This is a genomic window from Dyadobacter crusticola DSM 16708, from assembly GCF_000701505.1.
GTDB lineage: Bacteria > Bacteroidota > Bacteroidia > Cytophagales > Spirosomataceae > Dyadobacter > Dyadobacter crusticola.
In genome coordinates this window covers 115,343-229,055 of sequence record NZ_JNJB01000004.1, presented here as the reverse complement: position 1 = coordinate 229,055, position 113,713 = coordinate 115,343, and the positions used below count along the sequence as shown (strand labels likewise).

The window sequence follows — 113,713 nt, the reverse complement described above, 5'->3', positions numbered from 1 at the left end:
CAAGGAACAATGTATTTCCATTGAAAGCAGCGCCCTGCAAACGGGGGATACCGTGGTCTTCGACTGAAAGAACCTTTTTGCTCTGCGGTTTTCCATCTACTTCAACAATCTTGATCACATCTCCGAAAAACGTCGTGTAATAGATCTCGCCAGAAACAGGGTGCCGGATAATTCGCACAGCTTCCGGCTCTACTTTCATGTATTCTTCGATGGTAATATCGTCGCGCAGCGCTACCGGCGGTTTGGTGGTTACCTCTTTTTGCTGGGAAAATGACGGAGCGGACACGCTCGACAGGAGCAGGGCGGCGAGTGCGTACTTGCAGAAGTTGCTGTGATATAACATGTATGTAACGGTTCAGGATTTACTCTGTTTTGCCAAGATGGCGTATGTAAGCTACAAGCTGCCACTTCTGCTCATCTTCAAACACATCTTTAAAAGGAGGCATATTGCCTCTCCCATTCGACAGTTTCCAGAATAAGGCACCGTCAGTCTGTTTTTTAACGAGGGTGTCGTGAAAATTAGCGGGTTTCTGTCCCAGCGCACCGCCAGCCGCGCCGTCGCCGTAACCTGCATCTCCATGACAAGAGGCACAATAAAGGGTAAACAGTTCTTCGCCTTGCGCCAGCGTCAGAGGCTCTTCATGAAACGGGCTTTTCAAGGTATCTGCCCAGGCAGGCGCTACCCAGGGTTCCTGGTCTGGTTTGGCGTGATGTGCAGTTTCCTGAAAAGAGAAGCCCGTCAGCGCGGAACCGAAGAGCAGGATAAAACTTGCCGCAAGTATGCTGTTCTGGAACATTGGAATGAAAACTGAAAAGTGGATCTATCAAACGGGCTTTTCTCCCTCCAACCTCCAAAAGGAATACTCAATTGCCGGAGAGTAATATCCACTCAATGAGGTTGGAAGGAGAAAAGCATTACTTCACATTATCGTTGGCAGCGCGTACCCGCGCAACCTCTTCGGCACTTACCGGCCCTGCGCTGTTGCCAAAGTTGGTCCTGATATGCGTCAGCACTTCGGAAATCTCCTCGTCCTTCAAAAAACTGTGCTGAGGCATCACATTGTTGTAAGGCTGCCCTTTTACTTCAATCGGCCCTTCGAGACCTTTTAGTATCACATTGATCAGCTTGTCCTTGTCCCCGGTAACCCACTCGGAGCCACCCAGTGGAGGGAAGCGCTGCGAGTCGCCCATTCCGTTGCGCTGGTGGCAGGCTGAGCAGTATACAGTATACACATTGCCGCCCGCCACAGGTTTGTCTTTATCCAGATTGTCATTGGTGAAATCAGGTGTGCGGATATGCGTAAGCGACTTCCGTTTCTCCATTTTCGCCAATGCGTTTTTTGCAAATTTTTTCTTATTCCCTTTATAAGTTACCTTCCAGATTTTCCCTTTTTCTGTTTCGGCGATATAGATTGAACCGTCGGGTCCCATTGCAATTCCCATCGGCCGGTACACAGCGTCACTTACATTGACGATCGGGTCCACTCCCGCAAAACCATCAGCGAAGATCTCATATTCGCCCGCAGATTGTCCGTTTTTGAATGGAACAAAGCCAATGAAGTAGCTTGACTGCGGATAAGGCGCCCGGTTGGTCGATCCGTGGAAGGCGATGAAAGATCCATTCAGGTAACGTTCGGGAAACTGGCTGCCTCGGTAGAAAAGAATGTCATTAGGAGCCCAGTGGCCGGGAAATCCGATCAGAGGTTTTTCATACTGACCGCAGTCACCCACAAGTTTCCCATCACCGCCGTATTCCGGATTGAGTACCTTTTTGTTCTGCATCTGGTCCCAGTAGCAATAGGGCCAGCCGGCGTGCGTGCCTTCTTTTATTCTCAAAAACTCTTCCGACGGCAGCATTGCACTTTGCCAGCCATTAAAAAGCTGTGGCCACAATCTCAGCAGATCGTCGCGGCCGTGTTGCAATGCATACAGGTTATTGTCCGCAAAATTCCAATCCATTCCCACAACACTCCGCAGGCCGGTCGCGAATTTGACTCCGTCTTTCTGCAATTGTCCGGGCTTATTGGCATCAAACTTCCATATTCCCCCGTGATCTTCAAGGATCGGGCAAGGCGTGATCCCCTTTGAGCCTGGGGTGCGGTTTTCTTCCTGGCATGCATTGGAGTTGGCCCCAAACGGCACATACATAAAACCTTTGTCGTCAAAAGTCAGCGGCTTGGCGATGTGCTCATGCATTCCGTGCGGGTGATCGTCTGTCAGTATCACCTCTTCTTTACTCTGCGGCACCAGGTCGCCCGGTGTGAGCTTGTACCGGTAAACCACCAGTTCGGAACTGAAATACAAGTATCCTTTGTAAATGCGCATGGCAGTACCATAAGCATGTTCCCGGGCTTTGCCCCCGAAGCGCTTGATGATATCCGCCCGCCCGTCGCCATTGGTATCCCGCAATGCAATCACAGACTCACCTGCATTCGCGAACCGCGCTTTTACATAAATGTCGCCATTGTCATTCACCGCAATATGCCGCGCCCGTCCGGGCAGACTGTCGACAACAACAGTAGCCTCAAAGCCTTCCGGCAAGAAAAGTCCGCCATTCTTCGAGTTAAAAGGCTGCTCTTTTCTGGCGGAATGCTGCGTAAAGCCCAATGTGAAAAGGACGAAGGAAGTGAGGAGATAGTTGAGGTGTAGTTTGTTCATTGAATTGTGAATTGGCTGTAAGCTGTTTGCTGGTTTTTGCCCTAAATCCCTAAAGGGACTTTCCTGGCATTCTCCTTGTTCCTTCGTCCCTTTCCTCCTTCCTCCCTTTCTTCCCTTAATTCAAATAAATAGGCTTCGTAATTCCATTCAGGTCGTATACGATTTTGCCGCCCATGATGGTCAGTTCGCATTCCAGTTTTTCTTTGGCTTCCATTTTGTAGCCTGTTTTGTCATAAAAACCGAAATTTCCTTTGCGCATGGAGAAAACAGCTACGTCAGCAATGGCGCCTTCGGAAATATGGCCGAGATTTTCACGGTGGATTACTTTCGCAGGTTCCCACGTACTGGCTTTGATCACGGAAGGCAGGTCCATTCCCATTGCGTAAAATTTTGACATAATGCTCAGCATATCCTTCATGGAACCGTTCATACTGCCTGTATGCAGGTCTGTGCTGATGGTGTTGGGTAAAAAGCCTGATTTCACCGCCGGGATTGCCTGTGAATAGTTGAAGCTCGCGCCGCCATAACCCACGTCGAAAATGATCCCTTTCTTCCGGGCTTCAATGGCGAAAGGTTTCACCTTTTTAGTCGCTTCATCCACGATCGTTTCCCTTACATTTCCTTCCAGGAGCGTATAAGCGTGTGTGAAAATATCTCCGGCGCGCAGGTGCTTCATAAAGAGATCTTCCAGCGGCAAAGGCGGCGTGCTGCCTCCGAAATCCACCATCACCGGCATATTGGCGAGCTTGCCGGCTTTCACCGCATTATCCACCGGCTTCCAGTCGGGTCCCATGAAGTGGGCTACTTTGAAACCTACTACATCGTTCTTGTTTCGCAAAGCGACACCGGCGACCAGGTTTGGATCCATATCGGTGGTATCCTGCTCCCAGTTCCCGCCGCGCATTCCCTGCCCTACGATGTTCATGAAAGACAAAACACGCGTTCTCGAATTAAGGATAATGTTGTTCTTGAATTCCTCGAAAGATTGCCAGCCCGCACCACCTGCATCCACAATGGTAGTAACCCCCACGCGGAATGTGAATCCGTCGGGTGGTACTGCTACAAAACCGTTGCTGAGATAGTGATTGGCTTGGGTGCCGAAGAAAACGTGACCGTGAATATCGATAAGCCCGGGTGTTACATACATTCCTTTGGCGTCCACCACCTGCCGGGCTTCCTTTGGGTCAATGTCTTTGGCGACTTTCTTAATCTTTCCTTCAAAGATCCCCACGTCCATTACCTGGTTGATGTTGTTTTTGGGATCGATAACCGTACCGCCTTTAATCAGTATGCTATAAGTTTGTGCATCGGCAACAAGGCAGCACAAGCCCGATAGCAGGCAAGCTAGTATAAACTTATATTTCATTATGATGGGTTTAGAAATCTGCTTTACTTCTTTAAACAACTGCTTTTTGAAGCTCTTCTTTCAATCTGGTTGCAACGATCTTTTCTTCACCAGGTTTCAGCATCCAGGTTGTGATCGTCAATGTATTGTTTTCTCCCGGCATGATTTCGATAGAAGGATTTCCGTCGCGCAGGTTTTGGTGCAATACCTTCACAGGCAGTGCCACTTTGGCGGCATCCCAGGAAATGCGCAGGGTTGGTGTGTGGTTTCCGAGTTCCGGCGCAAAAGTCTCCACCTGAACACCGGCCACGCTTTTAGCTGCATTGGTAATTGTAGCGGCGCGGTCTTCCCAGATCTTCCATTCCTTTTTGTGGTCCATTTTGACAAATTTGTCCAATGCCACGTACATGCCCAGTATCTCTTCCTTGTTTACTTTCATACCGCGCCCGATGGTCGATCCGCGTGGCGGCATGCTCAGTCTTGCTGCGTCGATCAGGTGTTTTTTACCCATCAGAATACCTGCGCTCTGTGGCCCGCGCATTGCTTTTCCACCTGATACACATACAAGGTCAAAACCCATATCATTGAATTTCCACAGGTTTTCAACCGGCGGTACATCGGCTGCCATATCGATCATGGTAGGAATGCCATTTTTCTTGGCGATTTCAACCCATTGCTGGTGATTGATCTGCCCTTTGTCAGACTGGATATGCAGGAACCACATCATCGCGGTTTTTTCAGTGATCGCTTTTTGGAGTTCCTCAACCGTTTCAATTTCTACGATCTTGCAGCCTGTGTTGGTCAGTGCGTGGGAGTAGCCGATGCTGTGCCCTTTTTGAATGATTACTTCGGACTTCATTCCGGTACCTTCCAGATGAGGTAGTGCTTCCACTTTCTTCTGGTCCATTCCGGTAAGTACTCCCGCAAGTCCGAGTGTCAATGCTGAAAAGCAGCCCGCAGTTACCACAGCTGACTCGGCGTGCGTCAATGCGGCGATTTTCTCACCTACTTTGGTTTGCACTTCATCCAGCATCATAAAATCCTTGGATGCACCCTGGATTGTCTCCATTACTTCTTCGTGCATCAGCGAGCCTGTCATCGCCGTGTAGGTACCCGCGGCATTGATAAAAGTACGTATCCCGAGTTCCTTGGCCAGGTTTCTGGCTGGTACCTTAGCCAGCATTCCGGCTGCTTCTGCATTGTTCTGCCCTAAAAATCCGCCAAGAAGAGGGAAGGCGGACAAATGCTTAATTAAATCTCTGCGATTGATCATAGAATATGAACTGAATTGAGTTGGCTGAACTATTTTTATTCCTTTCAATAAAGGATGCAGAAAATATGTGTGAATACTCGCTTCGTAGCTTTAATTTTTTCGATATGCGCAAATTAAGAAATAAAGTTTGGTCGACGCAGGCTTTGTATCTGTTTTGTTCCGAGTAGGCCGGGTTTAAATGAATAAGGCAGATAGGGTGATCTATCTGCCTCATAATCAAATTTTTGTATTGAATTTTGTACAAGACTTATGGAAGAAACAGCTGCTTCACACAAACCGGAGTGGGTGCGCTGATTTCTTTTCCCGTGTAAGTAAGCTGGCCTGTTGTTTTGTCCCTCTTGAAGAAAACCGCATTGTCATTGTCCCGGTTGGTAACTATGGCAAATTCCCCTTTCTCATCGATCAGGAAATTGCGGGGATGCTTTCCGTGCGTGTCCGCATGACCAACTAATGTGAGCTTCCCGGTGGCTGCATCCACACTGTAAATCACCAGACTTTCATGTCCCCGATTGGAAGCATACAGGAATTTCCCATCAGGAGAAAAATGGATATCGGCTGCGTAGCTTTTACCGGAAAAATCAGCAGGCAGCATAGATACCCTTTCCAGTGGAACCAGCGCGCCGGAGTTTTTGACAATCTTGAAAGAATTCACAACAGAGCCAAGCTCGCAGGCAGAATAGCCGAAATTCCCGTTCGGGTGAATGGCGAAATGCCGCGGCCCGTCGCCTTTTTTCACTTCGGCATAAGGAACAGCGCCGGGCGTCAGCTTGCCTGTTTTTGGATCTACTGCGTACACCATAATCTTATCAATGCCCAGGTCGGAAGCATAGACGAAGTTTCCGTTTGCGGAAGGGATCATCGAATGCATATGCGGTTTTTGACCTTCTCCACCTTTATCCTGAATGGTATCAGCCAATGCGCCCAGGCTGCCGTCCTGGTTGAGCCGGTATACCGCCAGATTTCCGCTGCCGTAATTGGACAGGTACACGAAGCGACCTTTCGGGTCGATGCCCACGTGGCAAGGGCCGTTTCCGTGTGTTGGCTGTGTATTTAATGCAGTCAGCTTGCCGGTTGCGGGGTCGATCGCGTAAGCGCTTACAGTTCCGTTACCTTCATTGGCGGCATACAGGAATTTTTTGTTGGGATGTAATTCCAGGAACGACGGGCTGGTTTTGCTGGTCAGCACCTGCAATTCTTTGAAGGACATATTGCTTCTGTCCAGCTCGTATACATAAATACCCTCTCCTTTTTGGGTGTAAGTGCCAAGGTACAGGATCTCTTTTTTGTTTTGTGCAAATGCAGACATAGCGACGATCAGGCAAGAAATAGTCAGAAAAATCGATTTCATCAGGTTTGATTGGTTTCTATGTTATTCAAAAATTAACGTGCCGAACTTCCTGAACTCGTGAAAGCTGCCACCCGTTTTCTGCCAGGAGTAATAAGCGGTTTCTGAATCGTAATCAATGCGGTAGAAGTTCCCCCTCCACCTGGTGCCCGACTTGGGTATCGACGGGACAATGGGGCTCATCAATGCGTATGGAATGAAAAACTCCGCTTTCCAGCCTTCCACCGCGGCCATACTTTTCTTTTGTCCGCCCTGCGCGCTGGTCTCGTGCTGAGTGCGATTGGATTCATTATAAATCCAAGGTTTCCAGCCCTGCGCTTTTCCATTCAGGTTAGGGATCAGGATCGGCAATTCGTAGTTTAATGGGGAAACTTCGTATTCAAAATAAATGGGTACTGAGGTATCAGGCCACAAAAACACTTCCACCACGTCTTCCTTGAACAGCAATCCGTAGTCTTCCATAATCGTGGCTGTCAGCTTCTGATCCGCGCAATCGAACAGGAAATAAATACCCTTATCGGAATACAGGATTTTCACTTTGGTAGGGAACTGCTTACCGGGACCTTTTTGGCCGGGACCTTTCTGGACAGTGATATCAAACCATTCCGCAGCGGACCAGTTGCGCGCCGTTCCTTCGCCATTTACCTTGAAGTCGGTCGTTTTTTTAATGGTCAGTGTAGAGTCGGGCACCAACGCGAAGGCCAGATTCCGGCTGAATACGCAGGCCAGGAGCATGGCGGCTGTAAGAATTTTTTGAAACATGGATAAAAGTTTAGGAGCTGGAAATGCAGGACAGGAGTGTGGTTATTTTTAGTCAGGTGTGGTCGTGACTGGTCAGCCGGCTTGAACAGAATGAATACCAGCTGATCCGCTGCCAGGTGCGGCAATTTCATTAGGTTTTTACATTTTACCAAACGATTGTTGAAGCGGGCCGCAGGATTGATTCCTTCCCGTTAATCCGCATTTTCGTTTTTTTGGAATGATTATTTAATGTATTCGTCAAAACATTAACGAACCTTAAACTGCAAATATCATGATACGCCAAAGAGGAGAACCAGCAATCCTGGATACCAGCAAACCCATTATTGAACCGCCGGTATTTCCGGATTATCCTACAAATACACAGCAGTCAGCCCCGATTTCCGAAGACCCGAATATCGTCGGCGGAAAAGGAGAAGATGACGAAGACGAGGAATATGTAGATGTCGACGAAGATGAAGATCTGATCGACGAAGAAGGTACTGTCGTTGAGGACTTCGATGACGATATCGAAAACCGCGAAGTAGTCATCGAAGATGGTGACGAGATTATCGCGCTGGATGATGATGATGATGATGACGAAATTTAGGATTAATAAACCTGAATAATTGGAAAGCCCTTTGGACGAACTCCGGAGGGCTTTTGCTTTGGGTAATGAGTAATGCAAAGCGGGTTGTGCCTTATTCAGCTAAATTGTTTTTTCTCCACCTTTCCCAAACCCATGCGTTCCGACAATCCGAATGTTACCCAAAGCATTACGCAGGTAATTGCCGCTTCTTCACTTGGTACATTAATCGAATGGTATGATTTCTACATTTTCGGCAGTCTGGCAGTTATCATCGGGCAGCAACTGTTCCCCAGCGACGCAGGTGCTTCCGCGCTGATCAACACACTTGCCATTTTCGCGGCCGGGTTTATTGTCCGCCCATTCGGCGCATTGGTTTTCGGACGTTTGGGAGACTTAATCGGACGTAAATACACTTTTTTACTTACGCTGGTCTTAATGGGTGGGTCTACCTTCCTGATCGGACTAATCCCTTCCTATTCCAGCATCGGGTATGCGGCACCTATTCTGGTACTGATACTCAGGCTTGTTCAGGGACTTGCATTGGGCGGTGAATACGGCGGGGCGGCTACTTATGTTGCTGAACACGCGCCTGTCGGCAGAAGAGGGTTTTTTACGAGCTGGATTCAAACTACCGCAACACTTGGCCTTTTCCTTTCACTCGGTATCATCGTTGTGACCAAAAATTTGCTCGGGGCGGAAGACTTTGCGGATTGGGGCTGGCGCATTCCGTTTCTTCTTTCAATCCTGCTGGTCGGCGTTTCCATTTACATCCGCATGAAAATGCACGAGTCCCCTGTTTTTACGAAGTTGAAAGCGGAGGGGAAAGTATCGTCAAACCCGTTAAAAGAGAGTTTTCAGAAGAAGGCCAATTTCAAAATGGTACTGCTCGCATTGTTTGGAGCTACAATGGGGCAGGGGGTAATCTGGTATACCGGCCAGTTTTATGCACAGTCTTTCCTTGAAAATACCTGTAAGCTGGATTTCAATGAATCACGCTACATCCTGCTTTGGGCGATTTTGTTTGCCACTCCGTTTTTTGTGGTATTCGGCTCATGGAGTGATAAGGTGGGGCGCAAATGGATTATGCTGACGGGTATGCTGCTCGGCGTATTTTGTTACCGACCTATTTATCAATACTTCATTGACGCTACCAATGTGCGTGAAATGGAGAAAACAAGTCTGGCAAGTACCTCGGAGCCGGTAAAAGAGCGTAGTCTGGCGCCAAATGGAAGCGACTCTCTGATCACAACTACGGTTACAAAGACTTTAGCCAACGGAATGACATTCAAAGAAACGCAGACTGTCACCGCATCGGCAGACCAGGAGGTAGTTACACCGGAGTCAACGATCAAGGATGTTACACTTTCGGGTTCCACTTATGTGATCGTTATTCTGCTCGTTTTCTTCCAGGTATTGCTTGTTACAATGGTTTACGGGCCGATCGCTGCATTTCTTGTGGAGCTTTTCCCGACCCAGATCCGGTACACCTCGATGTCGCTGCCTTACCATATCGGAAATGGCGTTTTCGGTGGGTTGGTGCCGTTTATTGCCACACTCGTCGCTTCGTTCAGTGGCTCGACGCCGCTCTCGGGACTTTGGTATCCGATCGGTATCGCCGCCCTTTCATTCGTGATCGGCGCTGTTTACATTGATAATCGGATTGATAACAATGTAATGGACTAAGGTTTTCTCGTTTCTAAAAATATTACACTCAGAATATGAATGCATTAAAGAAGCTTTTAGGGATTGTTTGGATGCTGCTTGGACCTGTTATCATCATTTTTTTGTTTATGCAGGCAACGGACAAGATCGCAGCTGCGGCGGAAGGGATAGCGAGGACCAACACCACTTTACAATGGTTTATCATCATTTTGATATTCATCCCGATTTGCGCAGGACTGGTGATTTTCGGTTATTACGCCTGGAAAGGGGAGTATGACCGCTTGCCGGAAAGTTCATCAGAATTGTAATCATGAAGGAAGAAGTATATATCCTGTCTGCTGTGCGGACACCCATCGGAAGTTTCGGAGGCGCGTTGTCATCGGTTCACGCTGCCCGACTTGGCGCTGCCGCTATTCGCGGCGCATTGGATCAGGCGGGCGTGAAAGCTGAGCAGGTAAACGAGGTGATCATGGGCAATGTCGTATCCGCTAATCTCGGGCAGGCTCCGGCCCGCCAGGCTGCTATATATGCAGGTTTGCCTGAGAATGTGATCTGTACAACGGTAAACAAAGTGTGTGCTTCGGGTATGAAGGCGGCTGTGTTCGGGGCGCAGGCCATCCAGCTGGGCGATGCGCAATTGGTGGTTGCAGGCGGAATGGAAAATATGTCGCAGATACCCTATTATTTACCCAAAGCGAGAAATGGGTACGGGTATGGGCATGGCGAAATAACGGATGGTTTACTCAAAGACGGCCTCACCGATGTCTATGATCAGATCGGTATGGGCGTGTGCGGCGACCGGACTGCGGCTAAATACGGGATCACCAGAGAAGCGCAGGACGAATTTGCGATACAGTCTTACAAGCGAAGTGCCGAGTCTACTGCAAATGGTTTTTTTGCAAGAGAGCTGATTTCGGTCGAAGTTCCTTCACCAAAAGGAGGCGAGTCGGTGTGGGTTGCTGAGGATGAAGAATTTAAAAAGGTGAAATTTGAAAAAATACCTTCATTGAAACCGGTGTTCTCCAAGGATGGGACAGTGACCGCTGCAAATGCATCTACCATCAACGATGGCGCGGCTGCACTGGTTTTAGCTGACCGAAGCACCGTTGAAAAAGGCTATTTAACACCATTGGCGCGCATTGTTGCCTATGCTGATGCGGAACAGGATCCCGCCTGGTTTACGACAACACCTGTGCTCGCTACGGAGAGAGTGCTTGCCAAGGCAGGCTTGTCTATCAACGATATTGATTATTTCGAGGTAAATGAAGCGTTCGCCGTTGTAGCGCTGGCTTATATGCAGGCTTTCAAGCTTGATGCAGAAAAAGTAAACGTTTTCGGCGGTGCAGTGTCGCTGGGTCACCCGCTCGGCGCATCCGGTGCGCGCATTATCACAACCCTGCTTTCAGTTTTAAAACAAGAAAATGGCAGGTACGGACTCGCTGCGATCTGTAATGGCGGCGGCGGAGCTTCCGCGGTGATTATTGAAAATTTGTAGTTACCGGATCAGGACTTTCAGGCGGTTGTAAAAACCCGTGCTTTTGAAAGTGAAGGTTTTGTGTAAAATGTAGTTGCTGACGAAGCTGCAACCCTGCCCGAATATGTAGCAGATCATTTCAGTAATGTTCACCTCTTTTTTTCCAAAAGGCAGCCTTGCTTCGTAAATGTCGTAGCCCAGGTAGTGGGTAACAATGTAGTAGGAGCCGTCAGCGCCTAATTTTGTTACAAAAAGAGAGAAGGTCGCAACCATAAAAAACTTAACCATTTCCCGGCGCGTCTGATTGCTTCGGCGCGCATCGAATGCGAAAAGTTTTGTCAGGATAAATCCCCATACCAAGCCTACAAGGTAGGAGGGAACAATGGAGTCGCTCCACGAAATGCCGAACCAATCCTGAATTAAACTGCTGGAAACTAATTGGATAACCGCCCCGGTGCCTGCAACAAGAAAATAAGCTATTAAATCTTTTGCATTAAAAATCTTACTCTTTTCGACTTGGGTCACTGTGTGCGGCTGTTAGTTTTGAATATGGCTGGAAACGCAAATAAGGCTCAATATTAGGAAGAAATTGGTGTTCAACCAAAACAGGACATTGAATTTGATTGATCGGAAAGAATGGCGAACAGAGGCCGATATGGCACTATTTTTGTTCTGAAAACGCTATCTAGTTGATTTATTTCATTAAAACAGCCATCCAGTATGAAAAAGCTACTACTTCTATCTTCCCTGTTTCTTTTCGTTACCGATGCTTTTTCGCAAAGCCAGGATTGGGCATTCGGATTTGAAGTCGGTGAACCGATAGCAGTAAGCGTCAGAAAATATGGAGACCGTAATGCGCTGGATATCAGCTTTGGTACGTACATTGGTTTGTTCAAAAGCAAAGACAACTACAAAGTGAGCAACGATGATATGGGTGGTGTGGGTGTGATGTTCAATGTGAGCTACGAGTGGTATGTACCATTGTTCAATGAGCGGATCTCCGCCTATGCAGGTCCGGGCGTTCAGGTCAATTCCAGGAGATACTATCCCGATCGCAATGTAAAATCAGTTTATACAACCAATATTTCAACCGGGCCGTCAGGAACAGTCGGGCTGGAATTTTTCTTTGCGCAAAGACCAGCTTCATTCTTCGTAGAAGGCGGCGGGTATCTTGAATTGATCCCTAAATTCTTTTACTTTAATCCAAACCTCAGCATTGGGCTGAGACATAACTTCTAACCTGAACACTTCATGAAAAAAGGATCTATCATAATCCTTCTTACCGCGGTCGCCGCATTCCAGCTCTCCTGCTCTGCAACTTTGCAGAAAAGGTACGATCAGCGTCACGGTACATCCACATACGATTCCGATCGTTACAGGAATACAAGAAGCACAGGTTCCGATGATTCCTATCGAAGGGATTACAGCAAGATTAACGAAGGGAGCTCCCGGGGCGCAGGTGATGCAGATTATAACCGCAACCTGGTTTTGCAATATCAGGAAATGGATAAGCTCGGCGAGGTAGTATTATATGAAATCAGTAATCTCGAAAAAAGATGGGATACCCTGATCGGTGAGTACAGATCCGCGCGTAATTCCGGAAGACAGGTTATTTCTGATCAGCTCGACCGCATTGATGAGGATCAGAAGATGCTATACAAAGCTTACACGCGGATTTACCGCGACGGAAAAAGCAACTGGCCGGCCGTAAAATCGGAAGTAGAGTCTACTTTGAACTCAGTGCGCCGGGCTGACAGGTAAGTTACCAGCCTGCGCCTTTGGTAAGCGTTTTGATCCGGCAAACGTAGCCGTCGACTGTCATGTATAAAGTACTTCCATCGCCTCCCCAGGCGCAGTTGGAAGTAAGCTCATTCATTTCAATGCGGCCCAGAAGTTTACCGCCCGGTGTCAGGATCAACATTCCGCCCGGGCCGGAAGACCATAGGTTTCCATCTTTATCCACTTTCAAGCCATCGGGTAGTCCGTTCTTGCCGGATTTGAGCAAGGGAGTAGCGTCGTATACCAATTTTCCTTTGCCAACTTTTCCATTCCCATCTACCGGATATGACATGATAATAGCTTTTTCAGGGTCGGACTGGGCTACATACAAGGTTTTACCATCGGGTGAGAAAGCGAGCCCGTTTGGTCTGCTCAGATCGGCGATCTCCTGGGTTACTGTTCCGTCTTTTGCAATTCTGTACACACCAAACTGCGCAATTTCGCGCGTCAGATCTTCGTGTTTTTTATTCAAACCGTAAGGCGGATCGGTGAAGTAGTAGCTTCCATTTGAATGCTCAACTACATCGTTTGGACTGTTAAACCGCTTACCCGAAAAACGATCAGCCAATGTAAGCTTGCCTCCGACTTGCAGCGGCATTGCCGAAATGCGCCGGTCTCCGTGTTCGCAGGATACCAGGCGGCCCTGGCTGTCGATGATCAGTCCATTGCTTCCCGGCTCGTCGCTGTAAACACCTTTACCGGTATAACCCGAAGGTTCGAGAAAAACGGAGAGCCCGCTTTTTTCTTCCCATTTGTAAACTCTATTTTTCGGCACATCAGAAAACAGCAAAAAGCCGCCTTCTTTCACCCAAACAGGGCCTTCCGACCAGTCGAAGCCGGAAGCGAGTACTTCTACTTTCGCATCTTTGGAAATCAATTTCTCTAATGCTGCATCTTCAAAAACCACCTTTCCCATTGTAGGATATTGTTTCTGGGCAAAAGCGGCATTCACGATTGTAAAGAATGCAAAAAGCCGAAAGGCGATTCTCATAGATCTGGAAGTGATTTGGCGGATTTTGATACGCAAATAAAAAGCGGGCTGCATTGCCGCAACTACTGTTCGGGACCAATAGATTCGGCGGGAATGAGCTCACCGGCCAGAATCAGGCTTGCGTAGGGCGCCAGCTGGCCTCCTGTGAAATCGCCCGCGATTTTAGGATCATTTGTAAAAAGTACCTCGCGCATATCCCGTAGCAGCGGCGGTATCCTGATATTTTTAGTTGAGCCACTCAGATTATGAATGACCAGTATCGGGCGTGCAGGATGCGGCCGCAGATATGCAAGTAGCTGTTCGTCAAACAGATTTACAGATGAAAGATTCGGGTTAAGGACCTGCGACAGGGCAGGCTCGGCTTTACGAAGGTGGATCAGCTTACGATAATGGTGATAAATGGAATGCGGATCGGCGACTTGCCGGGACAATGGAACAACAGTTTCCTTGATAGTGAATTTTGCATTGATCCAGCTTGTCGTACCTGGTTCTTCTTCCGGGCTTTCCGACCACAGAAAAGGCTCGCGGATATGCGGGTCGGGCTTGGAGCCCAGCATACCGATCTCCTCTCCATAATATATGTAAGGCTGGCCGGGTAGGGTTAGCAAGATGCTGGCCGCCAGCTTTATCTTTTCGGGATGATTTACTACAACACTTCCTATCCGCTCCTGATCGTGGTTGGTCAGCATAGTAGCATCTATGAAGAACGGGTTGTATTCTGCGAAAAGCGCGTAGCTCGCATTGAGCTTTTCGACCAGGTCTTCGTCTTGTTCCTGCACCAGCATGCGCTGCAATGCAAAACTCAGATCAAAGTGGAAAGTGGCGTCGAGGTGCTTGAAGTATGGCGCGACTTCTTCCGTTTCGGCCCAAACTTCACCAACTGTAAATGCATTCGGATTGCTTTTTTTGATCAGACTGGCAAAAAAGTCCCAGAATTCAAGACTATGTTCTTTCTCCCACTCCGGGAAAATGTGCCGGGCTGCATCCAGACGAAAGCCATCTACCCCGATTTCTACCAACCAGAAATGGATGATTTTTTCCAGTTCTGAGCGAAGTGCAGTCGAGTGGTAATTGAGATCGGGCATACCTTTGTAAAACAAGCCGTAATATTTTTCCTGATCTCCTGCGTTTTCATGCCAGGGATATACCACCTGCGAATCGTCCGAAGTTTCACGGCGGGAAATACCCAGCGCGTCAATTTGCGGTGGTGTCATCCACCAGTAAAACTGACGGAACCGGTTATCGGGACTTTTGCGCGCTTCGGTAAACCATGGATGGAGCGTGCTGGTGTGGTTAACAATCAGGTCGAGGTATATTTCGATCTTTCGTTTGTGTGCTTCGTAAAGCAACCGCCTGAAATCGTAGATGGTACCATATTCAGGCTCAATGGAGAAATAATCGACAACATCGTACTTGTGGTAGCTCGGCGAGGGATGAATGGGAGTGAGCCAGATCGCCTCAATGCCAAGATCGGCAAGGTAATCCAGCTTGGATATAATGCCTTTCAGGTCACCGATCCCGTCTTCATTCGAATCGCAAAAAGAGCGGACGAAAATCTCATAACAAACCCGGGGAATAAATCTTGATCTGTCGGCAATCATTGAGCGTTTTTAATCCCTGAAAAAGGGTTTCAGCTTCTGGTATACAATGTGAACAGGCAGGCCCATAATCGTGTAAAAAGAACCTTCGATTTTTTCGATGGCCGTCATTCCGATCCATTCCTGTACGCCGTAAGCACCTGCTTTATCAAACGGTTTGCATAGCTCAATATAATAGGTTATTTCCGAATCTTCGAGCTTGCGGAAATAAACTGTTGCTACGTCCGACACGGTTTCCAGCACATTGTCCGCAAGGATGCTCACCGCTGTGACCACATCATGTTTTTTCCCCGACAACAATTTCAGCATTTCGTAAGCTTCTGCTTCATCTGCGGGTTTGCCCAGAATGCGGTTATCTGCCACTACCACGGTATCTGCGGTCAAAACAAGGTCTCCCGGCCGTTTTCCCCTGAATACCTCCGCTTTTGCACCAGAAATGTAGCCGGCAACTTCGTGCGTGGGCAAATCGGCCGGGAAGCTTTCATCGATGGACAATACATCTACTTCGAAATGGAAGCCGAGGTCATTTAGCAGCTGTTTTCTGCGGGGCGAATTCGATGCGAGGATTAGTGGTTTTTGGAGGTAAATCATTAATATTTAGATATATAAATGTTCTAAAAACGATTTTGGGATAAATATTTTAAGCTGTGAGGAACTATCCCAGGATAAATAGATGTTACAACATTAAATGTACATACATTATTATTTGCATTAACAGCAAGACACCATGTCAATTGAAACTGATATCAAACAAAAAAAATTTCGGAGCCCGTACCAGCGGCTTGCGCTGAACTTGATTTACACGACCAATTGGCTGGAATACAAGCAACTTGAATTTTTCAAAAGCCACGATATCACACCTCAGCAGTACAATGTACTCCGCATTCTGCGCGGGCAGGGTACCACGCCGATCAAGGTTAGTGATATTACGGAGCGTATGCTCGACCGCAACTCGAACACGTCGAGACTTGTGGATAAGCTGCTCGCCAAAAACCTGGCAAAGCGCAGCTCCTGCGAAAAGGACAGGCGGGCTGTGGATGTGGTGATCACTGAGGAAGGGCTGCGGCTGCTTACAGAACTGGACCCTTACGTGGATCAATGGGAAGACAGGTTCAACATCATTACACCCGAGGAAGCAGATCAGATCAGTGCATTGCTTGATAAGGTCAGGGAAGCCGAACAATAATTTTCACTCAAAACAATAATCACAATAAACAATTCAATTTAATTTACGATGAAAACTACAATGAAATCAGTGAAATTTTTCTGTGCATCACTTGCCGTTGCTGCATTTGTTTCCGCTTCTGTGTCTGCTGAGGACGGCAAAAAAGCCACTAACCTGAAAGTAAACACTGCCAAAAGCGAACTTATTTGGGTAGGAAAGAAAGTAACAGGCGAGCATACAGGAAAAATCGCATTGAAAGAAGGTACGATTATTATGGATGGTGCTAAATTGACGGGTGGCAAATTTGTGGCCGACCTGACCAGCATTACTAATACTGACCTTACTGACAAAGAATACAATGGAAAACTGATCGGTCACTTGAAATCTGACGATTTCTTTTCAGTTGAAAAGCACCCAACCGCTACTTTTGTAGTAACAAAAGCTGCACCGAAGTCTGCTGGTGTTTACGACGTGACGGGAGATTTGACAATCAAAGGAATTACCAAGCCTGTTACTTTCCCGGTAACTGTTAAGACAACTGCAAATGGCGCGGAGGCAACTGGTAAAATGGTAGTTGACCGTTCTAAATACGATATCAAATACAACTCTAAATCATTTTTCGAGAACTTAGGCGACAAAATGATCAATGATGATTTCACAATTGACGTGAAATTGGTTGCAGCGAAATAATTTTTCATGGCTAATAATAATCTGGTAAAGCCTGTCCGTTTGTGACAGGCTTTCCTTTTTTACAGGTTGTTTTCCCTGTAAGCCGGAAAATCGTCCATAAAGCTGATCTGTCCGTCCACAGCTTTGAAACAATAATGGCTCATGCCATTTGTGACAGCCAGGAACTGCGGCTGGATGGTGAAATTGTACCTGCTGATCTGCGCGAAAGTTGCCTCCGTGAGGGGTATAAATGGAGCCTTGCATTCTACCAGCAAGAAGGGAAGAGAATTGGACGACAGGATCATGATATCCGTCCTTTTGGCAAGAGAATTGTATTGCATGCCGGTTTCCACGGCGAACAGTGATTTGGGATAGCCGTAGTGCGTAATCAGCAAATGAATGAAATGCTGGCGCACCCATTCCTCGGGCGTGAGGGTTACGAATTTCCTGCGTATAATGTCGAAAATATGCGGTTTCCCATTAACCTGTTTAACTTTATAGGCAAATGCGGGGAGGTTCAAGGATTCCATAAAACGAAGATACGCATCCCTGCAAACCCAGCCAATTAACTGTCTGAATTCATGACTACCAAAGAGCAAATCGTCGAAAACTGGCTTCCACGGTATACGGGAACGCCGGTAGAGGATTTTGGGAGCTATATCCTGCTGACCAATTTCGGGAACTATGTGACCATGTTTGCGGAAAAGTTTGATGTGCCCGTGAAGGGACACGGACGCGCCATGCAAACTGCCACTGCCAAAGATATCACCATCATCAATTTCGGAATGGGAAGCCCGATGGCGGCTACTGTAATGGATTTGCTTTCCGCGATCAACCCGAAAGCTGTATTGTTTTTAGGTAAATGCGGGGGGCTGAAAAAGACGCAGGTAGGAGACCTGATCCTCCCGATCGCGGCAATTCGCGGAGAAGGTACGAGTGACGATTATATGCCTCCCGAAATTCCTGCATTACCTTCTTTCCGGCTGCAAAGTACGGTTTCGGCCAGTATCAAAAAACACAAAATGGATTACTGGACAGGTACAGTTTACACCACCAACCGCAGGATCTGGGAACACGATGATGAGTTTAAAGAATACCTGCGCGCGATCCGGGCCATGGCGATAGATATGGAAACTGCGACGATTTTTATTGTCGGATTTGCCAACTCCATTCCGCACGGCGCACTGTTGCTTGTTTCTGATAATCCATTGGTGCCTGAGGGCGTGAAAACGGAAGAGAGCGATAAGAAAGTAACAACCAACTTTGTTAAAAAACACCTTGAAATCGGCATTGAAGCTTTGACAGAACTGGCACGTTCAGGAGAGTCTGTGAAGCATATGCGATTTGAAAACTAGAATTTGCGGATCAAAATGGAGAACCAAACATTATACGAACGCATCGGCGGCGATGCAGCTCTTAGAACGCTGACAGATAACTTTTACGACCTTGTTTTCAGCCACGAGCTTATTTCACGGCTATTTAAAACCGATAAGGATCTGATCAAGGAAAAGCAACGGTTGTTTTTGACACAGTTTTTGGGCGGTCCGCAGCTTTATTCGGAAGTATACGGACACCCGATGATGCGCGCCCGCCACATGCCGCATACCATTACGGAGGACGACGCAGTAGCCTGGCTGCAATGCATGTCTGCCGCAGTAGGGAAGCTGCCGATCAGCAACGAGCTGAAAGACGAGCTATTTGACCGGTTCCCGAGGACTGCGTTTTTTATGGTGAATAGTTGAGGAGAGCTGCGCCTCGCGCTACTTTAATGCTTGACCTTCCGGCGTGATTTCCTTCACCCTTATCTTCTATGGATAATGTTCTCGATCTCCCTTAGAACATCACTAAGCGAAATATCGTGACTCGGTTCGGCTTCTCCTGTGCTTAAGTGTTTATGGTGGGGGAAGGTTTGCAAGTTTGGAAAGTGTGGGGCATTGTCCCAGCGCATGATCAAATTCCCTGATTTTTTTTGCCAGCGAAATGCATATTTGCGCCTGCTTACTTCCGTAAATTCTCTGATGTATAAAATAGATTGATCTACAAAATGGGCTTCGATGTTCAAATAAAATGATTCATCGGTCTGTCTGAAATCATTAACAATGTAACTGCTGACAAGGGAGGGATTATCCAGCCATTTGAAAATCTCCATTCCTAATATCAGTTATTTTCGTAGTTACGTCAGTCAACAACTGTTGATATGCTTTCCATTCGATCAGGTCATCCCAAGCTTCGAAACTTTCTGTCTCAGCATTTTCAACTTGTTGCTCGAAAGCAAGCAAATCCGCATTGTATTTCTTCTCCAGCAAGGAGATTTTTTCAGCATAAACCTGCTTTTGAGACAAGTAGTCCAAAAGTACCCAATTGCCGATTTGTTTTTTGCTTAGTGTTAGCATGATATTTAATTTAGGCTTAAAACAAATTTAATTATTACTTATAAGTAAACAAGTTACGCCCGGAAATGTTACATGACCAGACTTTTGCACTTTGTAATGCGAAAGGAGGCTGTCAAAGAACCCTTACAAGTAACTTTTCCGCGCTGGCACGGGCAAAACAAGAAAATATTACCTTTGCCGCATGAATTTCAAAGAGCAATTATCCGGCTATCCGATATTGGAGATTGTGGCGAAAGCTGCGGCTGAGCTGGGTGTGGAAGCGTATGTGATCGGTGGTTTTGTAAGGGACCTGATACTCAAAAGAAACAGCAAGGATATTGATATTGTTTGCATTGGCAGCGGGATCGAGCTCGCTGAACTGGTCGCCAGCCAGCTTGGCCCCGATGTTTTTGTAAGTGTTTACCGCAATTTCGGAACTGCCCAGATCCGCCAGGGCGACCTGGAAATAGAATTTGTGGGCGCGCGCAAAGAATCCTACCGCGCCGATTCCCGCAAACCGGCTGTTGAAGACGGTACTCTGGCCGACGATCAGAACAGGCGTGATTTCACCATTAATGCAATGGGGATCAGCTTGAAAAATGGTACGTTCGGAGATCTCATTGATCCGTTTGAGGGAGTTAAAGATCTTAAAAAGAAGATTATCCGTACACCCCTTGGACCTGAAATCACCTTTTCCGACGATCCATTGCGGATGATGCGCGCAATCCGTTTTGCAAGCCAGCTCAATTTCGACATTGAAGCAGATACCTTCGATGCGATCGTGAAAATGAAGGACCGGATCTCCATTGTTTCCATGGAGCGGATTTCCGATGAACTTAACAAGATCATTCTTTCCAAAACACCTTCCTACGGCTTCAAACTGCTGTTCCACGCAGGATTGCTTCACATTATTTTCCCTGAAATGATCGAGCTCCAAGGCGTGGAAAACATTGAGGGGAAGGGGCACAAGGATAATTTTTACCACACATTGCAGGTTCTCGATAATGTTTCTCAGCACACAGACGACCTTTGGCTGCGCTGGGCGGCGATCCTGCACGATATTGCCAAGCCGGCTACCAAGAAGTTTGATAAAAAGATAGGCTGGTCATTTCACAATCACGAGGAAGTCGGCGCGAGGATGGTTCCCGTCATTTTCCGCCGAATGAAGTTGCCCCTTAATGAAAAGATGCGGTTTGTCAAAAAGCTGGTAAGGCTGCATTTGAGGCCCATTGTGTTGTCTAAAGAAGAAATTACCGACTCCGCAATGCGTCGCCTGCTCGTGGAAGCAGGAGAAGATATAGAAGCATTAATGAAGCTTTGCCGGGCAGATATTACCTCAAAGAATCCCGAAAAAGTAAAGAAGTACCTGCACAATTTTGATCTCGTTGAGCAAAAGCTGAAAGACCTTGAAGAGCGGGACAAGCTGCGCAATTTCCAGCCCGTGATCACCGGTGAAATGATTATGCAGACTTTCGGTCTTAAACCGGCCAAGGAAGTAGGTATCATCAAGGAATTGGTAAGAGAAGCGATCCTGGAAGGCACCATTCCCAATGAATACGAACCAGCTTACGCTTTCATGGTTGAAGAGGGTAAGAAAATGGGTCTTTCCGTGCAATGATCCGGTACGTATTTTGCTAGCATAAGGCACTAATTTATATTTTTACCAAAACATCTTCTCTTTCACCACCCCAATGGAAAATACCCAGTTCAAGCGGTTCTTCGGCGCGCTTTTAACAATTCTCGGCATTTCAGTACTTCTTTTTGCCTGCATCGCATTCCTGTCCGACAAGCCCGTGCTTGGGCTCACAGTATCGAAATGGGAGTCGGTAGTGCCTTTTCTGGTTGGTACCGTATTCCTGCTCACAGGTGTGAACCTCGTAAAAGGCTAAACAGCCCGCACCAATCCGGCGCCTACTGTGCATTCAAGGCACTTTTTGGGCATACAATAGATATTATACCACTCAATCAGCGCCTGGGAATCGGCAGATGTTTTCACCTGCATTCCCAGCGTCGCCCATTCTCTTGTGATCCGGTTGCTTTCCGACGGTAGTTGTGAAAGCCAGTAAATCGCTTTATCCAGCAACTCCGGCTGGTTTCTGTGCTTCGAATAGGCCACCAGCACAGGAATAATCCCATTGATAATCAGCAGCGAGGCTGCATCTTTTCCCATTGCAGGCACAGGCGCCGCCGACTTTTTGTCAAACACATAATGCTGCGTCCAGTAATCCGACTGACGAAGATGAAAAAGTTGTTGCAGGTCAGAAAAGGATTCGAGCGAGATGATTTGTGAAAACAGGGTGCATTCGGCACTCAGGAGCTGCGCCAGCTGAGAGATCCGGATTGTAGGGAATCCCGCTGGGCGAAGACGCGCATATTTCCATTCGTGTGCATTCATCTGCTGCCCGGTCAGCTTGTATTTTGAGCCCAAAAACCTGAATTCCTGCTGCAGCATCCGGACATAAACATCTTCCGACCGCTCCGGGATCAATCCTGCGGTGCCGAAAAGAATGGCTTCAATTTGCAGCGGCCGGTCGCGATGCTTCCGGAGAATTTTCCAGGGAACAATCTGCATCAATCGCAAAAATGCCGGATCGTTCAGTTTGAAGCCGAAGTGCTTTCCCAGCCACTGGTAGGCAGTCTGATCCCAGTCATTCTTGTTCACTTCCAGCAGAGCGGCTACTTCGCCGGCCTTTCTGCTGAGCCTTTCCAGAAGAACCCGGTCGAGCATGGCGAACTTATGTATCTCATGGATTTTGTCAAAAAGCGCATGACACGGAATTCCTTCGTGCGCGTCCTGCAGCAGACTGTACCTTTGCAATACCGAATCTTTGATCAATCCTTTGAGTGATAAAGTTGGCACGAGCGTACCGTCCTGCCGGATAATCGGCTTGTCATTTTCCCAAACCACATGCAGTATCACACTTTCATAAGCAGGATTGATTTCGTGCGCGTGCATGAACCAGTCCGACGATCTCACATGGACTTCAATGCTCCCATACCAGTGAACACCATCCAGCACCACGCCGGCTTCCAGGAAATCGGGACCAGCATTGGTGTTTCTGTAACCGGTGCGGATCACCGAAATGCTTAAATTTTCATCTGTAAGCAAGTTTGCGGAATCAAAATATTGAAAGCGCCAAACAAAACTCAGGATCTCTTCATTCATAGGACAGCTGTACGGGACGGATAAATAATGGTTTTGATTTCTTTGTCTAAACCTGATTAGTTTCTGTTCTTTGTACGCTCAATTTGTCCGTTGGTTTCTGTTTGTTGAAGTGAAAAGTTTTATGCTCCGCCGTTTGCAGTTCATTGCGCTGAGAATTTTGATTTTGTTTTTCGGAGTTTCTATTATTTGGGTAGTGATTCTCAGGTTTGTACCGGTTTGGGTTACGCCCTATATGCTTTCACGAAAAATCGAGGCATTCAAAGCCGACGAGGATACCGAGCTTTTTCACGATTGGGAACCCTACGAGAATATTTCGAAAGAAGTGGCTTTGGCAGTAGTTGCTTCGGAGGATCAGAACTTTCCAAAGCATTGGGGATTCGATTTTGATCAGATTTACAATGCAGTCACCGAAAAACGCAAACGTGCACGCGGAGCGAGTACCATTTCGCAGCAAGTCGCTAAAAATGTTTTTCTGTGGCACGGAAGAAGTTATCTCAGAAAGGGACTCGAAGCTTATTTTACAGTGCTGATCGAGTTGATCTGGGACAAAGAGCGCATTCTTGAAGTATATCTCAATGTGGCCGAAATGGGAGAAATGACATTCGGCGTGGAAGCTGCCTCGCTGCGTTTCTACAACAAATCAGCGAAGAAGCTAACACGCTATGAAGCGGCAAGAATAGCCGCCGTACTTCCCAATCCGATCAAATTTTCAATCAAAAATCCCTCTGCTTACGTCAACAGGCGCACGGGCCAGATCGTCAGACAAATGCGTTACCTCGGCGGACAGAAGTATATCGAAAATCTGTAGATAGCAGTTTTACAGTGTGTTCCTCAATTTAGATCAGGAATTAACAAGTGTCACGGCAGTTCCGACCCGGATTGTGTTGTGGATTTCGGCGATGCGGTTTGTATGTTCAATCAGGTCCTCAATGATGTTTTTCGGGGAATCCGAAATAACCTTCACCGTGTATTGAAAATTACTCCCCGGTTCACCTTCCGCACCGAAATCTGCTGTACAGTTAACCTCTACGCCTGAAACAGATATGTTGCTTTTAGCTGCTTCTCTGTAAATATCATTGCAAAAACACGTCGCGAGTGCCAGTAACAGCATTTCACCTCCGTTAACAGCCGACCCGTAACCGGTAGGCTTCGGCGGTATCTGAACGTTCCTGGCCGCTCCATTAGTCGCTACTTCCAGGTGGTGTTCGTTCAAACTATTTTTAAGCGTGGCTGAAATTTTCATAGCGAATGAGATTTAGTTTTTGCTTTTAAATGGATTCAAAGCATCTCCAAAATGTCCGACCAACCTACTCTGACCATTCCCGCAGGCACAGGATCTGTCGCATTCGTAACCTGCAAGCTGAGACTTTCGCGACCGATGTTATTCTTCGCCAGCTTCTCCCAATCGTGCAGGAATATTTGTTTGAAATAATCAGTAAGCTCTTCATCTTCAAATAACAAGCTCGCGTCCCTATTTACAGATACCCCGTCGTTCGACCAGTTCTGGCTCCCGATCAGCACTTTTTTTCCATCCACCATTATTCCTTTGGTGTGACATTTGTCGTGCATTCGGATCTTCATCGGATCAAATCCGAGCTCAACAAGTGCTTCCAGGTTTTTGCGGGCTTCGGAAGCGATGAAGTTTCTAAAAATAATCCTGACATCAACGCCTTCCTGCTGCTTGTGCAATACAGCATCGGTCAATTGCCGCAGCTTCTCGTGCATTGGCTTAGGCGCATTGAAGGTTTGATTTTGGATAAAAAGCTCCTCGGTTGCCGATTGTACCAATGCGAGCACCTCTTCAAAATAGTTGTCGGGTGATAAAAGCGGGGTTACTGTAAATTCCCTCTCTGCATGGAAAGGCGCGAAAGATTGGTAAGAAACCGCTTCCTCCATGAAAGACGCATCTTCCAAAGCCGGGATCAGGAAGAATAGCTCCTGAACCATTGATTCCTCGGCTGGCTTGATGGTCGTTTGCTTATTATTCTCATAATCGTGCAGCAGAAACTTCTCGTAAGTCGCCGCTATCTGCTCATTTTCGACAAGTACATGCCAGTCCCGGTTATAGGTTTTTAGTAGATACGACTGTGTTGCATTTTCAAGTTTGTCCAGGTCGGGTTGGTTGGAGGATTGCCAGCTGCCGCTCGAAAGGAAAATGGACTTACCGTCACGCACTGCCGTTTTAATGTGATAACTCGAAGGTACCCAGCCGTTTTTAGTACCAATCCTCACCCACGCATTCCTGAACTTCGGCCCCAGCTGCTCACCCAGCTCCTCAACCATTTCTGCATCCTGCAAATCGTCTTTTTTAGTGCCTTCTCCGGCACTGGAACCAACCTGGATCGCCATAGTCATTTTTTCAAAAGACCCCTTCTCTGAAAGACTTGCTATCGCATTCAAAATGTGCAGCGAGCCGAAATCGTACATTCCGACGGTCAGTGATCTTTCGGTACCTTCCAGGAACGGCTGCAAGTTCCGCCAGCCTTGTTCCGGGCTCACATTTGCATTCACCTTCATAAAGCCTTGTACCTTCTTCAACTCGGCGTCGGCAGGAGGGAAGTAGCGGCTTTCAAGTGCGAAAGCAAATGGATTGATCAGGGTTTCCAGCGTCTCCGGCCCTTTTTCAAATCGGATTAAATCCTCAATCGTCGGACCGGACACTTCTATCGGGTAACCCAGCAAAGTGGCAGGCAGGGGAGAAGAGCCGCCGCGCACCAGCTCACCAATTGGTTTCCGTCTGGGTACCGTCACCACAATAGCCCGTTTGCGAGTAATCCAGCCGTTTTCGAATACATAGCCCATTCGCACATGCAATACATCGGCACGTTCGGCAAGCTCCTGCCTGGCTCTTTGCAGGATTGCGGCTTCGCTCAGCGGCTGCGGAGTTAATGCAAGCTGATCCGTGGCAGGTTGGGTAATTACCGGGTTCATAACCGAACTTGCCGCATTACCAAGCCGAAAAGTGACAGATAAGGGAACAGTCACAGTGACACTCCCGTCGGTGCTCGTCACAGCTGGAACTGATGAAAAGCTTTGCGGCCCAGTTATTTCCGGCATTTCATGATTTGATCTCGCTGTAAAAAGCTGTTGATACAAACTAGCCTCTCTGCCGGTCAGCATGCGGCTATCCATGTGTTTGAGAATAGAACTGATCCTAACTCCTTCATTGACAACCCATTTGATCTTATCCTCGCCCATTGAGCTATTCCACAAAGTACCATCTACCGCGATGATATTACCAGCCGCATCCTGCTCGTAAACACCGGAATGATGCAGCCCTACAACTTCCCATTCCTCATTGAAAACCGGCGATCCCGAAGCGCCCGGTGCGGTGTCGGTTTTGTAATGCAAAAAATCATCGAGTACATCAATCAGCTGATTTTCCCGAAGTCCGATCTGCTTCGGAAGACCGTTCGGGTGCTCTATCACATTCAGCCATTGTGAAATAATGGTTTTTCCTTCTTCCCTGATCAAAGTATTGAAACCGTACTCCGATAGAGGCCGCCCCGCGCTGCTGATCGGCGCGACAGCAACAATTGCATAGTCCAGCTCTTCGTCGGCTACGAAGAAAGTCGTCGGTTCAAGTCTGAAAAGGTCTGACGCACGTAATACCTGATTGGCGTCAAACTCATAGTTCATTTCTAATCTGGCGCCCGAAGCAGTTGCAATGTCGGGCAGTACGTGGTGATTGGTGATCATTAAAACCGGCGAGATCATAAAACCTGTTCCGTAGCCGATGATCTTGTCGGCAGTATCGGTAAGCCAAATCCTGCCGACGGTTTTAGAAAATTGAATTGCTTTGTATAAAAAAGAGATATCAACAAGATCATTGGTGCCGAGGATCCTTTCAAGACTTTTGACCTGTATTTTCTCCGCGGGTTTCTCAATTGGTTTGGGAAAGCCGCTTTCCGCAGCCATAATTTCCCTGGTGTCGGCCACACCGAAATTCCTTCTTTCCAGGAATTTTTTTACCCGTGCGGGCGAATCAATGTCAAAATATTGCTGGTGATTGATCAGCCAGATATTGCGGTCACGTTCCTTATTTCTGGTCAAAAACCTTGTTCTGGTTTTCGAAAGTTGCTTTCTAAATTCATTGTTCATACCGCTGAGTGTTAAAGTGTGGGACGTAACCTAAGTTATTCAACTATCGCGCCGGGATAGGCGGTAAGGCACTGTTTTTACTTAGCGGTAGAACACGGATCCCGTACATTTTCTTTTCCTGCCGAGATCAAATTTTTGTTAAATATTTGCGGTGAAATGGTAGCTTACTTTGATTTTTGCAACAATAACGCAGTTTTTCAAGTCGCTTACATTCTGAAAACGTAAATGGAACAAATTAGTATCCGACCCGCCAGCATAGAGGAGTTACCTGCATTGCTGGAATTTGAACAAGGCATCATCAAAGCCGAGCGCCCTTTCGACGAAACTTTTATTGCAGAAGATTTCAAATACTATGATCTCGCCAAAATGATCGAAAGTGAAGACGCAGAGGTGGTTGTAGCAGAAATCAACGGACAGCTTGTAGGTGGCGGGCACGCGCGGATTTTGCAAGCCAAACCTTACAACCGATTCGATCGCTACGCTTTTCTAGGTTTTATGTACGTGGTGCCGGAACACCGCGGGAAAGGCATTAACAAGTTGATTATCAAAAAACTCGTTGAATGGGCAAAGCAGAAAGGTTTGCCGGAGGTGCGGTTGCAGGTTTATGATGCCAATAAATCAGCAGTAGCTGCCTACGAGAAAGTTGGTTTTAAAAAGCATCTGGTAGAAATGCGTCTGACGACTGACCAGCTGCTTTAAAACCAACTTTCAATGTTGCGAGGTGCTACCATCCAAAACCATAGTCTTCACCATGGTTGCTGGACCCGCCCCAGAAGCTCCCGTGTTGCCAGTCAAAATAAATGGCATTGATCGGGCCGCTGGTCCTCGGCTGGAAAGTGGACGAATAACCCATTCGGGAGAGTTCTTTACGTGTCCAGTCGGGCATGGATTGGTTTAGGATCAGTCCGCCGGGAATTTTCTCGTGTGCACCAAAGCTGCCATACATCTGCAGAGTTTTAAAGCTGGGCGCCTCCGTCGCTTCCTGCACGGTCATACCGAATTCTACCATGTTCAAAAAGAATTGAAGCAGTAGCTGATCCTGTTCGTCGCCCGCCTGCTTGGCAAAAGACAAAAACGGCTTCCCGCCTTTCAGCGCGAGGCTGGGAGTTAGCGTGACCCGAGGCCGTTTTCCGGGCTCCACCACATTGAATGGATTTTCCCTCGGGTCCAGCACAAACGATTGCATCCGCTGGCTTAATCCCACTCCGGTATTTCCGGCAATGCACGCAGGTACCCAGCCGCCGCTGGGCGTAATGCTCACTACCCAACCTTCTTCATCCGCCGCTTCAACGGAGGTAGTGCCGGCCGTAAAATCTTTCATAAACTGCTCGCTCGGCCCATTCTCATCACGGTTCAATGCGGCGTGAAAATTGCCCCAGGATTTGAGTTGTTCAGTATATGGGTTTTTCTTGCCTTCAAAAGGATAGGGATCGCCCGGCATTGTTTTCGCGTCATTCTTCTCCCAATTGATCTGCTTAATGCGCTCTTTTGCATATTCTTTCGACAATAAACCTTTCATGGGTTCCTCGGGAGCAAATGCAGGATCGCCGTAATAGAAATCACGATCGGCGAAAGCCAGGTTCATTACCTGGTATAGCGTATGAATGTAGCGCGAAGAATTGTAGCCCATTCCTTTCAGATCAAAGTTTTCGAGCATGTTCAGCGCCTGCAACATCACGGGGCCCTGTGTCCATTGCTGCATTTTATATACTTCAATGCCTTTGTAATTGGTCATCAGCGGCTCTTCGATCTTGACTTTCCAGTTAGCCAGATCCTGCTCGGTGATCAAACCGCCTTGCTCCTGTGTTCCGCGGGCTATTTCCTTGGCGATATCTCCCCTGTAAAAGCGATCATTAGCAGCATAGATCGCCTCCTTCCTGTTTTTGCCTTTTTTCAGGGCTGTCTGTTCGGCGTCTACCAGCTTTTGCAATGTTGCGAGCAGATCTTTCTGCACGAATATCTCGCCAGCGTCGGGAGCTTCCCTGGGCTGACCTGAATGCGGAAGAAAGACTTTAGTAGAATACGGCCACTTCTTGATCTCCGCTTTATCCCGCTCGATTGCATTCGCAGTTTGTCCCTCAATGGGATAACCCTCCGCCATTTGCATCGCCGGCCCCAGCACTTCTTTGAGGCTCATTGTGCCATATTCTGCCAGCATGGTCATCAACCCTCCCGGCGTACCAGGCGTAGTCGCCGCAAGCGGACCATATTCCGGCGGATATTTCATCCCCTTGCTCTTGTAAAAATGAGCCGTAGCGCCGGTCGGGGCCACGCCCATCGCATTGATCGCTATGACCTTTTTGGTTTTCGGGTTGTATATCAATGCCTGCGTTTCTCCTCCCCAGCTCAGTACGTCCCACATGGTGCAGGTAGCCGCCAGCATCGCGCAGGATGCATCAACTGCATTTCCGCCTTTGCTGAAAATCATAGCCCCCGCCGTCGCCGCCAGCGGCTTACCCGTAATCCCCATCCAATGTTTACCATGCAGCGGCGGCTTTTGCGTCGTGACCGGGAAATTGTTGAAAGACTGTCCGCGGGCGGTAAAGGTCGAAACAGTAAGTGCAAGCGTTGAAAGTAGGAGTCTTATTTTCATAGGTGGTTATCTGGTATCAGGAAGTGAGTATTTTATAATCGGTTTGTTAAAACATAGATTGGTAAATGCCATTAAGGCAAAATATACTCAATGTTGAATCTAAGATATTATAATAAGAATGGGGAATATCTGGTGGATGTAAAATTTGCCTCATATGCTGAAAGCAGGTGAACGTAATTTAATCTTTCCAACGATACCGATTCCTTATATACGCAAACCTGTGACAAATTTTTCTCATTATTGACATTCTACGGGCTACCTATATTTGGTATATTGCTCTAGAACTCCCGACCGGCTTTCGGGACCACTTCATCAATTTAAAAACAATGGCACAGTTCAAAATTCTTTCTTCCAACTTTTATGTCAGCACGATGGTTGAACACGGAACGCTTGCTTTTTTCCTCGACGGAAACCAGATCATCAGCGCCCGCGATTCCATCGATACCAAGGAAATGATACTGGATAAAGGCAAGCACGAGTACCAGTGGCAGGTGAATGGAAAGGATAACCTGACGAGGTACTCTGTCCGCATGACCAGCAACGGGGTTTCTGTACCCGGTACCGGCGTCGGTCCTCGCACTTTGAAGGGCGGCGATACTGATTTCAGCGGCGGAGAGTTTCACATTAGTTAACCAGCGCCACCAATGAAGCAAATACTACGCATCGTGCTGTTCATCGGCAGCTTTGTCATGCCGCTAAGTGGAATCCTGATGGCGCAGGACAAGGATGATTTTGCCAAGATCTCGCCGGATTCTGCAAGTAAAAAGCTGAATGAAAAGCTGCAATCCAATATCGCAGCCAGCAATACCGGGGCGGTCAGTAACCTGCCAAGCATTAGTTTGAGCTCGATCTTCTCCGATACCCAGGCCGAAGCCAAGTTTTCCATTGCTTCGGGAAAGAGCATGTTTAATGTTGCATTGTCACAGGCGTTCTCGGAGAAACCCAAAACAGCAACTTTCCTTGATATCGAAGGCATTACTACCGGGACCACATTCTCCGTCGGTTGGCAAAAAACAATCGGGCGAACTCCTGTTCCCAAAAAATTGCCGATTCGGGATATGGCGAAATTCAATGCAGTTAAGCAAAAAACCCGGACACGAAAGGGCATTGATCCAGCCAGTGACGTGACTTACCTGGATATGGATGACGCCGAAAAGAAGGAGTTGATCGAAGGCGGTGCGCTGGATTTGGATGCATTTGCCTCGCCCTTCATCTTCACTGCCCGTTTCAGCGCCAGCAGGGTTGCATTTAATTACATTACCGACTCACTGGCATTGCAACCTTCGCAGGCGACGCGCGTGGGGAAAAACTTCAATGTTGCAATTTCTAAGTTCAAGAGCCTTGATACTTACTTTTCACTGTCTTACAGCTTTGTAATCAATTATTCCAGCGGAAGCGAGGTTCTGAATTACAATTTCCCTGTCGGAACTGCCGGGCATTCATTCAGCTCGGAGGTAACGCTCGGAAAACCTGTAAGGGCAAATGATTCAAGGATCAAAGGCGAGTTCCGACAGCTGATCCGCCGCAACTATGTCCCCGTCCTGGGCCTGAACCCAAGCGTTACCTGGATTGTCAAAAGTGAAAAAATGAACATCGACATTCCCGTTTATTTCATTACAAAACGCGAAAACGGAGAATTCAACGGCTTACAAGCCGGGCTGAAAATAGGCTACACAAGCCGGTTCGACGACCATTTCCTGGGTGATATCATTAATCTGAAATCCCAAAAAATCTACTTCGGCCTGTTCGTCACCAAACCCTTTTCGGTGCGGTAGGGTGCTTCGACGGCTCTAAGCATGACAAGGTACTTCCCCTTTCTTCCCTTCGTCCTTTCCTCCATCCTCCCTTTCCTCCGTCGTTAAAACAACGCCGCTTGCACAAACTGTGCTTGGGCAAGGCCTTGCAAGGGGAAGCGTTCTACGATTTGAAATTTGTCGCCTTTTACGAGGGATCTTCGGAGCAGCTGCATTTCAGTTACAGGGAAACTCGCGGCGAACTTTTGGTATTTCCATTCAAACCAGGCTTGTTCCAGCTGTTTGTTGCTCATGTTCCGTGCGATCGTATAGTGTGGGTCGGTGCAGTACTCGTGCTCGGCAGGTGACCATTGCTGAATGTGTTTGTCGATATCCGCTTTCAGCTTTTTCACTATTCCCAAAACATGGTGCGACACCCGGTCTTCCACATCGATGTACATCGTACCATGCTCATATTTATTGAAACCACTTAATGTCATTTCAAAAGGATCGGTCGTCCTGGCAATCTTCCGGCAACCCTGGACCACACGATCTATTTTGCTTTGGTGAATGATGCATTGCATCAGTGTCATGTGTGGTGTAAGATTAGCCGCATACTGGCAACCGTAGCGCCGCTCAAAAAACTGCTTTACACTTGCAATGTGCGCTTTCGTAACCTCGTCGCAAGAGAAGATCAGCAGGTATTCCAGCATGTGGTGCCGGATATTTGTAAGTGTACTGGGATGGTTATTGTTGATGTGAATACTTTTCATCTTACAGTTTGTTGAATGTCAGTGACTAGTAACATTACAAAAGTAAGGATGGTATAATAAGTATCAAAATTTTGATCTCAAAAATATCATTTATTTTTGAGAATCTGCTTTATAGCTAAGTATTGTGGGAATCCGCTGCCCCTCAGTACATTATACGCACAGTTGGCAAGTGAAATTCGCCGGCAGCTCAGCAGGCTACCGAGCCTTGTTCCAAACGCTGCATAATCTCTTGTAATGACTTGATCGTTAGTGGCTTTACTATCAGATCCTGTACTTCCCGCAGTGATCTTGCCTTTTCAAAATCTTCTTCGTCATTCGATGAGCTTACAAGGAATATGTTTACCTTTTTTGGAAGCGAAGGAAGCAGCTTGCTCACAGCGTCGAGAAACTGCCAGCCGTCAAGTACGGGCATATTGAGGTCCAGGAGGATCAGGTCGGGCAACTGGCCGGGATCGCCGAGGTTTTCCACAAAAGCATCAATGGCGGCCTGCCCATTATTAAAGTAAGAAGTCTCCTCTGCAATGCCGGCGCGATTGATGATGATTTTAATGGCGAATCTGTAAATCTCGTCATCGTCAACTACCCACAACTTGTTAACCTTGTTCATTGAAAATCAATTTAAATGCTGTTCCTTTTCCCGGCGTACTTTCCACTTCAATATGGCCGCCCTGTGATTCTATCTGCGTTTTGACAAGGAATAACCCCACACCATGTGCGTCCTTGCGATTGTGAAAAGTCTTGTAAAGACCGAATATTTTTTTTCTGTGCAGTTCCAGGTCAATCCCCAATCCATTATCCCGGCATTCCAGTACTGTTTTTCCATCCTGGTTCTTGTATGATCTGAGGACAATCCGCAGCTGCTCGGCGGGATTTCTGTATTTGACTGTGTTGGATACAAGGTTTGTGACGATACTTTCGAGATATACTCTTGGAAAAAGCACGGTTTGTTCCTTGTATTCGATAGAAACGTCTGCACTGTTCACCTCCAGATCAGTTGCGAAAATGTTCAGTACCTTTTCGGTGATCGTGTGCAGATCAAGAACTTCGCTTTGGACCACACTATCCTTGATTTTGATCGCTTTTGACAGATCTTCCAATGTGGCATTCAGTCCATTGGACACATCTTTCATTTTGTCAAAAAGCTGCGCATTCTCCTCGTCGAGCTTTTCGGAATCGATGAGCGTCGAAAGCAGCACCATGTTGCTGGCGTGGTTGCGGATATTGTGCGAGAGGATATGGGTAAAATTTTTGAGCTGCTCATTGTTTCGGGTCGTGATTTCCAGGGACTTACTTAGTGCCAGCTCTGCATTTTTGTACCTCCCGATGTTCATGAAAATACCGCGCAGCTTCGTCACTTTTCCATTTTCGTCGTACAGCGGCCGCCCCGTTGATCTTACCCACACCGATTTCCCGGTTAGCGTAGTCGCAATCAGTTCCTGGTCCCATTCTACGCCGTGCGCAATCGCATTATTTACCGCCTCATTAGCAATTGCGCGAAACGATTCCTGAACGTGGCTGTATAGACTGAGCTCATTGAGCGGGTAATCTTCCGGAAGTTCAAGGATATCGTAAACCGTTTTCGACCACGTTCGCTTCTTGGTCACCAGATCGGTCTCCCAGCCGCCAACTTCGCTGATCCTGCCTGCTTCGGACAACAGGAACTCGCTGGCGGCAAGCTTCTCTTCCACAATCTTACGTTTCTCAATCTCCGTTTCATATTCTTCCACAGAGCGCATGCTCAGGACTTTCGGAAGAGTTTTGTACAATGCGTAAACCGTAATAAAGGATACAATTGCTGTTGCGAAGCGAACCAGCGCGCTGAAACGGTAAATGGGCCACCAGAAAATGCCCGCGTCGATCAGGTGCGTCAGTCCGCAGAGGAGGATAAATGCGACAAACAGTAAGAATACGCTGTAAAAGGGTATATCCTTTTTTCTTCGCAGCAATGCGAGCAGTAGAACAGAAATAGCAAAGTAAGCTGCCCAGATTCCGACGTCGGAAATAATATACAGCCAGCCGTGAAAATCAGACCAATTACCGCAGTACCAGCGTGCCGGCCAGTCGTTTGTGGCAAATAGATTGGAGACGAATCCGGAAACCTGCTCAGCAATCGGAATTTCTGCTTTTTGAATAGCAGTGTTGCTTTTGCATACTGTGATACCTGCTAATTCATTTGCAAGTAGCTGTGCGCTATCAGGTTTCAAGGTTAAGTATAGAGGGTTGCGTTGGGAACGTCAAGATAAAGCTTTGTTGACAAAGATCAATTTTCACTTCATGGATTTTGTAAAATATTGCATAGAAGGAAAGAAATATTTTTTACGACTATATGCGTAATCTGCTGAATAAGAGGTTGATCAATATTTGTCCGTTTTGTAAAACTAGTTGTAATATTTACGACGGCGCGACGTTGGCGTTTGTAACCGCTTGTACAAATCTTCAACTTTAATCTTTTTAACCATGATGAAAAGGTTGCTTCTGCTCAGCCCCTTCGTGCTTATCTGCACCGAGCTAATTGCCCAAAGTTTCGATACCCTGAGAATTCCGTACGGCCAGCCTGACATTCTAAGCATAGTCCCTGATGCCCGGACCGGCGCAATGGGCTATGGCGGTGTCGCTCTGAGTGCCGACGCGAATGCCACTTACATTAATCCATCTAAGCTCGCCAGCGCGGAAAAGGATTTCGGTGCTTCGGCTTCTTATTTCCGCTGGCTGCCGGCGCTTCTAGACGGTTACTGGGTCGGCTATGCAAGTGCTTACAAGAAGTTGGGTGAAAAGCAGGCTATCGCTGCTTCTGTCCAGTATTTCAACTATGAAAGGTGGCAGCTCAATGGAGCTACAAAGCAGGCGGAAGACCTGGCTATCAGCGCAAGCTATTCCCGGCAGCTCGGGAAAAACTTTTCAATGGGCGCCACATTAAAATACATCAGCTCCGATATGGGTTATGCTTCTGTAAATGCAGGCACTATAAAGAAAGGGCAGTCCGTTGCGGCGGATATCAGTGCGTTTTATCGCAAACAGGTGGCCGGCGGTGAGGGTGGCGAAGATTTTAACTGGTCGCTCGGGGCAATTGCATCTAATCTCGGTAACAAAATTGATTTCGGTTCAAGTGGCAAATACTTTCTTCCTGCCAAGCTCCGGATAGGTGGCGGACTTTCCTACACAGCCACAGGAAAACACCGGATCAATGTGATTGCGGATCTGAGCAAGCTGATGGTACCTACTCCGTCAGCCAGACAAAGCGGACAGGATGGTTCGGTTTTGAGAAGCGCATTAAGGTCGTTCTCGGATGCTCCCGGCGGTTTTAAGGAAGAAATCCAGGAAATAATGTTCTCTGTCGGCGCAGAATACTGGTACAATAATGTAGTCGCGCTGCGTGGCGGTTACTATGGCGAGAGCCGGCAAAAAAGGGATCAGCAGTTTGTGACAGTGGGTGCAGGTGCACGCATTTTCAGGAACTTCAATGCTGATCTCGCCTATAATTTCTCCTTAAAACAAGGGCGCTCGGTTATGGAGACGCTCCGTACAACCGTGTCATTTTATATACCCGGGAAAAAGGGCTAAGTGCAATTCACAGCACCATGGTGCAGCTTGAAAAGCTTTTGTTTCAACCTGAAAAGTAAACGTTGCGATGGGAGAAGTGGGTTGACAACTTTGCCGGGCCATGATAAAAATGATCATTACCCTCATAGTTGTCAATCTCCAACTTACCCTTGTGCCGGGCCAGACTGAATGGACCTTCGTGGCTGGGCGTGGGGAGATCCGGGTTTACAGCCGCAAAGTTTCCGGTTCCAGGATCAAAGCGCTAAAAGCGGAATGCACGATGCATGCAACCGTTGCCGAAGTAGTCGATTTGATGAAAGATATTCCTGCTACCGGCAAATGGATGTGCCACACCAAACGCTGCTACCTTTTAAAGCGGGTTTCCGAAAATGAGCTTTTTTACTATACCGAAGTAAGCCTGCCCTGGCCGCTGGATAACCGCGACTTTGTGAGCCACATGACAATTGCGGAAGATCCTGCATCGCAGGTTGTAACTGTCAATACGCCCGCTGTACCCGGCCACATACCTGTAAAAAATGGCCTGGTAAGGATTACCGGATCCGAAAGCAGGTGGACAATTACGCCGGTTGGTGATGCGAAAGTCAGGCTTGAATACATGTTGCGTGTAGATCCCGGAGGAATCATTCCGTCCCATATCGTCAACTATTTCGCTCTGCAGGCGCCATTTGAAACGTTTGATAAAATGAAAGCCCAGATCCTGGCGCGGCGCTCACGCCGGGCTGCTGATAAGTAAGTCACAAAGCTTCCTTCCTTTGAACTGTTAAATGTTGCAGCAAAGCCCGCTGGCGGATTTGGGCACACAATTTTAAGGTTCAGTCGTGAAATGTAAAACGAACATTATGGGAAAGGGTAAAGACCTGTTTGGTTATTACAATGATCTTGCAAAAGAAAAAGGCCCCGGCAGCAAGGAAAGCGCCTATGCCGGCATTTTGTTCCAGGCGCTGCTGATGGTAGGAGAGCGGCGCACCTTCGAGCTGCTGGAAGAGGCAGACGAACAAGGCAAAAAGCTTAAACTCCAATATTCCGCCAGCGGCAAAAAGGGCGACGCCCCCAGCGACGTCGTACTCGAATAGTGCTTGCTGGAATGGTTATTTAGTGAAGTGGTTTTCATCAGCAAAAACTTCCAGCAAATCATGAAAACTACATTCTTATCACTGGCATTTTTCCTTTTCACAGCATCAGGAATTGCCTTTGCACAGTCAACAACTATTTCAACTAACCCCAAAACCAAAGCAGGGGGAGATACTTCCGATGTGTCCAACAGCACACCCGGCACAGGCCGCAGTGCGACAACGGGCGACCGCAAAACAGCTGGCGGCACTGGTCACCAGAAATCCGACGACGCTACACAGCCAGGGAGAGCAACTATAGCAGGTGACCGCTCGACACCGGGTGGTGACGATGGAAACGGCGGTACTACCGGCAAAACCAAGTTGCCGGGCAAGCAAAGCCAGGGTACCAACAAAAAAGCGATTCAGGAAGGAAAAACGACGATAGCGAAAGACAGGAAACCGAAATCCGAAGCAAAAAAGGATTGATAAATACCAAATTAAAGACGAAATCCCTGTTTCAAAGCAGGGATTTTTTTTATTTCCCGCCCACAACCGCCATAACCAATGTAGCCGCATTAGTGGCAGCAATATCATAAAAATTGCCCATATCATCCTTCGCATTTTCATTGGCATTGTCGCTCATGCTCCTGATGATCAGAAAAGGTACGCTTTGCTGATAGCAGGTTTGTGCAACTGCCGCGCCTTCCATTTCGGTAGCGGCTGCCTTTAAGTCTTTCAGCAGCCGGTCGGTTATTTTTTTGGAAGAAACAAAAACGTCACCTGTAACGATCACGCCCTGTTTTACGGCTGGAAGCCTGTTTCCGGATTTCCGCTGAATCTGCTGAAAAGTCAATCCTTTTGAAACCTCTGTCGCCGTGGCGATCAATGCGGGGTCACATTTGAAAGTGACAGGATTGGCCACGTTTGTCAACGGGTTTTTGGTAGCCCAATATTCCATTGCATCATCTTTCACCGCTCCAAAATCGTGGTAGGTAATGTCGGTGCCGATCACGATATCGCCTGGCCTGAGTGCCGGATCAACCGCGCCTGCTATTCCCGAAAAAATAACCTGTTTCGGATTGAAATGTTCGAGCATTAAAGTGGTTGTAATCGCCGCATTGACCTTCCCCACGCCGGTTTGTGCAAGTACTACATTCTTTCCGCGCAGCTGTCCGGTAATAAACCTGGCCGACCGGATCACTGTGTCTTTCGCATTCACCAGGTTTGCGCGTAAATGCACCAGTTCAGGTGGGAAAGCACCCAGTATGCCGATCGTTTCCTGGGCATTCACATGGATTTGAAACAAACAAAAAACAAAGAGCAGCAAAGATTTTTTCATGAAAACAATTAAAGTAGTAAAGCAAGAAATGCGAATAAATCAATGATAATGAGGCCGACGCTGATTTCTTTCCATCGCCCCGTCGCAATATGTAGTACAGTCCAGCTCAGAAATCCCCAGACAATCCCCTGTGTAATAGAATAGGTAAATGGAATAAGTACCATCGCCAGAAAAGCAGGAAAAGCTTCGTGCAGCTGGGACCAATTGATCTTAACCACAGGTTTCATCATAAAAACGCCCACCAGTACCAGCGCCGGGGAGGTGGCTATGGCAGGTACCGCGCTCAGTAATGGAGACAGGAACAGGAACGGGAGGAACAGCAATGCACCGGCAATTGCTGTCAGGCCCGTTTTGCCGCCCTGCTCGATGCCCACAGCCGATTCAATGTAAGCGGTACCGGGGCTGCTGCCGGTAAGTCCGGCCAGGGTTGTGGAAAACGCATCCACGATCAGCGAGCGGCGAATATTGCGCGGCTCTCCGTTCTCGTCGAGCAGCTCGGAAGCTTCCGCCAGGCCGACAAACGTGGACAGGCTGTCGAACATATCTGTAAATACAAATGCGAGGATTACAGGAGCAAGGCTCCATTTGAGTGAGTTAATGAGATCTAGGCGGAAAAGCAAACTGAAATCCGGTGGCGACACGATACCGGAAATTGTAACGAGCGGCTCAGTCCCGCCCCACCAGCGACCGATCGGCCAGGCCAGTAAGCTGGTGAGCACAATGCCGATCAGGATACTGCCTTTTACATGGCGGATCAGCAGGATAACCGTGATCAGCAAGCCGGCAATGAAAGTCAGCGTGGCGGAATTCAGGCTACCGATGCTGATCATCGTGGCCGGATTGGCAACAATGAATTTTGCATTGGCAAAGCCGATCAACGTAATAAACAAACCTATCCCGGAGGCGATTGCATAGCGCAGCGGTTTCGGGATTGCTTTGACAATGTAGGAGCGGATATTGAAAACCGAAAGCAGTAAAAAGAAAATCCCCGACCAGAAAACGGTACCTAATGCAACTTCCCAGGACAGCTTGTAAGTAAACACCGCCGTGAATGTGAAAAACGCATTCAATCCCATTCCGGGCGCAACCAGGATCGGGTTATTGGCATAAAACCCCATCATCATGCTGCTGAAAAACGAAACCAGGATGGTGGCAGTCAGTACAGCCGAAAACGGCATCCCGGTCTGACTTAATATGGAAGGATTTACAACAATAATATAGGCGGTGGCCAGAAATGAGGATACGCCGGCCAGTATCTCGGTGGAGAAGGAAGTTTGTTCCCTTTGAAGACTGGATTGTGAAAACATAAGGTGGTGTTTAGTTCAAATATATAGATTTAATCGGATCGGCAGGTTTCAGGGTAGTTTGTTTTGAACTCGTCGCTTAAAATAACCCTGAGCTTCAAGTAACTTTCAAATCCCTGGCTGCTTTTGGGACATATTCTTATTCAAACAATAATGTTCAAATCCTATAAATTCCGGATCAATAAGTGGAGTGTTGCTTCCGGGCTGCTGCTGCTGAGCGCTTCGTTGCTGATCACCGGCCATACCAACTGGCAAAACCTGTCTGGCCGGCCTGATTCGCTTCAACTTAACCCCTTTGTGGAGCCCGGTTTTCCATACATTTCCACGTCCGTCGATGCCCGCAAAATGGGGCCTTCTTTTCCGGCAGACAATGAAGCTGCGCGGACTCTTGCATTGCAGCTGGGCGACAGCGCTTATGTTTGCTTTGATACCGACTTGCTGCGCTGGTCTGTGGCGTGGACAGGTAAGTTTTTACCAATGGTTTTGATGGCGCAGATTTCCTACAATGATTTTTTTAATAAAAACAACAAGATCAGCAAGGTCACCGGCGCACCCCAGATTGCGACCGGGCTTTATGCGGGCTGGTCGGCTTCGGGGCCGTCTTTTCGTGAAAAAGAAAATGCGCAGCCTACGTGGAAGGCGCTCCCGGCGTCAAAAGGCCGGTGGGGAGGTGTGTATGTTTTTGGTAAAAAGGCAGTATTGAGCTACACTGTCGGCAATGCGTCAATTTACGAGCTGCCAGCGAGTGCCAGGTTTGAAGGCGGCACCGCATTCACGCGGACGTTCCAGGTGAGTAATGCAGACAAAGATCTCTACCTGACTCTCGCCGAAGTGCCAGGTGCGGCGGGTGTTCAGAAGAAAGGGAACATTACCTATCTGTTTAACAGCGCGGCCAAAGATACTGTGACGGCTGTGGCGATTATGGGAAAAGGGAAGTCTGACTGGGCGGCAGCGGCCATTGAAAACAGGTACCTGAATGTAAAAGTACCGGCGGGTGCGAAACAGGGCGAGGTGAGTATCGCCATCTGGAAAGGTCCGGCGTCGAAAATAGGCGCATTTGAAAAGTTCTGTAAAACCAAACCTGCTGCAATGCCCGACTTCAAAACGGGCGGGCCTGCATTGTGGCCGCAGGTGGTAACTACCCGCGGTAAGCTGGCGCCGGACACAGCCGCATTCGTGACCGACCAGCTTACATTGCCATTGACAAACCCCTGGAAACGCAATGTCCGCGTTGCAGATATCGCATTTTTTAAAGACGGGCGCGCGGCAGTGGTAACTTTTGAAGGCGACGTGTGGACCGTCGAGGGAATTGACAAGCCTTTGCAAAATATCAAATGGCGGCGCTTTGCCTCCGGTTTCCACGAGCCGATGAGCATCGAAGTGGTGCGGGATTCCATTTACGTTTTCGGGCGGGAAGGAATTGTGAAGCTGCTCGATCTTAACAAAGACGGGAATGCGGATTTTTATGAGAACTTTTCAAATGTGATGTCCCAATCGGCCGAGTCGCGTGAGTGGGCGGCGGATATGGTTTATGCGCCAGACGGAAGTTTTTACATTGCCAAAGGAGGCAGTCTCAGCAACGGGCCGGGGATGACAGCGGTAACCGGGAAAGGTTTCCGCGCGGGTTCAGACCAGAATGGGACGATCCTGAAAATCTCACCTGACGGACGAAATGCAGAAGTGATCGCTACCGGCTTGCGGGGGCCTTATCTTGGTTTCCATCCTGAAAATGGTACGCTAACCGCCACAGACCAGCAAGGTAACTTTGTTCCGTCGTCGCCTATTTATCTCGTAAAAAAGGGAGATTATTTTGGCGTACAGCCCACCATGCACCGGACAGATAATCCGCAGATCACGCCGCCCCTTACCTGGATTCCTCACAGTGTCGACAGATCGAGCCTTGGACAGGCGTGGATTACTGGCAAGAAAATGGGCCCGCTGAACGGGAGTCTGATCCACTTCTCATTTGGCCAGCCCGGACTTTTCCGCGTTCTGATCGACAGCGCTTCGAAGGTAATCCAGGGCGGGGTTTCGTTTATCAATGCGAATTATCCGGCACCTACCTCGAAGGGCGCCATGAACCCAGCCGACGAGCAGCTTTATGTGACGGGGTTCAATTTGTGGGGTTCCAGCTCCACCGGGATCAGCTCCCTGTTGCGGCTGCGGTACACAGGCAAGCCGAGCTATCTGCCCAATCATTTTCGCGCAGGTACCCAGGGTATTGTCATCGGGTTTGATTCACCGCTTGAAGCGGCGGCTGCTACCAATGCAGGTAACTACGAGATCAAAAGATACAACTACCAGCGGACCGAAGAATACGGCTCAGGCCACTTCAAGCTGGACGGCAGTGTAGGCGAGGAAACCATGTCAGTGGCGGGCGCCTATCTTTCCCCGGATAAAAAGCACATTCTGCTGCTCGTTCCCGGCATGACCGATGTAATGCAAATGGAAGTTGGCTATAAGCTGCTTGCGGCCGACGGCCGAAAATTGAATGATCATTTCTATTTCACTTTAAACCACACCAGCGATGTAGATTTTAAAAAATACGGCTTCGCGAATGTAGATCTGGCTTTGTTAACAACCCAAAAAGCAGTCGCGGAACCTGTGAAAGCAGAAGTGGCGTCGGCTGAAAAGGGTAGGGAGGTTTTTCAGAAAATGGCTTGTGCGGGCTGCCACTCGGAAGGTTTGCGGACTGACGGAATGTACGGGCCGCCGTTTCAGAATCTGTACAAATCAGAAAGGGTTTTTGACGATGGGAGCAAGGTAATTGCAGACGAAAAATACATTCGTGAATCCATTCTCACTCCTTCAAAGCGCATTGTGAAAGGATATAATGAAGAAATGCCGTCGTTTGTTGGCGTGCTTTCGGATACGGATATTGAGTCCGTGATCCTGTATATTAAGTCGTTGAAGAAATAGACAATACCACCGACCGGCGTCAGTGTTTCAGATTGAGTACATTGGCGCCCGGAGGTTCCTCCATTAATCGCTGCAACTGTTTGTCGTGGACTGTGATCATGATCTCTACCGAGCCCGTGCTCACAGTCGCCGCGAGCAAGTGTCCGCCATAAGCTTTGAAATCCTTGCCCGTGACCACGCCGTGGCAATGCAGCGAAGGTTTGTTATCCTGCCAGGCAATGGAACCCTGCATGGAAGCCAGCTCCACGTTCTTAAATTCTTTGGGATCGTATTCTTTGGTTTTAAAGTTGAAGAAGCCAAAGCGCGCATCTACAAAACCCATTGCAGTGAAGTTTGCTGCCGGGATCTGCTCTTTCGAAGCGAGGCGCTCTATTTCAGCAAAAACATCTTCACCCTGCCTCAGTACCATCAGAAATCCTGCTGGTACTTTGATGTATTTCGGGATGCTGTCTGTTTTGCTTTGGCCAAAAAGTGGTGCGGTCGACAGGAGCAAGGCAATAGGCAGAATGCGTAAAAAGTTCATAGTTGCTGGTTTCGGTTTTTTACCAAAACGAAATAACTATGCCGGATAAAAAAACAGGCGGCCCGAATGCCCAGGCCGCCTGTTTTTACAAAACCGAAATTTACAAACCAAAACCTGTCGCAAGTCCGATAACCGGATTGCTGAATGCGTATTTCATTTGCGTAGCGCCGGTTGCAGGGTTTACGGTGTAAAAGCTTGTGGTGCCTCCCACTGTGAAAATGGCATATCCCATTCCGGTAAAGTTGCCGATGTCAAATCCAATGCTTGAACCAGCGTCAATGCCGAGTGATTTTCCGTCGGCCAGTATCCCGTCATTTGGAGGCGTTTGTTTGTAGATCATATCTTTTTGGCTGTCAATGTCAAAAAGCGTAGTGCCAGCAGCGGCAGTCACGCCAGGGTAGCTGTTGGTGTATGCCACAGCGGTAACAAATGGAGTAACATTATCCAGCTTCAATGCGCCGTCTACGATCGTCACGCCATTATCCACATTGATACGCAGGTTTTGTCCATTGTCGCTCACGACACGAAGCCTGTCCGCAACAGGATTGAAATCCACGCCGAACTGCGTTCCGCTCAACATAATAGGATTATTGCTCGCGTCTTTAAGCATTGCCAGCTCGGTAGCAGCGCCACTTCCAAGGTCGATTCCGTAAAGCTTGCTGTTGCCGCCCAGCGCATAAAGTCTTCCATTCATCGGACGGATATCGATTCCCTGCAGCATAACTCCGTTTAAGCCGGAAATCGCTTTCGTACCGTATTCGCTTCCGTTTATAGGATTGAAAATTTTGAGGTTGTTCGATGCATCGAGTGCGTAGGCAACAGGCATTGCCGGAATGGCGATACCCACAATATTTACATTCGCTGGCAGATCACCTAACTTTTGCAGTTTGCCGGTGTTCAAGTCCACATAATCCAGCTCCCATTTATTATCAAATTTCACGGAAGCAATCGGATAACGGTCTGCTTCGGCCATATCAGGTGATATATCAAAACCACCTACTTCGCTGATGTCCAACCCAAGCGGCCCCACCGGCACCAATGTACCCGGGTTTGGCGGGTTTTGAATGTAAAGCATATTAGCCTCTGCATCAATGTCGTACAGGGTAGTGCCCGCGCCTCCAGGTGCTGCCGTTACGCCGGCCCTGCTGTTAGTGTAGGCTACTGCGCCTACTTTCGGGCTGCCCGGGTTCAATGGAGAGTCGCCGGCAAGTATTGCGCCGGTTTCGGGGTTTAAACGCAGGTTCTGACCTGTATTGGTAACAACACGGATTTTGTCAACAGTTGGATTAAAATCAAAGCCAATGCTCGATCCGCTTAATGCAGTTGCAAGTGTATCAACAATCGTGGCCTTACCCTCCTGGTCTCCCGTTTTTACATTCACATGGTACAAAACGCTGGACGTACCGATCGCATAAAGCTGGCCTGTAGCAGGACGGAAGTCGATACCCGCCAGTTTATCTCCGCTTGCAAGACCGGTTACACTGAATGAGCGCAATGGGGAAGCGGTATTTCTGACATTGATCTCGTGCAGCTGGTTGTTGTCTGATAATGCGTAAAAAATCCTGTCTGGCAGCGCTTGTTCCGTCGGTGGAACGCGGTGATCCTCGCAGGATGAAAGAATAAGGAGACTGAGGGAAGCAGCGGCGATCGCCCGCCGGGATGAATTGTTGAGAATCTTCATAAGCTGTTGGAGTAAGATGAAAACAGTTTTAAAATCATCTACGACGCAGCTTCGGTAATGGATTAATCAAAACAAAATAAATTTAATTTGCTTTTAATCCCATTTTAATGTCTTGGTTTATAGCTATATAATGTGCTGAGAAGCAGCTCAGCGAACCTGCCTTTTTGCATTCGGATTGGCAGCAAAAATAGCAGGCGACTGTGCATTCACGCGCCATGAAAACCGCGCTGTTACCGGGTGATGATCCGAAAGCGGGACTCCTTCGGCCGTAGAAAAGAGGCTTTTCTCAAATTCGTAATCCGTTGTTTCAATTTGAATGGCAGCACTGCTGCGGTAGAGAATCTTGTCTATCGTTTCAGCATCGTTGTCAATGGACAAGATATCTTTGGCCGGAGTGACGGCGAGTGGCTCGGGTAATTTTCCTTCATTTTGACTCTCCACCCACACATCCTGCAACCCAAGTTCTTGTTGCAAAACCGAAATATTATCCAGGTTGTAGCTGTAACGTCCATTCAGGTCGCCCATCAGGATCACTGCATTCCCGGCCGAATTCCGCCGGATATAGTCGGCCAGCTGAGCAATATTCTGGCGGCGGGCTTTTGCTGCTGCTGGGTGGTTGTATGCGTTTGCGTGTACATTGTAAAAATCTATAAATACTGCCCGTGCAATTTCAACCCGGCTGAAAGTAAATCCTTTTGGGGTTAGGCAATCAGCGCCGGTACAATCTTCCCATTTGATCCTTTGTAAATCCCTTACCGGAAATCTGGACAGTGTATTCAAGCCGTCGCCGAATGGTATTTTGCCTTTGCTGATAGTCCGGAAAGGGTGTTTGTTCTCGCTGTACAAAGTCCGGTTATAGTTGAAATCCTCCTGCACGTGCACAATATCGAAATCGTTGAGGCGCGCGCCGATCTCGCGGATACTGGGCGCGCGGTCGGTCGCTGCGCTGGAAATGAGCTGCGGCAAGCCTGCGATGTTGTAGCTGATCACGGAAAAGCTGCCTGAGGAAGAAGTATCTGTGGCTGCTCCCTGAACGTTGTGGAGGTATGGTGTCTCGCGGGTTGTGGTATTTCCCCAAAGTGCAGGCAGGAGGAGCAGGAGCCAGAGCGTGCGTTTTGGCTGGCGGTCTTTCGTCTTGAACTTGATCATTCCGAACGTGTTATTGATCTCCGAAATTAGTCCGAGCATGTGAACAGGATGATTCCGGAATATTACCTTATCATTATTTAATGCGGATATTTCAAGCAAAATGACAGCAGGCCGTTTTTCAGATCCAGTGTTTGAATTATTGGGAACGGAATTTGCGTTGGGAGTTATTGATAACAGCAGGTTCACACACAGGAAACATGCACAAGCTACTTTAGCAGATCATAGCCATCATGAGAAAAGTGAAAGTTGCCTTTTTCGCCGAGATCCTAGTTGCCGATTTTGACGGGGCAGCGCGTACCATGTTCCAGCTTTTCAACCGCATCGATCCCGGGCAGTTTGAATTTCTTTTTATCTGCGCGAGCGGACCGGATCAGGTAAGAGGCTTTGATTGTTTCCGCATTCCCTCGCTGCCAATTCCGTTCAACAGCAACTATGTGATCGGAATGCCCGCAGTAGCTGCTGCGGATACCCGTGCGCGTCTCGATGCATTCAAGCCGGATCTTGTCCACATTGCCACGCCATCTTTTCTCGGGCATTTTGGTTTGAATTATGCGAAAGAAAACCGGCTGCCGGTTACCAGCATTTATCACACACATTTCATCAGCTATATTTCCTATTATTTCAAATACCTGCCGTTTTTGATCAAACCTGTTGAAAACCGCGTCAGGAAATTGCAAAATGAATTTTACGGGAGTTGTGACAAGGTTTACATTCCTTCGACCAGCATCGCGAGGGAGCTGGTGGAAAGTGGAATGTCGGCACACAACATGAAAATCTGGAAAAGGGGAATGGACACGAGCCTTTTTTCCCCCGGCAAAAAAGACGAGAACTACCTTCGCAAGCTGACTGGCAATGATCTTCCTACCGTGCTTTTTGCGAGCAGACTGGTTTGGGAAAAAAACCTCGAAACGCTGATCGATATCTACAATCTGCTGAAAGCCGGGCAGGTTCAATGCAATTTCATCGTTGCCGGCGACGGCGTTGCCCGAAAAGATTGTGAAGCGCGGATGCCCGACGCGATCTTCCCCGGTCAGCTCGATCACGCCGAACTGTCTGTACTGTACGCTTCGGCGACAGTTTTCGTATTCCCGTCCGTATCCGAAACTTTCGGGAATGTGGTATTGGAAGCGATGGCTTCGGGACTGGTGCCGGTAGTGGCCGACGGAGGTGGGAGTCGCGATTTCATCGAAGAAGGCAAAAACGGTTTCAAATGCGCGCCCTACGATGCTTTTTGTTATGTGGAAAAAATCAAAGAAATGATTGAAAACACTGCATTGAGGTCACAACTAAGCAAAAATGCGATCGAATACAGCCAGAGCTATGATTGGGATGAACTCGCCAGGGTTTATTTTAGCGATCTCATTGCTTTGGCCCAACCTACGGAAAAGATCGGATTTGAAGATTAACCCTGCTTACATACGTATTTTCAAAATTGTCCTGGTGCTGAGTATCTCGGTGTTGCTGTTCCAGTTTATCCGGAATACCGACCTCGCCGAAGTAACCAAGGCATTAAAAACGGCCGGCGCAGGGTTTGCGCTGGTGCTGTTGAGCACATTTGTCGCTTACTGGTGCGGGGCTGTGGGCTGGTGGTATTGTCTGGGCGAATCACGGAGCAGGATTTCCCATTTTAGAATCTTTGTAGTCAGGCATATCAGCGAAACAGTCGGAATGTTCAATCCGGCCAGCGTGGCGGGGGGCGATATGTTCAAGGTATTTCTCCTGAAACCCTACGCAATCGATCAGCAAACCGCACTTACTTCCGTCGTTATTTACCGTTTTTTGATGATCCTCAGTCAGCTGGTGCTGCTTGTGGTGGCGATGCTCTGGCTGGTGAGCAGCCAGGATATCGCGCTGATCGCGCCCGTTTATGTCGGGCTTATCATTGTTGCATTGCTGTTGTTTGCTGCCGGTTGTTTTTGGTGGGTAAAAAGGGCGGCGGGGCTGGGGCCGCTGGCTGCTGGCGCGGGAAGGTGGGTAAAGATCAACAGCAAAATTCGCGAGATCCGCATTGAGCTCAACCGTTTTGCAAAAAGCCACCCCAGAGAATTGCTGTTCGCATTTATCGCATTCCTCCTGCACTGGCTCATTGGTTCGGTTGAATTTTACATCATATTAAAGCTGCTCGGATACGATGTGACGCTCATGCACGGGCTTCTGCTCGATATGGGCGTGGTCATCGTGAAGTCTGCCGGCGCATTCGTACCCGGACAGATCGGCGTAGAGGAGCTTGGCAACAAGCTGATGCTGAGTGTGATCGGTATCGCAAGTGCCTCTTTATGGCTTTCGGTATCCGCACTCCGCCGCACGAGGCAGCTTTTCTGGATTTTAATGGGCGCATTGTTTTACGCAGTATTTGCCAGGAACAAACGCATATCCTCTTGATCAATGGAAATCCTCTTCGTCAGTCATAAATATCCACCAGCTGTGGGCGGAATGGAAAAACAGAGCTACGAGCTGATTACCGGAATGGAGCGGTACTGTAAGGTGCATAAACTCGTTTTTGACGGAAATGAAAGTCTCGTCAGCTTTTTTATTTTGCTCAAAAAAAGGATCATTGAAATCTGCGCAAGAAACCCCGGAATCCAGCTTATCCATTTTAACGACGGTCTACTGGCTGCTTTTTGTGTACGGCACGAGGGGTACACTCACCTGAAACGAACAGCTACCCTCCACGGACTTGACGTGGTTTTTCCGAGTGCGATTTACCACAAGCATATTCTGCCCAAGTTCAACAGCTTTGATAAACTTATCGCTGTAAGTAATGCCACTGCAAAGGCGGCTATTTCGCTCGGGATTCGTGAAGAAAAGCTTGCTGTAATTCCGAATGGGGTTGATACACAAATGCCGCTTTACCAAACCAAAATTTCCATTAACGCGCTGCTTGCAGAACACGGGATCAACTATCGCGGACAGCGGATACTGGTTGCATTGGGCCGGCCGGTTAAGCGGAAGGGTATGTCGTGGTTTATCAAAAATGTGGTTCCGCGGCTGCAAGGCGATTTCCTGCTTATCCTGATCGGCGCTTATCAGCCTGAACCAACCAGGACTGAAAAGCTGATTTCGTATTTGCCCCAAAATTTCTCCCGTAAAATCACATTGTTCCTCGGTTTTCCGACTGATAACGCGCCACTTCGTGAAGTACTCCGCGATCCTGAATGCAAAGAAAAAGTACGGCATCTGGGTAAGCTCCCGACTGATCATGTGCAGGCCATTCTCGCTGCCTCAGCCGCTTTTATTATGCCAAATGTTGAAGTTGCGGGTGACATGGAAGGTTTTGGACTGGTTTGTCTGGAAGCTGCAGTTGCCGGAGCTACTGTTTTTGCAGCAGATATCGACGGTATTCCCGACGCTATCCAGGATGGGAAAAACGGTTACCTGCTTCCTTCCGGCAATGCTGCTGCCTGGGCAGAGCGGTTGAATGCAGTGATTCGGTCACGACCAGCTGAACAAAAAGCTAACGCATTCAGGGACTATACCGAGGCGAATTTCAGCTGGGACAAAATGGTGAGGGGCTACCACGATTTATTCCTAACCTGCATGGAACGGCGTTGATTGTCAGTGCGGCCGCAGATAGGGCGAGAGCTCCGTCACATCTACTTTCAGGAGCCTGCTTTTGAAAAGATCTGCTTTGTATTTGAAAATGAAATTGCGAAGCGACATTCCTGTTCTGTTCAGCATGTAAAGGTTAGCTGCTTCTTCTGAAATATTGAACTTGAAAAGCAGCTCCGGTACGCGGATCGTCTTGTTCTGGTTCAGCTCACTCCGCAGATATTCCACAATCCTGTCGGTAAGTACCTGCTCGGTCGACTTCTCTTCTACGCGCTTTGTTTCAAAATTATTTCGTAATAAAATCGTCACAATCAAGTCGATACTGCCCTTGATCAGCCGGATGTGAGAAGAGGGCCGCTGTGTTATTTCAAACGAAATCTGGTTGACAAGATAGTTTACCGTTTCGCTGTCCCTCTCATTCCGGAGCGGTTTTCCAGGGGTAAGCCTGTTGTTATTGCAAAAGTTCTCCGCCTGTTTGTAAGTATCCGCAAAATCGGCGTTCCTCGCTTTTTTGGTGTGGAAATCCGTTGCCAAATAGTTGTCAAAAGCAAATATAAAAATCTCGGTTCTTTTGTTTTCTTCGAAAACAGGCTGTTGTCCGGGTTTCAATGCAATTAGTCCGGCTGGTGAATAGGAATAAATGTTGCCGTCAAGAACAAACTGTCCTTCGCCGGAAAGCACGTAAATGATGCGATAATGCAAAAGGTCTTCGGGAGTACTTTCCCAGCAATTGGTTTTACATTGAAGCAAATTGAATTTTTTGTGCGCACTGAACTTCACCACTGACATCAGAAAAAGGATTTGTTTAAACCCAATCTTCAAAAACAATTACTCTTTTGAAATTATAATTGCGGGAAGGCAGGGTTTGCGGACTTAAAGGCGGGGTTTCCCGTGCAGAAGCGGCAGCAATATCAGCGGCCAAGCCAGGTTTTGAAGTCGGTAATGCGTTCGGAACTGACGAAAACCTCCTGCGACGTGGCGGGATCCAGGTCAAGTTTGAGCTTGCCGGCCGAGATCGCGTGCATGTTCCGGATCGCATTGATCGAAATCAGCAGCGTCCTGTTAATCCGGAAAAAATCGGCGGGGTTCAGCAATTGGGACAATCTTTCGAGGCTATATTCGACCGCAAAATGCCGACCGTCGAAAAGCCGCAGAAAAGTAGCGCGTTCCTCGATGATGAAATAGGCGATCTCCGAAGTCCTGAATGTAAAAATGCGCGAACCGGCCGTTGCCAGGAAGCGGTCTTTATACTTTTCGCTCAGCAAGCTTGCCGGACTCGTTTCGTGATCAGCTTTCTCCTGTTGCAATGCATGCAGCTTTCTGAATTTCAGCAGGGAAGCCTGTAAGTCGAGCGGATTGACGGGTTTAAGAAGGTAATCAATGCTGTGTGCTTTGAAAGCTTTTTGCATGTATTTGTCAAACGCGGTTGTAAAAATAATGGGGATCATGAGTTCCAGGGTTTCAATAATCCTGAAACCGTTATCATCTTCCAGGTGAATGTCGAGAAAGATCAGGTCCGGCTGCACATTGGCATCATTCCGGAGATATGCGATGGTTTCAAATACCGAGGGAATAATCGCCAACACGTGAATGGACGGATCAATACCTGCAATGAGCTTTTGCAATCTTTCGGCACTCAACGCTTCATCTTCTACAATCAGCACATTCATGATATCAGCGGGATTCTTACGATAAAGTGGCTTTCGCTTTTTTCAATTACAACGTCCTTGTCCAAAAGCAGCTTGTACCTGTTGATGATATTCTTCAAACCTAACCCGGTAGTAGGTTCGGTCAATTGTCTGAGCTGCAAAGGATTGCTGACAACCAGCATTCCGTCTTCAATCCCGATATTTACCTGTAACGGGCTACTCACGGACATCGTATTATGTTTCACTGCGTTTTCGATCAGGAGCTGCAAGGTAAGCGGGATAATGGAATAGCGGTCGAGGTCTGCCGGGGAGAGGTTGACATCGATGATCACCTTTTCTATAAACCGCGTGCGCAGCAGGTAAGTGTAGGTTTCCAGGAACGCAATTTCCTCTTTCAGACTGATCTGATGCAGCTCGGCTTGTTCCAGAATGTACCGGTAAGCGAGCGACAATTGCTGGATGAATTCACTGGATTTTTCGGGGCGGGATTCCACCAGCGAAGACAGTACACTCAGGTTATTGAATAAAAAGTGCGGACTGATCTGGTTTTTCAATGCAAGGAACTTGGCGCTGGTATTTTCCTTAGCAAGCGTTTCAGAATTGAGTTGAAGTTTGTTCAGTCTTTCCTGCACCTGGTCGCTCACGCAGAGATAATAAGCAGCAATGAGCGACAGGATGATCAGCGCTTCGTTGGCTTTGAGCCTGATCGGCCGCCCGCCTGTCCAGTGCCGTGTTATCGGTAAACGGGGCTTGCTACTCCAGAAGCTGTCCATCAATTGCCAGGCATAAATGAGTATAAAATTGAACAAAACAGCCAAAAGAATTGCGGGCACGAGCGCGATCAGCTGGTTTGAGATTTTGAATTCCCCTGGCTGGCTACCTGTTAGCCCGGCGAGTTTTCGCAGGATCCAGTCAATAAGATAAATCCAGCTGGTAAAGAAAATGGTGCTGATTACGATTTCAATGCAGAAGAGGGGTAGCTTACGGATGATAGTTCCCCAGAGGTCCTCCTGAACGTTTATGTAAGTCCGTAACGGAATGTAAACCAGCGCCAGCGCAAAGCCAAGTAACCATTTCTTGCCAAACAGGGAGCGCAGCATATTGGGGAGTTAGAGTGATTTATCCAGCAAATTACGATAATCGTATTTCTGGTACTCGCTGGATTTTTCTTTCTCCTTATAAATTTCAATCAGCTCGTTCTTTACTTCTACCCGCAGCCAATATTCCGGTTTGGTGTGCGAGAATGTGCTGAGTTTAAGTACAAGGTTTGCATTCAGTTTCCTTTCTCCTGTCAGGTACTTATGAAGATTGCTGTCTTTCATTTCAAACAGCTCAGCAAGTTTCTTCTGACTCACATTTAATGTATTAAGGTACATTTTGACAAAGTCCAGCAGCCGGAGTTTGTCTTCATAATTCTCGTTCTCGATATAATCCTCAATCCGGTACTGTATCGCCAGGAGTTCATTTCTGAGTTTCCGCTCAGCAGATTGCTTCTTTGATTGGCTGACAACAAAATCTTTCAGGCCGACCCTTTTCGTGTCATTCCAGACTTCTTCAGGCAGCACTTCTTTGTTTTTCATAACATTCAGATTAAGTACTTGTTGATCAACTTTTCACCTGCTTCGGGCGAAATAACCATTGTTGTGCTTCCCCATTTTAGTGCCCCGTACTTTTGGGAATAAACAGACATCAGCTTTATCTCGTCAGCTTTATCTTCCTCCATCACGTCAAATGCAAGCCAGCCTTTGAAATGCCCTTTCCCATGAATGAAACTTAGTCTGCAGGAAAACGCGATCAGGCAGCCTGCTACATGATCATACTGTCTGCTCTCACCCTTGTTATGTGGAGCAAGTTCAATGTATGCCATGTAAGGTTCGGTTGCACCCTTCATCTGGAATATCACACAGCCTTCGATAATATCCGGGGAAGTGTCGCAAACAACAACATAAGCTTGATAGCCAGGCTTTTGAGAATGCTTTCTGAAATTAAACCGCCAGCCATCTGTCAAAGAAGGTAACCTGATTCCTTTTGCAGATATGATTCTGGCATCAACAAAATTATTATCAGTTGACCTGACAAGTTTTATATGCATTATCAAGTGTGTGTAAAGGTACAAAATTATACAATATGTATAATTCTTCTGCTGGACTATCTCCAAAGTTGTGCTATTTTTTCTTGTAAAAAAACAAGGTAAGCGGAGTGGCGGCGTGTTCACGACCTTACGCAACCTATTTACAATCAAACATTGAACTTTATACAGCCTGGAACGCCTTTCCTTTATGTAAACTGTTGGACGATTTCAAAAGAGGAACAATATCATGGAAATAGGAATAAGCATGTTCGGGGATCTGGCTTATAATGCGGCTGGGCAAACATTTCAATCATCACAGCAGCGCTTGCGGGATATGCTCGAAGAAATCAAGCTGGCTGACCAGGTTGGGCTCGATGTGTTCGGGATAGGGGAGCATCACCGGCCCGACTTCTCGGTGTCAGCCCCGGAAATTATCCTGGCCGCTGCCGCATCAGTTACCAAGCGAATCAAGCTGACCAGCTCCGTAACGGTACTCAGCTCCAACGATCCCGTGCGTGTTTACCAGAACTTTTCCACCGTCGACCTGCTTTCCCACGGCCGCGCAGAAATTACCGTTGGCAGAGGAAGCTTCATTGAATCGTTCCCGCTTTTTGGCTACGACCTGAATGACTACAATGGGCTGTTCTCTGAAAAACTGGAATTGCTGAAACAGATCAATGAAACGGAAACGATTACCTGGAAAGGTAGGTACCGCGCTCCGCTCGACAAACAGCAGGTGCTGCCGCGGCCTTCCAATGGAAAGCTGGATATCTGGATCGCGGTCGGCGGTACGCCACAGTCGGTTGTTCGCGCCGCGCGGCTCGGGTTCCCATTGATCATTGCGATCATCGGCGGGCAGCCTGCCCAGTTTCATCCTTTTTTCGAATTATATAAAACCGAGTATATCAATGCAGGTCACGATCCCGCCAATATGCAGCTTGCCACCCATTCCCACGGACTGGTAGGGGAGAATGGCGGTGCATTAGCTGACCTGTACTTTCCGAGTTACGCGGCGCAAATGGACCGTGTAGGTAGGAGCCGGGGCTGGTCGCCCTACACGCGCCAGCAGTTTGAAGGCGGCCGCAGCAGCAATGGGGCATTGTTTGTAGGCGACCCGAGCCAGGTTACCGACAAGATTTTGCAACAGCAGGAAATGTTCGGGCTAACTCGCTTCCTGCTCCATACCGACGTAGGCGCGCCCGCCCACGATGTACTGATGAAGTCCATTGAACTGCTTGGCGATAAGGTGGCTCCGGCAGTCAGGAAGGCGCTTCATAAGTAGGTTGGAGGTATAGATGGCGGGTTTGAAAAGTTAAAAATGAGCTGATGCATCAAAAACGCATTCTTGACAGTATTGTCAATGTAACTTGTTGTATCATAATCTTGACGCTATGTTTCTTTGCCTGAAAAACCTGCTGTTTGTCTGCATTGCCGCTTTGTTGTTCGCAGGTTGCGCGAAAAAGGACGACAAGAAAGTCAAAGTCACATTCCGGTTGAATAAAGCCAAAGGGGCCGGCGCAGTTCTGGTTACCTACAATATGCTCAATCTGGACACATTGCTTTTAGGGAAATCTACATTGGACAGCAATGGCTTTGGGATAATAGAAACAACGATCGAAAAGCCCGTTTTCGGCCACGTTTATTTGCAGGACCAATATATCCCACTGTACATCAAAGCAGGTGACGAGATAGTACTTGAAACAGATACCAGCGAGACGGGAGGTGGAATCAAAGTCACCGGCGCCGGCTCTGCGCTTAGTGGGTTTATTCGAAATACTCAGAAAATTGCGCGGAAGTACCAGGATTATAAAGGAAAGGTGATATGGCAAAATGAGCCTGCCGGGTTCGCGTCCAGCTTTAAACTGTATCAAAATGAGTTGAACAAGGAGCTTGAAAAACTGAAAAATGAGGACGGTACAACTCCAGCAGAAGTGGAGTTGATGAAAAAGAAAGTGGAGATGATATTGTACGCGTATCAGCAGCATTACGCGAACAACCATTACAGCTATGACATGGACGATCCCGCTATTCCGGCAGATCTTAAAAAGGTTGTTACGACGTTGCCCGTTGACTCAGTTTTGCTGGACATGAACATGTATGAATACGGCGAAATCCTGTCCGGCTACCTGATTTCCGGTATTCACGGTCCGTTAGGCAAGCTTACTGACAAAATGAACAAGGACTCACTCGATGGACACTGGGTGGAGCTGTCTGATACCTATATTCAAAAATTGACATTGGACCCGTTCTTAAAAAAGCACTTCAGAGCAGCCAATATCAACTATTGGGTGCAAATGGAAGGTTTGTCGCCCGAAATGGCTCAGCTTCGCGAGGATTTATATAAAACGCCGGTTTCGCCTGTTTACAGAAAAACCCTGGACCAAAGCTTTGCCAGGTGGGAGGCGCTTGGCCCGGGTAAGCAAGCGCCCGATTTTGACGGGAAAACACCTGATGGAAAAACGATTTCACTGAGCAGCCTCAAAGGCAAAGTCGTGTACATTGACGTGTGGGCCACCTGGTGCGGACCTTGCCGGGACGAGTTTCCGGCTTCGAAAAAACTCGTGAAGGAGTTTGAAGGGAATGATAAAGTTGTATTCCTGTATGTGTCGGTAGATCAGGATTTGAATGCCTGGAAGAAAATGCTCAAAGGCGGTAGTGTTCCTGCTGGTACGCACATCAATCAGCAGAGTGACGTAGCCGGCTCTCTCTGGGAGAAGTACCACCTCTGGGGTATTCCGCGCTACATTATGGTTGATCAAAATGGGAAAATGCTGGAAGCCCACGCGCCGAGGCCCAGCTCGGGAAAGGCGGCCAGCGCGATCAGAATGCATTTAAAGGAAAGCTGAAAATAGACTCAGTAAGTAGTTGATTTGCGGATTTTCAGAAGAATTAAGGCGCTTTGTTACAGGTGAAAGCCTTGAAACTTTGAAGTCTGGTGGATATATTTGTTCAGACAGTTACCCCTACTGAACGACCTGACGGATGAGAATGGACGCACTCACATATCTGCGTGAAGAAATAAAAACCTATTTCCCCGATTCAAAAGAGCTTCAACTATCAGGCAGCCTCGCTAACCAGCCGCGCTTCAACTTCTATTTCGAAATCACCTGCGGATTACGTTTTTTGCTGTACCTCAACTGGGATGGTGACGGCGATGGATTTACATTGAAATGTCTGGAATTCGTCGAGCCAGGTGTGTTGAAAAAGCTCATCTCTTCCTATCCCGATGCTGGCTCCAAAGTATTCAATATCGGACAGCCCAGGTCTACGATCGGCTTTTTGTATAAAGGCGAAAATAAATTGCAGCCGCTTTTTACCAGTGGATACCTAAATGAACCGCTCGGAATTTCGGACATTACTGTCGGTGAGCTTCTGAACTCCATTGATCCTACCTTCATCGTTCGGGGTTGAATGCCTGTCTTTCCAATCTTCAAATAGGTTACCGCAGTTTGGCCAGCTGCATTTCAATCGTATCGCGGTTCATCACAAAATGCAGCTGCATTGATTTTGCGCTACGTTCGCGCACGGAAATCATCAGCGTGTCCGTTCGCCTGTCTGCCCGGCTCTGATTTGCGTGGATGAGACGGATGTTGTTTTTAAGACTGTCATATTCGTAAGAGCCTGTGAGGCTTTCATCCGGCTTGTAGCGGTAAGGGTTCGGGCTGAATGCGCAGCCGTTCCAGCCAGAGAAGTAAATCTTGTTCCAGGCTTTGGTATCTGTCAGCCAGGCGGTAGCGGGTACGAGCTCGTTATTCCTTCGGAGCGTCTCCACTTTCCACGTCCCTTTAATCACTTTGTCGCTCTTATCGTTTGAAACATAATATTGGATTGTGCCAAAAGCGGCTGCAATGGTCACGAAACGCAATGCATTTTTAAGCAGGCCGGATTTGTCAGATACGCGGGGTAATCTTTCCACCAAATCCCAGAATGCCGTTTTAAGCTTTTGAAAATCGACCAGCAGCAGAAAAGTCAGACTAATCGTATAAATAACAGAATTGAAAAATGCACCCGGAGCAATCTGGTAGAAAGTATTGATTAGAACAATATTGATCATCACCGGCAGCAAAACCATCACTCCGGTCAGTGTGGTACGGCGGAAAAGAAGCAGTACCGAGCCGCCAACCTGAAACAGTCCGAGGATAACCGCCAGCGTGTAGGAATAGCCAAAGTAGTACCAGGTAAGTGAAAATCCGCTTACATCGCCCAGCGGCATATCGAGGGTGAAATCAGGGGATTGGAATTGTGTTTTGAGGATTTTGGCAAAACCGTAAACGGAAATGGAGTAAGCCAGCCAGTAGCGGATCAAGCCTTGCAGAACCGCGTGCCGGATGCCGCTGTTCCCTTTTCCGGCTTTTTCTTTTTCGTGCCAGATCACAGCATAGCAGAGCCCGCCCAAAATGGACACGGTCACGATGCCGATCAGTAATGGATGAAAGTAATGGCCATACTTGTGTAAAAATGAAGCCGGGACAAAGTTCAGTACACTGGTGATAGATGAAAGTACAGCCAGAATGCCGAGGGCGCATTCACAGATTTTCAGGGACAGGGAGGAGCGAGGCTGAGAAAAAGTTTCGGTCATAACGATACAGGAAAGAGCTGGAATCCTGTAAAGCTATGACCGAAAGAGAAAGATTAAAAGCGTATAATTCCCTGTTTTTGAGCAAAGAAGAATTTGCTATTCTTTTACCAGCAAGCCAGGGTATAATGTACCGTCAGCAGTTGGTAAGTCGAGGTTTAGCAATTTGGCGATCAGCGGAGCGATATCCTGCAAACCCATTTCGGGGATTACAGCACCTTGTTTGATCCCTTTTCCAAAAGCTACAAAGCCCGTTTGTATTTCTTTGAAATCGGGGAAAAATCCGTGGGTACCGCCGCTTGCCGCGCGCATGAAGTCGCCGGTAGCTGCGCCGCTGATCGTAATTCCCTGAACCGGGGCAATAGCGAGCGCTGCATTCGGGTCAGAACCCACTGCGTCGAGCGCCGCGCGGTCTTTCACTGCAAACATCGCCTTTTGATTAGCAGGCAGCTGGGCAAGTATCTGTTTTACTTTTTCAAGGGTTTTGGTATCGTTCTTGTCTTTCAAATGCAAAAAGGCCGAACCGCCCGAGCTGTGGAAATAAGCTTTCCAGGCAGCCTTGTTGTTAGGATCGTACAGCCCGACTTTAGCAAGCAGGATATTAGGCGCAATAGCTGTGTGAATGTCCACAAAACCGTGGTCACCTGTGATGATAAACGTGGTCTTGTCCCTGATACCCGCTTTTTCGGTGGCTTCAATGATCGTTTTAATACCCCGGTCAACGCTGGCGAGCGACGCTCTTACCTTGTCGCCGTCGCGACCCTGCTCGTGCTCGAAATGGTCGACAGCCACGAGGTGTACTGCCAGTAAAGACGGTTTGTACTGACGGATCAGGTAGCTGCTGATCCGGGACATATTGTCGTCAATGCTCAGGTAGTCGCCGTCGAAATCAATTTCTTCCAGCTTTCCGGTTGCATTCTGCTGTACTTCTTCGTACAAACCTTTTGGAATTGCATTTTCGGTCAGCGCTTTGATCATGTTGCGCTTGCCGCCTTTTGTTTCAGGCAGGTACCAATATTCCGGGATGTTGTAAGTAGCAGGGCCACCTACTGAAACCGGCCAGAATACCGAAGCAGTTTTCAATCCTTTTTCTTTGGCTACGCTAAAAATGGTAGGCACTTTAATTGTGCTGTAATCCCAGATCCATTTGCCGGTAACTTCCAGCGGCTCCGAAGGCGTGTTGTAATAAACGCCATGCTTGATTGGCTTTACCCCACTGATGATCGTGGTGTGGGAAGGGTAGGTAACAGATGGAAATACGCCGTTAACCCCGTCGGAGTAAGCGCCTGTTTGCATTCCCTGGCGCAGGTTCACCATCGACCAGTTCGGATCTTTATAAAATTCAGGCCGCAGTCCGTCAATGCTGATCAAAACGACGTGAGCGTCCTGAGCGAATGCGTTTAGCGACAATGCGATGCCGAGGAGCGAGAGTAGTTTTTTCATATTGGATTTAAATGGTTGTCACCCTGAGCGGAGTCGAAGGAAGTTTGAGCGACCCTGCCCAAACCCCTTCGACTCCGCTCAGGGTGACAAAGTTGTTTTTAATTAGAATTTGGATCAGAAAGCATAGCGTAAACCAATCTGGATCTGGTAAGGGCTTCCATTCAGGTTGGAAACACCGACTCCGTTGCTCATGCCGTACCCGTATCTTTTAGTAGCCGGGTCGAATGATCTGATGGAGTAGAGGTTTTGCTTACCAAGGTTAGTTCCTGCGCCCCATTCTTTGTTCAGCAGGTTAGCTACGTTGAAAATGTCAACTGACGCTTCTATACCGTGGTTTCTGTAGAAATTGAATTTCTTAGCCAATCTCAAATCAAACACCCCGTAGAAACCATTGATACCACCATTACGCTCAGCGATTTTGCCCATATCTCTCATGATATAATCCTTAATGCTTTGTTCTGCGTCTGGATTATTGAGGATTGCATTGATACCATCACGTACGTTTTGTGGCGTTTCAGGGCTGTTTGGGTCATAGATATACGCCAGGTCGTTTGAAGAAACGAAGTCTCCATTCATGTTACCGCTCACGGCCATTGAGTAGCGCGTTCCGCCGATACCAGAGTAACGCAGGCCGAGTGTTACACCCCAGATACTTGGCGCAGTTCCGTAGAATACTACTTTGTTGCGGAAGTGGTTGTTCGCATAAGTAATGCGGCTCAGATCGCGTGGATCGTCGTTGACCATCAAATCAAGCGTTGCCGTGTTTGCTACGTTACCGTTGTACGAAGTATTGTCCTTTGAATCGTTCCAGGTATACGAGAATGTGATCTGTCCGTCTTTGAAGTAACGGTAAGTACCGTCAATTACGACTGCATACTGGTTCTTTTTACCCTCGCTCACGAGTTCCAACACACGACCTACTTTGGTAGTCTTGCGGCTGTCCAGCCAGTTGGTAGCTCCATTTTTTGCATTGATTTTTTCGGCCGGAACATATACGCCACGGTTAGCCTCTGCTGCAATGCGGAAATATGGATCTTCTACCATGTTGCGGTCAACATACATATAGTTGTTGCGCGCCCATGAGGCATAACCGCTCACACCGATACGCAGACGGTCGCTGAAAAAGTGGTTGTACGAGAAGTTCGTTTTATAAAGCACCGGAATTTTCGCATCGGCATTGTTCATGTTGATGGTGATCAAACGCTCGATACCAGGCGTATTGAACAAATCGGCACCTGGCGCGGTGGCAGGGTTTTCACGGTAACCAGGGAAGTTAGGTTTTGGAACCAATGCACCCTGGATTTCAACTGCTGCCACTTTCGTTCCGTCAAACAACATGTTGTTGATCATCGAATACGGGTTCAGCTGCGAGCCGAAAATACCCGCACCGAAACGGATAATGTCTTTGCTTTGCTCATTTACATCCCACGTAAATTGTACGCGTGGCTGCACTTGCGTTGTGTTGATCTTGTTATCAGTACGCAGGTTCAGCTCGTCAAATACGACCTGGCTGAAATTCGCTTTGTTCAGGTATTGGGTATTGTCCAGACGCAAACCTGCTGTCATTTCAAGACCACGTGCCAGTTTGGTATCCATCTGCGCGTACAAACCTGTTGCCAGAGAGTTTACGATCGAGCTTGGATCATCCCGCAGGTTGATTTCACGGGCGTAACGGTATGGAGTCAGGTTATTGAAGTTTTCAAGACCAGTAAAATAGAAGCGGCCATTCATTTCGCTACCGTAAACTGACTTCATGCGGTTGAACATCACGTCGATACCGAAAGTAAAGTTGATCTTGCCCGTGTTGTAATAAAGGTTGTTGACCGCCTGGTAAACCTGTCCTCTGAACCATTCAGGAGAAAAACGCTGACCACCTATCTGAATGTTGGTGATATAGTTGTTTGTTCCCGAAGTGGAGTTTATGTTTTCAACAATTGCACGTGGAATACCCGCAGATGGAAGCTCTGAGCTCGGGATGACCGCTTCATACTGATACAAATGCTGCACTTTGAATTCGTTCGTGACTTTTGGGCTCACGATCGTGCGAAGCGAAGCCATAATGCTGTTATTGAATCGCTCACGGTCGATGTAGGATTCGTATGCATTAATCGTCGTGTTGTCACCTTCCGACAGCTTGTCGTTTTCTTTAATCAGGTTATTGCGGAGCGTCAGCAGGTTTTTGGAATTTAGCTGCCAGTCAATTCTTGCGAAAATTGCGTCAGTGCCTTTTTTCTTGCCAAATGCACCAAACTGCGGACTATTGGATACGCCGTATTTGGATCTTGCTATGTCAAGGAAGTTGTCCAATGTTTGCTGTGTCACCTTGTTAGCCGCTACATCCGCCTCAGATTGCAGGTTGGCGATAAAAAGCGGACGGGAATCGGCCTGATGGTCCCAGGCTACAAAGAAATGGGCTTTGTCTTTTTTCAATGCACCACCGAGTGACAAACCAAACTGATTTGTCGAGAAGTCCTGCGTTCTTTTATTTCCTCTCAAATCGTAACCACTTGAAAGCCAGTCTGCACGCATGAAGTTGAATATGCTACCAGTCAGTTGGTTTGTACCCGATTTGGTTACAGTACTGATCGTTCCACCACCTGCGCGGCCGAGTGTAACATCGTATTCATTGGTAACCACCTTGAACTCACGGATCGCCTCCATAGAGATCGCGTAGGCACCTCCGGTTTCACCACCGGCGATGGTACTGCGTGAGGTCATACCATCAATGGTATAGTTGGTAGAGGATCCCAGCTGACCGCCAAGGCTGTTACCGTTGCTCAATGGCGAAAGTTCAATCAGCGATGTAAAATTCCGACCGTTTACCGGCAGTTTAGTAATGTCTTTCGCGGTAATAGGGGTGGAAGCTCCAAGGTTGACAACCGTGTTTCTCAACGAGTTGGCTTTAATATCAACGGCCTGCAATTCATTTGCAGCACTTTCCATTGCGAAATTCAGCCTCAGCTGATCTCCCTGGTTAAGTGAGTATCCTGTTTTTCTTTGCTCTCCAAAACCTACAAATGAAACGGTAATGGAGTAGGGAGATCCTAATGGAAGCTGTTTGATGATGTAATCTCCATTCGCATCCGTCACGGTACCAGCCTGGAAGCCGGTTGATTCATTTCTAACAATCACGGTTGCTCCCGGGATTGCGCTCGCCCCTACCTCTGTAACCCGGCCGATGATCGTGGCCTCGTTACCTTGCGCCTGAGCTTTCGGGCTGGAGGTGAGCAGCGCCAGCAGGAGCATACATCCGGTAATTAATCTAATCATTTTTTGTTGGTTTTGGTAAATTAATGGTTGTTTGTCGGAACAATTGTGCACACTTCGCCTGAGACCGGTTGAAGCCGGTTTGCAGTGGATTTTCGAGTAAGAGAGGTTAAGTTCAGGCGGGCGACTGGCCGGTTGTGCTGCCTTGTTTTTGACGCTGCAAAAGTAGATGGACTGTGTTACGCGAATATTATCTACGGGTTACGCAATAGTTAATGTATAGCCGTTTGCATTGCCCGAGTGTGTCTTTTATTTTACCAAAACTAAAAGAGCTGCCCGGGGAGGAGCAGCTCTTAAAAATTAAAAAGCAATGCTTCTTAATTTACTTCCTGAATGGCATTTTTATCAACAAAGATGTGTGCGTAAGAGTATTCACCTTCATTTGCATTGATGGCTGAGAAGGAAAGTGTCATTTCTGATTCTTCTGCAGTAAATGTGATGGTCTTGTCAACCCACACCGCCTGCTTGCCTGTCAGATCCACGTAATCGGCTACTGCGCCGGTGGAGTAGGAGCGGACCAGATGCACTGCTTTGGCATAAGTTGCTACGAACGGAAGCAAATAGCCGTTATACTGGGTGGTTGCGACCCGAAAAGTAATTGTGTACTTTTTGCCAGGCTTCAGGTACTTCAATTTTGTTTTCACGCCCGAGCGTTTTCCATTCGGCGACCAAGTGTTTGAATTGGTAGTGACCGTCGCAATGGAAGCTGGACTTGTAGCTCCCGCGATAGCGGGCAGCGGTTTAGACCAGGGAGAATTGCTGTTGCCCCATAGATGTGTAAAGCTGGAAGACCCGGTAGGCAGTATTTGCGGATTATCCGGATTGGTCAGAATGTTGCGTTCCCAGTGAGTAGCATAAACATTGCTGCCGGTAGGTCCGTTGGTTGTCGGAAAGCTCGGCAGTACTACAATGCCTCCTCCTTCCTGTCCTTCTCTCAGGGACGAACTATTGCGTTCGTTCAACGGATCTGCTGTTTGCATGGTTTCTTCTGAACAGCTACTCAGCGTTAACAGACAAGCAATGGCCAAACCAACTGGCAACTTTTGTACGAGATTCATTTTTTTGATTTTTATAGTGAAACATCATTTGTACTGACTACAAAAAAAGTTGCTGTACAAGAATCAAGCAGTTGAAAATGAGCAGGTGGCTGTCAGGATTATTCTTCGGTATAAAAGCTAAATTTGATCGCAGATTAGCAGCGTTCGCATTACAGCTACTACGAATCAAGCATCCATTTATCTTCTACCAATCAGCGCAGGATTACTTCGCTTCGACCTGTTAAATCTACGGTTCGCCCCGAGAGCGGTTTTGCATGAGCGCGGTGTTGACAAGTTTTGTCTTGCTATTCAATCAAAAACAGGCAAAAATGAAGACATTATTATTAGCCATGACAATCCTGCTGAGCGAACAGGTTTTCGCGCAGCAACTTACTCAAACTGTCCGCGGGGTGATCCGGGACGAAGTTTCGCAGGCACCGGTAATCGGCGCGACAGTGTTATTGATACAGCCGGAAGGAGAAAGCCCGGTGGGCACGACCACCGATGTCAACGGAGCGTTCCGCATGGCGGGGGTACCGATCGGGAGACAGTCTTTTCGTATTACAATGGTAGGTTATGAAGAGCAGCTGCTGCCTAATCTGGTCGTTAATGCGGGAAAAGAGGTGATCCTGAATGTGACGCTGACTGAAAAGTTTGAGTCGCTGAACGAAGTTGTGATTACCGGCGACCGGGCCAGTGATAAGAGCAAGACAAATAACGAGCTTTCGCTTGTGAGCGGGCGGACTTTTAATGTAGAAGATACCAAACGGTACGCAGGCTCCCTGGGCGATCCTTCGAGAATGGCTGCGAATTTTGCCGGCGTGGTTTCCGGAGATGATTCCCGCAATGACATTGTGGTCCGCGGCAACTCGCCCACCGGCATGCTCTGGCAACTGGAGGGATTAAATATCCCCAATCCAAGTCATTTCGGTTCTTTTATGGCGACAGGCGGACCGGTAAGTATGCTGAACAACAATGTGCTGAGTAAGTCCGATTTTATGACAAGTGCATTTCCGGCCCAGTACGGCAACGCGCTGTCTTCGGTATTTGACCTTCAAATGCGAGAAGGGAATAACGAAAAGTATGAATTTATGGGACAAATCGGCTTCAATGGATTTGAGGCCGGGGTGGAAGGTCCATTCAGTAAGAATTCAAAAGCGTCTTTCTTGCTGAATTACCGATACTCCACACTCGGCGTTTTCAAGGCGCTGGGCATTCAATTCGGGACTGGCAGCGCGGTACCGGATTACCAGGACCTTAATTTTAAGGTGACAGTACCTACGGGACAAAAAGGCAAGCTGTCGTTATTTGGTATTTTGGGCAAAAGCGATGTGCAGTTCCTCGGGAGTGAAGTAGACACCACGCTCACTAATTTGTACGGAACTGAAAACAGCAATACCCGCGTAAATTATGCGACCAATATTGTTGGACTGGCGTACGATTACAATTTGTCTTCCCAAACTTTCGCCCGCCTTACCTTGGGAATGAGCACCACCCGGGAGCGGTTTTCAGGCGACTCGATCAGCGTCAGAACACGGGAAGAATTTCCGAGCGGGGAGTCGAAGTACAATACAGGCCGGTACTCTGCCGTGCTGAACCTTCGTCACAAAATCAATGCAAAAAGCAGTGTTTACGGCGGGGTGACTGTGGATTTACTGAACTTTGACCTCTTCAATAAATCCACCCACAAAGGCGGGACAGTAGATAGCGTGCGCGTGAATGTAAATGGCGAGCATACGATACTGACCCAGGCTTATGCACAATGGAGATATCGCATTTCGCAGCGCCTCCTGCTGACGACCGGACTGCATTTCCAGCATTTCAGCCGGAATAACAATACGGCCGTCGAACCAAGGGCTGGGTTGCGATATAGTTTTGCAGGCGGACAATCACTCAGCGCCGGTTACGGGCTAAACAGTCAGACGCAGAGCCTGTATAGCTATTTTATCCAAACGCCGGGTGAAAGGGGCCCGGTCCAGACCAATCAAGAGCTGGGTTTTACAAAGAGCCACCATTTTGTTTTGAGTTATGAAAACCGCATTGCCGAAAATCTCATGCTGAAAATAGAACCTTACTACCAGCTTCTGTACCAGGTACCTGTTGAAATGCGGCCATCTGCATTCTCTATGCTGAACACCGGCAGTTCTTTCGGGCCGGTCGAGCGGGATAGTCTCGTAAATGATGGTACGGGCCGGAATATGGGCGTCGAGCTGACGCTGGAAAGGTATTTCAATGTGGGCTATTACTTCCTTCTGACCACCTCGCTTTTTGATTCCAAATACAAGGGAAGCGATAAGGTGGAGCGCAACACTGCATTCAATACGAAATACGTGGTCAACCTGCTGGCGGGTAAGGAAATCAGAATGGGACAGAAGAAAGACCAGGTGCTGGGTTTTAATATTCGTACGACTCTTGTGGGTGGAAAATATTTTACGCCGCTGAACCTTGCTGCGTCACGCTTGCTCGGGGCGGCTGTTTACGATGAAAGACAGGCGTTTTCTGTTCGTCAAAATCCGTATTTCCGCACTGACCTGCGCTTTTCTTACAGGAAGGAAATGCGGAAGAGTACCGTGGAAGCCTCGCTGGATTTGCAGAATGTTACTGCCAATCAGAATATCTTTCAGCAAACTTATAATCCGCGGACCAATAGTCTGGCGAACCAGTACCAGCAGGGTTTTTTCCCGGTACCTTATTTCAGATATACATTTTAGTTTGATATCCCTACAAACTGGTAATTTAATGCACCGAACAATCACCATTGCATTGCCCCCAAAACAATAAATGAAGGAAACAGCATATTTACCAAACGATCGCAGAATGCGCCTGATCGGTATCCCGCTAGCCGGGATACTGATCCCCGCGATGATCAACTTTGAAGGTTTGCTGAACCTCAGCCTGGACTTTGGTATAGGTGTGCTGTTTTCCACATTGATCACCTTTGTGCTTTGGGAGGGTAACCGCGCCATTATCATTTACATGTTCAGAAAGTTTCCCGACCACAGTCAAACGGCTCGTCGGGTGCTTTATGAATCCGGACTGGGCCTTTTATATGTACTGCTCGTCAGCGTGATCCTGAACGAAACAATCTGCAAACCGTATTTCAAGCATAATGCATTTCTGATCACATTCCGGATCAGCATCGTGCCGACGGTTATTGTTTTCCTGATTTACGAAGCCGTTTATTTCTTCGAATCCTGGAAAATGAATGTGCGCAAAACCGAGTCGCTGATGCGGGAAGGAGTTCAGTCACAGCTGGAAGTGCTGAAAAACCAGCTAGACCCTCATTTTTTGTTCAACAGCATGAATACGCTTGCTGCATTGATCGACGATGAGAACACCGACGCGCAGGATTATCTGGAAAGGCTATCGGACGTTTACCGGTATGTGCTCGTAAGCCGCGGCAAGGATACCGTAACAGTGGAGGAAGAGATCGCGTTTGTGGATGCTTATGTGTACCTCAATAAAATCCGATTTCGGGATAACCTCCTGGTGGACAAGCATATTTCCGCCGCAGCATTACAGCAGCACGTAACGCCGTTGAGCCTGCAAATGCTGATCGAGAATGCAATCAAGCACAATGTGACTTCCCGCGAAAATCCACTGAGGATCACGATCCGGGATGATAACAATGCATATCTGGTGGTCGAGAACAACATTCTTGAAAAAACAACTTTGGAAAAATCGACACGGGTTGGTTTGCAGAATATTATCAACCGGTACAGTTTGCTAAGTGAGCGGCAGGTCGAAATTATCCGGCAGAAGGATCTTTTCACAGTCCGCATTCCTTTACTGCGACAGTTTGCCTGAGCGCCCAACATTTGTTGCCATGAAAGTTCTTATCATAGAAGATGAATATCCTGCCGCAGAAAGGCTTGAAAAGCTGATCCGGAAATTGGACCCGAAAATAGAAGTAGCGGCTGTGCTGGACAGTGTCGAGGCTTCGAGAAAATGGTTTGCAATAGGCGAGCCGGTAGACCTGATCTTCTCCGACATTCAGCTGGCCGACGGGTTGAGCTTCCAGATCTTTGAAGAGTTTCCTGCGCACAGCCCCATTGTGTTCACCACTTCGTACGATGAATACGCGATCAAAGCATTTAAGGTTAAAAGCATTGACTATCTCCTGAAACCGATCAAGTCGCCGGAGCTTGCCGAGGCGATCAGGAAGTATGAAACGATCAGAGAGGATTTTTCACCGAAAGCTTATGCGCGGAAAGTGGAGACTCTGCTGGACAGTCTGGCAATCAGCAAAAGACCTTATAAAACCCGCTTCCTTGTCAAGAACGGCGAGCAGCTGATCCCACTCAGCCAGGAGCTGGTGGCTTATTTTTATACTGCAAATGAAATGTCCTGTCTGGTTGCAGGCGACGGGCGGCAGTATCTGGTAGATTATAAACTGGAAGAGTTGGAATCCTTACTTGACCCTGCTGATTTTTTCAGGGTCAACCGCCAGTTTATCGCACGGATCAATGCAATCAATAAGATACATACCTATTTCAACGGAAAGCTGAAAGTGGAGCTGCGGCCGCAAACGGCGCAGGAGGTAATAGTGAGCCGCGAAAAGGCGCCTGCGTTTAAAGCCTGGCTGGAAAGTTGAAATAGTGTATAACAAAAGCGAGCTCCTGACCTCAGGAGCTCGCTTTTGTTCTTAATACTTAATACTGAATTCTAGTTCTTGGTCTCTCTTGTAGCTTCGATCGGGAACTCGCCGTCGTTTGTGACTACGATCCCTTTCATTGTATCTCCTGTCTGCACCATATCAATGGTGATCATTGAACCCTGGAAATCGAGCTTGAAAACGACCTTACCTTCGTTGATTTTCAATTCTTTCATCTCTGACTTGTCGGTGCTTCCCAGGTAGCCCACGATCTTGCCGCCTTTTTCTTCAAAAGTCATCGTACCAGACTCATATTCAGGCGGTACGTTGGTCACGGTGTATTTCCAGGTGCCAACCAGCGTATCAGCAGCGACTCTTGCGGCAACGAAGATTACGCTTACGGCAAGCATAGCAAGTAAAAGGAAGTTCTTTTTCATAGACTAACAGTACTTTAATGATAAAATGATATAAAATGTTGAGATCCAAATTTAGGAAAAAAGGAATGCGAAAAGGAAATGGTCAGATTATATTTTCGATAAGAAAATTACAGTACCGAAACATCTATTTACAAAAATTTGGTAATGGTATAATCATACGAAGTGCATGCTCTCAGAACATAATTCTGTGTTTTGTCTAAAAACAAAATCTATACTCCTAAAAGCTCTAAGATAGTTCCTGTTTTTTTTGATCCGTTTACCAGGGTGGCTCGTAGGTTTCGGTAATTGAAATTTCTCTCAACAAAACCGGATTTGCCGTAATGGAAAACAACTTACTACAAAATGCTGGCCCTATGCTTGAAAAGGTAAATCGGCGCTACTTTTTAAGATCAGCGGGAGTCGCTGCTGCAACTGGCGCCTTCATCATGGGATGTACATTGGACGATCACAACCTTCCTGGCGAAGTTGTGGATCTTGGAATGGGTGACATCGGAATCCTGAACTATGCATACGCACTGGAACAACTAGAAGCTGCTTTCTACACTCAGGTGATGATGACTCCGTACGCGGGAATGACCGAAGAAGAGAAGACGATCCTGACAGATATCATGTACCACGAGATCGTACACCGTCAGTTCTTCAAAGCTGCGTTGGGTGCTGCTGCGATTAAAGGACTTACTCCTAACTTCGATGGCATCGACTTCAACAGCCGTGCAAGTGTACTTGGCGCTGCTAAATTGTTCGAAGACACGGGTGTTCAGGCTTACAATGGTGCTGGAAACCTGATCGAAAATGTTAATTATTTGCTTATCGCTGGTAAAATCGTTTCGGTTGAAGCACGCCATGCTGCTGCAATCCGCGACCTGCTGAACCCTAACTCAACTGATTTCGCTGGGGACGACGTAGTTGATCCTGCAACAGGTTTTGACAAGGCATTGAAGCCTGGCGTGATTCTGCCAGCAGTACAGCCTTTCGTTAAAAATACGATCAGCGGAAGCGGTTTGCCACAATAATTAACAACATCTACAACTTCGGAACAAAATGAACATACTTAATATACTCGAGCAATTCGAAAAATTCGACGGTGACGCAGTGGAGCGTATCGGATATACATCCCGCCGTTTTTTCTTTAACAAAGTAAGCGCGAAGGTAGCTGCGGCTGCTACGCCTGCTTTCCTGGCCGGTGCAATGAACAAAGCATACGCACAGTCGGCTGATGCAGTTGAAGTGCTTAAATTTGCTTTGACACTGGAATACCTGGAAGACGAGTTTTACAAAGTAGGACTTGATACCGCTGGTTTGATTCCTTCTATGTACAGACCTGTATTCATGCAGATCAGCAAGCATGAGGATGCTCACGTGAAGTTCCTTGAAAAAGCGCTTGGACTTCAGCCAGGTGGAGCAAAACCAAAGTTCGATTTCACGGTAGGTGGTACTTACGATACCTTCACTAACTTCGATACTTTCGTATTCCTTTCACATGCATTTGAAGATACCGGTGTTCGTGCTTACAAAGGCCAGGCTGGAACTTTGATCAACGATCCGCAAATCCTTGAATATGCATTGCAGGTTCACTCGGTAGAGGCTCGTCACGCTTCTATTTCAAGAAAAATCCTTTCTAAGATCAGAAACAACAAGGCGATTAAATCCTGGATCACATTGGACGAAGGTTCACCTGCTCCGGTTTACCAGGGATCCAACAGCGAAGCTACGGTAGTTCAAGCTGGCGCTAACCTGCTTGATCTTGATCTGACTGGTATCCCTGATATGGGCGATATCAGATTCAAGGCTGCAAGTGAGGCTTTCGACGAAATCCTGACAAAGGATGAGACGCTGGCTATCGCAATGCCATTCATCGTTCCTTGATATATTAATGTAAAAGTGAGGATTGGGATGTGAAGAAAACAGGCTGTCTGAAAAGGCAGCCTGTTTTAGTTTAGGGCTAACTCAATTCGTTCCGGTAAGGCATGGAGCTCTGTGCCCCCATTCTCGTGACGCTGATTGCCGCTGCGCTGCCGGCAAATGTAACCGCATCGCCGAGCGGCTTGTTTTCTGAAAGGGCAACTGCGAGTGCACCATTGAAACAATCCCCTGCCGCCGTGGTGTCCATTGCCGTTACTTTTTTCGAGGTTACAAATGCACTGCTCTCTGCTGTCCGCAGGTAAGCACCTTTGCTACCCAGCGTTATGATCACGTTTTTACAGCCTTTTTCAATCAGCATTTCCGCGGCTTTCTCAGTTGCGTCATTGCTCGAAATGGTAACGCCGGTCAGCAATGCGGCTTCTGTTTCATTGGGGGTAATCAGGTAGAGGTTTGGGTAAATTGCTGCGGGCAGGTTTTGCGCAGGAGCGGGGTTTAATATGATCTTCGCTCCTTTTGCGTGTGCTGCGCGGATGGCAGATTCGACTGTGGGTAATGGAATTTCAAGTTGAACCAGCAGGATATCTCCGGCTGAAATCGCTGCAAGACCGAGCTCAGTGTCGGCCGGAGTGAGCCGGTTATTAGCGCCAGGCGCAACTGCAATGCAATTCTGCCCGTGCCGATCTACATTGATCAGCGCAACGCCCGAGGGAGCCACAGTGTCGGTAAAAACAAAGTCGGTATGGATCTGTTCCTGGCGGAATTGCTGTAAAGCTTGTGTTCCAAAAAGGTCATTACCAACTTTACAGATAAACGTTACATTCCCCCCCAGCCGCGCTGCTGCTACTGCCTGGTTAGCGCCTTTCCCGCCCGGCGTCATTAAAAACTCGCCGCCAATTACGGTTTCACCCATTGCAGGCAATCTGTCTGACTTGACCACCATATCCGTGTTGGAGCTCCCTACGACGTAGATCATGCGTATAAATGCGATTGGTTTAATGTTCATGCGACGACTTAACAATTGCAATTTAATGTGATTAGTTGGGTGGGAATAATAATTGTATCAAAAGCAACATACCTACTACTTCGAACTAAGAAATGGATTTGACAAAAGAAACAAACGCGGCGAGCTTCATTGTCGTAGCCGGCGCTACGGGACAGCTTGGCAGCAGGATCACACACTATCTCCTGCAAAAAGGAGCGAAAGTAAGAGCGATTGTTCGTAAAGGCAGCACTAACCCGCATGTGAATGTGCTCCGGGCGGCAGGCGCGGAGGTGGTTGAAGTTGATTTTACTGACATAGCCGGTCTAACACGCGCCATTACCGGCGCTTCTTGCGTGGTATCTGTGTTGTCAGGTTTGCGCGAGGTGATTGTCGGTGCACAAACCAGGTTACTGCAAGCCTCGGTTTCGGCAGGAGTTGCCCGCTTTATCCCATCCGATTATTCCATTGATTACACCAAACTGCAACCAGGCTCCAACCGCAATCTGGATTTGAGACGGGAGTTTAGCGAGGTGGTTGATAAATCAGGCATTAAGGCAACTTCGGTGCTCAACGGGATGTTTACGGATCTGCTCACTGGCGAGGCGCCATTGGTTTTGCCCGCAGTAAAAAAGGTACTTTATTGGGGAGATGCCGAGCAGCCGCTGGATTTTACCACGATTGAAAATACCGCTGAATTTACAGCCGCCGCCGCGCTCGATCCCACTACGCCAAGGTACCTGCGCATTGCAGGGGAAGTAGCTACTGTGAAGGATCTGGCCAGAGCTGCTAGTGAGGTGCATGGCAAAACGTTCGGTACTTTTCGGGTAGGCGGCCTAGGCTTGCTCGGTGCGATGATCAAAATTACGCGGACGATAGCTCCTCAGGAAAAAGAGACTTTTCCGGCCTGGCAGGGAATGCAATATATGCACAACATGTTTACCGGGTTGCCAAAGCTGGCGCCCCTTGATAATGGCCGCTATCCTGGGATCCGCTGGATTTCGGTTAAAGAGGTTTTGGCAAAAGGATAACAGTGGATCAGGCGGATTTCGGTCAACGCATTGTTGAACTATACCGATTTGCATTGCGTCCAAATCCATGCGACGGACTGTCGAACTATTTCTGTTAAAGCAATTGACATTAGGAGAATTAAAGACTAGGTTTACTTCAGGTTATATTAGGCCCGAGTGCGTAAACATGAAAAAATCTTAAATCCTTTTATTGTTAGCCTTGCTAACATGCCTGCATTGATATGAGCGCAGCCGCAAAAATTCTTATCGTAGAGGATAATCAATTGCTATCGAGACACCTGGAAGTTGATTTAGGCGGAAAAGGTTTTGTAATCAGCGGAGTGGCCAGAAACCTGACAGAGGCTGTTTCTATCATGAAAAAGCAAAGTGCGGACCTTGCCTTGATTGATATGAAACTGGACGGGCCCGAAGATGGGATTGCAACTGCACAGGAATTATTACGGATCAAATGGATACCGATTATATACATAACCGGTGAAGATGCTTACGAAGAGATCGCCGAACGAAGCCAATCAACTTACCCGGCGGCTTTTCTTGAAAAACCGGTACGCTCCAACGAGCTGGTGGTGCAGATCAACCTTGCATTGCACAACTTTCAAGCGGGTAATTTGCCGGCTGCCAAAACAAACCAGACAGAACACATTGTGTTTTTTACTGACAAGGAACACATTCAGGTAAAGCAGAATAACATTCTTTTTATTGAAGCAGACGGACCTTACGCGAGGCTCTATCTGACCACGGAGGAGTTTGTAAAGCTCTATCCCGGAAAGACATACAATCACATTCACATTTCTCCCAACATCGGCCGGATCTTCCCGGAACTCAAACCGACGTTTTTCAAACTATCGCGCAAGCATGTGATCAATCTCGATCATATTACAAGAATGAGCGCATCCCAGATCGTGATGGGAAACCACATTATACCCATTCCGGAAGGCAGAAGATCGGAGCTGATCGCTGAACTAAATGTAGTGCGCAGCAGGTAGATTTACTTCGTTAGCTGAAACACCGATTTAATACGAAAAAAACCGACGCTGGTTAACTTCCTGATCAGGAGAAGGGAGGGTAGCTTATATTTACATTACGTAAACGCTCTTAAAACCGCGTGAGCTCTCCTTAATCAGAATGAGATCGTGCAGCGCCTCCGGGTTCTGCGCGATTTTGCATTTCAGGGCTGACACTTACTCAAATATTACCGGCAAGGAGTACCTCGAACTGATCGGTTCTCCGTCTTTCTGAGCGGGCTTCCATTTTGGCATTAACAAAACTACCCTGAGCGCTTCCTCGTCACAGCCAAATCCAATTCCTTTCAATATAGTAGCGTCGCCGATTTCACCATCTCGGGCAATCATAAATGAAACATAAACTTTGCCAATCACACGCGCTCTCGAAGCGGCTTCTGGCTTCTTGAGGTACTTTTTAAAGAACTGGTACATAGCTTTGTTGCCTCCCGGAAATTCGGGATCGGTATCCGTGCAGATCAGTTCTTCATTGTGTGGGATCATCGTTGCGCTTGGGTCAAGCGCATTGGGCATGTTGTCAATCGGGTAGCTGGAAGGCGTTTTGTTAATGATAACAGCGTTTGTATCTATCACCATTTCATTCCGCAGGCCCGGGTGTTTCTGGCAACGGGAGGTTACAAACGGGAGCAGAAATAACATAAAAAGTGCCGGAAGTTTGATGAGTATGTTCATATCTATATATAATTTACTTAAATATAAGTTTTGTTCTTTATTGAGTCAAATGGAAGCAAGATTTTAATTTAAAAATTTGCGCAACCGGAAAGTTGCGTGTATATTCGCAACTATAAAGTTGCACGTCATGCCAAAGGAGTTAAGAAGAGACGTTTTTCAAGCGATTGCCGACCCGACGCGGCGCGCAATATTGAGTATGATCGCATTGCAGGCTATGACGCCGAATGCGCTGGCGGAGCATTTTCAAACATCCCGGCAGGCAGTTTCAAAACACATTAAGGTACTTACTGAATGCGAGCTTGTGACCCAGCAGGTGTCGGGAAGGGAAATCTATTATCATTTCAATGCAATGCAAATGAAGGAGGTCGACCAGTGGCTGGCGCAGTTCAAAAAGCTATGGGAAGACCGGTTTAATCAACTTGATCAAGTATTAATTAACTTAAAAACAGAGGATTATGAACAGTAACTTGTTGATGAATTTCGAAGTGGACAAAGCAAACAAGAAGATCAATGTGGAGCGTGCCTTTGCAGCACCAATTGTGAAAGTATGGGCTGCCTGGACGGAGCCTGCGCTTCTTGACCAATGGTGGGCGCCAAAACCATGGAAAGCAAGAACCAAGGCAATGGATTTTCGGGAAGGCGGGAACTGGCTTTACGCGATGGTTGGCCCGGAAGGGGAGGAGCATTGGGCGCGTGTCGATTATGAGACGATCAACCCTTTGACTTCGTTTTCAGCCAAAGATGCATTTTGTGATGAAAACGGGAATCTGAATGATGAGTTGCCCGGATCGCATTGGAACAACCAATTCAATGAACAGGGTGGGCAGACAGTTGTTTCCATGCAAATCACGTTCGAAGAATTGGCGCATCTGGAAACCACATTGGAAATGGGCTTCAAAGAAGGATTTGAAATGGGACTGGGCAATCTGGACGAACTGCTCGAAAAGCAGGCCTAGGGATTTTCCATTACCAATATTCCACGATATTGCCAGGTGCATGTACATCAGGCAATATCGTGGCAGTGAAGTATATGTTTTGCTTTGGTAAATTTTGCAGCTCCTGCTTATCCGGTTTGAAGTAAATCCTTGTTTTCTGCGGCTGAGCTGCGTTTTTGAATGTGCTGAAATGAGCCGGCTCTCCATTCAACTTCCCATTCCCCCGGCTCGCCATTCCTGACTTTTTGTAGCTGCACATTCCAGCGGGGATACCCTACTCCCGGCATTCCCGGTTCCAGCTGGCTCGGCAGCGGAGTGATCTTCCAGCGCGAAACGCTCGCCAGCGTATTTGCACTCCGCGGATTGTGACGCAGCAGAAAACCTGTAACGCGGCTTTGTTCTACCGCCAGCTGTAAACGTCGCGATTCCGTAAGGGTAACTTCGGGAATTTCACCTACCACTGCTGCCAGTGCCGGGCATTTCAAGGATTCCTCAATGGCCCAGAGCAGGTCAGATTGCTTTTTTAAATCTATAAAAATGATCCGCTCAGGCTGTACTCCAAAAAATGCCAGACCGGGAGGGAAGACAGTCCGGTTCAAACTGATCCACAAACAGAAGTCGTTGATCTTCATTAATGGTCCGAGTAACGCCGCTACAAAGCCTGTCGTCGCTGCTGCATTCTCAGGCGCGTCGGTAATAAATTCGTGCACAGCGCCAGTCGGGAAGATCTGGTTCGGAAAAGCCGTTTCTATGGGCCCTAATCCAAAATCAATGCGTTTGTCGATCGCCGGGGCGCGGTATCCCTGCAATGTCAAGATTTCGTTCTGTAATTGTTCAAGAATAGCAGATTTGCTTGCTGATGATTTCATAGGAATATTGAGTGTTGGTATTTTTAATACCATAATAATGATTCCAATGATACCAATTTGTAACATCAACTACAAGGCTTAATTGCTTCCCGCTAGCTTTTTAGATAGAAATGTGCTGATATCCAGCTCGTAGATGCTTTTGTTGTTTTTATAATACAGCTTGTTCTCATAAAGCTGCGAGTTTACCGGCGCATTGCATTGCGCTACTTCGCGCAGTGTTCCCCGATCCAGGATGAAAGTTCCCGTTTTATCTCCCAGGAATATGTAGCCGTTGGTTTCCATGTACTTTTCGTAAATGGATTTTGCATTTACTTTTTCAAATGTCTCAAAATCATTATTAAACCTGAAAAGCTCGCCCGTTTCGGAGAAAAGGTAAAAGTGCTCCTGATCCAGGCTAGCCTGTGTAAAAGTACTATCGTGCTTAATGAAAACCTGATCGGAAACAAATGAGTGCATGTTTGCCTTTTCGTCGATGCGTACCACGTATTTCTGCATTAAACCTTCCGGCGAAAAGCGCTGGATATCCACTTTGTCGCGGTACAGCAGGTACAGCTCATTGCCCTGTACCATGTAATCGGCTACGAAATTTTTACGCTCCTCCCATTCTTTCAAAAACAGCTCTTTACCGGTTTCGGCATCAAATGCGGCTACGTACGGATTGCCCAATGCAGTCAGTCTTCCGTATTTGGACGCGCGTCCCATGTTGAGCATGTAAATGACATTCCCCTCGCGGAACAGGTGAGATTTACTTGTTTTTTTGCGGTTCAGATCTGTCTCCCAGACCTTTTCCCCATCCCAGGTGTGGCAACTGATTTTCTCTTTTGCGGCAAAATAAAATACGTCGCCCGAATGCAGTACGTTGGATGAAATGTTCAGCAGGTAATCGGAAAAGCCGCTGGTGGGTATCAACATATATCCTGCCGACGCAGCAGCCACCCCGCCGAGAACAGTCAGTCCGACTTTCGCCATATCTGTCTTTTTGGCATGAGCAACCCTGTTAATTGCCCAACCTTTTCCATCTGTTAATCCTACGGTATGCAGCCCCTCGGAGATGACCATCAAAGTAGTATCGTCGAGCATTTCAGTTTTCTGCCAGCCAAATTCACCGGGCACTTCCCGCCGCCACATGGACTGCCCTGTTTTAAGATTAACGCCATGAAGTGTATTAGAACCAGTAGTGCCGTAATCGTAGCACAATGCCAGGTTGAGCTCAGGGTATACGCGGTAGGCTGTACTTTGTCGTTTCCAGATCGGCTTTCCGTCTTCCGGGTTCAATCTGGATAGTTTAGCCCCTCTTTGGTCCATAATCACGTTGTCAACCTGCTGTACCGAAGTCGCGCCATAATTATACTTTTTGTCCCATTTAGCCAGCCCGTTGTCCATATCGATCCGGGTCAGCCTTCCTGATATTTTCCAGAGATCGGTGGTTGCAGTCTTCTTGCGCAGTAAAACTGTCATCGCGTGTTGCTCGGGAGAAGGGTAGAAGCGAAAAACGGGTAATGCAAACTGGTATTTCTTGGCAATCAGTGGAGTATTAGTGCGATAATCCTTACCTGCCTCCGAAGTAGTGATTGGTATATTCTTCCCGGATTGACCAAAAACTTGGCAGGTGAATGCCAAAAAAAGAATGGGTAGCAGCAGTTTTTTCATGAAGCCGTAGTTGAATGTACCAGGTGATAAATGGAGGTTGTATTTGTAACCTAAAAGTACAAAGTTTATATTTTTTAGAATTATCTGACGAAAAATAGTTCCACAAATACAACCACCTTACCTCCGGTACCGGCCATTACTTCTTCATCTGCCGCTTGAAAAACTCCCACGATTCTTCGAACATATCGAAATCAGTCACGAACTCGTGCTTTCCATTGATCACTTTCAAAAGCGTGACTTCCGGCTTGCCTTTTTGTAAATAAGTATATTTTTCGATGGTAGTGTTGTTACCGGGATCTGCGTCTGGGAACATTGATTTTGTTGGTGAACCGGAGTATCCGTCGAGCTTGGCCCAGTATTGGAAAGATTCTTCTGTAGCACGTACATGGCCGAGCGTTACACCAGAAGTTTTTACTTCCCCTCCGTTGTAGGGGTTTGTTTCATCGGCAGTCCCATTGGTGATCATCACGGGAATGGGCCTGTTCACAGGGGAGCAGTCCATGTTTTCTGGTGTCGGCAAATTGGCGACAATTGCCGAAATCGCTTTGATCTTGTCGGGCATGGTCATTGCCAGCTTGTACGACATATGTCCGCCGCCGGAGAAACCCGTGGCAAAAACATGTGCCTTGTTGATCTTGTACAGTTTGGAAAAATAATCGATCATACCTGAGAAGAACGCTTCTTCATTTACATTCTCGGTATTCGCGACAGCTGTGGAAGCTTTGCGGCATTCATTCCAGTACCTTTTGTAGCCTGCCGGATATACCAGCACCACATTTTCAGCTTCCGCCCGTGCTTGCAGCCTGGCAGCCCGAGGTACCAATCCCATTGGTTCACCACCGGACCCGTGCATGACGAACACCAGGCTGGCACCGGGCTTGATTTTAACGGATTTATCATGAACAAAAACGCGGTACTTGCCTTCGATAGCAAGAGAATCAGCTACAAGCTGTGCATTTGAAATCAGAAAAGAGAATGAAAAAACTGTGGTAAGAATGAGTTTAAACATATAATCAAGAATAAAAACGATACTTAAATAATCACCGGCATTAGAAATGCTGGATCAGGCACTCTCTAATGCCGCAATGTCAAACTTTGACATTTGCATAAAAGCTTCCATTACGCGGGGAGCCTTTTCGGGATCTGACATCAGCTTTTGCAACACAGAAGGCACGATTTGCCATGACATTCCAAACTTATCATCCAGCCAGCCGCATTGATTAAACGAGCCGCCCTCGCCGAGCCTTTCCCAGTAGTAATCGATTTCTTCCTGCGTATCGCATTCCACGACAAAGGAAGTTGCAGGTGAAAATTTGTAGTGCGGCCCGCCATTCAGTCCCATGAATTTGAAACCATTGAGCTCAAAAGTTACCACCATCGGGTTTTCAGATGTGATTTTGGAGCTTTTGAAAATCGAGCAATAGTAGTCTGCGGCATCTTTGGCATTCCCATCGAACCAAAGGCAGGGATAAAGTGGTTTGATCATGTTTTCAAGGTTTAGTTGCGCCAGATCGGCGGATGAAGAATCGCGTTCAAATTAGCTAAAACGCAGTTGATTTTTCCCTTACCTCACTTTTTTCTTTATTTTCTCACCTGTAACGCACAACCTCACTTTTGACTAGCATGGTAAATTCTAAGCCATTTAGCTGCTCTTCCGGAGCCTTCATGTTATACGAAGTACTTTACTTCAAAATCAACCGCTTAGCTTCTCCGGCAGGCGAAATCAGATAATACTTGTTCAAAGGCTTCAAATGATATTTAACCACAACCTGAAAAGTAAGTTGTAACACAGGTTCAAGGATTACCGGATTGATCGTTACGTCAAAACTCTCAAAACCCAGCGGCATATAGTAGCGTGATGTGGTCTTTTCAGTTTCATTCACATTGGCCTGCGAACCGTTTTTCTTAAATGGTTTGGTCGAGCTCCTCGAAAAGGCCTGGTAACTATAATAGCGTGACGAAGGTGAAATGGTATGAGATTCTTCCTCGACCGTCTTTCGCAGCGTATCCAGGTTGATGTTCAGCGTTTCATACGATTTAAGCTTACTTTTCAGTTCAAGAAGGCATTTGGCGCGCAGACTATCCTTGAACGTTTCCATTTTTGAATGGAAGCAATCCACTTTCACCAGATCATAAATCTCGGCCTGCGCCGCTAGCTTCACGAAATCATCCAGCTGTTCCGCAGTGTGGTAGCGTATGTTCACGTTCTTCTGCATTTCAAAACCTGTCGGAATCTCATTATACGATTTGCTGAAAAGTCTGTTCTCAGTTTGGACGTCATATTTCGGAACAAATGAGATCATATCGACGTGCATGTCTTTAACATTGGCGCCTGAGCTAGTCAGCTTCGACTTAAATTTATCAATCCGGTCCTGCATTAGCAGCTCTGTCGTTTCCGCCGTTTCGGCAGTTTGTAAAATGTTGAAAGTAGCCACGTAAGTGTCTGGTATTAAGTTCAATAGTCCTTTTACGGAAACTGTGATGATACTGTCATTTGAATTATCCGCCCAAAACCGCGATGCCGAAGTTGGGTTTGCTCTTGCCGCATTATATTGCGCATTTCCCATTGCTTCATTCGCATTCCCTGAAACTTGTGCATTGAGTTTGGAAACACTAAAAGACAATGTGAAAGCAGCTGCAATCATGTATTTTTTCATACTCAGAACTTATTAGTTGAATATGAAAAATCAAGAGCCCTGCACAAAGTATCGCAATGCGATTATTCTCCGGCAAGTGAGTTTTTATTAGGGTGTTTTATCTCGTAAACCGCCCGCTAAGCCTTAATACATAACATAAGATTCACGCTCGCTGCTTGAAAAGTGATTTGAATGTTGCGTTATTGTCGCAGTAATTTTCACTCTCAAAAACAAAATCATGAGCACTTTACAGCTAAGAGATGGGGCCACCATGTTTTACAAAGACTGGGGCACCGGACAACCTATTGTTTTTCACCACGGCTGGCCACTTTCCGGCGACGACTGGGATAGCCAGATGATGTTTTTCCTGGAAAAAGGTTTCCGCGTCATTGCCCACGACCGCCGTGGACACGGACGTTCTTCTCAAACCTATCAAGGTCACGAAATGGATACTTACGCCGCAGATGTAGCCGAGCTTGTAGCGCACCTGGACCTTAAAGATGCCATACATGTAGGTCACTCGACGGGTGGTGGTGAAGTGATACATTATGTGAACAAACATGGAAACGGCAAAGTAGCAAAAGCGGTGCTGGTAAGTGCCGTAACGCCGATTATGGTACAAACAGAAAACAATCCCGACGGTGTGCCGATGGGTGTTTTTGATGAAATCCGCAAGATGACCGCTACGCAACGGACTCAGTATTTTAAAGATTTCTCGGAAGCTTTTTACGGTTACAATCGCGAAGGCGCAGTTGAAAAGCAGGGAATTCGTGACAACTGGTGGCGCCAGGGCATGATGGGAAGCATTCTTGCCCATTACGAATGCATCAAGGCGTTTTCTGAAACTGACTTTACCGAAGATCTGCAAAGCGTTGATATCCCGGTATTGGTGTTACATGGTGAAGACGACCAGATTGTGCCTTATGAAATCACCGCAGTGAAGGCAGCTAAACTATTGAAAAATGGCAAACTGATCACGTATCCAGGTTTCCCACACGGAATGCCGACCACGGAAGCTGAAACCATTAATAAGGATATCCTGGCATTTATTCAGGAATAATAGCAACTGTTGCTGCATAGTTTTTAGGAGCATTGAAATGGCCGGGCGGAAATTCTTCTGCCCGGCCATAAATAATTTGAAACATTGAAATGACCATTACCTCACATGCTGTAAATGCAGTTCAAATCGCCGAAGTCACATCCGACAAGCTGATCATTGAAACGGCCGAAGACGGACTGGACTTACTGGGAAGCCTTTATTATCAGGGATTTGACAGCATGATCATCCACGAAGAGAATATTACACCCGCCTTCTTTGACCTGAAAACGGGCATTGCAGGAGAGATACTTCAAAAGTTCTCAAATTATCGGATGCGCCTGGCTATTGTGGGTGATTTTAAAAAATATTCTGGAAAAAGTATGCGTGATTTTATTTCGGAAAGTAACAGGACCGGGCGGATTAACTTTTTGGGGAGTGTTGAGGAGGCTTTGGCGAGGCTTGGGAAAATGTATTGAGTGAAACTGATCAAATGATGTTGGTTCCGATGTTGCATTATTGGTCGGTAAAGTTGCTTGATGCATCCGGCGAAAGCGTTGAGGAGCGTATGAACGAGTGTATCAAATAACTGCCTCAATCATCCATATGTGCCCGAATGGATCCCTGATTTTGCCTTGGCGGTAGCCGTAATCATAATCCTGAGCTGGCGAAATGACTTCTCCGCCTGCGGCACTTGCCCTGTTCATTACCGCATCCACATCCGGAACAAACAGCCCGATAGTAACTGTAGTCCCATTGTGGCGTTTTGGACTGAAAGCTTTTGGGTTAGCGGTTTCCTCATGTAAATGAAAAATAGCACTGTCAATTGATAACTCGGAAACGTGTATACTCTCGTCATTGTTGGAAATTCTACGCAGTTCAATAGCTCCGAACGCTTGAATGTAAAAGTCAACGTTCGTGACTCCATTAGGAATAATAAGTTGTGGTGCGAAAGTGGTTTGAGGTGACATGATACACGCTGTTGTTTTGACTTTTAAGTTAATCAATTTTGAATAAGCTGGTTTGAATCTAATTCTTGATCACATATCTACATGCTCCTGGTGAATCCAATGTTAGGATGGATTAAGAGGATTGACATTGTACGTGCGCCAGAAAAATTACAGAATATCTGCTTTGCCTTCCTTCATGGCCACCGCAAAAACCACGGAGATCGGAGTACGCAAGACGCTGGGCGCCTGCATCGGAAGCATCATCGGGCTCTTCGGCAAGCAATTTGCCCAGCTGCTACTAATTGCATTCGTCATCGCCGCGCCGATTAGCTGGTGGTTGATGGATAAGAACTTAGCTGATTTTAAGTATCATATTGATTTGAATGCTACGATTTTTGTGGCGGCGATTGGGATAACGTTGTTGATTGCGATTGTTACGGTTGGGTATCGGTCGGTGAAGGCGGATCCGATAAAGGCGTTGAGCAGCGAAAGATTGATTGAGTGATTGATTAGATAATAGCAGCTTTTGCAAAATCAATAATGTGTATACCTGAATTTTCTAAGTACCAGGTATACAAATTACAGTTTTGAAATCACTGTAAAAACCAATCCGTGGGAATTAACTTAGTTCCATTTCTCCACTCTTCCGTAATACACTCGGAGAATTCAGCATAGTTTAGTCTTGCATGATCTGTAATAATGAGTTGAAAATGTGGTGCAAGTTCTCTAGTAACACTAAAAATGAAGTCATACAGTTGTTTTACAGCTGTCTCGTCTGAACTTGTTGATAAATTCCCCCTAAGTTCGTTATCTCTATCCGGTGGATAGTAGGCTTGTGAAGGCTGATCCAAGATTAAGAACCTTGGGACAGGCCTTTCAGCTTTTACAAAATGTTTATGTAATGCGAAATGGATTAGTAAGTGGTATGCAACCCAATTTGCACCACTTCCCATTTGATTTAATGGGATTGATTTGGTAGGTGTGTCGGCAAATATTGTCAATTTTCTTATATCAAAACGAATAGGAGCATCTTGATGTTCTAGATCCAAATTCTTGGACCAGTTGGTCATTTGGTTGTTTATTTGATTTAGAATTGAATTAAGCCTTTCGTCCTTTTCCTCCGCTCCAACCATAAGTTCAAGCTCAGAGATTTCTGTGGCCAATAATTTGATTTTATCCTGTATTGTTTTGTCTTCTTCAATAGTTCGGAAACTCTCTAAAAACAAAGAAATTTTTCCGAGTGCTTTCCCTTTTCTAATATTGCTATCTTTTTGTTTGCCTGCTTCGGCTTGTTCTGCATAAATAGCCCTTATTCCTCGCTGCCGATCTTCAATCTGTTTTTTGAGACTGTCTTTTTCTAAGTTTAATCGTTGGACGTATTCACCTAACTTGGGCCTTTCGGCAATCGTGTGAGTAAGATTTTCTGAAAGATCGGAAAGTGACCTATTTATTGCAGATATTGAAGGGATCTCTGTTTCAATGGACTGACTGCATAGTGGACAACTGTGCAGCTCGGCTTCCGTCTCTCCAAAAAGACCAATCGATTCTAGACGAGCCTTTTGTTGAGTTATCTCAATTGAATATTCGGAAGTCTGGTCAATGAAATTTGTTACTGCGGCTAAATCATCTTTCTTTCGGCCAAGTTCTCTCTCAAATGCTGTTTTTTCATCAATCAACTTCTTCAAGTTTTCGTTTTCCCCTTGTGCTATCTCACTTTCGGTTTGTTCCCAATCTAGCACTATTTTCAGTGAATTAAGTGCTTGTGTCTCATTCTCAGAAAGCATCTCAGCCGGTAGCAAATCAAGTTGCTTGGCCTCATTAACCAATTCGAACACTTTTTGAGAACCATCCACTTTTATTCTTTCATATTCCCTTAATTCTCTTTCATATTTGAGTAATTCACGTTTTTTAATCGCGATCTCTTGCTCGATTTTTATTGTATCCTCTCGTATTGCTCCCAAGAAATAGGGAAGAGTATCTTTTATTGCTTGTGGAATAAATGGTTCCGATTGATTAAAAAAAAGGAAATTGCGCTGTGCTATTAGATCTTGTGGCTGATAGGAATAGAATCTACTGTGCTTAAAGTTTACTGCAAGTGAATCCCTAGTTGCTACTGCTGGCGTGTTAGTAAATTCTGATATAAATAGTTTTTTTGTAAAAAAATCTTTAAGTGTAGCAATATCTGAATTGTTTTTGAGTTCGCTTAATTCGGGAATTTTTATGCTATCTGCGTTTGCGAAATAAATATACTGAGTAGATGCTTGCCCCAGACTGTTTGGATTTCGCCTGGCAACGAATATCTCTTCGTTCTCATATTTCAAAAGAATTCCGAACCAATCTACGGTTTGGCGGATTACCCCTTCCGATACTCTACAGTCATCGCTACCTAGACAGTAGTTTACTATATCGATTATAGCAGTTTTGCCTGTCTTTGATTCGCCAGTGATGATATTTACCTTGCCTATTTCAAAAGAAACAATTCTCCTTGCGCCTTGTTTATTGTAGAGTATTATTGATTTAATTTGCATAGAACACTTTTATTTATGGTTTTATACCAAAAATTGAATAAATGGTTATGGGGCTACCTGACTTAGAAAATATTTTCCCCATTGTACCTGCCTTTTTGAGGCAACTTAATATTTCCTCGTCGTCTGGTCTGAACTTTTTTTTTCTTTTTTTATTTCGATACCGCCATTTTCGTCAATCGAAAGAGATTCGTAAGCTATTCCGAACATTAATGTTTCTTTAGTAAAAGGGATAAAATTTTTAATGCTATTTGCCAGTCCAACTTTAAGATCTTCATTGCTATTTAACCATCCATGAATGGTATTGGATTTGTTCTTTGGCAGCCTGGCTCTGATTGTATTGTTTAAAATTACTGGTAATATTAAAATCACTAATGTAAATGGCATGTTACTGCCACAATCTTCCTTGTATCCTGAGGCACATTCTCGTATAATCTCATTGCAGAAGGCCGGATTTAATAAATTAGCAGTTATTTCTGCTCTGTCTTTCCAATCTGGTAACATATTATATTTTCGTTTTGAAGTCAGGATGCCAACCAAGTTTCTTTTTATTAGAAAGGATTTGGCAGCATCCCGTAACCATATACAGCTCTTTAAATCTGTCTTTTATATGGATATTTGGTTGTACATTCACATAATGGCTTTCATAGAATTTTTTGCCTTCTGTTTGTTTTGTGTTATCATCCTCGTTTGTAATATCTTCTAAAATTGAGAATTTTCTTTCCCAGTCATCGATCAATTTTTCGTCATATCTAATTTCATCTAAAGCATTGAGCAATCCATCCCTGAGCCATTTGGATTTTTGACTAAAAGCTCTGTGATAATCACTAATAGCATGATTTATCAGTTTAGAATTTGTTCCGATAAGCTCTAATTGCTTAACAAATATTTTTCCGCGGTAGGGTAAAAGTTGGTTTTCGTCTGACGCGATAGAAAAGGCGAAGTCAGCAGGAAGATTATCTGCTTTTAGACTGTCGGATATATCTAAAATTTTATCTTGAACTTCCTTACCGGTAATATCGAGTCTTTGGTTTTGCAACTGTAAGATAATTTCACCGATAAACCATCCTTCCAACCTATTATAAAGGGGTTCAATTTTCTCTGGTGCTACTGAATAACATAAGCATTTTTTTATTTTGTCTTTCGCAGAATTTAGATCAATAGATGAGTCAATCACCGAAATTTTCGCAATCAATTTCTTTTGCTGTTCCGTACTCAAATTTTTAAACGCATCATAGGCGGCTTTGTTTGTGGCATTTGTTGATGCAGAGGCAACCTCCAAAAGAGATTTCAATATTTGATCAATATCTCTTGAATCACTAGTTCCTTGTTTAAGCTTGAAAGGTATAGTCCCAGCTGTGGCCTGCGCGGTAGTAATTAGATTAAACAGACATTTAGATGGATCTAGTTGCCCGTTACTAATCCCAGTACTCCATACCCTAATTGTTTTCCAAAGATCAACACTCCAATCCGTCAGCTGCGCAACCGATTTGATGTGTAGTTTGGTTTGGTAGATCGAAAGCAGGTTGGGAGTATCAATACTAATATCATCAATTTGCTCTATTAGCAATTTTGCATCTTGATTTTGCTCGGACACTATTAGTAATAATCCATATCTCAACTGATACAGGTAGCCTAGGCTTGGTTCATTTGCAGAGAAAATAGACGTCATGTTGCTATCTATTTGATCATGAGGGCGATCGGTTTGATTGAATATCTACAACGTCAATATATAGATGTTACTTTCGCGGTAGATGAGCAGCTTTTGAAATGATTTCTCTCGGAGTGGGAAAGCCGCGGAATACCTATTACAATATGATGCTATTTGTCCTCCAAAAAACTCAATTTTTTTATCAAACGGAAGCAATTCAATTAATTACTTATTAAACGGTAAATACTTCACAATTCACTCAAAATCTTTGTCCCCTCGGCAACAAAGCTCCCCCCAGCATTTGCATTTCTCCAAATTTCTTCCGAATCTTCAAGCTCCTAATCAAATGTAACATATGAAGAATCTTGCAAGAAATGCCCTGTTATGGTGGGGGTCGGCGAAAGCTCCCCAAGCGGTGTTACATCTGCTAGGACACCTAAAACAGGGCACCCCTGTTTTCCATCCTAATAATGTAACACTATGCAAACACAACCAAATTCCGACGAATCTCTGGATTCGACGCACCTGGCTTATGGCCGGGAAGTCGCAGAGTTGCTTAGCCAGAGCCACGCTTCCACCTGGGTCAATGACCTTTGGGACATTTACAGCGGCTACATGATGGCTCAGCCAGAGCTCGGCTACAATCCCCGCGCGAGTCACATCTTCGCGTCTTTCAAAGAGCTGGTGTTTTTCTTTCAGCGCATTGAAGAGATGAAGAAGTAAGAGGGATTTAATCGCTACATCTTCTAACCAAGAGCCAGGCCGCCTCCGCGGATTGCCTGGCTTTTGCTTTACTAATTCAGAGATTGTGCTACACCCAAGCAAAAGCCGCATCGCGGCAAAACATCGGTAGACTGAGGTGGCAAGTACGATGTGGAAATCCCGTAGGGATGTAACGTTCCATCTGTTGTTACATGCCTAGCGGCATTTTCGCTATCCACTTGGTACCGCTTGTTACCGATATTTTATGCCTAGCGGCATTTTCGTGAAGCACATTTTGACGAGGCAAGGAGTCACACCCAAGCAAAAGCCGCATTGCGGCAAAACATCGGTATAGCAGCAAGTCCCGTATAGGTGCCGGATAAAGCACACAGGCGTCGAGGATTGCAACAAACCTCGCGGAATGGATCATTCGTAGCCAAGATTTAAATCCTGCGCCTGTTCAGTAAGGAATTTGAGGCTTTTTCTAGCCGTTTCTTTTTGCTGTGATGCATGTTTTAGGAGGTCTTCCAGCAAAATCCTCCTGTGACTGCCCGCTTTTCTAAATGGAATAATCCCTTGTTCGAGCAGCTTCACGATATGCGGCCGGGATACATGGAGCATGTCGGCAGCTTGTTGCGTACTAAGCTCAGATTCAGACGGTATCAGAGAAATCGCCTTTCCTTCTGCCATAATAGACAGAATATGTGAAAGAAATTCGAGCGCTCTCCTGGGTATCGTAAACAATTCCTCGCTTTCCTGAATCCTGATGTTAACAGTGTCCGACTTTCGCTTCGATATCGCAGAAGTGAAGTTTTCAACCGATTCGCTTGCCATTTTCTGTTCTCGTTTTGTTGGCCTTTCTAATACAGTTTCCATGTCGTGAGTAAATTTCTATCAATATACTAAACGAAATAAACGAAACAAAACGCGTATAAGTTTCTGCATTCCTCCTGAGTAAGCATTGATAATTTTTCCTATCGCAGAATAATAAACATAAACCGTACAAACAGGAAGAAGAGCAGTAGGAGTATGCCCAGGACGATGATCGTACAGTCTAAATTTCTGCTGGAAATATACTTATTGCTCAAATCATAGAGTTGAAGTCCGATAAAGCCGCCCAATGTATTTGTAATTATGTCGGTGATGTCAGTTGCTCCGATGGCGAAAAGGTATTGAAGCAGTTCTACTACAAAGCTGAATGCAAGTATAATAGCAAGCTTCGGCCAAAATCTGGCTTTTTTGAAACTGGCGCTCAAAAGCAAGCCAAATGGAATGAACATCACACAATTCATGATCATTTCTCCATAGTTGATCCGGCCATTTTTAATGGCAGGAGCACCAAATGGAATGAGGTTGAGCGTTCTGTTTGCACCATCAAGTAGGTACGGGATACTGAACGTCAACTTGAATAGCACCAGCCATATCAATGCGACCAAATATATTGCCAGCAATCCTCGGGATACTGTTTTTTCCATGTAATTTCCTTTCGTTAACTGGCTGCTGAAATTTAGCGTCAGCATTATTTACCCTTTTACCATGATTACGCTCGTTACTGATTCGTCTTTCATACTCAGCCATTTGAGCCGATCTTCGTCATTTCCATAAGCCTGTAACCCTGCTTCGTCTTCAAAGCTCACAAGGTGGATTTCGTAAGGAGGATCGAGCTCGCCGGCGATAAACTGGTCAGCCGTGGGCCTGATGCGCATCAGTAGTTTTCCATTGTGGCGTTCAAGCAGGGGTAATACGCGCGATTCGAATTCATGAAAAACGTCCTCCTTTCCCTCACGGACGTACACAAATTGCGTGATGTGGATCATGGCCAATTGGGTTTATCAATTACATTTTGATTTCTATTTCAACTTAACGAGTGGGTGGTTCAGTCCATTTACTTCATTTTTTACGATTTTGTATTTGTCCAAACTCTTGAAAAGTGATGTCAACGTTTTAAATCCATACGTACGAGAGTCAAAACTAGGGTCGATTTTCCGGAGTGAGGTACCGATTTTGGAAATAAATGCTTCTTCTTCCTCATTGGCCGATATCTCAAATGCTCTGTCAATGATATTCATATCGATCTTCGGGTACTTGCGCTTGGGATCCTGTTTTTTAGACTCTTTTTTAACGATTTCCTTCGGGGTAACATCTACTTTCAACGGCTCGGGTTCTTCGGCACTTGTTTCCAGCTCGGCCACGAGGTTTTCGCTGAATGTGAAGATCTCGCAGGAATTTACGAATGCGATAGGCGTATTTTTCCGCCCGATCCCCATTACAAAAAGCCCTTCTTCCCGGATCCGCTTCGCAAGTCCGGTGTAATCGCTGTCGCTTGAAACAATGCAAAAACCTTCGACACTCTTGCTGTGCAGAATATCCATTGCGTCAATAATGAGCGAGCTGTCGGTTGAGTTTTTGCCTGTTGTATAAGAAAATTTCTGGATCGGACTGATCGAATGCTGGTTGACAATCTCTTTCCAGCTGTTCATCTGGTGCGTGGTCCAGTCGCCGTAAATGCGCCGGATAGTCGCTTTTCCATATTTGGAAACTTCCTCCAAAGTCTCCTTCATCAATTTCGCCTGCGCATTGTCCCCATCGATCAATACGGCGATGTTAAATTTGGTTTCACTCATGGGTTTGAATCGTTTTCGGATTCCAACTTACATAATAATTCGATGGGCTGTTAGCTATTAGCTGTTGGCTTTTAGCTTTTGATTTTTGGAATTGGATTTCTTTTAATGCAAAACCTTCCTGAATGTTAGGTTGATCCTTGCATTCATTGGCCTGGCTGATTTGGCTACCCGATGTTCCCAGAACCTTTGTAAATCCCCTTTCATGAGTAATAGTGAGCCATTTTCCAGTTCCAATGAATATTGCTGGCGATGGTCTTTCTTGTTCCTGAAATCGAAAGCGCGAACCTGTCCGAAGCTTACGGAGGCGATCTCTGTTTTCATACCTGGTATCGTTTCCTTGTCGCTATGCCAGGCTACCGAGTCTTTTTCATTGCGGTAGTAATTAAGCAATACGCCGTTGAAATTCATTCCGGTATAGTCTTCCACTTTCTTTTTAATTTCCCAAAGCTCTTCTGTCCATTCAATAGGTGGTCTTTTGTCCCCTTTTACCATCGGGCGGTCACCGAACCAAGCCGAAAGCCGCGGTGTAAGTACTTCCTTTTCATACATCACCACTTTGGTTTGCTGCCATGGAATGGTCAGGACAAATGTTTTCAGATATAAGTCACTTGCCTTCTTATCAAAAAAATCCGGCACATAATCCATTAAATGTTGCGGAAGCGAAAGGTGCTCCCTATCGTTGAATAATTTGAATTGTTCCATCTCCCCGTACCCATTTTTGTTCTAACTATTTCTTTCTGATCCTTTTTACGTCACTGGCCTTTGCCAGTTTTTTAATGCTGCTCGCATTGGGCAAATTTTCCGGCATGGTACCTCCGAGCTCCTGAATTGTCTGCCTCACTTTCGCGCCAACTTCAAAATGCGTCTGATTTGCCTTTTGTTTACCTGTGATTTTCTCTCGCCTCAGCTTGTCGTCTGTTTGCGTAGTGCGGAAAAGGTTAGCCGCCAGCTCAGAGCTGCCCATGTGATCCAGTATGTGCTGACTTTTTTTGAGTTCCTTCCTTTCGTGGATAGCTTTCGCGTCCAGTCCGCCGTACAATCCCATGTAGCCGTGATTTTGGAAAATAGCATAGTCAACAGGTTCGACCACACCGGCAGTGCGAGCGGCGTCGGCAAGTAGCAGATTATGCCTGGTGACCTCGCCTCGTAAGAACAGCCGCTTTTCATTTTCTCCCGGAAGATTATTGTACGCTTCCATTTGCTGGATCTCCTGTAAACGCGTTTGTACTGCAAAGTAAGTCTGGCCCAATGCAACTACCTCCTTTGCCGGGTCGGCATTCTGTACGATCAGGTAGCAGGCGTAGCGGGAGAGCTTCATGTTATCACTTTTCCGTTTTGCGCCTTTGCCCAGTTCGATCATTTCGTGCAAATGCACGAAATGATCTGAAACGCTCTGTTCGCTGTTTTTGCAGGCCTCTTTCGCTTTTTCAATGACTGGTTTGAAGTTCCTGTATTCCGTGTATTCTAGGATTTTAGCCAGATCTCGTGCGCTCCAAAATTCGTTTCCGGCTTCATCGGTTTTCTTGATTTCTTCAAAAAGCGAGGGTCTTTGGTTTGTTGTCATAGTGCTTTCTTTTAGGTGTATAGAAATGTTTTTGTGAGGCTCAAACTTCAAAAAAAGATTGGACTTATACAAGCAATTTGATATTATTGTAATCAATTTATTGATATTAAAAGTATCATTTAGTTTGTAATAGTTTATTGGTCAAATATTTAAGTTTTTAAATGGGCTAAAATATGCATTCGCGCTTCGCTAACATATGGTTCCGGCATTTAGCGACAGATTGGGAAACAATCAGGCGGCCTGAGTTGAGGGATAGTCAGTTTGTGCTGGCTGCCCCGGAACGGAACAGGATGGTGGTAAAAGCAGCCAGCCCGCTGGCGCAGGCTAACGGGATTGAGCACGGAATAGTCGTAGCGGACGCCCGGGCGATTTTTCCCGACCTGAAAGTCATCGATGAAAGTCCAGACGAAATCGCGGCACTTTTAACAAATTTGGCAGAATGGTGTATCCGCTATTCGCCGATTGTTGCAGTTGATCCACCCGACGGTCTGATCCTCAACATTACCGGTTGCACGCATTTATGGAAAGGTGAAGAAAATTACCTGGTGGAAATAATAGGCAAGCTGGATAAGCAAGGTTACCAGGTGCAGGCAGGTATTGCAGATACGATCGGGACAGCGTGGGCAGTGGCGCATTTCGGGGGGAATGGGACAATAGTGGCGCCTGATCATCAGGCAAATGCTTTGCTTAATCTGCCGCCAGCTGCATTGCGGATTGAACCGGCGATCGTTGAAAAGCTGCATAAGCTGGGCTTGTACCAGATCCGCAATTTCATCAATATGCCGCGTCCCGTGCTGAGAAGACGTTTCGGGCAACAGTTACTGGACCGGCTCGATCAGGCAATGGGGCATGCACTGGAAATCATCGAGCCTGTGCAGCCCCTTGTGCCTTATCAGGAAAGGCTTCCCTGCATGGAGCCGATCGTGACTGCGACCGGAATTGCGATTGCATTAAAAATCCTTCTAAAAAAGCTTTGCGTGCGGTTTTTGAAAGAAGGTAAGGGTTTACGGAAAGCAACATTTAAAGGGTACCGCGTTGATGGAAAAATTGTACAGATTGAAATAGTTACCAACAGCGCATCCAATCACCGGGAGCATCTTTTTAAACTTTTTGAACTCAAAATCCAGACATTGCGGCCTGGAATGGGCATAGAGCTTTTTGTGATGGAAGCTCCTGAGGTGGAGGATGTTGACCCCGTGCAGGAATCGATCTGGAACCTGACGGGAGAAAATGACAGGGTTACTTTAATGGAATTGCTCGACAGGCTCGCGGGCAGGGCAGGAATGCAGGTAATCCACCGCTTTTTGCCCGTTGAACATTACTGGCCCGAAAGGTCGGTAAGTGAGGCCGCTTCGCTGAAAGATATATTGTCAACTACCTGGCGAACAGACCGGATCCGTCCCGTTCAGTTACTGGCTTTGCCGGAAGAGGTGTTTGTATCTGCATTGGTACCCGATTATCCGCCTATCCTTTTTACCTATAAAAATAAAGTCCACTACATCAGAAAGGCCGACGGACCGGAGCGGATTGAAAGCGAATGGTGGCTTGAAGAAGGCGAGCATAGGGACTACTATTGCGTTGAAGATCAGCAGGGAGCGCGTTACTGGATCTTCCGGCTGGGGCATTACGAGGAGGACAAGCGGATATGGTTCATTCACGGTTATTTTGTCTGATGTATACTGAACTGCAGGTAACGACCAATTTCAGCTTCCTGCGCGGAGGCTCGCACCCCGAAGAACTGGTGGCGCAGGCATTTGAATATAAGTATAAAAAAATCGCGATCACCGACCGGAACACGCTCGCGGGAGTAGTACGCGCACACGCAGCTGCTAAAAATTTCAATGGGATCGGGGTGATACCCGCCTGTCGGCTCGACTTGCTGGACGGACCCAGTTTGCTGGCTTATCCCACCAACAAAAACGCATATTCCGGACTCTCTGCATTGCTGACGGAAGGTAATATACGTACTGAAAAAGGACAGTGCCATTTGTATCGGAAGGATGTGTACAAATATGCAAAGGGTATGAAGTTCATAGTCGTGCCGCCAGCCTCCCTGAATGCGGACTTTGATTTTGAACCTGACTTCCGAAGAGCATTAAGAGAATACAAAAAGAACCTTGGTAGTCACTTGTACATCGCTGCTGCGCGGACTTATCAGGGCGACGATACCAAAAAGCTTTACCGGATCTCGCAGCTTGCCGAGGAGCTGGATGTGCCGATGGTCGCAACAAACGATGTGTACTACCACCATCCGCAGCGCAGAGAGTTGCAGGATGTATTGACCTGCATTCGAGAAAAGTGTACGATCTACAATGCAGGTTTTAAGCTTTATCAAAACGGAGAGCGCTTTTTGAAGGAAGAAGAAGAAATGCAGCGGCTGTTTGCATGGTATCCTGATGCGGTCAAACGCACGCAAGAAATAGCAGATGCCTGCCGCTTCTCACTCGACTCACTTCAATATGTTTATCCTGAAGAAATAACAAAACAAGGCCGCTCTCCGCTGGAAGAACTGGCGCATTTAACCTGGGAGGGAGCAAGAGAGCGTTATCCCGATGGTGTCCCCGAGAAAATAAGGTCTGCGATTGAGCATGAAATGGTGTTTATCAGGGAAATGGATTATGCGCCTTATTTCCTGACAGTGTACGATATTGTCCGTTTTGCGAGAGAAAAAAAGATTTTGTGCCAGGGGAGAGGCTCGGCTGCAAACTCTACGGTTTGCTATTGCTTGGGTATCACTTCCGTCGATCCCATGAAAATTGACCTGCTTTTTGAAAGGTTTATTTCCTCGGCCAGAAACGAGCCGCCGGATATTGATGTGGATTTTGAGCACGAGCGGCGCGAGGAAGTAATTCAATATATCTATCAAAAATATGGAAGAGACCGCGCCGGCATTGTGGCTACTGTCACACAAGTGCACCAGCGCGGGGCGATCAGGGATGTGGCGAAGGTAATGGGTATGTCGCTGGATGCGATCAACCGGCTTTCCAGCTCGATCTGGGAGTTTACCGATGAATGGTTTGAAGGGAAGCGTGTTGCCGAGCAGGGTTTTAATCCGAATGATCCGCATTTGCTCAAAATCCTTGACCTTACCAAACAGTATCTGCGCTTCCCACGTCAGCTTGGCCAGCATACCGGAGGGTTTGTGATCACGCAGGGTAAATTGTCCGATTTATGCCCGATCCTCAATGCAAGAATGGAAGACCGTACCTGCATTGAATGGAACAAAGACGATATTGACACACTTGGCTTTCTGAAAATCGATGTGCTGGCGCTGGGGATGCTTACCTGCATTCGCAAGGCATTTGATCTTGCTAGGAAGCATTATAACAGAGATTACACTCTCGCCAATGTTCCACAAGACGATCCGAAAGTATATGACATGATCTGCAAGGCAGATACCATCGGCGTATTCCAGATCGAAAGCCGGGCGCAGCAATCTATGCTTCCCCGGTTGAAGCCACGCGTGTTTTATGACCTGGTAATTGAAGTGGCGATCGTTCGTCCCGGGCCTATTCAGGGGGATATGGTGCATCCATATTTACGTCGGAGAAATGGGGAGGAAAAGATTGAATATCCTACTCCTGAACTCGAAGAAATACTGAAAAGAACTCTGGGAGTGCCCCTTTTTCAGGAGCAGGCAATGAAAATTGCGATTGTAGCGGCCGGTTTTACACCTACCGAGGCAGATGAGCTCCGGCGGAGTATGGCCACATTTAAGGTAAAAGGAATGGTAGAGCGGTTTGAAAAAAAGCTGGTCGAAGGAATGACAGCAAGAGGCTACACCGAAGAATTTGCAAGACGTATTTTCAAACAGCTTGAAGGTTTCGGCAGTTATGGTTTCCCGGAAAGTCACGCTGCCAGCTTTGCATTGCTGGTGTATGTTTCGTGTTATCTCAAATGTCATTACCCCGATGTTTTTGCCACTGCATTGCTCAATAGTATGCCCATGGGATTTTACCAGCCAGCGCAGATCATTATTGACGCACGAAAACATGATGTGGAAGTGCGGTCAGCAGATATTAATCACTCCGAATGGGATAATATTCTCGAAGAAAAAACGGGTAAATACTTTCCAATCCGACTGGGTTTCAGGCAGATTAAAGGAATGCGCGAAGATGACATACAAGCTTTGTTAGCAGGCAGGAAAAAGCCGTACACCAGCGTGCACCACCTGCGCGAAGCGGGCGTGTCGCAGGCTGCATTGGAGCGACTGGCCGATGCAGATGCATTCAGGTCCATTGGTCTGGACAGGCGGCGGGCATTGTGGGAAGTTACCGCATTGAGCGACCGTCCCATTGGATTGTTCGAGGGACAGCCGTCGCCCAGTGCCACCGAGCCACAGGTCCAGCTGCCGCTGATGTCCGCCTCAGAGCACGTAGTGCAGGATTATGCTTCCACATCGCTGTCTTTGAAAGCGCATCCGGTGAGTTTTGTACGGGATAAGTTGAAAGAGCAAGGCATTTATTCAACCCACGATCTTGAACTGATCGGGAACAACCGGCCGGTAAAAGTGGCAGGACTGGTGCTCGTCAGGCAGCGGCCCGGCACTGCGGGCGGTGTTTGTTTTATCACGATTGAAGATGAAACCGGCTACGCAAACCTGGTGGTTTTTGAAAAGCTTTTTGAAAAATACCGGAAAGAAGTGCTGCGCGCGCGGCTGCTGATGGTGGAAGGGCGGCTGCAGAGAGAAGGGGACGTAACGCACGTAATTGTTCAGAAATGCCATGATTTGTCTGTTTTACTCAAAAAACTCACGTCCATTGAAACCGAAAATCCGGACATACTTACCCTTTCCCGCGCCGATGAAAAAGATGAATACGTATCACAGGCTATTAATAAGCGCACGCAGGTAAGGCGGGATGTGCAAACAGAAATCTTTCCTACAGGAAGGAATTTTCGATGAAACAATTTATTTTAGTAGCTATGAGGATGACTCCAACACTCTGACAGCACTTCCATCGTCTCCCGACGCGCTGACCTTTTTTAAAAAAGGGCAGCATTGTATTGCCTTTGATTTTTCTTCAAAATGATTTGAAAACAACGCATTTCGCTGTTTTCGATCCCATTCACCTATACAACTATGGAAAGCCCATTTAATGATCAGCAAATAACAGATTTCATCAATAAAGGTTATATCAGACTGGATAATGCATTTCCCGCAAATGTGGCTGCCGCTGCCAGGGAAATTTTATGGAAAGACCTGGACTGTGATCCCCACGATCGTTCCACCTGGACAAAACCGGTAATCTGGCTTGGTATGTACACGGAAGAACCATTTCGCGAATCGGCTAACACGGATGTGCTGACAAGTGCATTCGATCAGCTTGTGGGTGCCGGAAAGTGGCTTCCCAGAGTAAGTATGGGCGCTTTCCCTGTCAGATTTCCTTCCAACGAATTAGCTGGTGACGACGGCTGGCACGTGGATGCAAGCTTTCCCGGTGACAATCCAGATAATTATTTCGACTGGCGCATAAACCTGTTCTCCAAAGGCCGCGGCTTGCTGATGCTCTTTCTCTATTCCGATGTGACTGAAAACGATGCACCTACCCGCCTCAGGATAGGTTCGCATTGGGATATCGCCCGCCTTTTGGAGCCCGAAGGAGATCGTGGTCTCACATTCACGGAAGTAGTCTCCCTGCTAAATGAGCTGCCTGAAAGGGAAGAGGCACTCGCGACGGGCGCTGCCGGAACCGTTTACCTGTGCCACCCATTTCTTGTACACGCCGCGCAGTCACATCGCGGTACTAATCCGAAGTTTATGGCGCAGCCTCCGCTTGCATTGAAAGACCAGCTGACCATTGCAGACCAGGTGCGCAATTATGCTCCGGTGGAGCTGGCGATCCGGCGTGCACTTGGTAAATAGGGCAGGTTTCCGGGCTGTTTTACTTTCATTTGGCTAATTGTGGCGGTTACTTTAGTTTTGAGTTACGGCACGCTGCCTGTTACCTCCATCGCTCACAATTCAGTTTCATGAAATCATTTCTATTTTCAATTACGGCTGTGCTGGCTATTGTTTTTAGTAGTCAGGCACAGCCGGATTCTACCGTATTTTCCACATTCCAAAATAAAATCAGCAATAAACCAGATTCAGCCCGTTTCGAGGACCTGAACAATTATGCTTATGATATGATCGACCTGCTCAAATTTAGCCGGGTCGACAGCGCGATTGTGGAAATGATGGAACTGGCAACCGACAAAGAGAACCGCGTTTGGGAAGGCCGCACTTATATGTTAATGGCCTGGCTGCAAAAGGTACAGAGTAATTCCAATGCGGCAGTTTCAAATTATCAGAAGGCGCAGGCTTTGTTTCAGAAAGCCGGGGACGTGCGGCGGGAAATCAGGGCTTTGCAGCGGATAGGTGGTGTTTATATTACCATAAATGACCTGAAACTGGCTGAACATTACTTCCGAAGAGGTTTGTTACTGGCTGAAAAAAGTCAAATGGAAGATGAAGTGGCCAATATGTACACCGATTTTGCCACTGTTGAGGATATCAGAAAAAACTATAATGGCGCACTTGCTTACAATGACAAAGCGCTCAAAATATACAAAAAGCTGGGTGCCGACTTCTCGTCAACACTATTTAACAGGGGGATTATCCTCAAAAATGCAGGCAGGTACCAGGAGTCGCTGAATACTTACATGCAGCTGCTCGACTATGCCAAAAAAGAGTCAGACCAATTTCTGGAAAAAATGGTTTACCTCAATCTCCCTAACACATTGCTGCTCCTCAACAGGCCGGACGAAGCGGAACAGTATGTGAAAAAAGCCATTGAAATGGCCAAAACAAGTCCGCAGCGGATCAATGATTACATGCATATCTACGAAATGCTGACCAATATCTACAAAAAGAAGGGGCAGTTTGAGCAGGCGCTCAACTACCAGAATCAATGGGTGGCTTATCGGGACAGCGTGTTTAATTCGGAGAAAAGCAGACAGCTGATCGAGGCGGAAACCAGGTTTCAGGCTAAGGAAAACCAGGAGCGTATTCAGCGGCTGGGTACTGAAAATTTTGAGAAAAAACGGCAGCTATGGTGGCTTTATGGCGGTATTTCCATGCTGGCTTTCCTGCTTGCAATTGCATTGTGGCAGTACAGGATTATTCAGCGTGTGAATCAAAAACTGGAAATTACCAACAGCAACCTGTCCGAGGCGAACAGCCGCATCAGCGTGCAGGCGACGCAGCTCAAAGAATTGATGCAGGAGCTCCATCACCGTGTAAAAAACAATTTGGCTATTGTATCCAGCCTGTTGTCACTGCAAGCCAGCCGCTTGGAAGATGAGAAGGCGATCCAGGCAGTCACTGAGGGGCAGCAAAGGGTAGAAGCTATGTCGCTGATCCACCAGCAATTGTACCAGACCGATAATGTGGCGGGGGTAAGTGTAAAAGAGTATATCCAGGATCTGGTAAAAGGATTGATGCAGTCTTTCGGCTATTCCGAAGATTTCAGTCTTCGTACCGACATTGAACCGATCGTACTCGATCTGAAAATGGCTGTGCCACTTGGCCTGATTGTCAATGAACTGATCACAAATGCATTCAAGCACGCTTACAAAGGCATTGAAAAACCTGAGCTCAGTATCAAGTTGTGGCAACAGGAGCAGGTTTACCTCGAAATCAAGGATAATGGAAGAGGTGTGGATGTCGCAAACTGGCGAAAACCGGGAGGACAGTCCTTTGGAAAGCGGCTGGTTGCCTCTCTAACGAAGCAGATTAATGGAAAGATAAACGTTGATTCTGAACAGGGTTCGCGGTTTTTGCTCAATTTTCCACTTGCCTGAGCATTGTGAAACGGAGTTTGGCACGGTTTTGTGTATCCTAGGTAACATATCATCAATAAAACTAAAAATCATTAAATATTAGCACTCATGAAATCATCAACAAAAACCGCCTACGAAACAAACCAAGAGTTTTTTGAAGACCAAAATATGTTGGCAGACACAAATCCTTTCCAGCGCTCAGCTGCTCCAGTTATGCAGAAAGCAGGCAAAAGACCAAGGATTATGAAGCCGGTATATTCCGTTAGACTGGCTCAGTAGTAAGCACACGCTATTCACATTACATTGCCAATGGAGGAATTCAAGCACCTGCATTGGCAATTTTTTTTGTCGTGTATTTTTAATGGATTTCTGGTTACATTTAGTAAATGTAAATTCCTGAATCCTATGCTGTTCCACTACTTCAAGATTGCATTCCGGTCACTCCGAAAACGCGCCGGCATGAGCCTCGTCAACATGGGCGGGCTGGCTATCGGACTGGTAACTTCGCTTTTCATTGTGTTGTTTGTGGCCAATGAATACAGTTTCGATCGTTTTCACGAGCACGGCGACCGGATTGTCAAGGTAGAATTTGACCACACAGATGCAGAAGCTTCGTATTCCGTTCCGTGGATGTCGTACGGATTTGGACAGAAAGTAAAAGAGCAATGCGCGGAAGTAGAGGATTTTGGAAGAATAACCGACGTAACATTTTACAGCAAGCTTGTTGCCAGTGATGAAGCGCATCGGTACTATGAATCAAATTTTGTAGCAGCCGATCCGGGCTTTCTTCGGTTGTTTTCATTCAAACTGATCAAAGGCGATCGCCGCACTGCCCTCACGCAACCGGGCACGGTAATCCTGACGGAAAGTACAGCCAGGAAATATTTCGGGGAAGCCGATCCACTCGGCAAAACCATTACCTATGACAAATCCGCCGTGTACCAGGTAGTCGGCGTCATGGAAGATTTGCCCGCGAATTCATCCATTCAATTTGATTTTCTGGCCGACCTGCAAACTCACCGCGCTAACGAACTGCGTGAAATGGCAGGTTATCTGGACAAAAAAACTTTGAAAACGCAAACAACGAGCATAGGCGCAGTAGGTAGTTACAACACTTATTTCCTGATTAAAAACAATGCGTCTGCGAAGGCCGTGGAGGCCAAAATTCCGCTGCTGCTGTCAGAAAGTTTGAAAATCAGGGATAAAAAAGATAGTTACCATTTGTATACGCTGCACGGTCTTCACTTTGGACTTATTGATCTCAGCGCCAGGCAGACTACGGTAATCTTTTCTGTCATTGGATTGCTGATCCTCGCATTGGCGCTGGTCAATTATGTAAACCTTACCACGGCATATTCTTCTACACGCTCGGGCGAGGTTTCGGTGCGCAAAGTTGTAGGCGGCGCACGCAGCTCTCTGATTTTTCAGTTTTACCTGGAATCCTTTTTGTCGGTTACCATTGCCTTCCTGGCAGCTATTTTGCTCCTTTTCTTCTCCTTTCAAACCGTACACACTGCACTTTCCATTGAGGTTGATATTGATTTTCTGAAAAGTCTCTGGTTTGTAGTTCCTGTGCTCGCATTTTATTTGCTCAGCATTGTTCTGGCGGGGAGTTATCCTGCGTTGCTGCTTTCAGGCTTTTCGCCCGGGGACGCATTGCGTGGAAACCTGGTAATATTGGGCAATGCAGCCAGAGCACGCAACTTCCTGACCGTTTTTCAATTCACCATTTCCATTGTGTTGATCATCAGTTCCATCTTGATATTCAAGCAAATGCAGTTTTTTAAAAAGAAGGATCTGGGTATCGCACGCGACCAGATTGTCACGGTGTTTCTCGATCACCAGGATGGAATGAGCAAGCATTATAAAGCAATCCGAAGCGAAGTAGAGCGACTTTCCGGCGTGGATGCAGTTACCTCGTCTAGTTTGCTGATGTACCATCCTTATGGGAATTCGTTTGAGATCAAGCAGGCCAATTCTGATAAAAAGATCACGGTCAATTCATTCCGGGTTGATGAAAGTTTTGTCAGCACCATGCAGATTAGCTGGGCTGCCGGCCCCCGGAAAGACGCGCCCACGAACGGACTGGTACTCAATGAGAGTGCGGCCCGGGAACTGGGGCTTCATGCGGCTGATTTCCGGCAAACCCTTGATCTGGGTCAGGGTGTGCGAAAAGATGTGGTCGGGATTGTGAAAGATTTTCATTTTACTTCATTGCGGCAAAAAGTAAAACCGATGGCGCTGATGCTCGGGAGCGACACGCTTTTTAATGATTATATGTATATCAAAATCAACAAAAGCGCCGATATGAAAACGACCCTCGCGGGTGTGGAGCAGGTTTATAACAGGTTTAAAACAAATCGGCCGTTTGAATACACATTTCTTGACGATACTTATGGCAAAATGTACGAAACAGAGGTACTTACCGGCCACGTTGTATATTGGATCACAATGGTTTCTGTTCTCATTGCCTGCCTTGGACTATTTGGACTGACCACATTTGCAGCGCAGCAACGGCGAAAGGAAATCGGCATTCGAAAAGTACTTGGCGCTACCGTGCTGAATATTGTGATCATGCTTTCAAAGGATTTTGTAAAACTTGTGGTACTCTCGTTTTTACTGGCTTCGCCGCTGGCTCATTATGCAATGGAAAAATGGCTGGGTGATTTTGCTTACCGCATTCCGGTGAGTCCCTGGGTATTTGTGTTCGCAGGAGCTGGCGCACTTTTGTTGGCATTGATCACAATCAGTTTTCAGGGTGTGAAAGCGGCAATTGCTAACCCGGTCAAGTCTTTAAAATCAGATTAAGTAAACAGTTTTAAACTATAAATTTTTACACGATGACATCTAAAAAAGCCATTTTATTCGGAGCAAGCGGCTTCATTGGTTCCTATCTCCTCGAAGGGCTTTTGGATGATCCTGACTACGCACAGGTAACGGTCGTAGTCAGGAAAGATCTTAACAAAAAGCACCCCAAGCTCAAAGTCCTGATTGGCGATTACAACACACTTCCGGAACTCCGCTACGAGCTCATAGCCGACGAGGTTTTCATCGCGCTCGGCACTACCAGGAAAAATACGCCCGACGAAAAGATATACTACCAGGTGGATCACGATTATCCGGTCCTGGCAACGCGGATTGCCAAGGAAAATGGCGCGAAGTCGGTGTTTGTAGTTACTGCAATCGGCGCGAATGCGGGTTCCAGTGTTTTTTACGTTCGTACAAAAGGTGAAACGGAGCGGGACATCATTGCGCTTAATATGGAACACACACACATATTCCGCCCCTCCATGATCATGGGAGACCGGCAGGAAAGCCGCCCACTAGAAAAATCATTTATCGGATTGTTTTCCCTAATTAATCCGCTGCTAATCGGTCCAACCAAAAAATACCGCGGCATCCAGGCCAAAGACGTAGCGAAATCAATGCTAGCCGCCGCAAAAAAGCCAGCCGGCAAAGTGCAGATTTATGAATGGAAAGAAATGGCGGCGCTGGTTTGACGGTTGACAGTTTACATGTGACAAACTGTAATGCCTAACTAGCCAACCGCCAACCGCTAATAGCTTAATACTTAAACCGCTGACTTTCCGGTAACTCCGAAATATGTCCAATTTTGCCTGATCTGTAATCGCGGTACAGACTCCTGATTTCTTCATCTTTGTCTGCAATGAAAGGTCCGTAAGAAACAATGGGATCATTTTGTGGCTGGCCGGCGTATAGAATAGCCCGTCCGCCAGAAACACCACCCGCCAGGCTCAATGTACTTTCGCCTTCTGCATCACTTTTATCAAGCCACCCAATTTGCCCGTCATTCAACTTCTTCAGGTCTCCAACTTCGAGACTGCCTTCAATTACATACAAAAATGCATTGAATGTAGCTGGCAGTTTCTGAGTCGTTTTTGCGCCTGGTTGCAGGATAATATCGGCAATAATTACAGGAGTGTGATTTTTCACTGGTGAGGTAACACCACCCAATTTACCGCTGTAAACGCGGATTTCTACACCATTTTCATAAGCTTTCGGCACATTATCGAAAGAGAGGTCCTGCACGCGCGGCGTAATCCACCTGTCTTTTTTAGGAAGGTTCAGCCACATTTGCAGCAGCCGCATTTTCGATTCGCGCTCGATCGTTTCGGTGTGAACAATGCCGCTTCCCGCAGTCATCATCTGAAAGTCACCCGACTTCATGGTATGTGCCGAGTCGCCGACTTCGCCTTCCAGCAAAAGCGAAACAGTTTCGAAGCCTGCGTGTGGGTGAGGGCCGCCGACGGGTTCGCTGTCTTTTTTGTCCAAAAAATCATCCATCAAAATAATGAATGGATCGCTGTTGCTAAAATCATTCTGTATTACCGCCCGGGCAATGTGATCCCGCCCGAGAAAGCCCTGGTGTCCATGTGGAGTTTGCACCTTAACCAGTTTGCGGTTTAAAATTGGAGTTTCCATATGCTGTATGTATCTACGATCTATTAATGAATCCGTGTCGTTCCAAAACTTCGACATCATACAACAAACACAAAAACGAGCGATAGAGTCCTCCTGCTTCGCTATACATTAGGTTACCGCCAATGCAGCTGCCAACTTGGACCAAGCTGAGCCAAACGCAAAATACAATACAAGACTCCATACCGTCCAGCACTCACCGAAATCTAAACATACCCCTTCTGCGTCTCCTCAAAAATCACCCAAAAATTGCGGGGCACTGCTCCATTTAAATTCGCTTCCAGGATTTCCAGGTGCGTGTGCCAGCCGCTGCCGATCATCTGACGGTTTTTACCCTTATCTGCTATTTTCCGATGGGTGAGTACCAGGCGCACGCCGCTGGCTTCTGTGCTTAGCTCGAATGTAACTTCGGAATCGTCGTGCCAGGTGAATGAGAGTAAATGGGGCGGATTTACCCGGAGTACCTTGCCGCTGAAACTGTGTCCCGCTTCCATTGCCTTATGCATTTCAGGTGGCGGACCGGGGATCGGGCTGAGTTCGCTGTGCATGAAATGCAAGGTAAAATCCCCGCCGGGAATTAGCTCCATCTCACCCCTCGCAAGCCACTTGCCGCGTTTTTCGGAATCCGTAAGGTAACTCCAAACTGTCTCAATGCTGCTGTTAAAAACGCGCTCGAAGCAGATCACCCCCGGTGCGAGTATCTTTCCTTTTTTCTCCATCATCGAACGTGTCAGAATGCCGCCAGCTGGATCAGATTCCCGCAGGTATCCTCAAAAATGGCTTCGTAACCCCATTCGGTTTTCACAGGCGCTTTGCGGAAAACAACTCCCGCTGCATTCAGCTTCTCGTATTCCTGGTAAATATCAACGGCAGAAAAGGTGATCACCGGGAGGTTGGCTTCCCACAGGCTTGTCTGGTAAGTCGAAGCAATCGGGTTCTGGTTAGGTTCCAGCAAAATCGACGTGCCGTCAGGCTGGTCCGACGAAGCGACGATTGCCAGGTAAGCTTCGGGAACGAACATTTTTTCTACAAAGCCAAGCTTCTCCGTGTAGAACTTGTGCGCTTTCACGACGTCGTCAACAAATACACTCACCATTTCAATTTTCATGTTGTCAATATTTAAGATTTGGAAAAAAGGTTACTGGTTATTATTCAAAAGATCTTCAAGTGTATCAAGTCGCTGGTTCCAGAATGCGAGGTGCTGCTCGGCCCATTTCGCGACTTCTTCCAGCGCACCCAGATTGGCCCGGCAGTGTTTCTCACGCCCGTGCTTTACCATCACCACAAGTCCGCACTCGGTAAGGATCCGCATGTGCTTGGAGATCGCCGGCTGGCTCATGTAAAAATTGTCGGCCACATCGCTGACGGTCATTGTACGGGAAGCAAGCAACCCGATCATCGCCCTTCTGGTCGGATCTGCTATTGCCTGAAAAACATCTCTGCGCGCTGTCATTCTTCAAAATTAAATAGATAACCGTTTGGTTATGCAATTATATAAATAACCAAACGGTTATGCAACTCTCTCTTGCAAAAATGGACTGGAATTTTCTTGCTGCCAGAAACTTGTACGATGATATCAATGTATGTGCTTATGTTACATTGACCTAACCCGCTAAAAACCGCATGCAAATACCTGTGAAGAACAAGCTCGAAACAACAGAGCTGTTCAGGATCAAGAGAATGAAGGAGGTAATCAAAACGACTAGCCCGCATGGTCACAAGGATTATCTCGAAATCATCTACCTCCGCCAAGGAGCAGGTGTACACCACATTGATCACCATCAATTTGAGGTAAAACCTTTCAGTCTGTACTTCGTTATGCCCGGCCAGATCCATAGCTGGGCACTCACGGAAATCCCAAAGGGTTTTGTGATCATGCTCCAAAAAGACTTTCTGCTCAACCAGCCTTTTTACAACTATCTTTTCCAAAGCTTTCCACCCATTTTCAGGAATGGTTACGAGCTGGAACACGTAGACAAGACGATCTTCGAGATCTTCGAAAACATAGAAACCGAGTACCAGGATCAGAAAGAGAACCATCTCGCTGTAATCCAGACTTACCTGCAACTGCTGTTCAATCTGCTGAAAAGAGAGACGGACTCTCCGCAGCCGCAGGTTTTGCCCGACCAGCTGACCACGTTTTTCGAGCTGGTGGATGCGCACTACAAAACCAATCACGAGGTAGGATTTTACGCAGAAAGCCTGAACGTCACCTCCAAAACACTTAACAACACGTGCCGCAAGTTGCTTGATAAAACGGCGGGCGAGCTGATCAATGCGAAGCTGAACCTGGAAGCAAAAAAACGGCTGCTCTACTCAGAGGATACATTGTCTGAAATCGCCTACGAACTGGGCTTCACCGATCCGTCCCATTTTAATAAATTCTTCAAGAGGCAGGTAGGTGTGCTGCCAGGCATTTACAGGAAGGGAATTTCCTGAATGTACCAGTTTTTGGCATTTTTCTACCAAGTCTACCAGGTTACAGGATATAATTTTGCCTGATCAACAACTGTGATCGGCGAAATTTACTTTTAATGAAACTCTTTACATTGCTGCTTTCAGGACTGTGCAGTTTTCTTACTGCGTCAGCTCAAATTACCTTCGGTATTTCGGGGAAAGTTACAGACCAGCACACCGGCCTGCCGCTCGCATTCAGCTCAATTGCATTGTACAAAAGCAGCGATTCGACGCTCGTAAATAGCGTGGTCGCGGACGCAGACGGAGCTTATCGTTTTGCAAATACCGCCCCGGATAAGTATTATATACAGGCACAATACCTGGGCTATCACATGCAGCGGCTGACTTTGCCGGCTGAGAATAGCGGAGATCTGGTCATGCACATCGCATTGCGCGCCGATTCCCGCCTGCTGGAAGAAGTGAATGTGCGGGGTAAGCAGGGCGTGTTGGAGAATAAGGTCGACAGGCAGGTATACAAAGCCGGAAGTTTCTTGACCAGCAGAGGCGGCACTGCTGTGGACGTTTTGCGGAATACGCCTTCTGTGACTGTCAACAGTGAAGGGGCAATTACATTACGGGGCTCTTCGGGCTTTTTGGTACTGATCAATGGGAAGCCGGTACAATCCGACCCGGCTCAGGTGTTAAGTCAGCTGCCTGCCAATCTGATCGAAAATGTGGAAGTAATTACCTCGCCTTCTGCCCGGTTTGATCCCGATGGAAAAGGTGGGATTATCAATATTGTTACAAAAGCTCCTGTGACTGGCGAGCGTTTTCTCTCTGCCAATGTACTGGGTGGGCTGCCTGCTGTGTATACTTATGGAAACCTCCAAAATCCATCGCGTTTTGGTGCTGACGCGGCATTTGGAGTCAGAAGCGCCAAATGGGATTTTCAGGTGAGCGGGAGTTACCTGCGGAACGATATTGCAGGCAGGAGAGTAGGGGACGTGCGCACGACGATTGATAATATCCAGACAACCTTTCCATCTGACGGAGAGCGCAGTTTTATCCGGTACAATTACACCGGCCGCGCTTCACTGGCATTTACGCCTGATCCAAACAACACAATCTCAGCAGGGATTTACAAAGGTTACCGGTCGCAGTCCCGCCGTGCCGATATTGTTTATAATAACACAAAAACCGACCTGACAACGGGTGAAGTAATTGGGAGAATTAATTATTTCAACAGCAACATCGCTAAAAAAACAGCAGATATCACACTTGGAAACCTGGATTACATACACACTTTTGCAAACAAATCTTCACTGACTGTTTCTGGTTTGTACGAGCGGGCCGACCTGGACGGATTGACCACCAACCTGAATACCGACGAACCCACGCGCCTCCGCGTACTGCAGTACACCCGCAACCCGAGCGAGAACCCGCTAAATGCATACCGCATTCGCGCAGACTACGCGATGAATCTTGGTAAAGGAAAGCTGGAAGCCGGTTACCAGTACCGCAACCAGGTCCAGAAAGGCCAGTTTCAGTATTTGAACCAGGATATCGAAGATGGAACGCTGGTAGTCGTGCCGGAATTCAGCAGTCGCACGCGGGTCGCGAACCAGATCCACTCCACATTTGTGCAGTACGCAGGCAAGCAGGGCAAGGTGGAATACGCAGGCGGATTACGGTACGAGTATTCGGCCCGCGCATTTACAGCAGGAACCGATCCAGTTCGGAATCTTAATTTGTCCAATCTTTTCCCGACAGCCAGTCTGCAATATCAGGCCAGCAAAAACCTGCGCCTGAAAGCAAATTACAGCAAAAGGGTGCAGCGGTCTACCAATGCAGAGCTCAACCCGTTTCCTGAGCGCGAGCATTCCGAAACACTGGAATCCGGCGATCCCAACATTCTGCCCGAGTTCATAGACTTGTCGGAAATTGGCTTGATCCGGGATTTTGGTAAAAACACGGTGTTTGCAACTGTTTATAATCAAAGGATCAAAAACGTGGTCAACCGGGTCAACAGTGTTTACAACGACACGATCCTCAACCGTATCTACACCAATGCAGGGCTCGCTACCTCGTGGGGGATTGAAGCTGGTACAACCTTGCAGCCGACCAGCTGGTGGCAGTTTTATGCAGGAGGAAATGTATACAATTACAAGATCAAAGGCGCGCTTTTCAATTTTGAAGTTCCAGTCAATCAGCGCAGTATTGTATGGTCTGTGAATGCAAACACAAGCTTCCGGCTTTCTCCAACCTGGAATGTGCAACTGACTTACAATTACCTGTCACGCCGGGTAACGGCGCAGGGAGAAGATTCCAGGTTTCTAAATCCTGCATTGGCGCTGAAAAAGACATTCTTGAAAGGAAAACTCTCTGCATTACTTCAATGGCAGCAAATTGACCTCGGTTTGTTAGGTTCGAACCAGCAGCGTATTACCACTTACGGCAAAGACTTTTACACCACCACCAACTACATCCAGGAAACCGATATGTTTACCATTAACCTGAGTTACAGCCTCAACTCACTCGCGAAAAAAGCAAGGCTGCCTGTCAGCGAGTTTGGTGAAAAAGAGTTTTAGATACCTAAGTCCTGTCGAGCTGCTTGTCTATCTCCAATGCGGCGCTGATCAATGCAAGGTGTGTAAATGCCTGCGGGAAATTGCCTAAATGCTCTGCCTTGTGGCCGATCTGCTCACTGAATAAACCGAGGTGATTGGCATAACCCACCATTTTCTCGAAACTCTCCAATGCTTTCGAAACCTGGCCGCTCTTGGCAAGTGACTCGATAAACCAGAAAGAGCACATATTAAAAGTGCCTTCCTCGCCTTCCAGTCCGTCAAATTGATCAGGCCCGTTTTTGTAGCGGTATAGCAGCACATCAATGCCCAGCTGTTCCTCTACTACGTCGAGGGTAGACAGCCACCGCGGCTCGCGCGGGGATATAAAATGCATCAGCGACATCAGCAGCACACTCGCGTCGACGTTTTTGGAGCCTTTGTACTGCACCCACGCACCAACTTCTTCATCCCAGAAGTTATGGTAAATATCTGCATATATCTCATCCCTGACTTCCTTCCATTTGTTTTCGGGAAAAGGAAAGGAGCGGTGTTGCCCGATTTTGATCGCCCTGTCCATTGCTACCCAGCACATGAGCCGGCTGTGCAGAAATTCCTTTTCGGTATTGCGAATTTCCCAGATGCCGTGATCGGCCGTTTTCCATTTGTCTATTACTTCATTTACCTGCTTCACAATTGTCTCCCAAAACTCGAACGTGATCGGTGCGTGCTGTTTATTGTATATATAAATGGTATCGATCAGCTCGCCGTAAATATCCAGCTGGTACTGGTCCTGAGCAGCATTGCCGATCCGCACGGGTTTTGAAGCTTTATAACCTTCCAGCTGATCCAGCTCTTGTTCGGCCAGGTCGTGTTCGCCGGAAATGGTGTACATCAGGTACAACTTGTCATCGCGGCACCGGTCGTGGATCCATTTGAGAAAGGCAGTAGCTTCGTCGTTGTAGCCAAGCCGGAGGAATGCGTACATCGTGAATGCAGCATCCCGTATCCACATAAACCGGTAGTCCCAGTTCCGGGAGCCGCCGATCGTTTCGGGCAGGCTGAACGTAGGTGCCGCTACCATGGAGCCAAGCTCACGCGAAGTAAGGAGTTTCAGGGTGATCACTGAGCGGTTGACAGTACCGTTCCACCGGCCTTTGTAAGTAGACTTTTTCGACCAGTTCCGCCAGAATGCGATGGTAGCCCCGTAAGTATTTGCTTTATAGGTGCTAATGGGATTTTCGTCCTGGACTTTGCTCTTACCACATTCCAGAACAAGGCAGGCAGTTTCACCCTGTTTCAAAGTAAATTCAGCGACGCCGGCAAGTTCTTCCATTTCCAGGGGAACATCCGCGATCAGCCGCAGTACATTGTTTTCCGCATTATCCGGATTGAAGTACACCGCATTGTCACGCAGCTCACACGAATGGGTACTTTGCGCATAGTCGAAAGCAGGCTGGCACCTGACGCGGAATTTGATATTGCCACGTACCGTTTTAATCTGCCGCACGATCGCCGTCGAATTGTCTGCCGCGTCTTCGTTAATGGGCATATAATCCGTTACTTCCACAATTCCGTCCTCCGAAAAGAAGCGCGTAAGCAGCACCGCTGTTGCCGGCAGGTAAATCTGCTTGGTATTGTAGTTGTTCATTTGAGGAAAAACCTCAAAGCTGCCGCCTTTTCTGTTGTCGAGTAATCTGGCGAACACAGTAGGGGAGTCGAAAGAGGGATAACACATGAAATCGATCGAAGCGTCGACCGAAACAAGCGCAACCGTTTTGAGGTTGCCAATTAATCCGTAATCTTCAATCCGGTGGTAGTCGGGTTTATGCATTAAAGTAGTCGCGTAATGTCAAAAATGGTAGATTCTAAATTATCACGCCAGGATTTGCAACCTCGTTTTTCCCGGTATGACAGCCAGCTTAATTCAATGGTATAATATTTGGTAAAATCAAATCATCATCGCTACACAAAAATGGAAAACTACACTCAAGTAATAATCCACGCTGCCAGACTGGGGAATGTTCCTGTTCTGCAGGAACTCGTGGATCTGAAAACCGACGTAAACTGCCGGGACGAAAAAGGCTACACGCCGCTGATCGTGGCTTGTTACAACAACCAGCTGGAAGCAGCCAGATTTCTCATCGAATCGGGCGCGGATGTAAACGGAGCCGATTATGGGGGAAATACCGCGCTAATGGGAGCCGCATTCAAAGGTTACGTAGATATCGCCAATCTCCTGATCGACAAAGGCGCACACCTTGACCAGCAACACGGAAACGGCGGCACCGCATTGATGTTCGCAACCATGTTCGGGCGCAATGACCTGGTAAAGCTGCTGATCAGCCGGGGAGCCAGCACCAGTATACTGGATGCGCGCGGCTTGTCCGTCTACGATCTTGCAGCTCAGCAGAATAACCAGGAAGCATTGAACATACTGGAAAAAGTATAAAAGCTGGATTGCTGTGAAAGCTGATATCCTTTAAAACAAGAACACCCGGACTCTGAGAGCCCGGGTGTTCTTGTTTATGATTTAAGCGGTTATGCAGGAATCCGTCTCGGTTTCTCGCGCTCCCAGAAACGGTGCTGCGATATTGCGAGTATGAATTTATCCGCCAGTGCTTCCGGATCGTCAAGTACAACTACGCCTTCCTTGATCACCGTCGCATCGGAGAAATCAGCAGGTAGCTTTTTGCTGAAATAGGTCGCTTCCAACACCTGAATCGCTGATTCGTCAGCCGCAATTGCCTTGCAGTGTCTGAAAGCTTCATTCAGGAAGTGAACCGCGTCGGCATCTGCTTCCACGGTCGCTACACTGTTGGTTCCGCCAGGTACATAAATAGCATCAAACAAAACCGAAGCGGCTGTCAGGAAGGTATGATTAACCGGGATTTGCACATCGTTTTCGGCAATGAGGTAACTGTGACGCGGGGCAACAATCTCCACGACTGCACCTGCACCTTCCAATGCATTTTTTACCGTAATCAATGAATTCGCATCAACGCCGTCGGCTGCCAGGAATGCAATCTTACGCGTAGCGATCGTGTCTTTGACCGTGTTCGCCATACTCAATGCAGCTGAGGATGTCAGACTTCCTTCCGCCATAATGGAATCATAATCAGCAGGATCTCCGTCTGCAGGAATGCTACGGTTCACAGGTAGTTCAGGATCTTCCGGCACGGGCAGGCGCAGTGCAAATGCAACTTCCGCTGCCAGCGCCTTATCGATCAGCGACAAAATACCCAGCATCCGTGTACGGATTTCCGGCGAGGTTACCTTGCCCAGCTCAAAGCTGAGTGCGTCGATTAAATGGTCTTTCTCAGGTTCAGACTGACTGTTGAAGAACAACCTGGCCTGACTGAAATGGTCGAAAAAGCTTCTGCTTCTAGCGCGCACTTTACGCGCATCCACTCTTTCCGGGTAGCTCGTAAACCCACCTTCCGAAGCCCTCGCCTGGGCCGGGTAGTTGTTTCCGATCGTGTTTGGTCCGTAGCTGGACTTGCCGCGGTTGATCGTTTGCCGCATAAAGCCGTCGCGCTGGTTATTATGAACCGGCACAATCGGCCTGTTGATAGGTATCTCGTGGAAGTTAGGACCGCCAAGACGCAGCAGCTGGGTATCCGTATAGGAGAACAGCCTTCCCTGCAGAAGCGGATCATTTGTGAAATCAATTCCGGGTACAACGTGACCAATATGGAAAGCTACCTGCTCGGTTTCGGCAAAGAAATTGTCCGGGTTGCGGTTCAATGTCAGTTTACCGATGCGTTGAACAGGTACCAGTTCTTCCGGGATGATCTTTGTGGGATCAAGCAGGTCAAACTCGAATTTGAACTCATCCTCTTCGGGGACAATTTGCACACCTAACTCCCATTCCGGGAAGTTTCCGCTTTCGATCGCTTCCCAAAGGTCGCGACGGTGGAAGTCAGGATCTTTTCCTGAAATCTTCTGCGCTTCGTCCCAGGCTACTGAATGTACACCAAGTAAAGGTTTCCAATGGAATTTGACAAAATTCGAAACGCCCTCTGCATTCACGAAACGAAATGTATGTACGCCGAATCCTTCCATCATGCGGTAGCTGCGCGGGATAGCCCGGTCGCTCATCGTCCACATGATCATGTGAGCGGACTCCGGCATCAATGAGATAAAATCCCAGAAAGTATCATGTGCCGAAGCCGCCTGTGGGATTTCGTTGTCCGGCTCAGGCTTTACAGCATGCACCAGATCAGGAAACTTAATCGCATCCTGAATAAAGAACACCGGCATGTTGTTTCCGACAAGGTCGAAATTGCCTTCCTGTGTATAGAATTTAACAGCGAATCCCCTCACATCCCGCGCCAGATCCGTCGACCCGCGCGATCCTGCTACGGTCGAAAACCGTACGAAAACAGGTGTTTCCAAGGTTGGGTCGCTCAGAAAGTGCGCACGCGTTACGTCCGACATGGACTTATATACCTGGAAAACGCCGTGAGCCGCAGATCCTCTCGCATGCACGATGCGCTCAGGAATGCGCTCATGGTCGAAGTGGGTCATTTTTTCCCGGAAAATAAAATCTTCCAGCAAAGTAGCCCCGCGTTCTCCGGCTTTCAGTGAATTCTGATCATCGTTGATTCTTACGCCGTGGTTCGTTGTAAGCAATGTACCCTCATCCTCAGTGGTATGCGGGGCAAGGTTTTCAATTTTATCGTTTTCGGGCTGTATCGGTTTTTCCTGATCTTGGTTAGTCGCCATAGTAATATTTTATGTGTTTAGATTCAGGCCTCTTCGGCAGCCTTGTAATTCACTTCATTTTCCGCAACTTCTGTGAGCAGCTCATCGGCCATCTTTTCTTCTGCCAGTGTTTTGGCAAGAATCTCGGCTACTTCATTCAGACCAAGCGTTTTCGCAAGCTGGGTAAGTCCGCCGTAAGTGGCAATTTCGTAATGCTCAACTTTCTGAGAAGCGAGGATAATACCAACGTCACGCGTTGCAGTGCCTTCGTCAGTACTTTCGATAATGCCTTCGCCTTCTTTCGCAAGTCCCTCCATTGCGTCGCACTTCTTGGCAATCGCCTTTTCACCTAACAGGTCGAAAATCACTTCCAGTCGACTTACGTGCTCTACTGTTTGTGCCAAATGCTCCTCGATCGTGCTGGCCAGTTTCGGTGAGCTGGTTGACTTGATCATTTTTGGGAGTACTTTAACAAGATGATTTTCAGCCCAGTAGATATCTCTGAGACTGTCGAGGAATAATTCGGTGAGAGCCGGTTCGGCTTTAACGGAAGTCTTGGTTTTGAACTTTGGCTCTGAGCCTGTCTCGGTTTTCATAACAGTAAGCGGTTTATAGTATGTCTGCTATACTTGCAAAAGCCGTTCCAAGGGGAGGTGGGATATTCAGGTACGTTACTATACGTAAGATACCGGCTTGTGCCGGATCGGGAAATTGCAGGAGTTGGCGATAAAGCAAAACTGATGCGCTTTGTGGTGCAGTGCGTCTGCTTTTTCCTGCATATGTGCTTCGAGTACCTGCACGGCCGGATACAGAATAACTTCTGTGAAACGGCCGCTTCCATTAGCCGTTTCTTCCATTGTCCCTTCTGCCTGGTCGGTGTATGCAGTAACTATCACGCCGGCTTCAGTACAGAGGTGCAAATACCAGAGCATGTGGCATGAAGCAATAGATGCGAGAAAG

At 47.1% G+C, this 113,713-nt stretch carries 112 protein-coding genes (2 of these 112 cut by a window edge); 50 read left to right on the top strand and 62 right to left on the bottom strand.

Annotated elements, in window-relative coordinates; genetic code table 11:
• From Q369_RS0104515 to Q369_RS0104485, 7 genes are all read right to left on the bottom strand, one after another.
• Nucleotides 1-343 carry the start of a PQQ-dependent sugar dehydrogenase gene (locus Q369_RS0104515; protein ID WP_031526617.1) on the bottom strand. 1,133 nt of this gene lie to the left of the window's left edge, so the window shows 343 of its 1,476 coding nt (coding positions 1-343); it begins with the start codon at nt 341-343; its stop codon lies beyond the left edge, outside the window.
• Nucleotides 344-362: 19 nt separating this feature from the next.
• Nucleotides 363-797, bottom strand: coding sequence for a c-type cytochrome (locus Q369_RS0104510; protein WP_031526616.1), 435 nt, complete (start codon nt 795-797; stop codon nt 363-365).
• Between the two features lie 118 nt (nt 798-915).
• A complete protein-coding gene (locus tag Q369_RS0104505; protein WP_031526615.1) occupies nt 916-2,658 on the bottom strand; it encodes a PQQ-dependent sugar dehydrogenase in 1,743 nt (580 codons plus the stop codon).
• 115 nt (nt 2,659-2,773) lie between these two features.
• Nucleotides 2,774-4,024 carry an amidohydrolase/deacetylase family metallohydrolase gene (locus Q369_RS0104500; RefSeq protein WP_031526614.1) on the bottom strand — a complete coding sequence of 417 codons (1,251 nt, stop codon included), beginning with the start codon at nt 4,022-4,024 and terminating at the stop codon, nt 2,774-2,776.
• Nucleotides 4,025-4,055: 31 nt separating this feature from the next.
• Complete coding sequence (locus Q369_RS0104495; protein ID WP_031526613.1) at nt 4,056-5,276, bottom strand: aminotransferase class V-fold PLP-dependent enzyme; 1,221 nt, start codon at nt 5,274-5,276, stop codon at nt 4,056-4,058.
• Between the two features lie 247 nt (nt 5,277-5,523).
• The gene (locus Q369_RS0104490) at nt 5,524-6,624 is read right to left on the bottom strand and encodes a lactonase family protein (protein ID WP_031526612.1); all 1,101 of its coding nucleotides are present in this window, start codon (nt 6,622-6,624) and stop codon (nt 5,524-5,526) included.
• Between the two features lie 21 nt (nt 6,625-6,645).
• A complete protein-coding gene (locus tag Q369_RS0104485; protein ID WP_031526611.1) occupies nt 6,646-7,383 on the bottom strand; it encodes a carbohydrate-binding family 9-like protein in 738 nt (245 codons plus the stop codon).
• 271 nt (nt 7,384-7,654) lie between these two features.
• Between Q369_RS0104485 and Q369_RS28980 the strand changes: the two genes are divergently transcribed.
• From Q369_RS28980 to Q369_RS0104465, 4 genes are all read left to right on the top strand, one after another.
• A complete protein-coding gene (locus tag Q369_RS28980; protein WP_031526610.1) occupies nt 7,655-7,969 on the top strand; it encodes a hypothetical protein in 315 nt (104 codons plus the stop codon).
• Nucleotides 7,970-8,101: 132 nt separating this feature from the next.
• Nucleotides 8,102-9,631: an MFS transporter gene (locus Q369_RS0104475; protein WP_031526609.1), complete on the top strand. Its 1,530-nt coding sequence runs from the start codon at nt 8,102-8,104 to the stop codon at nt 9,629-9,631.
• 35 nt (nt 9,632-9,666) lie between these two features.
• Nucleotides 9,667-9,918 (top strand): DUF6814 family protein, encoded by a 252-nt coding sequence (locus tag Q369_RS0104470; RefSeq protein ID WP_031526608.1) that lies wholly within the window; start codon nt 9,667-9,669, stop codon nt 9,916-9,918.
• 2 nt (nt 9,919-9,920) lie between these two features.
• On the top strand, nt 9,921-11,105 hold the full coding sequence (locus Q369_RS0104465) for a thiolase family protein (protein WP_031526607.1): 1,185 nt from the start codon (nt 9,921-9,923) through the stop codon (nt 11,103-11,105).
• Here Q369_RS0104465 and Q369_RS0104460 read toward each other — a convergent pair whose 3' ends face one another.
• Nucleotides 11,106-11,609, bottom strand: a complete 504-nt coding sequence (locus Q369_RS0104460; RefSeq protein ID WP_031526606.1) for a GtrA family protein — start codon at nt 11,607-11,609, stop codon at nt 11,106-11,108.
• Nucleotides 11,610-11,804: 195 nt separating this feature from the next.
• On the opposite strand from Q369_RS0104460, the gene Q369_RS0104455 reads away from it, so the two are divergent.
• Together Q369_RS0104455 and Q369_RS0104450 are read left to right on the top strand one after the other, a co-directional pair.
• Complete coding sequence (locus Q369_RS0104455; RefSeq protein ID WP_031526605.1) at nt 11,805-12,323, top strand: hypothetical protein; 519 nt, start codon at nt 11,805-11,807, stop codon at nt 12,321-12,323.
• 12 nt (nt 12,324-12,335) lie between these two features.
• Nucleotides 12,336-12,845 carry a hypothetical protein gene (locus Q369_RS0104450; RefSeq protein ID WP_031526604.1) on the top strand — a complete coding sequence of 170 codons (510 nt, stop codon included), beginning with the start codon at nt 12,336-12,338 and terminating at the stop codon, nt 12,843-12,845.
• Nucleotide 12,846: 1 nt separating this feature from the next.
• Here Q369_RS0104450 and Q369_RS0104445 read toward each other — a convergent pair whose 3' ends face one another.
• From Q369_RS0104445 to Q369_RS0104435, 3 genes are all read right to left on the bottom strand, one after another.
• Nucleotides 12,847-13,854: an SMP-30/gluconolactonase/LRE family protein gene (locus Q369_RS0104445; protein ID WP_031526603.1), complete on the bottom strand. Its 1,008-nt coding sequence runs from the start codon at nt 13,852-13,854 to the stop codon at nt 12,847-12,849.
• Nucleotides 13,855-13,916: 62 nt separating this feature from the next.
• Complete coding sequence (locus Q369_RS0104440) at nt 13,917-15,455, bottom strand: alpha-amylase family glycosyl hydrolase (protein ID WP_051663913.1); 1,539 nt, start codon at nt 15,453-15,455, stop codon at nt 13,917-13,919.
• 9 nt (nt 15,456-15,464) lie between these two features.
• On the bottom strand, nt 15,465-16,043 hold the full coding sequence (locus Q369_RS0104435) for a Maf family protein (protein WP_031526601.1): 579 nt from the start codon (nt 16,041-16,043) through the stop codon (nt 15,465-15,467).
• Between the two features lie 136 nt (nt 16,044-16,179).
• Here Q369_RS0104435 and Q369_RS0104430 point away from each other — a divergent pair, with 136 nt between their 5' ends.
• Nucleotides 16,180-16,638 (top strand): MarR family winged helix-turn-helix transcriptional regulator, encoded by a 459-nt coding sequence (locus Q369_RS0104430; protein ID WP_031526600.1) that lies wholly within the window; start codon nt 16,180-16,182, stop codon nt 16,636-16,638.
• 60 nt (nt 16,639-16,698) lie between these two features.
• A complete protein-coding gene (locus Q369_RS0104425) occupies nt 16,699-17,307 on the top strand; it encodes a YceI family protein (RefSeq protein ID WP_031526599.1) in 609 nt (202 codons plus the stop codon).
• A gap of 59 nt (nt 17,308-17,366) precedes the next feature.
• Here the strand turns inward: Q369_RS0104425 and Q369_RS0104420 are convergent, their stop codons facing one another.
• Nucleotides 17,367-17,816 carry a type I restriction enzyme HsdR N-terminal domain-containing protein gene (locus Q369_RS0104420; protein ID WP_031526598.1) on the bottom strand — a complete coding sequence of 150 codons (450 nt, stop codon included), beginning with the start codon at nt 17,814-17,816 and terminating at the stop codon, nt 17,367-17,369.
• Nucleotides 17,817-17,867: 51 nt separating this feature from the next.
• Between Q369_RS0104420 and Q369_RS0104415 the strand changes: the two genes are divergently transcribed.
• Together Q369_RS0104415 and Q369_RS0104410 are read left to right on the top strand one after the other, a co-directional pair.
• The gene (locus Q369_RS0104415) at nt 17,868-18,641 is read left to right on the top strand and encodes an AMP nucleosidase (RefSeq protein WP_031526597.1); all 774 of its coding nucleotides are present in this window, start codon (nt 17,868-17,870) and stop codon (nt 18,639-18,641) included.
• Nucleotides 18,642-18,656: 15 nt separating this feature from the next.
• A complete protein-coding gene (locus Q369_RS0104410) occupies nt 18,657-19,028 on the top strand; it encodes a globin domain-containing protein (RefSeq protein WP_031526596.1) in 372 nt (123 codons plus the stop codon).
• 59 nt (nt 19,029-19,087) lie between these two features.
• Here Q369_RS0104410 and Q369_RS0104405 read toward each other — a convergent pair whose 3' ends face one another.
• Both Q369_RS0104405 and Q369_RS0104400 read right to left on the bottom strand, forming a co-directional pair.
• Nucleotides 19,088-19,435, bottom strand: a complete 348-nt coding sequence (locus tag Q369_RS0104405) for a toxin-antitoxin system TumE family protein (protein WP_031526595.1) — start codon at nt 19,433-19,435, stop codon at nt 19,088-19,090.
• Complete coding sequence (locus Q369_RS0104400; protein WP_031526594.1) at nt 19,410-19,679, bottom strand: MJ0235 family protein; 270 nt, start codon at nt 19,677-19,679, stop codon at nt 19,410-19,412. Before Q369_RS0104400 ends, Q369_RS0104405 begins: the two co-directional genes overlap by 26 nt.
• Nucleotides 19,680-19,860: 181 nt before the next feature.
• Here Q369_RS0104400 and Q369_RS0104395 point away from each other — a divergent pair, with 181 nt between their 5' ends.
• Both Q369_RS0104395 and Q369_RS0104390 read left to right on the top strand, forming a co-directional pair.
• The gene (locus tag Q369_RS0104395; protein WP_031526593.1) at nt 19,861-21,276 is read left to right on the top strand and encodes a CCA tRNA nucleotidyltransferase; all 1,416 of its coding nucleotides are present in this window, start codon (nt 19,861-19,863) and stop codon (nt 21,274-21,276) included.
• A gap of 73 nt (nt 21,277-21,349) precedes the next feature.
• On the top strand, nt 21,350-21,547 hold the full coding sequence (locus Q369_RS0104390; protein WP_031526592.1) for a hypothetical protein: 198 nt from the start codon (nt 21,350-21,352) through the stop codon (nt 21,545-21,547).
• Here the strand turns inward: Q369_RS0104390 and Q369_RS0104385 are convergent.
• Nucleotides 21,544-22,824, bottom strand: a complete 1,281-nt coding sequence (locus tag Q369_RS0104385) for a DUF2851 family protein (RefSeq protein ID WP_031526591.1) — start codon at nt 22,822-22,824, stop codon at nt 21,544-21,546. The two genes, Q369_RS0104390 and Q369_RS0104385, sit on opposite strands and share 4 nt — an antisense overlap.
• Before the next feature lie 121 nt (nt 22,825-22,945).
• Between Q369_RS0104385 and mtgA the strand changes: the two genes are divergently transcribed.
• Nucleotides 22,946-23,632, top strand: a complete 687-nt coding sequence (gene mtgA, locus Q369_RS0104380) for a monofunctional biosynthetic peptidoglycan transglycosylase (RefSeq protein ID WP_031526590.1) — start codon at nt 22,946-22,948, stop codon at nt 23,630-23,632.
• Between the two features lie 33 nt (nt 23,633-23,665).
• Here the strand turns inward: mtgA and Q369_RS0104375 are convergent, their stop codons facing one another.
• Both Q369_RS0104375 and Q369_RS28210 read right to left on the bottom strand, forming a co-directional pair.
• Entirely contained in the window at nt 23,666-24,067 is a 402-nt protein-coding gene (locus tag Q369_RS0104375; RefSeq protein WP_031526589.1) for an OsmC family protein, read from the bottom strand.
• 35 nt (nt 24,068-24,102) lie between these two features.
• Nucleotides 24,103-26,925 carry a phospholipase D-like domain-containing protein gene (locus Q369_RS28210; RefSeq protein ID WP_051663912.1) on the bottom strand — a complete coding sequence of 941 codons (2,823 nt, stop codon included), beginning with the start codon at nt 26,923-26,925 and terminating at the stop codon, nt 24,103-24,105.
• Nucleotides 26,926-27,150: 225 nt separating this feature from the next.
• Between Q369_RS28210 and Q369_RS0104365 the strand changes: the two genes are divergently transcribed.
• Complete coding sequence (locus Q369_RS0104365; RefSeq protein ID WP_031526587.1) at nt 27,151-27,624, top strand: GNAT family N-acetyltransferase; 474 nt, start codon at nt 27,151-27,153, stop codon at nt 27,622-27,624.
• A 25-nt stretch (nt 27,625-27,649) separates the two neighbouring features.
• On the opposite strand, the gene Q369_RS0104360 is transcribed toward Q369_RS0104365, so the two are convergent.
• Nucleotides 27,650-29,518 (bottom strand): gamma-glutamyltransferase family protein, encoded by a 1,869-nt coding sequence (locus Q369_RS0104360; RefSeq protein WP_031526586.1) that lies wholly within the window; start codon nt 29,516-29,518, stop codon nt 27,650-27,652.
• 326 nt (nt 29,519-29,844) lie between these two features.
• Here Q369_RS0104360 and Q369_RS0104355 point away from each other — a divergent pair, with 326 nt between their 5' ends.
• Both Q369_RS0104355 and Q369_RS0104350 read left to right on the top strand, forming a co-directional pair.
• The gene (locus Q369_RS0104355; protein WP_031526585.1) at nt 29,845-30,150 is read left to right on the top strand and encodes a hypothetical protein; all 306 of its coding nucleotides are present in this window, start codon (nt 29,845-29,847) and stop codon (nt 30,148-30,150) included.
• A 12-nt stretch (nt 30,151-30,162) separates the two neighbouring features.
• Complete coding sequence (locus Q369_RS0104350) at nt 30,163-31,293, top strand: hypothetical protein (protein ID WP_031526584.1); 1,131 nt, start codon at nt 30,163-30,165, stop codon at nt 31,291-31,293.
• 83 nt (nt 31,294-31,376) lie between these two features.
• Here the strand turns inward: Q369_RS0104350 and Q369_RS0104345 are convergent, their stop codons facing one another.
• The 3 genes from Q369_RS0104345 to Q369_RS0104335 all read right to left on the bottom strand — a co-directional run bounded on the left by Q369_RS0104345 (nt 31,377) and on the right by Q369_RS0104335 (nt 34,228).
• Nucleotides 31,377-32,024, bottom strand: a complete 648-nt coding sequence (locus Q369_RS0104345) for a 2'-5' RNA ligase family protein (protein WP_031526583.1) — start codon at nt 32,022-32,024, stop codon at nt 31,377-31,379.
• A 187-nt stretch (nt 32,025-32,211) separates the two neighbouring features.
• On the bottom strand, nt 32,212-32,631 hold the full coding sequence (locus tag Q369_RS0104340; protein WP_031526582.1) for a response regulator: 420 nt from the start codon (nt 32,629-32,631) through the stop codon (nt 32,212-32,214).
• Nucleotides 32,618-34,228 (bottom strand): sensor histidine kinase, encoded by a 1,611-nt coding sequence (locus Q369_RS0104335; RefSeq protein ID WP_031526581.1) that lies wholly within the window; start codon nt 34,226-34,228, stop codon nt 32,618-32,620. Before Q369_RS0104335 ends, Q369_RS0104340 begins: the two co-directional genes overlap by 14 nt.
• A gap of 253 nt (nt 34,229-34,481) precedes the next feature.
• Here Q369_RS0104335 and porV point away from each other — a divergent pair, with 253 nt between their 5' ends.
• The 4 genes from porV (at nt 34,482) to Q369_RS0104315 (ending at nt 37,123) form a co-directional block, all read left to right on the top strand.
• A complete protein-coding gene (porV, locus tag Q369_RS0104330; RefSeq protein ID WP_084165643.1) occupies nt 34,482-35,585 on the top strand; it encodes a type IX secretion system outer membrane channel protein PorV in 1,104 nt (367 codons plus the stop codon).
• A gap of 109 nt (nt 35,586-35,694) precedes the next feature.
• Complete coding sequence (locus Q369_RS0104325; protein ID WP_051663932.1) at nt 35,695-36,318, top strand: START domain-containing protein; 624 nt, start codon at nt 35,695-35,697, stop codon at nt 36,316-36,318.
• Between the two features lie 106 nt (nt 36,319-36,424).
• Entirely contained in the window at nt 36,425-36,658 is a 234-nt protein-coding gene (locus Q369_RS0104320) for a hypothetical protein (RefSeq protein WP_031526578.1), read from the top strand.
• A 60-nt stretch (nt 36,659-36,718) separates the two neighbouring features.
• Nucleotides 36,719-37,123, top strand: a complete 405-nt coding sequence (locus Q369_RS0104315) for a hypothetical protein (protein ID WP_157488036.1) — start codon at nt 36,719-36,721, stop codon at nt 37,121-37,123.
• Nucleotides 37,124-37,172: 49 nt separating this feature from the next.
• Here the strand turns inward: Q369_RS0104315 and Q369_RS0104310 are convergent, their stop codons facing one another.
• The gene (locus Q369_RS0104310; RefSeq protein WP_031526576.1) at nt 37,173-37,976 is read right to left on the bottom strand and encodes a 5'-methylthioadenosine/adenosylhomocysteine nucleosidase; all 804 of its coding nucleotides are present in this window, start codon (nt 37,974-37,976) and stop codon (nt 37,173-37,175) included.
• A gap of 8 nt (nt 37,977-37,984) precedes the next feature.
• Entirely contained in the window at nt 37,985-39,283 is a 1,299-nt protein-coding gene (locus tag Q369_RS0104305) for an NCS2 family permease (protein ID WP_031526575.1), read from the bottom strand.
• Nucleotides 39,284-39,433: 150 nt separating this feature from the next.
• Between Q369_RS0104305 and Q369_RS0104300 the strand changes: the two genes are divergently transcribed.
• A complete protein-coding gene (locus Q369_RS0104300) occupies nt 39,434-42,199 on the top strand; it encodes a DUF6797 domain-containing protein (protein ID WP_031526574.1) in 2,766 nt (921 codons plus the stop codon).
• Nucleotides 42,200-42,218: 19 nt separating this feature from the next.
• On the opposite strand, the gene Q369_RS0104295 is transcribed toward Q369_RS0104300, so the two are convergent.
• The 3 genes from Q369_RS0104295 to Q369_RS0104285 form a co-directional block, all read right to left on the bottom strand.
• On the bottom strand, nt 42,219-42,722 hold the full coding sequence (locus Q369_RS0104295) for a PPC domain-containing DNA-binding protein (protein ID WP_031526573.1): 504 nt from the start codon (nt 42,720-42,722) through the stop codon (nt 42,219-42,221).
• A gap of 100 nt (nt 42,723-42,822) precedes the next feature.
• Nucleotides 42,823-44,403, bottom strand: a complete 1,581-nt coding sequence (locus Q369_RS0104290; protein WP_031526572.1) for a DUF4394 domain-containing protein — start codon at nt 44,401-44,403, stop codon at nt 42,823-42,825.
• A 147-nt stretch (nt 44,404-44,550) separates the two neighbouring features.
• Nucleotides 44,551-45,591, bottom strand: coding sequence for an endonuclease/exonuclease/phosphatase family protein (locus Q369_RS0104285; protein WP_169739236.1), 1,041 nt, complete (start codon nt 45,589-45,591; stop codon nt 44,551-44,553).
• A 191-nt stretch (nt 45,592-45,782) separates the two neighbouring features.
• On the opposite strand from Q369_RS0104285, the gene Q369_RS0104280 reads away from it, so the two are divergent.
• The 3 genes from Q369_RS0104280 to Q369_RS0104270 are packed head-to-tail and all read left to right on the top strand — an operon-like array spanning nt 45,783 to nt 49,104.
• Nucleotides 45,783-46,958 carry a glycosyltransferase family 4 protein gene (locus Q369_RS0104280; protein ID WP_031526570.1) on the top strand — a complete coding sequence of 392 codons (1,176 nt, stop codon included), beginning with the start codon at nt 45,783-45,785 and terminating at the stop codon, nt 46,956-46,958.
• The gene (locus tag Q369_RS0104275; protein ID WP_031526569.1) at nt 46,948-47,934 is read left to right on the top strand and encodes a lysylphosphatidylglycerol synthase transmembrane domain-containing protein; all 987 of its coding nucleotides are present in this window, start codon (nt 46,948-46,950) and stop codon (nt 47,932-47,934) included. The genes Q369_RS0104280 and Q369_RS0104275 overlap by 11 nt, the downstream gene beginning before the upstream one ends.
• 3 nt (nt 47,935-47,937) lie before the next feature.
• Nucleotides 47,938-49,104: a glycosyltransferase family 4 protein gene (locus tag Q369_RS0104270; RefSeq protein WP_035332979.1), complete on the top strand. Its 1,167-nt coding sequence runs from the start codon at nt 47,938-47,940 to the stop codon at nt 49,102-49,104.
• A gap of 3 nt (nt 49,105-49,107) precedes the next feature.
• Here Q369_RS0104270 and Q369_RS0104265 read toward each other — a convergent pair whose 3' ends face one another.
• The 5 genes from Q369_RS0104265 to Q369_RS0104245 all read right to left on the bottom strand — a co-directional run bounded on the left by Q369_RS0104265 (nt 49,108) and on the right by Q369_RS0104245 (nt 52,842).
• Nucleotides 49,108-49,890: a cupin domain-containing protein gene (locus Q369_RS0104265; protein ID WP_031526567.1), complete on the bottom strand. Its 783-nt coding sequence runs from the start codon at nt 49,888-49,890 to the stop codon at nt 49,108-49,110.
• Nucleotides 49,891-50,012: 122 nt separating this feature from the next.
• The gene (locus tag Q369_RS0104260; RefSeq protein WP_031526566.1) at nt 50,013-50,771 is read right to left on the bottom strand and encodes a LytR/AlgR family response regulator transcription factor; all 759 of its coding nucleotides are present in this window, start codon (nt 50,769-50,771) and stop codon (nt 50,013-50,015) included.
• The gene (locus Q369_RS0104255; protein ID WP_031526565.1) at nt 50,768-51,850 is read right to left on the bottom strand and encodes a sensor histidine kinase; all 1,083 of its coding nucleotides are present in this window, start codon (nt 51,848-51,850) and stop codon (nt 50,768-50,770) included. The genes Q369_RS0104260 and Q369_RS0104255 overlap by 4 nt, the downstream gene beginning before the upstream one ends.
• A gap of 9 nt (nt 51,851-51,859) precedes the next feature.
• Nucleotides 51,860-52,330, bottom strand: coding sequence for a helix-turn-helix transcriptional regulator (locus tag Q369_RS0104250; protein ID WP_031526564.1), 471 nt, complete (start codon nt 52,328-52,330; stop codon nt 51,860-51,862).
• 5 nt (nt 52,331-52,335) lie between these two features.
• Complete coding sequence (locus tag Q369_RS0104245; protein WP_031526563.1) at nt 52,336-52,842, bottom strand: hypothetical protein; 507 nt, start codon at nt 52,840-52,842, stop codon at nt 52,336-52,338.
• Nucleotides 52,843-53,068: 226 nt separating this feature from the next.
• Here Q369_RS0104245 and Q369_RS0104240 point away from each other — a divergent pair, with 226 nt between their 5' ends.
• The 3 genes from Q369_RS0104240 (at nt 53,069) to Q369_RS0104230 (ending at nt 56,232) form a co-directional block, all read left to right on the top strand.
• Nucleotides 53,069-54,103, top strand: a complete 1,035-nt coding sequence (locus tag Q369_RS0104240) for an LLM class flavin-dependent oxidoreductase (protein ID WP_031526562.1) — start codon at nt 53,069-53,071, stop codon at nt 54,101-54,103.
• 109 nt (nt 54,104-54,212) lie between these two features.
• On the top strand, nt 54,213-55,667 hold the full coding sequence (locus tag Q369_RS28205; RefSeq protein ID WP_051663911.1) for a TlpA family protein disulfide reductase: 1,455 nt from the start codon (nt 54,213-54,215) through the stop codon (nt 55,665-55,667).
• Nucleotides 55,668-55,809: 142 nt separating this feature from the next.
• Complete coding sequence (locus Q369_RS0104230) at nt 55,810-56,232, top strand: hypothetical protein (RefSeq protein ID WP_157488034.1); 423 nt, start codon at nt 55,810-55,812, stop codon at nt 56,230-56,232.
• A gap of 28 nt (nt 56,233-56,260) precedes the next feature.
• On the opposite strand, the gene Q369_RS0104225 is transcribed toward Q369_RS0104230, so the two are convergent.
• The 4 genes from Q369_RS0104225 to Q369_RS0104210 form a co-directional block, all read right to left on the bottom strand.
• Complete coding sequence (locus Q369_RS0104225; protein WP_031526559.1) at nt 56,261-57,400, bottom strand: hypothetical protein; 1,140 nt, start codon at nt 57,398-57,400, stop codon at nt 56,261-56,263.
• Between the two features lie 96 nt (nt 57,401-57,496).
• The gene (locus Q369_RS0104220; protein WP_031526558.1) at nt 57,497-58,840 is read right to left on the bottom strand and encodes an alkaline phosphatase family protein; all 1,344 of its coding nucleotides are present in this window, start codon (nt 58,838-58,840) and stop codon (nt 57,497-57,499) included.
• A 114-nt stretch (nt 58,841-58,954) separates the two neighbouring features.
• Nucleotides 58,955-62,110 (bottom strand): TonB-dependent receptor, encoded by a 3,156-nt coding sequence (locus tag Q369_RS0104215; RefSeq protein WP_031526557.1) that lies wholly within the window; start codon nt 62,108-62,110, stop codon nt 58,955-58,957.
• A 314-nt stretch (nt 62,111-62,424) separates the two neighbouring features.
• Nucleotides 62,425-63,165, bottom strand: coding sequence for a hypothetical protein (locus Q369_RS0104210; RefSeq protein ID WP_031526556.1), 741 nt, complete (start codon nt 63,163-63,165; stop codon nt 62,425-62,427).
• A 308-nt stretch (nt 63,166-63,473) separates the two neighbouring features.
• On the opposite strand from Q369_RS0104210, the gene Q369_RS0104205 reads away from it, so the two are divergent.
• The 3 genes from Q369_RS0104205 to Q369_RS0104195 all read left to right on the top strand — a co-directional run bounded on the left by Q369_RS0104205 (nt 63,474) and on the right by Q369_RS0104195 (nt 67,738).
• Nucleotides 63,474-65,855, top strand: a complete 2,382-nt coding sequence (locus Q369_RS0104205; protein ID WP_031526555.1) for a TonB-dependent receptor — start codon at nt 63,474-63,476, stop codon at nt 65,853-65,855.
• A 70-nt stretch (nt 65,856-65,925) separates the two neighbouring features.
• A complete protein-coding gene (locus tag Q369_RS0104200) occupies nt 65,926-66,951 on the top strand; it encodes a sensor histidine kinase (protein WP_031526554.1) in 1,026 nt (341 codons plus the stop codon).
• Nucleotides 66,952-66,970: 19 nt separating this feature from the next.
• Nucleotides 66,971-67,738, top strand: coding sequence for a LytR/AlgR family response regulator transcription factor (locus Q369_RS0104195; protein WP_031526553.1), 768 nt, complete (start codon nt 66,971-66,973; stop codon nt 67,736-67,738).
• 71 nt (nt 67,739-67,809) lie between these two features.
• On the opposite strand, the gene Q369_RS0104190 is transcribed toward Q369_RS0104195, so the two are convergent.
• The gene (locus Q369_RS0104190) at nt 67,810-68,175 is read right to left on the bottom strand and encodes a hypothetical protein (protein ID WP_031526552.1); all 366 of its coding nucleotides are present in this window, start codon (nt 68,173-68,175) and stop codon (nt 67,810-67,812) included.
• Nucleotides 68,176-68,495: 320 nt separating this feature from the next.
• Between Q369_RS0104190 and Q369_RS0104185 the strand changes: the two genes are divergently transcribed.
• Nucleotides 68,496-69,188: a ferritin-like domain-containing protein gene (locus Q369_RS0104185; RefSeq protein ID WP_031526551.1), complete on the top strand. Its 693-nt coding sequence runs from the start codon at nt 68,496-68,498 to the stop codon at nt 69,186-69,188.
• 28 nt (nt 69,189-69,216) lie between these two features.
• Nucleotides 69,217-70,041 (top strand): ferritin-like domain-containing protein, encoded by an 825-nt coding sequence (locus Q369_RS0104180; protein WP_031526550.1) that lies wholly within the window; start codon nt 69,217-69,219, stop codon nt 70,039-70,041.
• 76 nt (nt 70,042-70,117) lie between these two features.
• On the opposite strand, the gene rbsK is transcribed toward Q369_RS0104180, so the two are convergent.
• The gene (gene rbsK, locus Q369_RS0104175; RefSeq protein WP_031526549.1) at nt 70,118-71,041 is read right to left on the bottom strand and encodes a ribokinase; all 924 of its coding nucleotides are present in this window, start codon (nt 71,039-71,041) and stop codon (nt 70,118-70,120) included.
• 92 nt (nt 71,042-71,133) lie between these two features.
• Here rbsK and Q369_RS0104170 point away from each other — a divergent pair, with 92 nt between their 5' ends.
• Both Q369_RS0104170 and Q369_RS28200 read left to right on the top strand, forming a co-directional pair.
• Nucleotides 71,134-72,048, top strand: a complete 915-nt coding sequence (locus tag Q369_RS0104170; RefSeq protein WP_035332974.1) for an NmrA family NAD(P)-binding protein — start codon at nt 71,134-71,136, stop codon at nt 72,046-72,048.
• A 221-nt stretch (nt 72,049-72,269) separates the two neighbouring features.
• Nucleotides 72,270-73,034: a LytR/AlgR family response regulator transcription factor gene (locus Q369_RS28200; protein WP_051663910.1), complete on the top strand. Its 765-nt coding sequence runs from the start codon at nt 72,270-72,272 to the stop codon at nt 73,032-73,034.
• Nucleotides 73,035-73,229: 195 nt separating this feature from the next.
• Here Q369_RS28200 and Q369_RS0104160 read toward each other — a convergent pair whose 3' ends face one another.
• A complete protein-coding gene (locus Q369_RS0104160) occupies nt 73,230-73,742 on the bottom strand; it encodes an energy transducer TonB (RefSeq protein ID WP_051663909.1) in 513 nt (170 codons plus the stop codon).
• Nucleotides 73,743-73,869: 127 nt separating this feature from the next.
• Between Q369_RS0104160 and Q369_RS0104155 the strand changes: the two genes are divergently transcribed.
• Nucleotides 73,870-74,208 (top strand): ArsR/SmtB family transcription factor, encoded by a 339-nt coding sequence (locus tag Q369_RS0104155; RefSeq protein ID WP_031526545.1) that lies wholly within the window; start codon nt 73,870-73,872, stop codon nt 74,206-74,208.
• Nucleotides 74,198-74,698, top strand: a complete 501-nt coding sequence (locus Q369_RS0104150) for an SRPBCC family protein (RefSeq protein WP_031526544.1) — start codon at nt 74,198-74,200, stop codon at nt 74,696-74,698. The genes Q369_RS0104155 and Q369_RS0104150 overlap by 11 nt, the downstream gene beginning before the upstream one ends.
• A 107-nt stretch (nt 74,699-74,805) precedes the next feature.
• Here Q369_RS0104150 and Q369_RS0104145 read toward each other — a convergent pair whose 3' ends face one another.
• The 5 genes from Q369_RS0104145 to Q369_RS0104125 all read right to left on the bottom strand — a co-directional run bounded on the left by Q369_RS0104145 (nt 74,806) and on the right by Q369_RS0104125 (nt 79,853).
• Nucleotides 74,806-75,546, bottom strand: coding sequence for an ImuA family protein (locus tag Q369_RS0104145; RefSeq protein ID WP_031526543.1), 741 nt, complete (start codon nt 75,544-75,546; stop codon nt 74,806-74,808).
• Between the two features lie 78 nt (nt 75,547-75,624).
• The gene (locus tag Q369_RS0104140) at nt 75,625-77,196 is read right to left on the bottom strand and encodes an outer membrane protein assembly factor BamB family protein (protein ID WP_031526542.1); all 1,572 of its coding nucleotides are present in this window, start codon (nt 77,194-77,196) and stop codon (nt 75,625-75,627) included.
• Nucleotides 77,197-77,332: 136 nt separating this feature from the next.
• Nucleotides 77,333-78,205: a CE1 family esterase gene (locus tag Q369_RS0104135; RefSeq protein ID WP_031526541.1), complete on the bottom strand. Its 873-nt coding sequence runs from the start codon at nt 78,203-78,205 to the stop codon at nt 77,333-77,335.
• Nucleotides 78,206-78,259: 54 nt separating this feature from the next.
• Nucleotides 78,260-78,682: a VOC family protein gene (locus tag Q369_RS0104130; protein WP_031526540.1), complete on the bottom strand. Its 423-nt coding sequence runs from the start codon at nt 78,680-78,682 to the stop codon at nt 78,260-78,262.
• A 196-nt stretch (nt 78,683-78,878) separates the two neighbouring features.
• Complete coding sequence (locus tag Q369_RS0104125; protein WP_031526539.1) at nt 78,879-79,853, bottom strand: SIMPL domain-containing protein; 975 nt, start codon at nt 79,851-79,853, stop codon at nt 78,879-78,881.
• A 217-nt stretch (nt 79,854-80,070) separates the two neighbouring features.
• Here Q369_RS0104125 and Q369_RS0104120 point away from each other — a divergent pair, with 217 nt between their 5' ends.
• Together Q369_RS0104120 and Q369_RS0104110 are read left to right on the top strand one after the other, a co-directional pair.
• On the top strand, nt 80,071-80,892 hold the full coding sequence (locus Q369_RS0104120; RefSeq protein WP_031526538.1) for an alpha/beta fold hydrolase: 822 nt from the start codon (nt 80,071-80,073) through the stop codon (nt 80,890-80,892).
• Between the two features lie 89 nt (nt 80,893-80,981).
• The gene (locus Q369_RS0104110; RefSeq protein ID WP_031526537.1) at nt 80,982-81,347 is read left to right on the top strand and encodes a DUF4180 domain-containing protein; all 366 of its coding nucleotides are present in this window, start codon (nt 80,982-80,984) and stop codon (nt 81,345-81,347) included.
• 102 nt (nt 81,348-81,449) lie between these two features.
• On the opposite strand, the gene Q369_RS0104105 is transcribed toward Q369_RS0104110, so the two are convergent.
• The gene (locus tag Q369_RS0104105) at nt 81,450-81,839 is read right to left on the bottom strand and encodes a VOC family protein (protein ID WP_031526536.1); all 390 of its coding nucleotides are present in this window, start codon (nt 81,837-81,839) and stop codon (nt 81,450-81,452) included.
• Between the two features lie 175 nt (nt 81,840-82,014).
• Here Q369_RS0104105 and Q369_RS0104100 point away from each other — a divergent pair, with 175 nt between their 5' ends.
• Nucleotides 82,015-82,323: an ABC transporter permease gene (locus Q369_RS0104100; protein ID WP_031526535.1), complete on the top strand. Its 309-nt coding sequence runs from the start codon at nt 82,015-82,017 to the stop codon at nt 82,321-82,323.
• A gap of 88 nt (nt 82,324-82,411) precedes the next feature.
• Here the strand turns inward: Q369_RS0104100 and Q369_RS0104095 are convergent, their stop codons facing one another.
• Genes Q369_RS0104095 through Q369_RS0104085 form a run of 4 tightly spaced genes read right to left on the bottom strand, consistent with a single transcriptional unit; the run spans nt 82,412 to nt 86,015 of the window.
• The gene (locus tag Q369_RS0104095) at nt 82,412-84,346 is read right to left on the bottom strand and encodes a DUF3732 domain-containing protein (protein ID WP_031526534.1); all 1,935 of its coding nucleotides are present in this window, start codon (nt 84,344-84,346) and stop codon (nt 82,412-82,414) included.
• Between the two features lie 13 nt (nt 84,347-84,359).
• Nucleotides 84,360-84,458 (bottom strand): three component ABC system middle component, encoded by a 99-nt coding sequence (locus Q369_RS29810; RefSeq protein ID WP_374754344.1) that lies wholly within the window; start codon nt 84,456-84,458, stop codon nt 84,360-84,362.
• On the bottom strand, nt 84,452-84,847 hold the full coding sequence (locus Q369_RS0104090) for a three component ABC system middle component (protein ID WP_157488032.1): 396 nt from the start codon (nt 84,845-84,847) through the stop codon (nt 84,452-84,454). Before Q369_RS0104090 ends, Q369_RS29810 begins: the two co-directional genes overlap by 7 nt.
• A 1-nt stretch (nt 84,848) precedes the next feature.
• Nucleotides 84,849-86,015, bottom strand: coding sequence for an ABC-three component system protein (locus tag Q369_RS0104085; RefSeq protein WP_157488030.1), 1,167 nt, complete (start codon nt 86,013-86,015; stop codon nt 84,849-84,851).
• A 459-nt stretch (nt 86,016-86,474) separates the two neighbouring features.
• On the opposite strand from Q369_RS0104085, the gene Q369_RS0104080 reads away from it, so the two are divergent.
• Nucleotides 86,475-86,717: a hypothetical protein gene (locus tag Q369_RS0104080; protein ID WP_031526531.1), complete on the top strand. Its 243-nt coding sequence runs from the start codon at nt 86,475-86,477 to the stop codon at nt 86,715-86,717.
• Nucleotides 86,718-87,122: 405 nt separating this feature from the next.
• Here the strand turns inward: Q369_RS0104080 and Q369_RS0104070 are convergent, their stop codons facing one another.
• The 6 genes from Q369_RS0104070 to dinD form a co-directional block, all read right to left on the bottom strand.
• On the bottom strand, nt 87,123-87,530 hold the full coding sequence (locus tag Q369_RS0104070; protein WP_051663930.1) for a helix-turn-helix domain-containing protein: 408 nt from the start codon (nt 87,528-87,530) through the stop codon (nt 87,123-87,125).
• 140 nt (nt 87,531-87,670) lie between these two features.
• Entirely contained in the window at nt 87,671-88,171 is a 501-nt protein-coding gene (locus tag Q369_RS0104065; protein WP_031526528.1) for a VanZ family protein, read from the bottom strand.
• A 48-nt stretch (nt 88,172-88,219) separates the two neighbouring features.
• Entirely contained in the window at nt 88,220-88,513 is a 294-nt protein-coding gene (locus Q369_RS0104060; protein WP_031526527.1) for a hypothetical protein, read from the bottom strand.
• Nucleotides 88,514-88,546: 33 nt separating this feature from the next.
• The gene (locus Q369_RS0104055) at nt 88,547-89,320 is read right to left on the bottom strand and encodes an NYN domain-containing protein (protein ID WP_031526526.1); all 774 of its coding nucleotides are present in this window, start codon (nt 89,318-89,320) and stop codon (nt 88,547-88,549) included.
• Nucleotides 89,321-89,422: 102 nt separating this feature from the next.
• Nucleotides 89,423-90,022: an alpha-ketoglutarate-dependent dioxygenase AlkB family protein gene (locus Q369_RS0104050; protein WP_031526525.1), complete on the bottom strand. Its 600-nt coding sequence runs from the start codon at nt 90,020-90,022 to the stop codon at nt 89,423-89,425.
• A gap of 25 nt (nt 90,023-90,047) precedes the next feature.
• On the bottom strand, nt 90,048-90,884 hold the full coding sequence (gene dinD, locus Q369_RS0104045) for a DNA damage-inducible protein D (protein WP_031526524.1): 837 nt from the start codon (nt 90,882-90,884) through the stop codon (nt 90,048-90,050).
• 173 nt (nt 90,885-91,057) lie between these two features.
• Between dinD and Q369_RS0104040 the strand changes: the two genes are divergently transcribed.
• The 7 genes from Q369_RS0104040 to Q369_RS0104010 all read left to right on the top strand — a co-directional run bounded on the left by Q369_RS0104040 (nt 91,058) and on the right by Q369_RS0104010 (nt 102,145).
• Entirely contained in the window at nt 91,058-92,557 is a 1,500-nt protein-coding gene (locus Q369_RS0104040; protein ID WP_031526523.1) for a Y-family DNA polymerase, read from the top strand.
• Complete coding sequence (locus tag Q369_RS0104035) at nt 92,557-95,787, top strand: error-prone DNA polymerase (RefSeq protein ID WP_229206729.1); 3,231 nt, start codon at nt 92,557-92,559, stop codon at nt 95,785-95,787. The genes Q369_RS0104040 and Q369_RS0104035 overlap by 1 nt, the downstream gene beginning before the upstream one ends.
• A 177-nt stretch (nt 95,788-95,964) precedes the next feature.
• Nucleotides 95,965-96,747 carry a hypothetical protein gene (locus Q369_RS0104030; protein ID WP_031526521.1) on the top strand — a complete coding sequence of 261 codons (783 nt, stop codon included), beginning with the start codon at nt 95,965-95,967 and terminating at the stop codon, nt 96,745-96,747.
• 107 nt (nt 96,748-96,854) lie between these two features.
• Complete coding sequence (locus Q369_RS0104025) at nt 96,855-98,666, top strand: histidine kinase dimerization/phosphoacceptor domain -containing protein (RefSeq protein ID WP_031526520.1); 1,812 nt, start codon at nt 96,855-96,857, stop codon at nt 98,664-98,666.
• 87 nt (nt 98,667-98,753) lie between these two features.
• Nucleotides 98,754-98,924: a hypothetical protein gene (locus Q369_RS28975; RefSeq protein ID WP_157488028.1), complete on the top strand. Its 171-nt coding sequence runs from the start codon at nt 98,754-98,756 to the stop codon at nt 98,922-98,924.
• A gap of 126 nt (nt 98,925-99,050) precedes the next feature.
• Nucleotides 99,051-101,453 carry an ABC transporter permease gene (locus tag Q369_RS0104015; protein WP_169739235.1) on the top strand — a complete coding sequence of 801 codons (2,403 nt, stop codon included), beginning with the start codon at nt 99,051-99,053 and terminating at the stop codon, nt 101,451-101,453.
• Nucleotides 101,454-101,485: 32 nt separating this feature from the next.
• Entirely contained in the window at nt 101,486-102,145 is a 660-nt protein-coding gene (locus Q369_RS0104010; protein WP_031526518.1) for an oxidoreductase, read from the top strand.
• A gap of 64 nt (nt 102,146-102,209) precedes the next feature.
• Here Q369_RS0104010 and Q369_RS0104005 read toward each other — a convergent pair whose 3' ends face one another.
• The 4 genes from Q369_RS0104005 to Q369_RS0103990 form a co-directional block, all read right to left on the bottom strand.
• A complete protein-coding gene (locus Q369_RS0104005) occupies nt 102,210-103,088 on the bottom strand; it encodes a pirin family protein (protein ID WP_031526517.1) in 879 nt (292 codons plus the stop codon).
• Between the two features lie 203 nt (nt 103,089-103,291).
• The gene (locus Q369_RS0104000) at nt 103,292-103,807 is read right to left on the bottom strand and encodes an SRPBCC family protein (protein ID WP_205624299.1); all 516 of its coding nucleotides are present in this window, start codon (nt 103,805-103,807) and stop codon (nt 103,292-103,294) included.
• 8 nt (nt 103,808-103,815) lie between these two features.
• Nucleotides 103,816-104,193, bottom strand: coding sequence for a VOC family protein (locus Q369_RS0103995; RefSeq protein WP_031526515.1), 378 nt, complete (start codon nt 104,191-104,193; stop codon nt 103,816-103,818).
• Nucleotides 104,194-104,223: 30 nt separating this feature from the next.
• Complete coding sequence (locus tag Q369_RS0103990) at nt 104,224-104,538, bottom strand: ArsR/SmtB family transcription factor (RefSeq protein WP_031526513.1); 315 nt, start codon at nt 104,536-104,538, stop codon at nt 104,224-104,226.
• Between the two features lie 170 nt (nt 104,539-104,708).
• On the opposite strand from Q369_RS0103990, the gene Q369_RS0103985 reads away from it, so the two are divergent.
• Entirely contained in the window at nt 104,709-105,524 is an 816-nt protein-coding gene (locus tag Q369_RS0103985; protein ID WP_031526512.1) for an AraC family transcriptional regulator, read from the top strand.
• Nucleotides 105,525-105,619: 95 nt separating this feature from the next.
• A complete protein-coding gene (locus tag Q369_RS0103980) occupies nt 105,620-108,070 on the top strand; it encodes a TonB-dependent receptor domain-containing protein (RefSeq protein WP_084165641.1) in 2,451 nt (816 codons plus the stop codon).
• A gap of 4 nt (nt 108,071-108,074) precedes the next feature.
• On the opposite strand, the gene Q369_RS0103975 is transcribed toward Q369_RS0103980, so the two are convergent.
• Nucleotides 108,075-109,880 carry a glycoside hydrolase family 15 protein gene (locus tag Q369_RS0103975; RefSeq protein WP_031526509.1) on the bottom strand — a complete coding sequence of 602 codons (1,806 nt, stop codon included), beginning with the start codon at nt 109,878-109,880 and terminating at the stop codon, nt 108,075-108,077.
• 141 nt (nt 109,881-110,021) lie between these two features.
• Here Q369_RS0103975 and Q369_RS0103970 point away from each other — a divergent pair, with 141 nt between their 5' ends.
• Nucleotides 110,022-110,498 (top strand): ankyrin repeat domain-containing protein, encoded by a 477-nt coding sequence (locus tag Q369_RS0103970; protein WP_031526508.1) that lies wholly within the window; start codon nt 110,022-110,024, stop codon nt 110,496-110,498.
• An 89-nt stretch (nt 110,499-110,587) separates the two neighbouring features.
• Here Q369_RS0103970 and Q369_RS0103965 read toward each other — a convergent pair whose 3' ends face one another.
• The 3 genes from Q369_RS0103965 to Q369_RS0103955 all read right to left on the bottom strand — a co-directional run.
• Nucleotides 110,588-112,774 carry a catalase gene (locus Q369_RS0103965; RefSeq protein ID WP_031526507.1) on the bottom strand — a complete coding sequence of 729 codons (2,187 nt, stop codon included), beginning with the start codon at nt 112,772-112,774 and terminating at the stop codon, nt 110,588-110,590.
• 23 nt (nt 112,775-112,797) lie between these two features.
• Entirely contained in the window at nt 112,798-113,349 is a 552-nt protein-coding gene (locus Q369_RS0103960) for a YciE/YciF ferroxidase family protein (RefSeq protein WP_031526506.1), read from the bottom strand.
• Nucleotides 113,350-113,427: 78 nt separating this feature from the next.
• Nucleotides 113,428-113,713 carry the 3' portion of an OsmC family protein gene (locus Q369_RS0103955; RefSeq protein ID WP_031526505.1) on the bottom strand. It continues 200 nt past the right edge of the window, so the window shows 286 of its 486 coding nt (coding positions 201-486); its start codon lies off the right edge, out of view — the gene reads right to left on this strand; it ends in the stop codon at nt 113,428-113,430.

Excerpts from the sequence above, each read along its gene's own strand:
- Q369_RS0104510 (WP_031526616.1), bottom strand. The coding sequence starts at position 797 with ATGTTCCAGAACAGCATACTTGCGGCAAGTTTTATCCTGCTCTTCGGT.
- Q369_RS0104505 (WP_031526615.1), bottom strand. The coding sequence starts at position 2,658 with ATGAACAAACTACACCTCAACTATCTCCTCACTTCCTTCGTCCTTTTC.
- Q369_RS0104500 (WP_031526614.1), bottom strand. The coding sequence starts at position 4,024 with ATGAAATATAAGTTTATACTAGCTTGCCTGCTATCGGGCTTGTGCTGC.
- Q369_RS0104495 (WP_031526613.1), bottom strand. The coding sequence starts at position 5,276 with ATGATCAATCGCAGAGATTTAATTAAGCATTTGTCCGCCTTCCCTCTT.
- Q369_RS0104490 (WP_031526612.1), bottom strand. The coding sequence starts at position 6,624 with ATGAAATCGATTTTTCTGACTATTTCTTGCCTGATCGTCGCTATGTCT.
- Q369_RS0104485 (WP_031526611.1), bottom strand. The coding sequence starts at position 7,383 with ATGTTTCAAAAAATTCTTACAGCCGCCATGCTCCTGGCCTGCGTATTC.
- Q369_RS28980 (WP_031526610.1), top strand. The coding sequence starts at position 7,655 with ATGATACGCCAAAGAGGAGAACCAGCAATCCTGGATACCAGCAAACCC.
- Q369_RS0104475 (WP_031526609.1), top strand. The coding sequence starts at position 8,102 with ATGCGTTCCGACAATCCGAATGTTACCCAAAGCATTACGCAGGTAATT.
- Q369_RS0104470 (WP_031526608.1), top strand. The coding sequence starts at position 9,667 with ATGAATGCATTAAAGAAGCTTTTAGGGATTGTTTGGATGCTGCTTGGA.
- Q369_RS0104465 (WP_031526607.1), top strand. The coding sequence starts at position 9,921 with ATGAAGGAAGAAGTATATATCCTGTCTGCTGTGCGGACACCCATCGGA.
- Q369_RS0104455 (WP_031526605.1), top strand. The coding sequence starts at position 11,805 with ATGAAAAAGCTACTACTTCTATCTTCCCTGTTTCTTTTCGTTACCGAT.
- Q369_RS0104450 (WP_031526604.1), top strand. The coding sequence starts at position 12,336 with ATGAAAAAAGGATCTATCATAATCCTTCTTACCGCGGTCGCCGCATTC.
- Q369_RS0104445 (WP_031526603.1), bottom strand. The coding sequence starts at position 13,854 with ATGAGAATCGCCTTTCGGCTTTTTGCATTCTTTACAATCGTGAATGCC.
- Q369_RS0104440 (WP_051663913.1), bottom strand. The coding sequence starts at position 15,455 with ATGATTGCCGACAGATCAAGATTTATTCCCCGGGTTTGTTATGAGATT.
- Q369_RS0104435 (WP_031526601.1), bottom strand. The coding sequence starts at position 16,043 with ATGATTTACCTCCAAAAACCACTAATCCTCGCATCGAATTCGCCCCGC.
- Q369_RS0104430 (WP_031526600.1), top strand. The coding sequence starts at position 16,180 with ATGTCAATTGAAACTGATATCAAACAAAAAAAATTTCGGAGCCCGTAC.
- Q369_RS0104425 (WP_031526599.1), top strand. The coding sequence starts at position 16,699 with ATGAAATCAGTGAAATTTTTCTGTGCATCACTTGCCGTTGCTGCATTT.
- Q369_RS0104420 (WP_031526598.1), bottom strand. The coding sequence starts at position 17,816 with ATGGAATCCTTGAACCTCCCCGCATTTGCCTATAAAGTTAAACAGGTT.
- Q369_RS0104415 (WP_031526597.1), top strand. The coding sequence starts at position 17,868 with ATGACTACCAAAGAGCAAATCGTCGAAAACTGGCTTCCACGGTATACG.
- Q369_RS0104410 (WP_031526596.1), top strand. The coding sequence starts at position 18,657 with ATGGAGAACCAAACATTATACGAACGCATCGGCGGCGATGCAGCTCTT.
- Q369_RS0104405 (WP_031526595.1), bottom strand. The coding sequence starts at position 19,435 with ATGGAGATTTTCAAATGGCTGGATAATCCCTCCCTTGTCAGCAGTTAC.
- Q369_RS0104400 (WP_031526594.1), bottom strand. The coding sequence starts at position 19,679 with ATGCTAACACTAAGCAAAAAACAAATCGGCAATTGGGTACTTTTGGAC.
- Q369_RS0104395 (WP_031526593.1), top strand. The coding sequence starts at position 19,861 with ATGAATTTCAAAGAGCAATTATCCGGCTATCCGATATTGGAGATTGTG.
- Q369_RS0104390 (WP_031526592.1), top strand. The coding sequence starts at position 21,350 with ATGGAAAATACCCAGTTCAAGCGGTTCTTCGGCGCGCTTTTAACAATT.
- Q369_RS0104385 (WP_031526591.1), bottom strand. The coding sequence starts at position 22,824 with ATGAATGAAGAGATCCTGAGTTTTGTTTGGCGCTTTCAATATTTTGAT.
- mtgA (WP_031526590.1), top strand. The coding sequence starts at position 22,946 with ATGCTCCGCCGTTTGCAGTTCATTGCGCTGAGAATTTTGATTTTGTTT.
- Q369_RS0104375 (WP_031526589.1), bottom strand. The coding sequence starts at position 24,067 with ATGAAAATTTCAGCCACGCTTAAAAATAGTTTGAACGAACACCACCTG.
- Q369_RS28210 (WP_051663912.1), bottom strand. The coding sequence starts at position 26,925 with ATGAACAATGAATTTAGAAAGCAACTTTCGAAAACCAGAACAAGGTTT.
- Q369_RS0104365 (WP_031526587.1), top strand. The coding sequence starts at position 27,151 with ATGGAACAAATTAGTATCCGACCCGCCAGCATAGAGGAGTTACCTGCA.
- Q369_RS0104360 (WP_031526586.1), bottom strand. The coding sequence starts at position 29,518 with ATGAAAATAAGACTCCTACTTTCAACGCTTGCACTTACTGTTTCGACC.
- Q369_RS0104355 (WP_031526585.1), top strand. The coding sequence starts at position 29,845 with ATGGCACAGTTCAAAATTCTTTCTTCCAACTTTTATGTCAGCACGATG.
- Q369_RS0104350 (WP_031526584.1), top strand. The coding sequence starts at position 30,163 with ATGAAGCAAATACTACGCATCGTGCTGTTCATCGGCAGCTTTGTCATG.
- Q369_RS0104345 (WP_031526583.1), bottom strand. The coding sequence starts at position 32,024 with ATGAAAAGTATTCACATCAACAATAACCATCCCAGTACACTTACAAAT.
- Q369_RS0104340 (WP_031526582.1), bottom strand. The coding sequence starts at position 32,631 with ATGAACAAGGTTAACAAGTTGTGGGTAGTTGACGATGACGAGATTTAC.
- porV (WP_084165643.1), top strand. The coding sequence starts at position 34,482 with ATGATGAAAAGGTTGCTTCTGCTCAGCCCCTTCGTGCTTATCTGCACC.
- Q369_RS0104325 (WP_051663932.1), top strand. The coding sequence starts at position 35,695 with ATGATCATTACCCTCATAGTTGTCAATCTCCAACTTACCCTTGTGCCG.
- Q369_RS0104320 (WP_031526578.1), top strand. The coding sequence starts at position 36,425 with ATGGGAAAGGGTAAAGACCTGTTTGGTTATTACAATGATCTTGCAAAA.
- Q369_RS0104315 (WP_157488036.1), top strand. The coding sequence starts at position 36,719 with ATGAAAACTACATTCTTATCACTGGCATTTTTCCTTTTCACAGCATCA.
- Q369_RS0104310 (WP_031526576.1), bottom strand. The coding sequence starts at position 37,976 with ATGAAAAAATCTTTGCTGCTCTTTGTTTTTTGTTTGTTTCAAATCCAT.
- Q369_RS0104305 (WP_031526575.1), bottom strand. The coding sequence starts at position 39,283 with ATGTTTTCACAATCCAGTCTTCAAAGGGAACAAACTTCCTTCTCCACC.
- Q369_RS0104300 (WP_031526574.1), top strand. The coding sequence starts at position 39,434 with ATGTTCAAATCCTATAAATTCCGGATCAATAAGTGGAGTGTTGCTTCC.
- Q369_RS0104295 (WP_031526573.1), bottom strand. The coding sequence starts at position 42,722 with ATGAACTTTTTACGCATTCTGCCTATTGCCTTGCTCCTGTCGACCGCA.
- Q369_RS0104290 (WP_031526572.1), bottom strand. The coding sequence starts at position 44,403 with ATGAAGATTCTCAACAATTCATCCCGGCGGGCGATCGCCGCTGCTTCC.
- Q369_RS0104285 (WP_169739236.1), bottom strand. The coding sequence starts at position 45,591 with ATGCTCGGACTAATTTCGGAGATCAATAACACGTTCGGAATGATCAAG.
- Q369_RS0104280 (WP_031526570.1), top strand. The coding sequence starts at position 45,783 with ATGAGAAAAGTGAAAGTTGCCTTTTTCGCCGAGATCCTAGTTGCCGAT.
- Q369_RS0104270 (WP_035332979.1), top strand. The coding sequence starts at position 47,938 with ATGGAAATCCTCTTCGTCAGTCATAAATATCCACCAGCTGTGGGCGGA.
- Q369_RS0104265 (WP_031526567.1), bottom strand. The coding sequence starts at position 49,890 with ATGTCAGTGGTGAAGTTCAGTGCGCACAAAAAATTCAATTTGCTTCAA.
- Q369_RS0104260 (WP_031526566.1), bottom strand. The coding sequence starts at position 50,771 with ATGAATGTGCTGATTGTAGAAGATGAAGCGTTGAGTGCCGAAAGATTG.
- Q369_RS0104255 (WP_031526565.1), bottom strand. The coding sequence starts at position 51,850 with ATGCTGCGCTCCCTGTTTGGCAAGAAATGGTTACTTGGCTTTGCGCTG.
- Q369_RS0104250 (WP_031526564.1), bottom strand. The coding sequence starts at position 52,330 with ATGAAAAACAAAGAAGTGCTGCCTGAAGAAGTCTGGAATGACACGAAA.
- Q369_RS0104245 (WP_031526563.1), bottom strand. The coding sequence starts at position 52,842 with ATGCATATAAAACTTGTCAGGTCAACTGATAATAATTTTGTTGATGCC.
- Q369_RS0104240 (WP_031526562.1), top strand. The coding sequence starts at position 53,069 with ATGGAAATAGGAATAAGCATGTTCGGGGATCTGGCTTATAATGCGGCT.
- Q369_RS28205 (WP_051663911.1), top strand. The coding sequence starts at position 54,213 with ATGTTTCTTTGCCTGAAAAACCTGCTGTTTGTCTGCATTGCCGCTTTG.
- Q369_RS0104230 (WP_157488034.1), top strand. The coding sequence starts at position 55,810 with ATGGACGCACTCACATATCTGCGTGAAGAAATAAAAACCTATTTCCCC.
- Q369_RS0104225 (WP_031526559.1), bottom strand. The coding sequence starts at position 57,400 with ATGACCGAAACTTTTTCTCAGCCTCGCTCCTCCCTGTCCCTGAAAATC.
- Q369_RS0104220 (WP_031526558.1), bottom strand. The coding sequence starts at position 58,840 with ATGAAAAAACTACTCTCGCTCCTCGGCATCGCATTGTCGCTAAACGCA.
- Q369_RS0104215 (WP_031526557.1), bottom strand. The coding sequence starts at position 62,110 with ATGATTAGATTAATTACCGGATGTATGCTCCTGCTGGCGCTGCTCACC.
- Q369_RS0104210 (WP_031526556.1), bottom strand. The coding sequence starts at position 63,165 with ATGAATCTCGTACAAAAGTTGCCAGTTGGTTTGGCCATTGCTTGTCTG.
- Q369_RS0104205 (WP_031526555.1), top strand. The coding sequence starts at position 63,474 with ATGAAGACATTATTATTAGCCATGACAATCCTGCTGAGCGAACAGGTT.
- Q369_RS0104200 (WP_031526554.1), top strand. The coding sequence starts at position 65,926 with ATGAAGGAAACAGCATATTTACCAAACGATCGCAGAATGCGCCTGATC.
- Q369_RS0104195 (WP_031526553.1), top strand. The coding sequence starts at position 66,971 with ATGAAAGTTCTTATCATAGAAGATGAATATCCTGCCGCAGAAAGGCTT.
- Q369_RS0104190 (WP_031526552.1), bottom strand. The coding sequence starts at position 68,175 with ATGAAAAAGAACTTCCTTTTACTTGCTATGCTTGCCGTAAGCGTAATC.
- Q369_RS0104185 (WP_031526551.1), top strand. The coding sequence starts at position 68,496 with ATGGAAAACAACTTACTACAAAATGCTGGCCCTATGCTTGAAAAGGTA.
- Q369_RS0104180 (WP_031526550.1), top strand. The coding sequence starts at position 69,217 with ATGAACATACTTAATATACTCGAGCAATTCGAAAAATTCGACGGTGAC.
- rbsK (WP_031526549.1), bottom strand. The coding sequence starts at position 71,041 with ATGAACATTAAACCAATCGCATTTATACGCATGATCTACGTCGTAGGG.
- Q369_RS0104170 (WP_035332974.1), top strand. The coding sequence starts at position 71,134 with ATGGATTTGACAAAAGAAACAAACGCGGCGAGCTTCATTGTCGTAGCC.
- Q369_RS28200 (WP_051663910.1), top strand. The coding sequence starts at position 72,270 with ATGAGCGCAGCCGCAAAAATTCTTATCGTAGAGGATAATCAATTGCTA.
- Q369_RS0104160 (WP_051663909.1), bottom strand. The coding sequence starts at position 73,742 with ATGAACATACTCATCAAACTTCCGGCACTTTTTATGTTATTTCTGCTC.
- Q369_RS0104155 (WP_031526545.1), top strand. The coding sequence starts at position 73,870 with ATGCCAAAGGAGTTAAGAAGAGACGTTTTTCAAGCGATTGCCGACCCG.
- Q369_RS0104150 (WP_031526544.1), top strand. The coding sequence starts at position 74,198 with ATGAACAGTAACTTGTTGATGAATTTCGAAGTGGACAAAGCAAACAAG.
- Q369_RS0104145 (WP_031526543.1), bottom strand. The coding sequence starts at position 75,546 with ATGAAATCATCAGCAAGCAAATCTGCTATTCTTGAACAATTACAGAAC.
- Q369_RS0104140 (WP_031526542.1), bottom strand. The coding sequence starts at position 77,196 with ATGAAAAAACTGCTGCTACCCATTCTTTTTTTGGCATTCACCTGCCAA.
- Q369_RS0104135 (WP_031526541.1), bottom strand. The coding sequence starts at position 78,205 with ATGTTTAAACTCATTCTTACCACAGTTTTTTCATTCTCTTTTCTGATT.
- Q369_RS0104130 (WP_031526540.1), bottom strand. The coding sequence starts at position 78,682 with ATGATCAAACCACTTTATCCCTGCCTTTGGTTCGATGGGAATGCCAAA.
- Q369_RS0104125 (WP_031526539.1), bottom strand. The coding sequence starts at position 79,853 with ATGAAAAAATACATGATTGCAGCTGCTTTCACATTGTCTTTTAGTGTT.
- Q369_RS0104120 (WP_031526538.1), top strand. The coding sequence starts at position 80,071 with ATGAGCACTTTACAGCTAAGAGATGGGGCCACCATGTTTTACAAAGAC.
- Q369_RS0104110 (WP_031526537.1), top strand. The coding sequence starts at position 80,982 with ATGACCATTACCTCACATGCTGTAAATGCAGTTCAAATCGCCGAAGTC.
- Q369_RS0104105 (WP_031526536.1), bottom strand. The coding sequence starts at position 81,839 with ATGTCACCTCAAACCACTTTCGCACCACAACTTATTATTCCTAATGGA.
- Q369_RS0104100 (WP_031526535.1), top strand. The coding sequence starts at position 82,015 with ATGGCCACCGCAAAAACCACGGAGATCGGAGTACGCAAGACGCTGGGC.
- Q369_RS0104095 (WP_031526534.1), bottom strand. The coding sequence starts at position 84,346 with ATGCAAATTAAATCAATAATACTCTACAATAAACAAGGCGCAAGGAGA.
- Q369_RS0104090 (WP_157488032.1), bottom strand. The coding sequence starts at position 84,847 with ATGTTACCAGATTGGAAAGACAGAGCAGAAATAACTGCTAATTTATTA.
- Q369_RS0104085 (WP_157488030.1), bottom strand. The coding sequence starts at position 86,015 with ATGACGTCTATTTTCTCTGCAAATGAACCAAGCCTAGGCTACCTGTAT.
- Q369_RS0104080 (WP_031526531.1), top strand. The coding sequence starts at position 86,475 with ATGCAAACACAACCAAATTCCGACGAATCTCTGGATTCGACGCACCTG.
- Q369_RS0104070 (WP_051663930.1), bottom strand. The coding sequence starts at position 87,530 with ATGGCAAGCGAATCGGTTGAAAACTTCACTTCTGCGATATCGAAGCGA.
- Q369_RS0104065 (WP_031526528.1), bottom strand. The coding sequence starts at position 88,171 with ATGGAAAAAACAGTATCCCGAGGATTGCTGGCAATATATTTGGTCGCA.
- Q369_RS0104060 (WP_031526527.1), bottom strand. The coding sequence starts at position 88,513 with ATGATCCACATCACGCAATTTGTGTACGTCCGTGAGGGAAAGGAGGAC.
- Q369_RS0104055 (WP_031526526.1), bottom strand. The coding sequence starts at position 89,320 with ATGAGTGAAACCAAATTTAACATCGCCGTATTGATCGATGGGGACAAT.
- Q369_RS0104050 (WP_031526525.1), bottom strand. The coding sequence starts at position 90,022 with ATGGAACAATTCAAATTATTCAACGATAGGGAGCACCTTTCGCTTCCG.
- dinD (WP_031526524.1), bottom strand. The coding sequence starts at position 90,884 with ATGACAACAAACCAAAGACCCTCGCTTTTTGAAGAAATCAAGAAAACC.
- Q369_RS0104040 (WP_031526523.1), top strand. The coding sequence starts at position 91,058 with ATGCATTCGCGCTTCGCTAACATATGGTTCCGGCATTTAGCGACAGAT.
- Q369_RS0104035 (WP_229206729.1), top strand. The coding sequence starts at position 92,557 with ATGTATACTGAACTGCAGGTAACGACCAATTTCAGCTTCCTGCGCGGA.
- Q369_RS0104030 (WP_031526521.1), top strand. The coding sequence starts at position 95,965 with ATGGAAAGCCCATTTAATGATCAGCAAATAACAGATTTCATCAATAAA.
- Q369_RS0104025 (WP_031526520.1), top strand. The coding sequence starts at position 96,855 with ATGAAATCATTTCTATTTTCAATTACGGCTGTGCTGGCTATTGTTTTT.
- Q369_RS28975 (WP_157488028.1), top strand. The coding sequence starts at position 98,754 with ATGAAATCATCAACAAAAACCGCCTACGAAACAAACCAAGAGTTTTTT.
- Q369_RS0104015 (WP_169739235.1), top strand. The coding sequence starts at position 99,051 with ATGCTGTTCCACTACTTCAAGATTGCATTCCGGTCACTCCGAAAACGC.
- Q369_RS0104010 (WP_031526518.1), top strand. The coding sequence starts at position 101,486 with ATGACATCTAAAAAAGCCATTTTATTCGGAGCAAGCGGCTTCATTGGT.
- Q369_RS0104005 (WP_031526517.1), bottom strand. The coding sequence starts at position 103,088 with ATGGAAACTCCAATTTTAAACCGCAAACTGGTTAAGGTGCAAACTCCA.
- Q369_RS0104000 (WP_205624299.1), bottom strand. The coding sequence starts at position 103,807 with ATGATGGAGAAAAAAGGAAAGATACTCGCACCGGGGGTGATCTGCTTC.
- Q369_RS0103995 (WP_031526515.1), bottom strand. The coding sequence starts at position 104,193 with ATGAAAATTGAAATGGTGAGTGTATTTGTTGACGACGTCGTGAAAGCG.
- Q369_RS0103990 (WP_031526513.1), bottom strand. The coding sequence starts at position 104,538 with ATGACAGCGCGCAGAGATGTTTTTCAGGCAATAGCAGATCCGACCAGA.
- Q369_RS0103985 (WP_031526512.1), top strand. The coding sequence starts at position 104,709 with ATGCAAATACCTGTGAAGAACAAGCTCGAAACAACAGAGCTGTTCAGG.
- Q369_RS0103980 (WP_084165641.1), top strand. The coding sequence starts at position 105,620 with ATGAAACTCTTTACATTGCTGCTTTCAGGACTGTGCAGTTTTCTTACT.
- Q369_RS0103975 (WP_031526509.1), bottom strand. The coding sequence starts at position 109,880 with ATGCATAAACCCGACTACCACCGGATTGAAGATTACGGATTAATTGGC.
- Q369_RS0103970 (WP_031526508.1), top strand. The coding sequence starts at position 110,022 with ATGGAAAACTACACTCAAGTAATAATCCACGCTGCCAGACTGGGGAAT.
- Q369_RS0103965 (WP_031526507.1), bottom strand. The coding sequence starts at position 112,774 with ATGGCGACTAACCAAGATCAGGAAAAACCGATACAGCCCGAAAACGAT.
- Q369_RS0103960 (WP_031526506.1), bottom strand. The coding sequence starts at position 113,349 with ATGAAAACCGAGACAGGCTCAGAGCCAAAGTTCAAAACCAAGACTTCC.